Raw genomic sequence first — 89,657 nt, 5'->3', positions numbered from 1 at the left:
GGAGAAGATCCTGAGCGGCGAAGCCAACGGCCGGCAGGCGTACGAATCGTTCGTGAAGGACGCCACGGACCTGCTGGGGCCGAGTCTGGTGAAGCAGTGACGACGATCGTCGATCTGCCCGCCGCCGCGCAGGATGCCACTCGGCAGCCTGCGCGGCGGCGCCGCCGTGCCCGCAGCACCTGGCCGATCGTCGCCGTGCTGCTGGGACCTTCGGCCATCCTGATCTCCCTGTTCATCGTCCTGCCGGCGGTCTACGGTCTGTGGCTCAGCCTCACGAACACGCAGCTGACCGGGTTCGCGGCTCGCGATCCGAAGTTCGTCGGCCTGGACAACTACGCCTACCTCCTCACGAGCAGCGACTTCCTCGCCTCGCTCGGGCAGACGGGGACGTTCCTCCTCTTCTCGGCCATCATCGGGCAGACGGTCCTGGGCATGGTCGCCGCGATCCTGCTGAGCCGCCCCTGGGTCCGCGGGAAGGGTGTCTTCGGCGCGGCCATCCTCATGCCGATGGTGGTCCCCGAGGTGGTCGCCTCCCTGGCGTGGGCCAGCGTGCTGGCGACCAGCCCGGAGGGGACCCTCAACCGCCTGACCTCCCTCTTCGGTGCGGAGCCCACGAGCTGGCTCCAGACGGTCCCGATGGTGGCCATCATCCTCGTCAACGTCTGGCGCGGACTCGCGTTCGCGATGATCATGTTCCAGGCGGCGCTCGAGGATGTCCCGGTCGAGCTCATCGAGGCGGCGCGGGTCGACGGTGCCGGTGCGACCCAGGTGTTCCGCCATGTCACGCTCCCGCTGATCCGCGGGCCGGTGTTCCTCTATCTGCTCCTGACGACGATCAGCACGGTCGGCGTGTTCGGCCTGGTCTACTTCCTCACTCGAGGCGGCCCCGGTGGGCAGACCCGGATCGCCGCCATCTACATCTACGAGCGCGCGCTCCAGTTCTCCCAGATCGGCATCGGGAGTGCGGCCTCGATCATCCTCCTCGTCATCGTCCTCGTCCTCGGGGTCGTGTACGTCAGGCTCGCGAAAGTGAAGGTGTGACATGACCGCCGTCAGTGAGAACACCTCCGTGGTGCTGCAGCGCCGCAGGCCGCTGCAGCCGGTCGACGTCGTGCAACGGACCATCGGGTACGTCCTGCTCGTCCTGCTCGTGCTCTTCTGCCTCGTTCCCTTCGCCTGGGTGCTGCTGAGCGCGGTGGATCAGAACGCCGGTGCGACCGTGCAGTGGCCGACCTGGTCGTTCGACAACTTCACCCGCTTCTTCGCCGCCCCCGGCACGCCGATGCTCGTGATCAACAGCCTCGTCGTCGCGGTCGGCTCCACCGTGCTGAACCTCGCGCTCGGTGTGGCGGGCGGCTACGCCCTCTCGCGTTTCGAGTTCCGGGGCCGACGCTTCTTCATGTTCAGCATCCTGCTCATCCGCGTCGTGCCGGCGCCGGCCACGATCGTGGCGCTGTACCTGATCATGGTGAACCTGCACCTGACGAACACCCTGCACGGCCTCATCCTGGTGCAGGCGGTCGGCGGCCTGCCGGTGACGCTTTGGCTGATGAAGGGCACGGTCGACGCGATCCCGCTCGAGCTCGAGGAGGCGGCGTGGGTCGACGGGAGCACGCGCCTGCAGGCCATCCGGCGCGTCGTCCTTCCGCTCATCGGGCCGGGCCTGGGGGCTGCGGCGATGCTGCAGTTCATGGGGTCTTGGGGCGACTTCCTCACGCCGCTCGTGATGCTCCAGAGCCAGGAGCTGTACCCCCTCGCCATCGGCCTGTTCCGAGCGTTCAGCGAGCGTGATCACGTCGACTGGGGGCTGCTGGCAGCCAGCGCGATCGTGTACGTCCTCCCACCCGCGATCCTCTACATCTTCGTCCGCAAACACCTGTTGCGGTCCAGCCTCGGTGGAGCCCTGAAGGGATGATGGGCGACGTGGACGGACGACTGCGGGTCGCGCTCGTCGGGGCGGGCGCGATGGGAGGCGAGTGGCTTCGGATGCTGGCGGCATCCTCGGTCGCGATCCCTGTCGCCGTTGTGGACCTCGACATCGAGCTGGCGCGTCGCACCTGCGCCTCCACCGGCTTGGACATCACGACCGGGACGTCCTTGGCCGAGGTCGAGGGTGCAGGGATCGAAGCGGTCATCAACGTGACGGTGCCCCAGGCGCACCGTGTCGTCAACGAACAGGCGATGCGCGCAGGGCTGCCCGTGCTCTGCGAGAAGCCCCTCGCGCCGACCGTGTCGGAAGCCCTGCGGCAGGTGGCCCTCGCGAACGTGACCGGGCAGCTCCTGATGGTGAGTCAGTCGCGCCGGTACTTCGGACCGCTCGCGACGTTCGCCGAGGTCGCCCGGAAGGTCGGGCCCTTGAGCACGGTCCTCGCGGACTTCTTCCACGAGGACCACGAGCCGGGATTTCGCGAGCAGATGGAGCATCCGCTCCTCGTGGACATGTCGGTCCATCACTTCGACATGCTGCGATTCATCACCGACGACGTCCCGATCAGCGTCCGCTGCGATGCGTGGAACCCGCCGTGGAGTTGGTTCGCGGGAAAGGCTTCGGCGGTGGCCACCTTCGAACTGGCCTCCGGTGCTCGTTTCGTCTACTCCGGCAGTCGGGCCGCGCCGGGAGCCGAGACCTCGTGGAACGCGGAGTGGCGGATGTACGGTCTCGAAGGTGTGGCGACGTGGGACGGCGAGTCGGCGGTCTCGCTCCGCTCCGAGCGTGTCGTTCCCCAGCCGCCGGCAGCGGGCGAGAGCATCGAAGGGTCGCTGGCCGAGTTCGTCTCTTGTGTGAGGGACGGCCGGACGCCGCAGAACGAGGTCCGTGACAACGTGCTGACCCTCGCGATGATCGAGGGCGCCACCGAGAGCAGTTCGCGTCAGGGCGAGCGCGTCGTCATCCGTGAACTCCTCGATGAGGCGCTGGCCCGCGCGCGTCACGATGAGACGCGGGAGGATGTCGCAGCCGAGCTGTATTCCTGGCCCGACGCCGTGCACGGACTGTCCACGACCCCCTGGGGCTCTGCGCCCGCGATCGCGTCTGGAGGCGCCTTATGACCGACACCGTCCTCGTCGAAGCCCCCTCGGGGCGACCGATCCGCGTCGTCGTCTGGGGGGAGAACCGTCACGAACAGGTGAACCCTGTCGTGCAGGGGATCTACCCCGATGGCATGCACACGACGATCGCCCGAGGGATCACCGCTCATCTGGGCGACCGAGCCGTCGTCACCACCCGTGTGCTCGAGGACCCGGAACACGGCATGACCGACGAGCTGCTGTCCGAGACCGACGTCCTCGTGTGGTGGGGACACGCCGCCCACGACGAGATCGACGACCGTGTCGTCGATCGCATCCAGTCGCATGTGCTGGAGGGCATGGGCATCATCGTCCTGCACTCGGGGCATCACTCGAAGATCTTCCGCCGCCTGATGGGGACGACCTGCAGCCTCCGGTGGCGCAACGACCGCGACAGGGAACTCGTCTGGACCGTCTCGCCGACGCATCCGATCGCCGCGGGCATCCCGCAACCGCTGATCATTCCGACGCAGGAGATGTACGGGGAGTTCTTCGACGTCCCGGAGCCGGACGAACTGGTCTTCATCAGCAGTTTCAGCGGTGGCGAGGTCTTCCGCAGCGGGATCACCTACCGACGCGGGTACGGCAGGGTGTTCTACTTCAGCCCCGGCGATGAGATCTTCCCCGTTTACCACGATCCGAACATCCAGCGTGTCATCGCGAACGGGGTGGAGTGGGCGCGCACAGACCGGCCGAGAACGTCGTATCTCGTCACCCCGATGTATCTGACGGGCCGCTTCGACACCCCGGTTCTGGAGTCCGACGACGGCCTTGTCGACTATCACACGCGGGAGCCCGTCGACTTCGGGGGCGATCCGTCCTGACGTGGGAGGGGCGGCGTCCATCCGCCCCTCCCACCAGGATCACCGACGTCGGCTGCGCATCCTGTCCATCGTGGATTGGATGGCGACCGCTGCGGCGCCTCGCGCCCACGCGCGGAAACCCGACCCGTCGACGATCAGATCGATAGGGTTGGCATGCGGGTCGCGACCGGCGGCGGCCGCGGCGAGCACCCGGTCGTGGACGATCGTGAGCAGGCTGACGCCCTCACCCGAGAGCACCACCGTCGACTGCAGGCTGAGGTTTGTCGCCAGTGCGATGAGCCTGCCGAGCGCGTCGGCGGCGCTGCCGACGATCGCGCTGACGGCAGGATGGCCGTCCTCGGCGAGGTGGAGAATCTCGTCGTACCCGACAGGGCGACCGAGAGCAGCCGACGCCTGGGCGGTGATCGAACCCGACGTCAGCAACGCCTGGGCACAGCCGCGGTGGCCCTCGGAGCAGATCGGACCATAGGGGTCGAGGGGGATGTGGGCGCCCGTGCCGGCCGTCGCGTCCGGTGTCCGAATGACCTCGTTGTCCACGACGAGCCCGTAGCCGACGCCCGCGCCGATCGTGATGACCGCGAATCCGGAGAGTCCGCGCCCCGCGCCGAACCAGCGCTCGGCCTCGGCGAGGGCGACCACGTCGTTCTCGACGTTCACGGGGACCCCGAGCCGTCCGCTCAGGTCCGTCGCCACGTCGACGTCGTCCCACCCGAGGAAGGATGCCCGGACGGCGACACCGTCGTGGACGACTCCGCCGAGGCTCACACCCACGGCGACGAGGTTCGGGACGTCGAGTTCGGTGACGGCGCGGTGCACGAGCGCCAGGACCGCCTCGGGCGACGTGTCCTCGATGGGCCATTCTCCCGCCGCGATCTGCTCGGCTCGGATGTCGGTGCCGACGGCGATGACGAGGTCACCGGTGATCTTCACTCCGACGAAGGAGCCCAGGTTCGGTGCGATGTCCAAGGGTCGGCTGGGGCGCCCGACGGTGCCGTCGGCGACCTCCTCCAGCTCGACGAGCAGGCCGCGCTCGACGAGCGGTTTCGCGAGGCGGGTCAGACTCGCCGGCGACAGTCCCAGCTTCACGCCGAGGTCTCGCCGCGACAGCGGGCCGTAGATGAGCACGGTGCGTGCCAGGGCAGCTTCACTGTCGCTCATCCCCACCTCCTCGATGCAGTCACAGTGGCACAGCGGGGGCTCCGGAGGTTGCCGCCACGCTCGGTAACCCATTGTTCTTGACTCGATAATATTTTACGTCGAAACTAATCCTATGCCCACGCCCGACGTCGTCCATCTCCGTGCCGGCGGCACCAGCGTCTGCATCGATTCGTCCGCAGGGGTCCCGCGGATCGTGCACTGGGGTCCGGACCTCGGACGGGTGTCGCAAGAGACCCTCAACTCCCTCGCCCGCGCTGACCGTCTGCAGCGGGCCTCGGGCGGACTCGATGAGACGGTCGGGCTGAGCGTGGTCAGCACGGCGGCATCCGGCTGGGCGGGAATGCCCGCGCTGGAGGGGCACCGCGACGGCGACGCGGTCGGCGTGCGATTCGAACTGCACGCGAGTGAGGTGACGAGCACATCCGTCCGTTTCGATCTCACGGATGCCGAGATGCGGCTGTCGGCCCGGTACGAGCTGCGGGTGACGGCGTCGGGGTTGGTGCGGGCGCGGACGTCGGTGCGCAACGACGGGGTGGGTGTGTACACGGTGCAGGCGTTGCATGTGACGCTTCCTCTGCCGTGGGAGGCGACGGAGCTCCTCGATACGACGGGTCGTCACTTGCGGGAGCGGTCGGCGCAGCGTCACGTGCTGACGTTCGGGACGCATCTGCGGGAGTCGCGGCGCGGCCGCCCGGGTGCCGACGCCACCTTGCTGCTCGCGGCCGGGGTCCCGGGGTTCGGGTTCGAGCGGGGGCGGGTGCACGGGGTACACCTGGCGTGGAGTGGCAACTCGCGGATCTTCGCGGAGCGGGTCCCGACGGGCGAGTCGTTCCTCGGCGCGGGTGAGCTGTATCTGCCGGGGGAGATCCGTCTCGCGCCGGGTGAGGAGATCTCGTCTCCCGAACTGCTGGGGTCGTGGGGCGACGGGCTCGACGAGCTCGCGGCACGGTTCCATGATGAGTGGCGTTCGCGGCCGCAGCATCCGACTCGTCCGCGTCCGATCACGCTCAACACGTGGGAGGCGGTGTACTTCGACCATCGGCTGCCGAAGCTGATCGCCCTCGCCGACGCGGCGGCGGAGCTGGGGGTGGAGCGGTACGTGCTCGACGACGGCTGGTTCCGGCACCGCCGCGACGACACCGCGGGGCTCGGCGACTGGTACGTGGACGAGACGGTGTGGCCCGAGGGGCTGCACCCGATCGCCGATCACGTGGTCGCGAAGGGGATGGAGTTCGGCCTCTGGTTCGAACCCGAGATGGTCAACCCCGACAGCGACCTCGCCCGCTCCCACCCCGACTGGATCCTCCGCGGCCGCACCGACCTGCCGCCCTCCTCCCGGCAGCAGCAGGTGCTGAACCTCGCCAATCCTGACGCGTACGCGTACATGTTCCGCGTGATTAGCGACATCCTCACCGCGTACCCGATCGCGTACGTGAAGTGGGATCACAACCGGGACCTCGTCGACGCGGCCGCCGGTCCCGGCGGCGCGGCCCTCGTGCACGCGCAGACCCACGCCGTCTACCGCCTCATCGACGAACTCAAGGCCGCCCACCCGGGCCTGGAGATCGAGAGCTGCGCCTCCGGCGGCGCCCGCGTCGATCTCGGCATCCTCGACCGCACCGACCGGATCTGGACCAGCGACTGCCTCGACCCGATCGAACGCCTCGAGAACCAGCGGTACACGGCCCTGGTCGTCCCGCCCGAGATGATGGGCATGCACCTGACCACCCCGCACGTGCACTCCACCGGCCGCACCGTCTCCCTCACCCTCAGCGGAGCCGTGGCCCTGTTCGGTCACTTCGGCATCGAATGGGACGTCACGACCCTCACCGACACGGATGCCGCGGCCGTTGGCGCGTGGGTCGCCCTCGCCAAACGGGTTCGCCCCCTCGTCGCGACCGGCCGCGTCGTCAACACCGATGTCGCCGACCCCGGACTCGATGTCCGCGGCGTCGTCGCCGAAGACCAGGCATCCGCCTTCTTCACCATCACCCAGACCCAGACCCTCATCTCCTCGCCGGCGGGGCGCGTGCGCTTCCCGGGGCTCGACCCCGACCGCACCTACCGGATCGAGATCATCACCCCCGGCGGCATCGTGCAGACCCCCGCGCAGTCCCCCCTCGAGTGGGCGCACCACGACACAGTGCTGACCGGACGTCAACTCGCCATCGTCGGTCTGCGACCGCCGGTGCAGAACCCGCAGCAAGCCGTCGTCGTCGAGGTCACCGCTCGTTGACGGAACCACGGCGGACGCGGTAGGCATCTCCCATGGCGGTCATCAATCGCGGGTTCGGCGGTCGGCGAGGTACGAGCGATCCCCGGCTCCCCCCGGGTCAGACGCTCGTCGACGACTGGCCCGTCCTCACGGCCGGCCCCACCCCCGACATCCCTACCGACGAGTGGTCGTTCACGATCACGACCGAGACGGGTGCTCAGCATCGCTGGGACTGGGGCACCCTCCACGACCTGGGGGTGGAGGACGTGGTCACCGACATCCACTGCGTCACCCACTGGTCACGCCTCGGGATGCCGTGGCGCGGTGTCTCGGTGGATCGGCTCTTCGAGGAGGTCGAGACCTCCTACGACTTCGTGATGGTGCGCACCCACGACGGGTACACCACCAACGTGCCCCTCGACGATCTGCTCGAAGGACAGGCGTGGATCGCGACGGAGGCGGACGGCGAGCCCCTGACCGCCGAGCACGGCGGTCCGGCGCGACTGCTCGTCCCGCACCTCTACTTCTGGAAGAGCGCGAAGTGGGTCGCCGAGATGCGGATGATGCCCACCGACGAACCGGGGTTCTGGGAGCAGAACGGCTACCACCTGCGCGGCGATCCGTGGCGCGAGGAACGCTACTGGTGACGGAGCGGTTCCGCGCGGGATGGCACGTAGGTCGCGTGGTCTCCCGCCGCCGCGAGACCGCCTCCGCGGTCCGTCTCGAGATCGAGGTCCCCACCTGGCCGGGGAACCACGCGGGCTCCCATCTCGACATCCGCCTGACCGCACCCGACGGGTATCAGGCGTCGCGGTCCTACTCGATCGCGTCGTCGGGCCGGAGCACCCGGGTCGTCCTCGCAGTCGACGAGGTGCCCTCGGGCGAGGTCTCGCCCTACCTGGTCCACGACCTCGTCGAGGGCGACGAGCTGGAGGTGCACGGGCCGCTGGGGCGCTATTTCGTCTGGATCCCGGACGACCCGGACCCCGCGCCGGTGCAGCTCATCGCGGGCGGCTCCGGTGTGGTCCCCCTGTTCGCGATGGCCGCCGCACGGGAACTCGACCCGCAGGGACCGGACTTCCGACTGCTCTACTCGGTCCGGACTCCCGACGACGTCTTCTTCGCCGATGAGATCGCCGCACTGACCAGGACGGGCGTCGACATCGTGCACACGCGTCGAGCGCCCGCCGCAGCGGCGCATCCTCCCGGGCGGCTGACCGCGGAGGCCCTCTCCGCGTCGATCTTCTCCGCAGCGGCGACGCCGAGGATCTACGTCTGCGGACCGACCCCGTTCGTCGAGGCGGTCGCCGGCTGGCTCTCGCAGCTCGGCCACGACCCCGTCCGCATACGCACCGAACGCTTCGGAGGGAACGGATGACGCACCTCGACGGGAATGCTCTCGCCGGCACCTTCGCCGACGCCCTCGGTTCCGAGTTCATCGACGCACTCGGACAGTGCGCGGGATGCCGACATCGCGCCGTCCTCGCGAAGGCCCACGCCTACGTGACCGAAATGGGCGCCGTTGCCCGCTGCGAGGAGTGCAACGGGGTCCTCGCGGTCATCGTGCAGACGGAGACGGAGGTGCTCGTCAACCTGTCCGGGCTGGCGAACATGTCGATCGCCCGCGGTGAGTGAGCCCGGTCAGTCCGCGGCTTGGGTCGCCTTGCCGTGGAACCAGCCGCCGAGGGCGTCCGCCGACTCGCGGGTCGACGCGTCGCCGTCCGCAGCCTGGAGGGCGTCGACGGCGCCGTCTGATCCGTCGCCGGGCGCCGTCGGCTCATAGCCCATCGACCACGCCGCGTACTTGCGCTCGCTCGTCTGCTCGTCGAGCAGCACGCGCACGTCGGTGTGGCGCGGATCGCGGCCGATGCGCTCGAGGAGCGCGCGGACGGAGGCATCCGGTCCTTCGAGGATCTGGATGAAATCGAGGTCACGGTAGACCAGCATCCCCGTGATGCCGTCGCGCGCGTTGTTCGCGCGGCTCTCAGTGAGCAGCTCGACGAGGCGATCGTGGTCGAACGGCTCGACGGCACGGCTCGCGTAGACGATGAAGGTCAGCTGGTCGGTCATGCTCGAGCTCTCCGGGGCGGTGACGGGTAGGCGGATGCGGTGCCGCCGGGTCCGATGACAGTAACACCCGGTGAGGGCTGGATCCGCCTCTTGCGCAAGCCCTTGCTGATGCGCCAAGGGATGCGGAGACTCCCGCCATGAGCGATGACGAACAGCAGCAGATCCAGAAGGACTTCGACGATGCCGTGAACATGACCGCGGCGGAGATCGAGAAGTGGCTCGACACCGACGAGTCGAAGAGCGTGGGGCAGAAGTCGGGCGGTGGCGAGTCGACCGGTCACGCCTCGGGCCGGCGCATCGTGACGATCCTCCGGAAGAAGAAGGACGACCGCACAGACGCGGACTACGCGCACATGAAGAAGGTGCACGGATACGTCGCCCGCCACTCCAAGCAGCGTCCGAAGGGAGATGTCGAGGACACCGACTGGCGTTACTCGCTCATGAACTGGGGTCACGACCCGCTCAAGTGACGACGATTTGAGAACGATTATCAACACCGCGTAGACTGCGGGACATGACCTCTCGTGTGCCCGCACTGCTCGCCCTCTCCGCCGGATCGGTCCTCGTCCTCGCGGGGTGCGCGACGTCGACGGCACCGGCGGCGGGTGAGAGCGACCGCCTCACCGTCGTCGCATCCACCAACGTCTACGGCTCGCTCGCGGCGGCGGTCGGCGGCGACGACGTCGAGGTGACCTCGATCATCGACTCGCTGTCCCAGGACCCGCACTCCTACGAGGCCTCGGCCCGCGATCAGCTCACCGTGTCGCAGGCCGACCTCGTCATCGAGAACGGCGGCGGGTACGACGCGTTCCTGGACGGGTTGATCGAGGCGACCGGCACGAAGGCGCCCGTGATCACCGCCGTCGAGTACTCGCACGACTACCCCGGCAACGAGGGTCACTCCGACGAGGCGCACGCCGAGGACGACCATGCCGAGGGAGAGGAGCACGACCACGCCGAAGACGACGACCACGCGGGTCACGATCACATCGAGGGCTTCAACGAGCACGTCTGGTACGACCTGCACACGATGGAGCACGTCGTCGAGGACATCGCCCATGAACTGGGTGAACTGGATGCCGCGAAGGCCGACACCTTCGAGGCGAACGCGAAGACGCTCATCGACGGTATCGCCGGTCTCGAAGGCTCCCTCGAGGCGATCAAGACCGACCACGCGGGTGAGAAGGTGTTCGTGACAGAGCCCGTTCCGCTGTACCTCGCGGCAGCGGCCGGCCTCGAGAACGCCACTCCGGAGGCCTTCAGCGAGGCCGTCGAAGAGGGGCAGGATGTCCCGCCGGCGACCATGCTCGAGGCCACGGACATCCTCGACTCGGGCGAGGTGCGCACCGTCATCGTCAACGCGCAGACCGGCGGCGCCGAGACCACCGAGGTCGAGAACCTCGCGGCGAAGAACGACATCCCCGTGCTGCAGTTCACCGAGCTGCTGCCCGAGGGGCTGACCTACGTCGAGTGGATGCAGCAGAACATCGACGAGCTGGCCGGTAGCCTGACTCGGTGACCCGGCCCCATGACATCCCCCTCCGCATCCGGGGCGCCGCGCTCCGCCGCGGCGGGCGGGAGCTCTGGAGCGGCCTCGACCTCGACGTCCAACCCGGCGAGCTGATCGCCGTACTCGGACCGAGCGGCTCGGGCAAGACGACTCTGCTTCGCGCGATCCTTGGGCTCGAGGACCTCAGCGAGGGAACCGTCGAGGTGGACGGCACACGCGTCCACCGCGCCGGCAACCGGGGGATCGGCTACCTGCCGCAGACCCGTCCGCTTCCGCGCGACACGGCGCTGCGCGGTCGCGATCTCGTCGCCCTCGGCGTCAACGGCCATCGCTTCGGCCCGCCGATCCCGCGCCGCAGAGATCGGCAGCGGGTGGATCAGCTCCTCGCCGAGGTCGGGGCGACCGAGTTCGCCGACCGTCCCGTCGGCATCCTCTCCGGCGGGGAGCAGCAGCGACTGCGCGTGGGGCAGGCGCTCGCCGACGACCCGCGACTGCTGCTGTGCGACGAGCCCCTGACGAGTCTCGACCTCGCCAACCAGCAGGCCGTCGTCGGGCTCATCGATCGACACCGCCGCGGCGGCGCCGCCGTCCTGCTCGTCACCCACGACATCAACCCGCTGCTGGGCAAGGTCGACCGCATCCTCTACATCGCGAACGGTCGCTTCACGCTCGGGAAGCCGAAGGACGTCCTCACGTCGCCGGTGCTCACCGACCTCTACGGGGCGCCTGTCTTCGTGCTGCGGGCCGGCGACCGCCTGGTCGTCGTCGGCGCGCCCGACGCCGAGGCGTCCCACCACCATCACGAGGACCACGCATGAACTGGGACGACATCTCGGACGCCATGTTCGGCGGTCTGCCGGTGTACGGACAGATCCTCGCGCTCGTCCAGAACTCGGTGTGGGCGGGGGCGGTGCTCGGCCTCGTCGGCGGACTGATCGGCGTCTTCGTCCTGCAGCGCGACATGGCCTTCGCGGTGCACGGCATCAGCGAGCTCTCGTTCGCGGGGGCCGCCGCAGCCCTGCTGATCGGGGCCGACGTGGTCACCGGGTCGATCGTCGGCTCGATGATCGCCGCCGCCCTCATCGGGTGGCTCGGCGCGCGGGCGCGCGACCGCAACTCGATCATCGGGGTGCTCATGCCGTTCGGCCTGGGCCTCGGCATCCTCTTCCTCGCCCTCTACGACGGTCGCAGCGCGAACCGCTTCAGCCTGCTTACCGGCCAGATCGTCTCGGTGCAGTCCGATCAGCTGACCTGGCTGATCGTCATCTCGGCGGTCGTGCTCGTCGCGCTGCTGATGATCTGGCGGCCGCTGCGCTTCGATTCGCTCGACCCGCAGTCCGCGGCCGCGCGCGGCGTCCCGACCGGCCTCATCTCCCTCGCCTTCATGCTGCTGCTCGGCCTCGCCGTAGCGGTCGCGGTGCACATCATCGGTGCGCTCCTCGTCCTCGCGCTCCTCGTGACGCCGGCGGCGGCAGCCTCTCGCATCGCGCATGGGCCCGTCGCGGTGCCGCTGCTCGCCGCCCTCTTCGGTGTGGTCTCGGCTGTCGGCGGCATCCTGCTCGCCGTCGCGGGTACCCTTCCCGTGAGCCCGTACATCACGACGATCTCGTTCCTCATCTATCTCGTCTGCCGCGTCGTCGGCGATCGTCAGGGGCGAGTCCAACGGATCGATGCCGCCCGCGGCACCCAGGCCGCCGCCAGGACGCGGGCGTAGAATCCGGCCATGGCCCAGCGCAACACCTGGCAGCGCGAGCGCGTGCGCTCGGCGCTGTCCGACGCCCCGGGGTTCGTCAGCGCCCAGGACCTGCACGCCGCACTGCGCGACGAGAACACGGGCATCGGGCTGGCGACCGTCTACCGCGCGCTCGCCACACTCGCCGCCAGCGGCGAGGCCGACCAGCTGCAGTCGCCCGACGGCGAGGCGATCTATCGCGCCTGCGCCAGCACCGGGCACCACCACCACCTCATCTGCCGGGTCTGCGGCAAGGCGGTCGAGATCCAGGCGGACGAGGTCGAGACCTGGGCCAAGCGCATCGCCGCCGCGAACGGGTTCACCGACGCCGAGCACGTGGTCGACATCTTCGGCACCTGCGCGGACTGCGCGCGCCGGGCGGCATCCGAGGCCCGTGCGGACTGAGGCCCGCCCCGCGGCCCCGCGTGCGACGTCGACCTCCCGTGCAGGGTCGGCCGGTCGCGGCGCGCTGTGGCTGGGGCTCGGATTCCTCGCCGTCCTCGCACTGATCGGGGTCGCCCTCTGGAGCCCGTCACCCGAGCTTCCGACCCGGGCTCAGGACGGCCTCACCCTCGCGCTCAGCGTGCTCATCGAGTCGTTGCCGTTCGTCGTGCTCGGCGTCATCCTGTCGATCGTCGTGCAGGTGTGGGTCCCGCCGGGCGTGATCGAGCGGTGGATGCCGCGCAATCCCTGGGGCCGGCGGGCCGTGCTGTCGCTGCTGGGCATGCTGATCCCGGTCTGCGAGTGCGGCAACGTCCCCTTCGCCCGCGGTCTCATGATGCGGGGCTTCTCGGTGGCCGAGACGCTGACGTTCCTCGTCGCCGCCCCCATCGTCAACCCGATCGTCATCATCACGACGCACCAGGCCTTCGGGTTCGACGACGGCATCCTCGTCGCCCGGCTGCTCGGCGGCTACCTCATCGCGAACGTGATCGGATGGCTGTACAGTCGGCATCCCGATCAGGACGCCCTCGTCACCGATCGCTTCCGCGACGCGTGCCTCGCGGAGCAGGGCGCGTCGGGTGACAGGGGTCGACGCAGCCTCGCACAATTCGTCGTCGAGCTGCGCGCCGTCATGCCCGCGCTCGTCATCGGGTCGTCGGTCGCGGGGGCCGTGCAGGTCGTCGTTCCGCGCGACGTCCTGCTGTCGATCGGCTCGAACCCGGCACTGTCGATCGCCGCGATGATCCTGCTCGCGATGATCGTGTCGATCTGCTCGAACGTCGACTCGTTCTTCGCGCTGTCGTTCGCCTCGACCTTCACCCCGGGTGCCATCGTCGCGTTCCTGCTGGTGGGACCGCTCGTCGACGTGAAGATGCTGGCGCTCCTGCGTACGACCTTCCGCTCCCGCGTGCTCGGTGTGCTCGTGGCGGCCGTCGTCCTCGCGGCCGCCGCGATCGGAGGGGTGGTGAACCTCCTTGCGTGACACGATCTGGTTCCGGATGCTGGGCGTCGGCGCCGTGGCATCCATCTCCGCTGTGACCATCGCGCTCGCGGTCACCGGTCGACTCGCGCTCTACATCAACCCGGACTCGTCCTGGTTCGCCGTGTCGATGGCGGTGCTCGCCCTCGTCGGTGTCGTCCTGAGTTTCCTGCTGCCGCTCGGTGCGGCCGAGGATCACGGTCACGACCACGGCGACGAGTCGGCGCACGACCATGACCACGGGACGTCCTCCCCGCGGCGGATCGCAGGCACCGTCGCGACGACCGCGGGTGGCGTGCTCGCGCTCGGCGTCGCGGGCACCATGCTCGTCGTCCCGCCGGCGACCCTCTCCGCCGAGCTCGCCGCCTCGCGCGACACCGGCGCCGCGCCCCTGTTCCAGGGCGCCGACACCGTCGCGCTCGCGATCACGGGCGACACCGCGTCGTTCGGCATCGGGGACTGGGCGAGCGTGTTCGCCACGGCGACCGATCCGGAGGTGTTCGACGGCACGGAGATCTCGCTCACCGGCTTCGCCGCGCCCGGCGACGAGGGCTTCGACCTGACCCGCCTCATCATCACGCACTGCGTCATCGACGCTCAGCCGGCGAGCCTGCCGGTCGCGACGGGCGAGATCCCGAGCGACGGCCAGTGGGTCACCGTCACCGGCACCATCCGCGACGTGGACGGGCAGCTGCGGGTGGATGCGGCATCCGTCGAACCGATCGACGAGCCCGAGGACCCGTATGAGTTCTGACGGCCGCCGCGCCCAGCGCCGTCGACGCCTGGCCCGCGGGTTCTCGCTGCGCGTCCTGGCGGTCGTCGCGGTGCTCGGTGTCGTCGCGGTGGCTGCGGGCGTCGTGACCACGCTGCAGGGACCGCGGGTCACCTCGGTGCAGTCCGACGCCGCGGCCGCGGTCTCGTCGGCGGGTTCGCGCCTGATCTTCGAGACCACGCAGTCGCTGCAGCAGGTGGATGCCGCTCAGGTCACCGTGACCCCGGCCGCCGCGTTCACGGTCGACACCTCGGGCCGCAGCGTGGGTCTCCGCTTCACCGATCCGCTCTGGGACGAGACCACGTATTCGATCCGGATCGACGGGCTCGCAGGCGTGGGCGGCGGGCCCACCTCGACGATCGAGGAGTCGTTCACGACGCCGAAGCTGAACGCGTTCGTCCTGCAGCGGGGCGAGGCGGCCGACAAGATCTACCGCGTCGACCTCGCGGGCGACGCGACCGAGGTGTTCGCGTCCGACCACATCGAGGACTTCCGCGCGACGGCGGGTCACCTCGTCGTCTCGACGCTCGAGGACGGGGTCTCGCGCCTCATCGTCACCCGGGCAGACGGCTCGCACCCGCAGGAGCTCGCCCTGCCCGGCGCGGGGATCGTGACCAATCTGCAGAGTGCGGAGCGCGGCAACACGATCGGGTACACCTTCACGGATGCCGACATCTCGGCATCCGGCGGACGCGAGAGCCTCCTGTTCACCGGGTCCACGGCGGACCCGACCGCGAAGCCCGCCGAGATCGCGGTGACCGGCGCGGATCCCCGGGTCGAGGACTGGCGGTTCGTGCCCGGGACCGACAGCATCCTCATGCTCACCTTCGACGGTGCGCTGAGCCTCGTCTCACCGTCAGGCGGCGCTCCCGTCGAGCTCGGGAACGCGATCGGGATCGACGACATCGCCGGGACGACCGCGTACATCGAGCGGGTCGCCGGCCCTGCCGTGGTCGATCTGACCACGGCAGACGAGAAGGCGCTCCCCCCGACCTCCGCGAAGCTCGGGCAGACCGGATCGGTGACCGCGCTCGCCGACGGCTCCACGCTGCGCGCCCTGACCCCCTTCGACGGGATGACGCCGCTGGCGACGACGATCACGCGAGTGGATGCCGACGGTGCCGCCACCCCGGTGGCCGAGGTCGCCCCGACCGACGGCCTGCTGCAGACCTGCGTGGCGCCGAGCGGTCGGTACGCAGCCCTCGTCGTGGCGCCCGACGTCGTCGACAACACCTATGACGGGTACACGCTGCCGCTGCCCACGACGCTCGAGACCCGGATCTACACGCTCGACGGCGCGCAGGTCGTGGTGCTGCGCGGGTTCGACGTGTCGTGGTGTCGCAAGGCGCCGTCGCTGTGAGCGGCCTCGTCCCCGCGACGCGCGAGGCGTTGCAGGCCCTCCCGGCCGAGGTGGCCCCGACTCTGCTGGGCGGGGAGCTGCAGGTGACGACGGCGACCGGCGCCGTGACCGTCCGGATCACCGAGGTCGAGGCGTACCACGGCCGGGGGACCGGCGCGTTCGCCGACCCGGGCTCGCATGCCCGAATGGGGCCGACCGCCCGCAATGCGACGATGTGGGGCGAACCCGGTCACCTGTACGTGTACCTGAGCCACGGCATCCACTCGTGCGTCAACGTCGTCTGCGGACCCGAGGGTGTCGCCGGCGGAATCCTGCTGCGCGCGGGCGAGGTCGTCGAGGGTGCGGACGTCGCGCATGTCCGCCGGCCCGCCGCGCGCCTCGCGCGGGACCTCGCCCGCGGGCCCGGCCGGCTCGGCGATGCGGTGGGACTGCGGCATCCGGTGCACGACGGCATAGACGCCGTCACGGGGGCGGACCGGGCCGGTGCACGTGCGCGGCTCTTCCTGCGCGCCGAGCCGCTCGACCAGATCGCGACCGGACCGCGGGTCGGGGTCGCGGGTGTCGCGGGGACGGACGCCTTCCCCTGGCGCTTCTGGATCCCGGGCGACCCGACCGTGTCGGCGTTCCGCTGGGGACGCGGCGCGCGGGAGGCCGCCGGCGGCTGACGGGGCGACCTACGCCGACTGTTTCGCGACGATGGCGTCGAGCAGCGCGCGCACATGCGGGCGCCGCGCCGCGCTGCGCCCCGCGGTGAGCGAGACGGTCCACGGCGGCACGGGGTCCGACAGCGGCACCGTGACGCAGCCCGCGGTGTCGACGACGTCGGGGACGACGGCGACACCGAGGCCTGCCGCGACGTAGCGCGGCACATCGGGCAGTTCGCCGAGCTCGGCCGAGACGCGCCTACTGATGCCGCGGCGCGCGAGCTCGGTCTCGAGCTGCACGCGGTTGCCGTACCCGGGAAGCACATCGACCCAGTCGTCGCCCGCCAGATCGGCAAGGGCGATCGCGCGGTCTGCGGCGCGCTGGTGATCCGGCGGCAGCAGGGCGACGTACGGGTACGCGCCGAGCTCCCACGCGCTCATCCCGGGCGGGGGAGTGACGGCCGTCAGCGCGAGATCGAGCCGGTCGCGCTGCAGGTCGTCGAGCAGACCGACCGACCCTGTCGGCGATACGCTCAGCCGGATGTCGACGAGCGGATGCGACCGGCGGAAGTCGCCGAGCAGGCCCGGGAGGTCGATGATCCGCAGTCCCGCGAACGTCCCGATGCGGATGCGGCCGCGCAGCCCCGTTCCGGACTCGCCGGCCACGAGGCGCACGGCGGCGAGGTCGTCGAGCACCGTCCGTGCGAGGGGCAGCAGCGTCTCGCCGGCCGGCGTCAGCTGCACCGCCTTCGTCGTGCGGTCGAGCAGCCGCACGCCCAGGTCGCGCTCGAGGCTCTGCAGTCCCGCCGACACCGTGGATTGCGCCGCGAAGAGCCGAGCGGATGCCGCGGTCACACTCCGCTCGTCGGCGACGGTCACGAAGTACTCGAGCAGACGGGTCTCCATTCCGCGATCATAGAGCGCGTCGATGATCACCTTCGACAAGATTCGTTGGACTCGATGCAACGGTGCGGCGCATCATCGACGCATGACCAGCACGATCGACATCCGTTCCCTCGCGACCCCGCCCTTCACGGCGCAGCGACCCCGCCGGCTGTCGCACCGGACGGGCTTCTGGGTCACCGCCGCGACCTTCTTCTCACTGATGGCGTTCAACACCGTTCCGACCCCGCTGTACGCGGTGTATCAGGAGCGCGACGGGTTCCCGACGTTCCTCATCACCGTGATGTTCGCGGCGTACTCGGTCGGCGTGATGATCTCCCTTTACCTCGCCGGGCACCTCAGCGACCGCATCGGACGCCGCCCGCTGATCCTCGCGGCCACCGGGATCGAGATCGTCGCGGCCGTCATGTTCGTGCTGTGGCAGGACACCGCGGGGATCATCGCCGCTCGCCTGGTCGCCGGACTCGGCATCGGCATTCTCACGGCGTCGGCGACCGCCCACCTCGCCGACCTGCGCCGCGCGCACCGACCCGACAGCCCCGCGTTCGCGGCGACGGTGGCGGGCATCGCCAACATGGGCGGTCTCGCGGTCGGGCCGCTCGTCGGCGGCGCCTTCGCCGAGTTCGCGCCGGCACCGCTCGTCCTGCCGTACGTCGTCTTCCTCATCGCCTTCCTCGGTCTGGGGCTCGCCTACGTGCTCGTGCCCGAGACGGTCGAGCGGCCTGAAGAACGATTCCGCTACCGGCCCCAGCGTGTGCGCATCCCCGCCGATGGCCGCCGCGCGTACTGGGCCGCGGGCATCGCCGCGTTCGCCGCGTTCGCGGTGACAGGTCTGTTCGGCTCTGTCGCGCCGACATTCCTCGCCCGCATCCTGGGGCAGACCGATCGTCTCGTCGCCGGTGCGGTCACGTTCTCGGTCTTCGGAGCGGCGGCGCTCGCGCAGGTCGTGTTCGCACGCTTCGCGATGCGCGATCAGCTGCGCATCGGCGTCGGCGCCATGGTCGCGGGACTGATGCTGCTCGGCGCCGCCGACCTCATCGGGTCGGGTGTGCTCTTCGTCACCGGCGGTGTCGTCGCCGGGGCCGGCGTCGGCCTGCTCTTCCGCGGCGCACTGGCGATCGCCGGCTCCCTCGCCGATCCGCGCACGCGCAGCGAGATCACCTCGGGCATCTTCCTGCTCGCCTTCGCGGGCATGACCGTCCCTCCGCTCGCGGTGGGCGCGGCGCTGCTCGTCGTGCCGCTGGTCCCGGTGTTCCTCACGTTCGTCGTGCTCGTCCTGGCGCTGACCGCGTGGGCGGGGGCGGTCGTGCTGCGCGAGAGCGCCGCGCGCTGACCCGGTTGCCCGACCGGCGAGGGAACACGCGCAGGCGCCTCGCCGTTAGGGAGATGGTGGGATGCCGCATCCCGCCCGACCCCGTGAGGTGATCCCCCATGACCGACGCTCCGATCGACGCCGCCGCCCGGCTCGAGGCCGCCCTCGCGTCTCTCGATCCGTCGTCGCGCGTGCAGGCCGCGATGACGGCAGGGACTCACCCGCGGTCGGAGTACATCCCGGTCCTGGTGGCGCAGTGCCGCACCGAGCCGCAGTTCCTCGTGCGCGAAATGCTCACATGGGCCCTGACCCGGCACGACGCCGACGAGGTGCTCGACCGCCTGATCGGCGAGCTCGGCTCCCGCGGCGCGCAGGTGCGCGCGCAGGCGCTGCACACGATGTCGAAGATCGGCGGCCCGCGGGTGTGGCCCGCCGTCACGACCGAACTGCTGACGGATGCCGACGACACCGTCGCGCGCACCGCGTGGCGGACCGCGGCGCGGCACGTGCCGGCAGCCGAGGCATCCGCTCTGGCCGATGTGCTGGCGACGCAGTTCGCCCGCGGCGAGGACGACACCCGCCGGAGCCTCAGCGAGGCATTCGCGACGATCGGGGAGCCCGCGCGTCCGCAGGTGGACTGGGCGCTCGCGACCGGCGGTCCGTACACGCGGGCACACGCCGCGGTAACCGCCCGGCTCATGGACGACCCCGAGGTGACGTTCGCCGAGGCCGTCGTCGCGGTGGCCGAATCCGCCTGAGTCAAGGCGACACGCCCGGCCGTGCTAGACTGACTCTTCGTCTGCGCGCACTCCAGCACGCAGTTCGCATCCCACCTCCAGAAGACGGCTCTACAGCCGTGTCCGGGAGTGGGGTGCAGACAAGGGATCTTGGGTGAGGCCGTCCGGCCTCACGGTACTAAGGAGACATCACTATGGCAGCAGTGTGCCAGGTGACTGGAGCAGTTCCCGGCTTCGGTCACAACATCTCGCACTCGCACCGCCGGACGAAGCGCCGCTTCGACCCGAACGTGCAGAAGAAGACCTATTTCGTTCCTTCGCTTGGTCGCAAGATCACGCTGAACGTCTCGGCTAAGGGCATCAAGGTCATCGACGCCCGCGGCATCGAGTCGGTCGTGAAGGACCTCCTCGCGAAGGGTGTGAAGCTCTAATGGCGAAGAAGGCTCAGGACGTCCGTCCGATCATCAAGCTGCGTTCGACCGCCGGCACGGGGTACACCTACGTGACGCGCAAGAACCGCCGCAACAACCCCGACCGCATCGTGCTCAAGAAGTACGACCCGGTGATCCGCAAGCACGTCGAATTCCGAGAGGAGCGCTGATCTCATGGCCAAGAAGAGCAAGATCGCGCGCAACAAGCAGCGTGAGGTCGTCGTCGCTCGCTACGCCGAGAAGCGTGCCGAGCTGAAGAAGACCCTCGTCGACCCGAACGCGACCGACGAGGCCCGCGAGGCCGCCCGCGTCGGCCTGCAGAAGCTCCCCCGCAACGCGTCGCCCGTGCGCCTGCGCAACCGCGACGCCATCGACGGACGCCCCCGCGGCCACCTGTCGAAGTTCGGCATCTCGCGTGTCCGCTTCCGCGAGATGGCGCACCGTGGCGAGCTGCCCGGTGTCACCAAGTCGAGCTGGTAAGCGACAGCATCCGTATGAAGCCCCCGTCCTCGGACGGGGGCTTCGTCGTTCCCGGGGCTACGCTCGAACGGTCGAGGGGAGCACCATGCCGCTGGATCCGTTCTTCCGCGAGCGGCTGCGCACGCACCGCCGCTACCTCGCCAAGAAGGCGTGGACCGACCTGACCGCACGGTTCCGCGCCGAGCCCGCGGCATCGGCCGCATCCGGCGCGGCGAAGCCGGCGCAGAGGCCGCTCACTCCGCGCGAACGTCACCGGCATGCGGCGCTGAACTGGGACCGCATGGAACTGCGCACGGCCGGGATCGCCGGCCCCGACATGGAGACGACGGAGCACACCGTGCCGGTCGAGGGGTACCCGGACGTCCGCATCCGCGTCTACCGCCCGTCCGCCGCCGACCGGAACGCACCCGCGTGCCTCGTCATCGGCGGCGGCGCGTTCCGCATCGGCGGCATCGACTATCCGACGGCGGATGCCGCGTGTCGCCGTCGGGCAGATCGCTCCGGTGTCGTGCTCGTCGCCGTCGGGTACTCGCTCGCCCCCGAGCACCGCTACCCGACGCAGATCGAGCAGGTCCACGCGGCGTGGGCGTGGCTCCACACGCACGCGGAGGAGCTCGGCCTCGATCCGGACCGCATCGGCCTGAACGGTGCGTCGGCCGGGGGATGCCTCGCAGCATCCCTCACCCTCCTCAACCGCGACCGCGGAACGCGGCAGGCGACGCTGCAGATCCTCGAGGTGCCGGTCACCGACCTGACCGGCCGGTGGATCGACCTCCGCGCGACGTACGCCCTCGGCATCCCGGCGTTCATCGCGCTGCGCGAACTGCGCTCGGTCGCCCGCACCTACCTCGGCGACCGGTCGCGTGCGCACGAGCAGTACGCGTCGCCCATGCGAGCGGCCTCGCACGCGGGACTCCCGCCCGCCGTCATCCTCACCGCCGAGTACGACCCGCTGCGTCGAGACGGCGCGATGTACGCCGCGAAGCTCCGCGACGCCGGGGTCGACGCGAGCGCGACGCGCTACCTGGGCGTGACGCACGACACCCCTCTGTACGTCGGCGCCCTCCCCGCCGCCCGCCGCTGGGAGGACGACGTCGTTGCGGCTCTCCGCCGCATCTGACCCGCCTGGTAGCGTGCCCGACGTGCACCCGCCGATCGAGCCCCACACCTCCGCGATGCTCGAGCGACCCGATGGCGCTCGCCTCCACTACGAGATCTCCGGCTCCGACTCCGGACGCGCGGCTCTCTACCTGCACGGCGGTCCCGGGGGCAGCCTCGGCAAGGGCGGCTACCGTCGCGTGTTCGACCCCGAGCGGTACCGCATCGTCGGCCTCGATCAACGCGGATGCGGCGCCAGCACGCCCTGGGCCATCGACGACCTCGAGAACCTCGACACCAACACCACCCCCGCGCTGATCGCCGACATCGAGGCACTCCGCGAGCACCTCGGGATCGATCGCTGGCTGCTCTACGGCGTCTCATGGGGGTCGACCCTCGCCCTCGCCTACGCGCAGCACCATCCCGAGCGGGTCAGCGAGATCATCCTGCTCGCCGTCACCGCGGGTGCGCGCGACGAGATCGAATGGATCAGCGACGGCGTCGGACGCATCTTCCCCGAGGCCCGCGCCAGACTGGGTGAGCTCGTCCCGCCCGGGGAGCGGGTCGTCGACGCCTACGCACGGATGCTGCGCGACCCCGACCCGGCGGTCCGCACCCGCGCCGCCGACGCCTGGGACGACTGGGAGGCGGCGCACATCGGCCTCTCGCCCTGGGCCGGACCCGGCCCCCTGCACGACGACCCGCGCATGCGGGAGAACTTCGCCACCCTGGCGACTCATTACTGGTCCCAGGACTGCTTCCTCGACATCCCGATCCTCGAACGAATGGACCGGCTCGCCGGCATCCCGGGCGTCCTCATCCACGGTCGTCTCGACGTCAGCGGCCCCGCCATCACGCCGTGGCTGCTCCACCGCGCGTGGCCGGGCAGCAGGCTTCACGTCCTCGAGGACGAGGGACACGGCGGAACCGGGTCCGCGCAGGTCGCCTGCGATGCCGCGGATGAGTTCGCGCGCGGCTGACCTCGGGATGCGATGACGGATGCCGTCCGCACGACGGCGTCGAAATGCAACCCCCTCCGCGGAAATCCGCGGAATCACGCCGAATCGGCAACATCAGCCTCAAAAACCCCTCCTGACACGCGACACGCCGGTCGATTACGGCCGAGATGACCGAAGATCCGCGGAATTCCGGGGTTCGTGGGTATATTCGGGACCGGTCGCAACGACCAACCGGCGGAATCCCGTCGGTCCGAGTAACTGAAGACGGCGATCCGCCGTCTGGAGGAGCACCATGGCCATCACCAAGACCGAACTCGTCGCCAGCATCGCCAGCGCCACCGGCGAGAGCCAGGCCACCGTCTCGCGCGTCGTCGACGGCCTGTTCTCGTCCGTCTCCGAGGCTGTCGCCAAGGGCGAGAAGGTCTCGATCCCGGGCTGGATCGCGTTCGAGCAGGTCGAGACCTCGGCTCGCACCGGCCGCAACCCGCAGACGGGTGCCGAGATCAACATCCCCGCAGGCAAGCGCGTCAAGGTCAGCGCCGGCTCGAAGCTCAAGGCTGCCGTCAAGTAAGACGCTGCAGACGAACGAAGGGGGATGCCGCGAGGCATCCCCCTTCGGCGTTCCCCCACCCGCCCGCGCGTAGGCTTGACGGGTGAACCCCCGCGCTCTTCGCCTCGCCGGCCCGGCGATCCTTGCGGGCGCCGGTCTGGTGGCGCTCCTGCTGGGGCTCGCCTACGGAGGCGGGGCCGCTCCGCTCGTCATCGCCGACCCGGGACCCGTTGTGCGCTGGGGCCTTCCGGTTGCGGAACTGGTCGTCAACCTCTCGGCGGCCCTCCTCGTCGGCTCGCTGGTGCTCGCGGTGTTCGCGTTCGCAGCGGGCACGAGGGAGTTCGATCTGGCGCTGGATGCCGCCTCCGCAGGCGCCGCGATCCTCACCGTCTCGGCGGGCACGACCGCCTACCTCACCTTCCTCAAGGTGATCCCGGCGCGGCCGAGCGCGGACGCGGCCTTCGGCGAGCAGCTCGGCCGCTTCCTCGTCGACACCGACCCGGGCCGCGCGTGGCTCATGACCACGGTGGCGGCCGCGGCGCTGACCGTCCTCGCCTTCGCCGTGCGCGGATGGCTCGCGACGCTGCTCGTCACGATCCTGGCGATCGCGGCGATGGTGCCCATGGCGACCGCCGGTCACACCGGCAGCGAGGCCAACCACAACTCGGCTGTGACGTCGCTCTCACTCCACATCGTCGCGGCCGCCGCCTGGCTCGGCGGGCTGTTGCTGATCGTGCTGCTGCGCCCGATGCTGTCGCGCGAGAAGCTCGTCGTCGTGCTGCAGCGCTACTCGAGCATCGCGCTCGCCGCCTTCGTCGTCGTCACCCTCTCCGGCGTCGCTCGCGCCCTCATCGGCCTGGTCACCCCCGCCAACGTCTTCTCGCCCTACGGCGCGCTCGTCATGGTCAAGGTCGGTGCACTGCTCGCCCTCGGCGTGCTCGGTGCGATCTATCGACGCCGGCTCATCGCCGGCATCCGCGACACCGCCGTCGCCGCCCGGTTCTGGACCCTCGTCGCCCTCGAGGTCGCCTTCATGGGCATCGCCTCGGGCGCCGCGGTCGCGCTCTCGCTCACCCCGCCGCCGGTCGACACCACGATCCCGACCGACGCGACTCCTGCCGAGGTGCTCACCGGCTCGCCGCTGCCTCCCGAGCTCACCCCGCTCCGCTTCCTCACGACGTGGGACGTCGACCTCCTATGGGCCTTCGCCGTCGGCTTCGGCCTCTTCTTCTACCTGGCGGGTGTTCGCCGCCTCCGGGCCCGCGGCGACAAGTGGCCGATCGGTCGCACCGTCCTGTGGGTGACGGGCCTGCTGCTCCTGCTGTACGTGACCTGTGGCCCGGTGAACGCCTACCAGGACTACCTGTTCAGCATGCACATGGTGGGCCACATGCTGCTGTCGATGGCGATCCCGATGTGCCTCGTCTTCGGCGCCCCCGTGACGCTCGCCTCGCGCGCGATCCGCAGGCGTGACGACGGCACCCGCGGCGGTCGGGAGTGGATCCTCTGGGCCGTGCACAGCCCGTACGCGAAGATCATCACGCATCCGCTCGTGGCGGCGGCGCTGTTCATCGTGTCGCTGTGGGCGTTCTACTACACCGACATCTTCCGGTGGACGCTCTACGACCACCTCGGCCACGAATGGATGGTCCTCCACTTCCTCACGGTGGGGTACCTGTTCGTGCTCTCGCTCGTCGGCATCGACCCCGTGCCCTACCGGCTGCCCCACCCCGGCCGGCTGCTGACCCTCATCGGTGTCATGGCCATGCACGCGTTCTTCGGCATCTCGATCATGATGTCGTCGGGCCTGTTCGTCGCGGAATGGTTCGGCTCGATGGGACGCACGTGGGGTCTCGATCCGCTCGCCGATCAGTACACCGGCGGCGGCATCGCCTGGTCGATCGGCGAGATCCCGACCCTCATCCTCGCGATCGTCGTTGCCGTGCAGTGGAGTCGGTCCGATGAGCGGCGGCAGCGCAGCAGCGACCGCCACGCCGACCGCAGCGGGGACGCCGAGCTCGAGGCCTACAACGCCAAGCTCGCTGAGATCGCGGCGCGTGACGAGCGGAACGCCCGGCGCGAAGCGGCGCGCTGAGCCCGGTCAGTCCGCGGCCGACACCGCGATCGAGGCGGTGCCGTCGGGCAGGATCGTGATCTTGCCCGTCAGGAAGAACGGGACCAGTTCGGTGACGTCGTAGATCGAGCCGTCGAAGATCGACTGGATCTGCACGTCGATCTTCGCGACCGCCTGGGTGCGGGTGATCGCCCAGCCCGCACCGTCGGGTTCGAGGGTGACGACGGGATTCTCCTCCATCGACCAGGTGGGCGGTTCGACGATGCGGTTGCGCACGTAGTAGCCGAACGGACATCCCGTCGGCTGCAGCACCTTCTGCGTCGCGCACTCCGCGAGGAACGCGTCGACCTCGCGCTGCACGACACCGACGAACTCGTCGGTCGGTTCCGCCTGGAACGAGACCGGGATCTCGGCGAGCGGGGTGTCGGAGAGCACCGCGACTCCCGGGCTCGTTGTCGCCGCGGTGTCGACGGTGATCGAGTACAGGCCGGGTGAGAAGGCGAGCATCGGGATCGGCTCGAGCGGATCGGTGTCCTCTCCGCTCGGCGAGACCTGACGCTTGTCGATCTCGAAGCCGTTCACCTCGAACTGCATTGACCCGCGCACGCCGAGTTCGATGACGGCGAGAGGGCTCTGCGCGAACCGCCAGCGGGGGAGGATGCCGTCCTCGTCCTCATCGCGCTCGACCTCGAACGTCGTCTCGCCGGCGTGACCACCCGCTCGGTAGGTGACGGTGACGGCGACGGTGCCGTCGGCATCCGCCTCTTCCGAGACCGGCTCGACCTCGGACAGCGGCGTCAGCGTGCTGCCGCGCAGGAGTGCGGCGCTGGCGTCGGCCGGGAGTCCCGCGGCGGCGAGGTCCTTCGACGTCGCCGAGACGCCCGGCACGAGCAGGGCGTCGGTGGCGCGGCCGTCGGCGAGCAGGTGCAGGTAGTCGAGCACGAATGCGGTCGGACTGTAGAGCTGACGGTAGAGGACGGCGGATGTCGCGCCTACCGCGCCGAGGAACAGGACGCCGACCACGCCCAGCACGGTCAGATCGAACGCGAGCTTGCGGCGTCGACGGGCGCCGGCGACGGTGGCGGTGCGTGTCGTGGCTGCGGGGGCATCCGGTGCGGGGGCGGGCGCGGCGGCATCCGTCACCGCGTCACCCCCCGCCTGTTCCACAGGCTCAGTCTAGGAAAGCCCGGCTGGTAGCTAGCATTGTTCCGGTGAGCACGCCGCCCCTGTCTCCCGAACAGGACGCGCTCTTCCGCCTCATCGAGGACACCCGCGAGCACGTGTTCGTCACCGGTCGCGCCGGCACCGGCAAGTCGACCCTGCTGCAGCACCTCGCCTGGAACACGGACAAGCAGATCGCCGTCTGCGCGCCGACGGGCGTCGCGGCACTGAACGTCGAGGGTCAGACGATCCACTCGCTCTTCAAGCTCCCGATCGGCCTCATCGCCGACAGCGAGATCGAGCAGACCGACGCCACCCGCAAGATCCTCAACGCGATCGACACACTCATCATCGACGAGGTGTCGATGGTCAATGCCGACGTGATGGACGCGATCGACCGGTCGCTGCGCCAGGCCCGTCGCCGTCGCGCCGAGGCCTTCGGAGGCGTGCAGGTCGTCATGTTCGGCGACCCGTATCAGCTGTCGCCGGTGCCGCCCCGCGGCGACGAACTCCGCTACATCCAGGACCACTACCGCTCGTTCTGGTTCTTCGACGCCCAGGTGTGGGCAGGTCCCCGGGCGGATGCCGGGGCGATCCGCTCGGACGGGCTGCTCGACCTCGGCCGGGTCGGCGCTCCGCTGCACATCGCCGAATTGCGCGACATCCACCGTCAGTCCGACGACGCGTTCAAGACGATGCTCAACGCCGTGCGCCACGGGATCGTGACGGCCGACATCGCGGGTGCGCTCAATGCCGCCGGGGCCCGCAAGCCGCCGGAGCCTGCCGCCGGCGAGGTGCCGATCATCACCCTCGCGACCCGCAACGACATCGTCTCGCGCATCAATCAGCGGCACCTCGACGCGCTGCCGGGGCCCGCCCAGACCGCTCGCGCCGAGATCAGCGGCGACTTCGGACGCGGAGACGCGTACCCCGCCGACCAGGAGCTGCAGCTGAAGGTGGGCGCACAGGTGATGTTCCTGCGCAACGACATCGGCGGGTTCGGTGGCGATGGCCCCCGGTGGGTGAATGGATCGATCGGCACCGTGACGCGGATCGCCGGCGGCACGGTGCGCGTCGAACTCGACGGCGAGGAGCACGACGTCGAACCGACCGTGTGGGAGAAGTTCCGGTACGCCTACGACCCCGGCACCCGCAAGCTCACCCGCGAGATCGTCGCCGAGTACACGCAGTTCCCGCTGCGTCTGGCGTGGGCGGTCACCATCCACAAGTCGCAGGGCAAGACGTACGACCGGGCGATCGTCGACCTGGGCAACGGCGCCTTCGCGCCCGGACAGACGTATGTCGCGCTGTCGCGGCTGACCTCGCTCGAGGGGCTCTACCTGTCGCGACCGCTGCGCCCGGCCGACATCCTCGTCGACCGTGACGTCCGGCGGTTCATGGCCGGCGTCCGGGCGGCGCAGAACGCGGGGTGAGCGGCGGCATCCGTCCGTCGGATCAGGCGACCGACGCCTTCTTCGCGGCGGCGAGATCGACGAACAGCTCCGTGTTGAAGCGGTAGGCGAGCAGGACCTCGTCGATCACGCGCTCGCGCTCGGCGGCATCCCACGGCACCGCGTCGAGCTGCTCGCGGTAGACGTCCTTGAAGGCGGCGGGGTCGGCGATGTCGTCGAAGACGTAGAAGCCGATCCCGTTCGTCTCGAAGCCGAACCGGCGGGACATCACCCGCGCGATGAACTGACCCCCCGACAGGTCGCCGAGGTAGCGCGTGTAGTGGTGGGCCACGAAGCCGCCGGGCCAGGTCGCGCCGACCTCGGCGATGCGCGCGACGTAGCGCGCGGTGGTCGGCAGCGGGGCGATGCGATCGCGCCAGTCCTCGCCGATGAGGAACTTGAGATCCGCCTCGAGCGCGGGCAGGCGGGTCAGCTTGTCGCTGAGGAAGCGGGATGCCACGGGGTCGCCGCTCATGCGGGCGGCCGCCGACTCCAGCGCTTCGTAGATGAACCAGTGCTGCGCGACGAGGGCGACGTAGTCCTCGCGGGAACCCCCGCCTCGCATGAGGTCCGACATGAAGTCGGCCCCCTCGCTCGACGAGTGGGCGCCGGCGGAACGGGCGCGGACGGTGGCGGAGAAGGGAACGGGCTCGGACATGCGCCCGAGCGTACAGTAAGGCTCAGCTAACCTGAAGGTCGAATCATTCAGGAGTGTGGGCGTGGCTCGACGCCGAGCCGTGCGCAGGCCGCGTCGTAGAGCGCGACGATCTCGCGACGCACCTCGGCACGCTCGGTGATGGTGCCACCCGGCCACGGGATACGGATGACCTCCTCGCCCGCCTCCGCCGTGACGACGTGCCACTGGCCAGCTTCGCCGTCGAAGGTCGTCATCGTCGCGGCGATGACGTCGGGGATCGGCGAGAACGCCCGGGCGATGAGCACGTTGTCCCCGGTGTGGTCGGAGTTCATGTGCCGGAGGACGGCCTGCAGCACGGAGTCGTCGAAGACGGCGGTCATGCGCACAGCCTAGGAGGGGCGCCCGGGCGCGACGGCCGCGGTCGGCGGGTGTGCTGTAATCATGGGACGGGAAAAACGGGGGTGATCTGCGCGTGGCAGGACGAGTGTCGAGGCGAGTGGTCGCAGCGGTGACGGCGCTCGGTCTCGCGATCGGTCTCGGCGCGTGCGCACCGGAGCCGGAGCGCATCGACATCGGCGTGGACCAGGTCGACCGGGCGCTTCCGGCGGATCTGACCGATCAGATGCAGGCTCTCACCGAGACGGCGATGACCGCCGTCGGCGCGAGCGGGGCGATCGTCTCGGTCTCGGTGCCCTGGTCGGGTGAATGGGTGGCGGGCGTCGGCACATCGGGCGCGGGCGGACCCGCAGTGGACCCCGCCATGACCTTTAAGGCCGTCAACGTCACGCGCGCGATGACCTGCGACGTGCTCTACGCCCTCGTCGACAAGGGCACCGTCGCCCTCGACGACAGCATCACCGAGTACCTCGACTCGTACCCGGGCGAGAGCGACATCACGCTCGGCGAGCTGTGCGACAGCACGAGCGGTCTGCACGGCTACCTCGGTGCGATCTTCGACCGGGTCCTGGCCACGCCCGAGCGCACCTGGAACCCTCGCGAGCTCATCGCCTATGGTCTCGGTCAGCCGCGCGTGTTCGAGCCCGGTGCGCGTTTCGCGGAGTCGGACACGGGCTATGTGCTGCTCGGCGTCGTGCTCGAGCGCGCCGCGAACACTCCGCTGAACGAGCTCTTCGACGAGTACGTCTTCCAGCCTCTCGGGATGAGCTCGAGCGCCCTGCCGATCGGCGTCGGTGGCGGCGACCGCCTGAAGGGGTCGTACCTCGCGTCCGGCGAGGACGGCAAGGCCGACTGCAGCGCCCCGACCGACATGACCGACCTCACCTCGAGTGTCGGCGCGGCCGCGGCCGGTGCCGTGTCGACCGTCGCAGACCTCTCGACCTACGTCCGCGCACTGGCCGTCGGCGCCCGCCCCTACGACGTCGAGCAGCGCCTCGCGGACGCGCGCCCGGTCGCCGACTCGCAGCCGACCTGGTTCGCGGCGAAGGGCGGCACGTATCAGGGCGACAGCCTCGTCGGGCAGTACGGCTCCCTTCCGGGCTACATGGTCGCGGCCTTCGCCGATCGTGAGACGGGGATGTCGGTCGTCGTCGTGCTCAACGACTCCCGTGCCTCGTCCAACGTCGCCCGCCTGCTGGCGTGGCAGCTCGCGGCCCTGGCCTCGAAGGCGCCCGCCGCCGATGGCCGCACGGCTCCCGAGACGGGCCTGCCGTGGACGGTCGAGAGCCTGGGCGAGGAGCTCGCCGGCTACGCCATCTGCGGGGAGTGACCACTCGCAGCGCTCCCACGACCGCCGTCGTCCTGGTGGTCGTGGGCCTGTGCTGCCAGGAGATCGGAGCCTCTCTCGCGGTCCTCCTGTTCCCGCAGGTCGGTCCGCTCGGCATGGTGATGCTTCGTCTGGTGTTCTCGGCGCTGATCCTCTGCCTGATCGCGCGTCCGTCCCTCCGCGGACACTCCCGGAGCGCCTGGATCGCGGTCGTGCAGCTCGGTCTCGCGCTCGCCGTCATGAACGGGTTCTTCTACCTCGCGCTCGAACGGCTCGCGCTCGGGGTCACCGTGACGATCGAGATCCTGGGGCCCCTCGCCCTGTCGATCATCGCCAGTCGTCGCGCGTCCGCGTGGCTGTGGGCGGGTCTCGCGCTCGTCGGGGTCCTCGCGCTCGGCGGGGGCGGCTTCGACCGCCTCGATCCCCTGGGTGTCGTCTTCGCCCTCGGTGCGGCGGTCAGCTGGGCGTTCTACATCCTGGCCTCCGCCAAGGTGGGCGCCGCCATCCCGAAACTCGACGGTCTCGCGCTCGCGATGGCGGTCGGCGCCGTCCTCTCGCTGCCTTTCGGGATCGCGGACGCCGGAGGGTCCCTGCTGCGGCTGGATCTCGTCGCGCTCGGCGCCGCCGTCGCGGTCCTGTCGTCGACCATCCCGTACGCGCTGGAACTCATCGCGCTGCGGCGTCTGCCGGCTGCGGCGTTCTCGATCCTCATGGCGCTCGCCCCCGCGACCGCATCGCTTGCGGGTTTCCTGCTGCTCGGTCAGCACCTGTCCGTACTCGAGGCCGCGGGCATCGCGCTCGTCATCATCGCCTCGATCGGCGCCGTCCGTGCGGCGGGCCGCCGAGCGCGCGACGTCTCCGAGCCCGTCGGCTGAGCGCGGCGCCCCCGCGAGAGCGTGCGTTGCTGCCGAGCGCGCCAGTTCGCGACTGTGCCGTGGGCGCGCCCTCGGCACGGAGGGGCGCTTTCGCGAGAGGCGCGGACGCGCGGTCGGACCCGTCAGGCGGCGCGGCGGAGGGCTCCCGCGGCAGACAGGTAGCGCTCCACGACGACCTCCGCGACGAGGGCGTCGGGGGCGAGCGGGGCGGTGACCACGTCGGCGCCGGCACGCGCGATGACGTCGGCGAAGAAGCCGGGCGCGAGGACGTAGCTCGCGGCCACGACGCGGGTCGCACCGGCATCCCGCGCCGCGGCGACGGCGGCATCGATCCGGGTGCCGGCGCCCGCCGCGTAGCCCACCGACACAGGGTGCTCGACGCGCTCCCGCAGCAGGTCGGCGATGGCGGCGACGTCGACGGATGCCGCCGGGTCGGTCGATCCGGCCGCTGCGAGCACCACCGCGTCGCCTGCTGCCAGTCCCGCCTCGTGCAGTCGCGCGGCGAGGAGATCGGCGAGAAGCGGATGCGGGCCGAGCGGCGCCGTGGCGGCAGCACGGGCTCCGGCATCCGTCACCGCGCGCGCGATGTCGACCTTCGTGTGGAACCCGGTCGACAGCAGGAGCGGCACCACGACGGCGAGGCGCGGTGCGCTCGCACGGACGACGTCGTCGATCTCGGGCTGCTGCACGTCGACGAAGGCTTCCTCCACCGCCACGTGCGGCAGGAGCAGGCGCACCTTCTCGACGAGAGCGGAGATCGCGGCGCGGCCGGCGTGCGAGCTGGTCCCGTGCGAGCAGGCGATGAGGACGGGCGTCACGGTGTTCCTTCCGGGGCGAGGACGTCGAGACGGTAGCCGCGCTTGACGATGGTGCGGATGAGGGTCGGGATGCCGAGGGCTTCGCGTGTGCGTGCGATGGCCACGTCGACGGCATGGGCGTTGTCCGCGCCCGAGCGGGGCAGGGCGGCGGCGAGTTCGGCCCGGCTGACGACACCGCCACGCGCCGCGAACAGCATCGCCAGGATCGCGGCGGACGTGCGGGACAACGGGATGACGTCGCCGGAGAGGACGGCGGCGCCGCTACGCAGTTCGAGTCGTCCGGCGGGTGTCGCGACCGAGGGTGCGCCCCCGCCACCGAAGTGGGTGACGACGGCGCGGACCAGGGAGCCGAGGCGTCCGCGCTCGGCGACGAGGGGCGCGGCGCCGGCGGCGACGAGCGGGCCGGCCGTGATCGGACCGACCGCCGCGAGGAGGACGGTGCCGTCGCCGGTTCGCGCCACGATCGCGTCCAGCACCCCCTCGCGGCGCGCCGTCTCGATCCACTCGGCGGCACCGGGCGCGGAGGTGAACAGGACGGCATCGACCTCGCCCTGCGCCGTCTGGACGACCGACCGGGCCACCGCTGCGGCGTCGGGCGGCGGACCCCAGCGATAGACGGTGAGGCTGACGACATCGGCACCTGCCGCGGTGAAGAGCTCATCGAGACCGTCCGCGCCCGAGCCGTGGTGCTGCACGGCCACTCGGCGCCCCTCGACTCCTTCGGCGAGCAGGAAGGCGCCGAGCTCCTCCGAGGTCTCGGACTCGGCGACCCAGTCAGCGGTCAGCCCCGCCTGCTGGATCGCGCCGCGGGCCTTCGGGCCACGGGCGACGATCTGCGCATCGTCCAAAGCGGCATGGAGGTCACCCTGCAGGCCCGCCTCGTCGGCCGCCTCCATCCATCCCCGGAACCCGACTCCGGTCGTCGCGACGACGACGTCCGGCGGGCTGTCGATGAGCGCCTGCGTCGCCGCGATGAGAGCTTCGTCGTCGATGTGCGACACGATCGTCAGGGCCGGGGCGTGGCGGACGGTCGCTCCGTGCCGCTCCAGTGCCGACGCGAGCTCGGCCGACCGACGATCGACGGCGATGACGATCGTGCAGCCGCCGAGCGCGGCGGAGAGGGCGGGACGGGGCGCGGTCACCGGGCGGGGTCACCTCCGCCCGTCGAGACCGCGGCGGCGTCCGGAAGGAGCAGGCCCGCGGCGGCGACGTCGCCGATCACGATGACGGCCGGATTGCTCACGCCGGCAGCCGCGGCATCCGTCACCGCGGATGCCAGTGTCGTGCGGGTGGTCCGCTGGGTGGGGGTGTGACCCCGCTCGACGATCGCGACGGGTCGATGTGCGGGAGCGCCGGCGGCGATGGCTGCGGCGACCAGCTTCGGCAGCGCGGCGACCCCCATCAGCACGACGGTGGTGACGGTGTCGTCGGCGAGGGCGGCGCGGGTCGCGGCCGACACCGGACCCTGGCCCATCGTGACGTGCAGCCCCGCAGCGGTGCCGCGGTGGGTGACGGGGATGCCGGCCGCCTGCGGCACCGAGACGACGCTCGTCAGCCCGGGCACCACCTCGACGGGGACTCCCGCCGCGAGGCACGCGGCGACCTCCTCGCCGCCGCGACCGTAGACGAACGGGTCGCCGCCCTTGAGTCGGACGACCCGTCTGCCGGCCTTCGCCTGTGCGACGAGGATCGCGTTGATCTCCTCCTGCGGCACGGGGTGGTGGCCGGGAGCCTTGCCGACGTCGATGATCTCGACGTCGGGGTCGAGTTCCGCCAGCACGTCGGTCGGTCCGAGCCGATCGGCGACCACCACGTCGGCCTCGGCGAGCAGGCGGCGCCCACGCACCGTCATGAGGTCGGCCGGCCCGGGGCCTCCGCCCACCAGGTCGACCCGCCCCGCCGCCCTGCGGCGGCGGCGCAGCGGCAGCATCCCGTCGCGCAGCGCCGCCGCGATCGCGTCGCGCAGACGTGCGGAACGGCGCGGGTCGACCCCGGCATCGGAGGCGACTGCGACGAGCACATCGCCCGAGCGGGTCTCGGCGGTCAGGCGTGCCGATCCGTGCGCGCCGTCGGAGGCGTTCACGCAGAAGACGCGGACCGCCTCGCACCACGACGCGACCGCCGCGTCGACCGATGCGTCGCCCGTCGCCGCGTGGACGAGCCAGGCATCCGCCACATCGTCCGCGCGGACGGGACGGGCGACCCAGGTCACGCGTGCCGCGTCGACGAGGTCGCGCAGCCGGTCGCCGAGCGCCGGGGCGACGACCGTCACGAGCGCGCCCTCGTTCAGGAAGCGCTCGACGCGTCGTCCCGCGACCGCACCGCCGCCGACGAAGACGACACGGCGCCCGGTGAGGGAGAGCCCCAGCATCGTGGTCATCGCTGCTCCTCGCGGACGTAGACGACCCCGCCCTCGACGGCGGCGGGCCACACCCGCAGGGTCTTCGGGTCCTTGCCCTGCGTCTCGAGGCAGACGCCCGTGCGCAGGTCGAAGACCTGCTTGAACATCGGCGACGCGACGGTCGGAACCTCGCCTCGGGTGCCGACGATCCCTCGCGCGATCACGTTCGCCCCGCTGTACGGGTCGAGGTTCTGCACCGCGTGCACGCGTCCGGCGTGCGTCACGAACAGGGCGATCTGGTCGTCGCCGAGCAGCGCGGCACGTCCGCGTTCGACCTCGAGGTCGGCGACCGCGCAGATCGCCGTCCAGCCGATCGGCACCGCGGCATCCGTCTCGTGCGCGATCATCGTCATCGCCGCACCTCCAGGGTGGTCCCGGCGATGAGGACGCGCCCGTCGCCGCGCTCCTCGGCCGTCGCGGGACGTGCCTGGCCCCGTTCCACCGTGTAGGCGAGCGACGGGTCGGGAGTCGTGGGTGCGTTGACGAACGAGGCGAAGCGGCGGAGCTTCTCGGGGTCCTCGAGGGTCGCTTTCCACTCGTCTTCGTAGTTGTCGAGGTGGCGGGCCATCGCGGCATCGAGGTCGGCGCAGATCCCCAGCGAGTCGTCGAAGATCACGCGGCGCAGCTCGTCGATCCCGCCCTCGAGATCCTCGAACCAGGGCGCCGTGCGCTGCAGGCGGTCGGCGGTGAACACGTAGTACATGAGGAACCGGTCGATCGCCTGCAAGAGCCCTGCGTCGTCGAGTCCTTCCGCCAGGAGCACCGCGTGGCGCGGCGTGAAGCCGCCGTTGCCGCCGACGTACATGTTCCAGCCCGCCTCGGTCGCGATGACGCCGACGTCCTTGCCGCGCGCCTCGGCGCACTCGCGGGCGCAGCCCGAGACGCCGAGCTTGATCTTGTGCGGCGACCGCAGGCCGCGGTAGCGCAGCTCGAGCTGCACCGCCATGCCGACCGAATCCTGCACGCCGTAGCGGCACCAGGTCGAGCCGACGCAGGACTTCACGGTCCGCAGCGATTTGCCGTAGGCGTGGCCCGACTCGAATCCCGCGTCGACGAGGCGCTTCCAGATCTCCGGCAGCTGCTCGAGGCGTGCGCCGAACATGTCGATGCGCTGTCCGCCGGTGATCTTCGTGTAGAGCCCGAAGTCCTGGGCGACCTGACCGATCACGAGCAGTCCTTCGGGTGTGATTTCACCGCCCGGGATGCGGGGGACGACGGAGTAGCTGCCGTCCTTCTGCATGTTCGCCATGACGTGGTCGTTCGTGTCCTGCAGCGTCGCGTTCTCGCCGTCGAGCACGTGCCGGCCGGTGAGGGTGGACAGGATGCTGGCGAGAACGGGCTTGCAGATGTCACAGCCGCGGCCGGTGCCGAACCGCTCGATGACGGCGCTGAAGGTCGACAGCCCCGACACGCGCACCGCGTCGAAGAGCTGCCGCCGCGACATCGGGAAGTGCTCGCACAGCGCGGTGCTGAGCGCGGCGCCGGTCTTCGCGAGCTCGCTGCCGAGCAGCTTGGTGATCATGCCGACGCACGATCCGCAGGCCGCGCCCGCCTTCGTGCAGGCCTTGATGGCCTTCACGTCCGTGCAGCCCTCGTCGTGGACGGCCGAGCGGATGCCGCCGGCCGTGACGCTGTTGCAGGAGCACACGAGCGCCTCGTCCGGCAGGTCACCCGTCGGAGCGGCGACACCGTCCTGCGGCATCAGGTAGGCGACGGGGTCGCCGCCGAGGCCGCCGCCCACGAGGGGGCGGAGCGACCCGTAGGCCGAGGCATCGCCGACCAGGATGCCGCCGAGCAGGGTCTTCGCGTCGTCCGAGACGACGAGTTTCTTGTAGACGCCCGCGATCGGATCGGCGTAGACGACGTCCAGCGCCCCCGGAGTCTCGGCGAAGGCGTCTCCGAAGCTCGCGACGTCGACCCCCGAGAGCTTGAGCTTGGTCGAGACATCGAAGCCGCTGAAGGATGCCTCGAAGCCCAGCAGCCGCGCCGCGGCCACCTCGGCCATCGCGTACCCCGGCGCGACGAGGCCGACGCATTGACCATCGAAACTTGCGACCTCGCCGATCGCCATGACGGCCGGATCCGAGGTGACGCAGCCGGAGTCGATGACGACGCCGCCGCGCGGATCGACGACCAGTCCCGCGGCGCGGGCGAGCTCGTCGCGCGGTCGAACGCCGACGGTGAAGACGACGACGTCGGTCCGCTCCCACGATCCGTCACGGAACTCGAGGCCCATGACCTGCCCGCTTCGGTCGGCGTCGAGGCGCGTCGTGAGCGCCGACGTCTTCACGGCGATCCCGCGCGCCTCGATGAGCCGGCGGAGCGCGTCGCCCGCGGGGAGGTCGAGCTGCGCCGACATGAGGCGGTCCGAGGACTGCACGACCGTGCAGTCGACGTCGAGGCCCTGCAGGGCGCCCGCCGCCTCGAGGCCCAGCAGCCCGCCGCCGATGACGGTGCCGACCAGGCGCCGGCCGAGCTCGGCCGACCGTCGCTGCACGAAACGCTCGAGCGCCTCGACGTCGTCGAGTGTGCGGTAGACGAAGCAGCCGTCGTGGTCGTACCCGTCCACCGCGAGCCGGGCGGCATACGAGCCGGTCGCGAGGACGAGCCGGTCGTAGCCGATGCGCTCGCCGCGGTCGGTGACGACGTCGGACCGGCCGCGATCGATCCGGGTGACGCTGACACCGCGCACGAACCGCACGCGCTCGTCGCCGAGGGGCGCCGCGTCCAGTTCCAGGTCGTCGGCGGATGCGCCCGCGAAGAAGGACGTGAGGCCGACCCGGTCGTACGGATGCCGCGGCTCCTCGCCGATCACGGTGATCCGCCACGGTTCATCGGTGCGGCTGAGGAGGCTCTCGACGAAGCGATGGGCGACCATCCCGGCCCCGACCACGACGACGTGCGGCGAGGTGGGGCGGGTGGAGCTCATGTCGCGACCGTATGCGGGCGAGGTTGCCTGCGCGGTCTCGTCGTGTTGCGGTCTCTTTACGATGCGGGCCACGTCGATCACCGGGTGGGGACGGAGGCGTCCGCGGCGACGGCGCGGGCAGCGGCCGCCTCGCGGCGGGAGGCACGGACTCGACGGGGAGCGGCGGGGCGCCCGTAGGTGACGTACAGCGGGATGCCGACGAAGAGCAGGCCGCCGACGAGGTTGCCGATGACCGTCGGGATCTCGTTCCAGATCAGGTAGTCGCCGATCGTGAAGTCGCCGCCGAGGAGCAGGCCCGAGGGGAACAGGAACATGTTCACGATGGAGTGCTCGAAACCCATGAAGAAGAACAGCATGATCGGCATCCACATCGCGACGATCTTGCCGATGACGTCCTTCGACACCATCGCGAGGACGACACCGGTCGCGACCATCGCGTTGCAGAGGACCGCCCGGACGAAGAGAGTGAGCATGCCGTTCGCCCCGTGCTCGGCGTAGCCGACCGTGCGGCCCTCGCCGATGTGGCCGATCGCCTGGCCGACCTCGTTGGGCGGCGTCGAGAAGCCGTTCGTGAAGACGATCGCCATGAGGACGGCGATCGAGAAGGCGCCGATGAAGTTACCGAGGAAGACCAGACCCCAGTTGCGGAGGATGCCGCCGAGTGTGACCCCGGGTCGCTTGTCGAGCCAAGCGAGCGGTGCGAGGACGAAGACGCCGGTCAGCAGGTCGTAGCCGAGCAGGTAGAGCATGACGAAGCCGATCGGGAACAGCACGGCGCCGAGCAGCGGCATGCCGGTGGTGACGCTGACCGTCACGGCGAAGGCCGCCGCGAGGGTGAGCAGCGCGCCGCCCATGATCGACCGGACGAGGGTGTCGCGGGTGGAGAGCATGACCTTCGACGCACCGGCGTCGATCACGGTCTGGACGAGCTCGGTGGGCTTGACGTACGTCATCGCATATCCCTTTCAGTCGTGGAGCCGGGTGTGAGGCTCGACGCTAAAGGGCCGGTGTTTCCCCCGATCGCACCGGGATCGACCGCTTTGGTTACCTCTTCCTCTCTTCGGCGGAAGGGACGATGTGAGAACGGATGCCGCCGCTCAGTCGCCGGCGGACTCCTCGTGTCCCACGGAGCGGGCTTCGAGGTAGGCGAAGAGCTCCGCCGCGACGGAGAGTTCGACGGCCATGCCGTGCAGCTGGTGGCTGTTGAGGACCGTGGTGTCGGGCTGCGGCTCGAAGGTGACGCGCCAGGCAGCCGCACCGACCTCGACCGGCTCCATGGAGATCGTGACGGTGGCGTTCTCGAGCGGCACGATGACCAGTCCCGTGTCGGATCCGTCCGAACCGTCCTGCACGATGACCTTGATGAGCTCGCCCGCGCCGCGAGCCGCGTGGAACTCGTCGACCCAGCGCTCGAGGGTCTCTTTGCTTCGGAACGGCATGGGCTTCCCCTCTCGCGGTTGCGGGAGAGTAGCGGATCCGGGGACACGTGGCTACTGGCGGCTGTCCGCCCGCTCCCATCACCTATTCTCGATGACGTGGCCGTATTTCGGCGCGACCAGCGGGGAGTGAATGTGGCGGACGGCGAGGACAAGGCCGGCTACTGGTATGACGAGGCCCCCGGCGAGCGGGATCGTGCACGTCGTGTCCTGGAGGCCCTGCGCACCTATCGTGCCGCCGAGGCCGCCATGCGTCGCCGCACCCGCGACTCGATGGCGATGGGTGAGAACGAGCTTCTCGCGCTTCGCTACCTTCTGCGTCAGCCCGACCACTCCGCCCGTCCCGCCGAGCTCGTGAAGTACCTCGGGGTCACGTCGGCGTCGATCACGACGATGCTCGACCGGCTCGAGAAGACCGGACGCGTCCAGCGGATCGCGAACCCGACCGATCGGCGCAGCATCTTCGTGCGGGCGACGCCGCACGCGAACGAAGAGGTCCGCGAGACCCTCGGGCGCATGCACGGGCTCATGTACGACGTGGCCGTCAAGATGAGTCCCGAGGAGCAGGAGCACGTCGTCGCTTTCCTGCAGCAGATGACCGATGCCGTCGACGGTGTCGAGCCGGTCGCCGTGCAGGCCTGACCGCGGCATCCGCTGTACTCGTCGGGGAGCGGGAACGCAAGCATTCCCAGGATTCTGTTCCCGCGTCACATAGTTGAGGCATGAGATGCATCACGTACGCCGGCGAGACCGTGGTCACGACCGATGACGTCGCGGAGGCTCTCGTCACGTTGACGGCCGCCGTCGCCGAACTCGGCCGGGCCGATGCCGTCACGATCCCGATCGTGTTCGAGAAGAACGGGGAGATCGGCGAGGCATCCCTCGTCATCGGCGTCGGCAACGACGTGCTCTCGGTCGCAACGGACTGGGATCGTCCCGAGCCGGACTTCTCGTTCGCCGCCGCTCAACTGCGCCGGCACCCGCACTTCCCCCGCGAAGACGCCGGCTCGGGGGACAGCGTGTACGACGAGGGGCCGGAGGCCTACTGGGACCCCGATCTCGACGGATTCGGCCGCGCCTGACGCGAGCGTTCAGTCCTCGACGCCCGGCGGGGGTGTGCCGAGCGACTCGACCGCCTCGAAGAACGCGTCGGGGACGTCAGCGTCGATGAGGGGACCGAGGGCGTCGAGCCGCGCGGTCGAGGTGATGCCCACGACGGTCGCATCGACGAGCGGGCTGCGCAGCGAGAAGTGGAGCGCGGCAGCGGCGAGGTCGACACCGTGCAGGTCGGCGAGGTCGCGGACCCTCTCGACGTGGGCGGCGAAGTCGGCGGGCATCGGCCGATAGCCGAACGAGCCGTCGCCGTTGGCGAGCGTGCCGCCCCCGAACGGCGCCGCGTTGAGCACGGTCATGCCCAGCGCATGAGCGGCCTCGAAGAGGGGTTCGGCGGTGCGGGTCACGAGTGTGTAGCGGTTGTGGGACAGGACGACGTCGAAGGCGCCGGTGTCGACGTACTCGCGGACCTGCGAAAGGGTACCCGAGGCGATGCCGATCGCGCCGATGACACCCTGGTCGCGCAGGTCGATCAGGGCCGGAACGGCGCCGCCCGGACCCATGGCCTCGGCGACGGTCAGACCGTAAGGGTCGTGCAGTTGATAGAGCGGAAGGCTGTCGAGTCCGAGCCGACTCAGCGACTCGTCGAGCGAACGCTTCACCCGCTCGCCGTCGAACGCGCCGGTCTCCGGGTCGCTGTCGGCCTTCGAGTAGATCCGCGTGTGGCCGGGCAGCCCGCCGGCGCGGCGGACGGCGTCGCCGAGGGCCTGCTCGCTGCGCCCGCCGGCGTAGTTGTTGCTCGTGTCGACATAGCCGAGCCGAGAGCTGATCAGGGCATCCGCCAGGTCGTCGGCGCCGGGCCGCTCACCCAGGCGCGAGGCGCCGAGGATGACGGGTGTGGGGGACAGGGTCTTCATCGGGGCCTCCCGGCGTCGGTGCGCGGTCTCGTCTTCGACGATACCCATCGCCGGGGACGAGACCGCGTCGCGTCAGTGCGCGGAGTAGCCGCCGTCGACGAGGTGGTAGCTGCCGGAGATGAAGGATGCCGCGTCGCTCAGCAGGAAGAGCGTGAGCGCCGCCACCTCGGCATCCGTTCCCAGGCGACCCGCCGCGTGCTCCTTCTCCAGCGCCGCGAGGGCATCTCCGGAGAGGCTCGCGCGCACGAGGGGCGTGTCGATGAAGCCGGGACCGACCGCGTTCGTGCGGACGCCCTGCGCGGTGTACTCGAGCGCGGCGACCTTCGTCAGCCCGACGAGGGCGTGCTTGCTGGCCACGTAAGCCGCGTTCTGGGCGATGCCGACCGAGCCGAGGACCGACGCCATGTTGACGACGGCCCCGCCGCCGGCAGCGACGATGGCGGGCAGCTGGAACTTCAGCCCATAGAAGACGCCGTCGAGATCCACCGCGCGCACGCGATCCCAGGCTTCGACGTCGTAGTCGCCGATGCTCTGCGGCGGGGCGCCGATGCCGGCGTTGTTCACGGCGAGGTGGAGACCACCGTAGGTCTCCTGGGCGAAGTGCACGGCCGCCTCGGCGTCCTGCCACTTCGCGGTGTTCTGCACGAAGGCGGATGCCGCGCCCCCGGCATCCGTGATCTGCCGCACGACCGCCTCGGCGGCCTCCTGCTTGATGTCCGTCACGACCACCGACGCGCCTTCTGCGGCGAGCTCCCGGGCGATCGCCGCGCCGATGCCGCTGCCTGCTCCCGTGACGAGAGCGGTCTTCCCATCGAACCGAGCCATGGATTCCTCCTTCGCGCGCGTCACCGTGACCTTCGCGGCGAGAGGTGCGCCTCTTGATGCAACGACCTCCGCGTGGGGACATTCCGCATCGCGACGCGCGTAGCGTGTGAATGGACGGATGCCTCGACCCGCGGCATCCGTCTGTCGAGCAGCAAGGAGAATCCATGCCCACCGTCGCCGCGTACGCCGCCCCCTCTGCGACCGATCCGCTCGTCCGCACGACGATCGAGCGCCGCGAGACCGGGCCGCGTGACATCCTCATCGCGATCCGCTACGCCGGGATCTGCCATTCGGACATCCACACCGTCCGGGGCGACTGGGGTCCGATCACGTATCCGCAGGTCGTGGGTCACGAGATCGCGGGCGAGGTCGTCGAGGTCGGGAGCGAGGTGACCGATTTCGCGGTCGGTGACAGGGTCGGTGTCGGCTGCATGGTGAACTCGTGCCGCGAGTGCGAGAACTGCCGGGCCGGCATGGAGAACTACTGCCTGGAGGGCAACACGCAGACGTACGCCTCGGTCGACCGGGACGGCACGATCACGCAGGGCGGCTACTCGACGCACGTCGTCGTCGACCAGGACTTCGTGCTCCGCATCCCCGAGGGTCTCCCCTACGAGTCGGTCGCGCCGCTGCTGTGCGCCGGCATCACCACGTACTCGCCGCTCGCGCACTGGAAGGTCGGGCCCGGCTCGAAGGTCGCCGTCGTCGGCATGGGCGGGCTCGGGCACCTGGGTGTGAAGATCGCGGCCGCGATGGGCGCCGAGGTGACGGTCCTCTCGCAGACCCTGTCGAAGCAGGAGGATGGCCTCCGGTTCGGCGCCGCTCACTACTTCGCCACGAGCGACGACGCCACCTTCCGCACCCTGGCCAACACCTTCGACCTCATCCTCAACACGGTGAGTGCGCCGCTGAAGCTCGATTCCTACCTGCGGATGCTGCGCCTGGACGGCACCATGGTGAACGTCGGTGCTCCGCCCGAGCCGCTGCCGCTGCGCGTGTTCACCCTGTTCGGCAACCGTCGGTCGTTCGCCGGATCGAGCATCGGGTCGATCGCCGAGACGCAGGAGATGCTCGACTTCTGCGCCGAGCACGGCATCGTCCCCGAGACCGAGCTGATCGGCGCCCACGAGGTCAACGAAGCCTACGAGCGGGTGCTGAATTCGGACGTGCGGTACCGCTTCGTCATCGACATCGAGACGCTGAAGGACTGAGTCCGGAAACTCCCGGTATCAGGTCACCTGAGGGTGTTACGCTCGCGCTAGTGCGCGACCTCCCCCGCCGGGTCTACCGGTACCGTCGCCCACGGAGAGACGGAGACATGCCGTACCGCAGTCGCGCCACCCTGCAGCAGTGGCTCGAGGATTTCGTGTCCGGGCGCGAGGACGGCGACCTGATCAAGGTCGTCATCCAGGACGACTCGTGGGGGGACGACGGTGGGCTGGTCGTCGTGCCCTTGCGGAACGCGTCGACGACCGTCTACGTGCGTCCGCCGATGGGCGAGGATCCACGCTGGCGCGTGGTGTTCGAGCCGCAGCTCGACGAGGTCGCCCTCACCGCCGAGGAGACGGCCGCTCTCGTGGCGGAGCTCGGGACCGCCGCCGAGCTCTGCGGGTACCTCGAGGTCCGGTCGGTCGCGCACAACGAGGCGACCCCGACGGCCTGAGGGGACCATGCGTCCGACCCGGGTCAGATGGTGGATGTCGGCCAGCTGGCGGCGGCGATCGGGTCGACCTCCGCGGCAGGGTCCGGTTCGGGGACGATCCGCAACCCGGTGGGGGAGTTCGCCGACGACATCAGCGCCTCGACCCACGCCGGGTTGATCGTCGTCCGCGCACGGGTGTCGAACCGGAAGTCGATGTCGGCAGCCGAGTGCACCCACTTCGATTCGCGCCCGCCGCCGAGGCTCACGTCGTGACTCCACGTGAAGATGAACGGCTCACCCCGGCGCAGCTTCGTGACGATCACCAGTTCGAGGTGAGCGATCACCCGATCCTCGAGTTTCACTGATGCGTTGCCGATCGTTATGCGTCCCACCTCGGCAGGCTCGGCGACACGGTGCCCCGCGCAGCAGGGGGTTGACTTCGTCTCACATCAGCCGCGCTTCTACGCATCGTCGACGTGCATGCCGCTCATCCGATCCCATTCGAGCGACTTGAACTGCAGGAACAGGCAGAGGTCGCTGGCGACAGCCACCTCCGCCGCGATCGCCGCCAACTTCATCGGCGACAGGGTCAGATCGCCCGGGCGGGAGGTGAGCGTCGTCTCCCACCGCGTGTTGTCGAGGCTGGCGGGCTGCATGTAGACCTCTGCGCCGCCATTGCCGAGATCGACGACGACCAATCCTGTGTCACGACCCTCCGAGCCGTCCTGAACAGCGACCTTGATCGTCACCCCGTGCGCCGCGCTCTCTGCGAGGAACTCCCTCACCCATGCTTCCAGAAGGGCCTTCGACCGCGCGGGCACCGGTGCAGGACGTTCTTCCACGAGTGCATCATGCCATTCGGGGGAGCCGTTCGGTCATTCCCATTCCCACGGCGTGGCCGGCATCGGCTCCCAGCTCGCGGCCGTCTGCTGCGTGGCGATACTCACCGTGCTGATCGAGGTGATGAGCAGCCGCACGTCGACGGCTTCCGGTGTCTGAAAGGTGACGAACTCCGCTCCGGATCTGGCAGCCGCGGCGACACTCCTCGCCAATTCGTCCACATCGGTGTCGTCCGCGAGCCGGAAGACGGCGCCGTCGACGGCGATCGTCGTCTGGGGCTTCTCCGGCTCGGTCACCCCGGCGACGATACCCTCATTTCGCTAGACGCCCTAGCGAAACTATCGCTGAAGCATTCATCCTGCCGTCGGGAATCGCGGCGAGGGCGGCGGACCTTCAACTTCTGGCGTAAGACGCGGTAACGGCTCGTCACGGAACGTCCCGCACCGGACGGGCCGGTGCCCCGCGGGTTAGGAATGTGTCTCAGCCACACACCCACAGCTCGCACGAAGGAACGCCGCACCATGTCCGACCAGCCCCAGCACCCACAGAACGACCTCCGGACAGCGGTCGCCGGAGAGAAGAAGCGCACTCGCGTCGTGCTCTCCGTCGCCATCGGAGTGGTCGCCGTCGCCGCCATCGTGGGCGGCGTCGTGTTCGCCACCACCGCGTTCCGCGCTCCGGCTGCCGGCGCAGCCGGTGAGCCCGCAGCTGCGGCGGAGCCCATCAGCGTCAAGATCGCCGTGTCCGAGGACAGCCCGTTCCAGGACACGATCAAGGAGGTCGCGGCCGAGAAGGGCCTCGACATCGAATGGGTCAACGTGCAGGACTGGGTGCTTCCGAACACCGAGCTCGCGGCCGGTACGGTCGACGCCAACGCCTTCCAGCACATCCTCTACCTGAGCGCGTTCAACGCCGAGAACAACGAGGACCTGACTCCTGTCTTCTCCACCCTCATCACGCAGTGGGGCATCTTCTCGGCCTCCCTGGACGCGGTCGAGGACGTGCCCGACGGCGCGAAGATCGCCATTCCGGACGACCCGTCCAACGGCGGTCGCGCGCTGAACATCCTCGAAGCAGCGGGCCTGATCGAGCTCTCGGACGACAAGGGCGACTTCCCCTCGACCGACGACGTGACCGGGAACCCGAAGAACCTCCAGTTCGTGGAGATCGCCGCCACGTCGATCGCGCAGCAGTTCGACGACCCGAGCCTTGCGGCGGTGGTCGTGGGCACCTCGTACTTCGACCCCAGCCAGGGCATCACGACCGATGACGCACTGTTCCTCGACGACTCGCTCTCCGAGCAGAACCTCCCCTACGTGAACGTCATCGCCACCCGCGACGACAACAAGGACGACCCGGCGTGGGCGATCCTCAAGGAGGTCTACGCGGACGACCGCGTCGCCGAGGCGAATGTGGCGGAGAACGCCGATACGACTGTTCTGGTCGACGTGCCCATCGAGAAGCTCCGCGCGAAGCTGGCCGATCTCGAGGAGCAGGCAGGCTCCGTATAGGCCCGCCGCCCGCGACATCCCTCTCGGGGTCGTGGTGGACACTCGTCCGCCGCGACCCCCTTCGACCGGAGAAGAGCAGCCATGAGCACCGCCATATCGTTCGAGAACGTCTCCAAGTCCTTCACGGTGAAGGGGCGCACCTTCACCGCCCTGAATGACGTCAGCCTGACTGTGGAGAAGGGCGAGATCTTCGGCATCGTCGGATTCTCCGGCGCCGGCAAGTCCACCCTTCTGCGTACCGTCAATGCGCTCGAGCGACCCACCAGCGGCCGCGTCGTCGTCGACGGGCGGGAGATCTCCGCCCTGCAGGGCAAGGCGCTGTACGCCGCGCGCCAGAGCATCGGCATGGTGTTCCAGCAGTTCAACCTGCTGGAATCGCGGAACGTCTACAAGAACATCGCCTACCCCTTGCGGCTCGCGGGCCTCTCCGCGGACGAGACGCTGGACCGCGTCGAGGAGCTCCTGCGCTTCGTCGGGCTCACGGACAAAGCGCTGTCCTACCCGTCGCAGCTCTCCGGCGGACAGAAGCAGCGCGTCGGCATCGCCCGTGCTCTCGCCACCCGTCCCGACGTCCTCATCTCCGACGAGGCGACCAGTGCCCTGGACCCCCAGACCACCGGTGAGGTCCTCGACCTCCTCCGCAGAGTCAACGAGGAGTACGGCGTCACGATCCTGCTCGTGACCCACGAGATCGACGTGATCCGCGAGATCGCCGACAAGGTGGCCGTCATGGAGGACGGTGAGGTCGTGGAGCACGGCAGCGTCTACGACGTCTTCTCCGCGCCGCAGCATCCGACGACTCGACGATTCGTCTCATCCGTCCTGCACCACATCCCGTCGCCCGACGCGCTCGAGAAGATCCGCGCCGTCCACCACGGCCGACTCGTGCAGCTGCACGTCGAGGACCGGGACACCAATCATCCGTTCCTCTCCCAGGTGGCCCGCGACCACGGCGTCGACTTCAACGTCGTCTTCGGAGGCGTCGACGAGCTGCAAGGGCGCCTGTTCGGCAGTCTGACCGTCGAGCTGATCGGCGCCGATGAGGCGGTGGATGCCGCGATCGCCGGACTGCGGCGGACCACTTCCGTCACCGCGCTCGACGCACGCGTACCGGAGGTGTCTCATGCGTGACTTCGACCCCGATGCCTTCTTCCCGCGGCTGTGGCATGCCATCGGCGAGACCGGCCTCATGGTGACTGTCGCCTTCGCCGGCGCTGCCGTCATCGGAGTCCTGTTGGGACTCCTGCTCTATGCGAGCCGTCCGGGCAATCTGCTGCAGAACCGCTTCGTCTTCGGTGTGCTCAACTTCGTGATCAACGTCGTCCGTCCGATCCCGTTCCTCATCGTCGCCATCGCGGTCATCCCGCTCACGCGCGTCATCTTCGGAACGGGGCTGGGTCCGCTGCCGCAGACGATCCCGCTCATCATCGTGGCGTGCGTCGCCATCGCCCGCGTCTCGGAGTCGAACCTGGTCGCGGTCAGCCCCGGGTCGATCGAGGCCGGCGCGGCGATGGGGGCGAGCCCTGCGCGCGTGCTGTTCTCCATCGTGGTGCCGGAGGCGCTCGGCCCTCTGACGCTGGGACTGACCTACATCCTCGTCGCGCTCGTCGACGCGACGGCGGTGGCAGGCGTCCTCGGGGGAGGCGGGCTCGGGTCGCTCGCGATGAACTACGGGTACCAGCGCTTCGACTGGATCTCCGTGGCGATCGTCGTCCTCGTCCTCATCGCCCTCGTCCAGGCGGCGCAAATTCTCGGCAATGCGGTGGCTCGGAAGGTGATGCACCGATGACCCTGGACTTCGACGAGTTCGTGGCCCGCGTCGCCCCTGACGCCGCACGCCGGGAGCGCGAGCGCTGTCTGCTGACGGTAGAACTCGCCGAGCTGCGTGAGATCGGCTTCGGCGCGTGGAGGGTGCCGGAGGCCTTCGGCGGGTCGCCCCTGCGCCTCGAGGCGCTGTTCGCCCGCCTCATCCGTCTCGCCAGCGCCGACGCGAGTCTGGGCCATGTCTGGCGCGGTCACATCGCCTTCGTGGAGTCGCTTCGACAGCAGCCTGCGGCCGTCGCGGCACCGTGGTTCGCGCGTGTCCTCGCGGGCGACTTCGTCGGCAACGCCCAGTCGGAGCGTCACGACACCGCTCGGCTCGAAACCCGCATCGACCGGTCCGCTGGATCGCCCGTCCTGTCGGGCACGAAGTACTACACGACCGGCAGCATCTATGCCGACTGGATCCATCTGGCGGCGCTGGACGGCGACGAGCGGGTCGCCGTCACGGTGTCGGCGCACCACGACGGAGTGCGTTCGACCGATGATTGGGACGGTTTCGGTCAGGTGCTCACCGGCAGCGGCACCACCGTCTTCGACCGGGTACCGGTCGGCGAGGACGGCATCGTTCCGCCCTCCGGTGATCCCGCCGGTGCGCGGTGGCATCACCTCGGGTCGGTTCTCCAGCTGGCGCTCATCGCCGTCATCGCAGGAATCGCGCAGCGCGCTCTCGACGACACCGTCGCCTTCGTGACGCCGCGCCGTCGCACCTTCGGGTTCGCCGGCGAGACCCTGCCCCGGGAGGATCCGCTGGTCCAGCTCGTGGTGGGCGAACTCAGCGTCGCCGCAGCGACCGCGCGACGACTGGTGCTGTCGGTCGCCGCCGACCTCGAGGACGCCTCGGAGTCGCGCGCCAGCGTCGAGCGCATGCGCGACATCCAATTCGACGTGTTCCGACTGCAGGAGCTCGTCCCTCGGCTCGTGCTGGATGCGACGACCCGGCTGTTCGAGGTCGGCGGAGCCTCGGCGGTCGGCAACGCCTACGCCCTTGATCGGCACTGGCGCAACGTCCGCACGATCGCGTCCCACAACCCGGTCATCCAGCGGACCCGTGCGCTCGGGCAGTTCGCTCTGACCGGCGACCTCCCCGACTGGCGGGCGCCCGCCGCGGACCGCTCGGAGGCATCCCGATGACCCTTCCCTCGATCACGCTCGGCGATGGGCTCATCGTTCCTGCCCAGGGCTTCGGGACGATGTCGCTCACACACGCCTACGGGCCGGCGGATGAACAGGAGTCGATCGCCACCCTTCACGCCGCCATCGACGCAGGGGCATCCCTCATCGACACCGCCGACATCTACGGCAACGGCGCGAACGAAGAACTGGTCGGACGTGTGGTCCGTGCCCGGCGGGACGAAGTCGTCCTCGCGTCGAAGTTCGGGTTCCTTGCCGACCCGGATGCCGACGGTCTGCGGGTCCGCGGAGACAAGCCCTACGTCCGTGCGGCCGCGCGCCGGAGCCTCCGGAGGCTCGGTGTGGAACGCATCGACCTGTACTACTACCACCGGGTCGACCCCCGGGTGCCGATCGAGGACACCGTGGGCGCGATGGCAGAGCTCGTCGATGACGGACTGATCGGCCACATCGGCCTGAGTGAGGCGACGGCTGCGGAGCTCGCGCGTGCTCACACCGTGCACCCCATCGCGGCCGTGCAGAGTGAATGGTCGATCTGGAGCAGGGACGTCGAGGATCACGTCATCCCTGCGGCAGTGGACAGGGGAGTGGGCTTCGTCGCCTACTCGCCGCTCGGGCGAGGTTTCCTGACCGGTGCCGTCAGCACGGATTCGCCGCCCGATTCGTCCGACAGCCGTCGCAACTTCCCGAGGTTCGACGCGGAGCGCCTCCGCTCCAACGGGGTGATCGTCGATACGGTGCGGCGACTCGCAGATGCCGAGGGAGTGAGCCCGGCTCAGCTCGCATTGGCCTGGCTGTACGGCCGGGCGGATGCGCTCGGTGTGGCGCTCGCGGCGATTCCCGGCACGCGTCGCGCCGACCGGGTCCGGGAGAACATCTCCGCGCTCGGGTACCGCCCGTCCACCGACACGGTCGTAGAGCTCGATCGCCTCGCGGCGCTGGTGCAAGGGGATCGGGCGCGCGATCCGCTCACGATCTCGCAGGGGCGCGAGCGGACCGCTGGCGCATGAGTCGCACCAGCGATGCCGTCCGGAGGTTCAGCGCCGTCTTCGACGAGGTGGGCCGGGAGGCCGTCACCCGCGAACGCGACCGGCGGCTTCCGCACGCCGAGGTGTCAGCGCTGCGCGAGGCCGGCTTCACGAAAGTGACGCTTCCCGAGGAGTACGGCGGTGGAGGTGAGCCGCCGTCCGTTCTCTTCGAGCTCCTCGCCGAGCTCGCCCGTCGGGACCCGAACCTCGCGCAGCTGTTCCGTTCGCACTTCTCCTTCGTCGATCGCACCGTCCTCGCGGCGCCGTCACCGCAGCGCACCCGCCGCCTCGAACTGATCTCGTCGGGCGCGATCGTCGGCAACGCCAGTCATGAACGGTCGGCCGCGAAGGTGGGGACTCTGGCCACGACGCTCAGCGACTCGCCGGACGGACTCGTGCTGGACGGCACGAAGTACTACAGCACCGGCACCCTGTTCGCGGACCTCGTCTCCGTCGCCGCCCAAGATGACGACGGGGCTCTCGTGTCGGCTCTGGTCCCCACGAACGCCGCGGGCGTCGAGGTCATCGACGATTGGACAGGCTTCGGTCAGCGCATGACCGGCAGCGGTACGACGGTCTTCCGTGCTGTCACGGTGACGGAGGATGCCGTCTCGCGCCGACTCCCGGGCGGACCGTCACACGGCGGAGCCTTCGTGCAACTGGTCCTGCTCGCGACGGTCGCGGGCATCGGTCGGGCGATCGTCGACGACGCCGTCCAGTTCGTGCAGACCCGCACCCGGACCTTCAGCCACGGCTCGGCGGCCACGGCCCGCGAAGACCCGATCGTGCAGGAAACCGTCGGCAGACTGTCCGCTCTCGCATTCGCCGCCGACTCGGCGCTCGCCGCCGCCGCCGCGGGCCTGGACGAGTCGACGACGGCGCAGCGGAGCGGGGTCTCGGGGGAGCCGCTCCGTGCGATCATCGAGCCTGTGGAGGCATCCACCACTCGTGCACAGCTCGTCGTCCTTCCGTCGGTCCTCGAAGCCGCCACCCTCCTCTTCGAGGTGGGTGGCGCGAGCGCGGTCGACACGCGGCTCGCCCTCGACAGGCACTGGCGTAATGCCCGAACGATCGCGTCCCACAATCCCGCGCCCTTCAAAGCCCGAGCCCTCGGCGATCTGCTCCTCAACGACGTTCCCGTCCCGGGATGGTGGAGCACAGGTGAGGCGTGACGAAGACCCGGAAAGGCACAGAATGACCGAGCCCAAGAAGCTCATCCTGAATCTGTTCGAGATGAACACGGTGAGCCACATCACCCATGGACTGTGGACCTTGCCGGGCAACAACCGGCACCGTTTCAACGACATCTCCTACTGGCTCGAGCTGGCCCAGATCCTCGAGCACGGCGGGTTCGACGGCATCTTCCTGGCTGACGTCGTCGGTGCGTACGACGTCTTCCGCGGTGGCCCGGAGACGGCCATCCGCGAAGGGCTGCAGATCCCGTCGAACGACCCGCTCCTCGTCATCCCCGCCATGGCCGCGGTCACCGAGCGGCTCGGCTTCGGAGTCACGTTCTCGACGAGCTACGAGCCGCCGTTCGCCTTCGCGCGTCGCATGTCGACCCTCGATCACCTCACCCACGGGCGCGTCGGGTGGAACATCGTCACGTCCTACCTCCCGAACGCGGCGCGCAACTTCGGCCTCGCCGAGGAGATCCCGCACGACCGTCGCTACGCCATCGCCGACGAGTTCCTCGACGTCGTGTACAAGCTCTGGGAGGGCTCGTGGGATGACGGCGCGGTCATCGCCGACGCGGCGGGGAAGACATACACCGATCCCTCGAAGGTCCGCTACATCGACCATGTCGGCGAAAACTTCCGTGTCGCCGGTCCCCACCTCAGTCAGCCTTCCCCGCAGCGCACCCCCGTCCTCTACCAGGCCACGGGGTCACCGGCCGGGATCGCATTCGCCGGTCGTCACGCTGAGCTGGTCTTCACCGGGGGAAGGACGACCGCGGACTTCGTCCAGAACGCCGAGCGGATGACGGATGCCGCCGCGCGTCACGGGCGCACGGCGGACGACCTCAAGTTCATCGTTCAGGCGGGTGTCGTCGTGGGACGCACGGAGGAGGAGGCGTCGGACAAGTGGCGCACCTATCGCGAGCAGAGCAGCCTCGACGGCATCCTCGCCCACTCCGGATTCCCCTTCGATCCGACGGTGTTCCCCAGGGAGACCCTCGTTCGTGACGCCCTCGCGCAGGCCGGGATCCCCGAGAAGGCGGTACCGACCGCCGCCCCCGACACCACGATCGGTCAGCTCATCGACGGGATCGCCGGTGGACGGGAAGGCCGATTCTTCGTCGCCGGGACGCCGCGCGTGGTCGCCGACGAGATCGAACGGTGGCTGGACGAGGACGGCATCGACGGGATCAACCTGCGCCAGTACCACTCCTTCGACACGGCTCGCGACTTCGCCGAGCTCGTCGTCCCCGAGCTGCGCGCGCGGGGGCGGTTGCTCGAGGGCGGACCGACGCTGCGGGAGCGGCTGTTCGGTCGGGGACCACGGCTGCCCGAGAATCACATCGCCACGCGCTATCGCGGTGGGGCGAACTTGACCGTCCCGGTGCCGCCTCTCTTCGGCTGAGAAAGCGCGCGAAGACCTCGGTCGGCCGCGCGTGTGAATGAATGTGACGAACCTCTACCTCGTGTTTCACACGCCCGTTCCGGGTCAGCGCGACGCCTGGACGATGGGAGGATGTCTCACCTGGTCACTGCTGAGGAACTCGCCACCGAGCTGGCCTCCGGTGCGCCCCTGCGTCTGCTGGACGTGCGGTGGCGTCTGAACGAGCCCGAGGGTCGTCCGGCGTACTTGAGCAGCCACATCCCTGGCGCCGTGTACGTGGATCTCGAGCGCGAGCTCTCCCGACTCGGACACCCGGAGGAGGGCCGCTACCCGCTGCCGGACACCGCGCAGCTCGAGCAGACGGCACGTCGCTGGGGTCTCAACGACGGTGACCGCGTGGTCGTCTACGACGACAACGACGGAGTGGCAGCCGCGCGTGCGTGGTGGCTTCTCCGAGGTCACGGAGTGCTCGTCCGGCTCCTCGACGGCGGTTTTCCGGCATGGCTGTACTCGGGGAATCGCCTCGCACGCGGTGATCACAGCTCGGCTCCGGGGGGTGTGAGCCTGGGTGCGTCGCACCTCCACACCGTCTCGATCGACGAGGTCGCGAGCGCCGACCGGCCGGGATCGCTCGTCGACGTCCGCGCGCCGCAGCAGTATCGAGGTCAGGTCAGCGGCCTCGAGGCCGACGCCGGTCACATTCCGGGTGCCATCAACATCCCCACAGTGACCCACATCGACTCGCGCGGGCGCCTCCTGCCACCGGACCGCATCCGTGAGACCCTGAGGTCCCACGGTCTGGAGCCGGGTGTCCCCGTCACCGTCTACTGCAACAACGGGATCGCTTCTGCCCATTCGGCGCTCGCGTTCGAGTCGGCGGGCTATCGGCCGCAGCTCTATCCCGGCGGGTGGAGCCAGTGGAGCAGGTCACCGGGGCGTCCGATCGCCATCGGGCGAACCCCCGCCGACGTCATCGTGGCGGCGTGACCGCGGAAGCCGTGGTCTGACCGGGACGGAGACGCGAAACCTCTCGCCGTCAAGGGGCTCCGCACGCCTCTCACGCCGCTGTCAGGGTCCGAGCCTGTCGTGTTCGGAACTGCTGAGGAGCGCTCATGTCACACATCGCTGTCAAGGCCGCTGCGTCAGCTGGTGCGGGAGCGGCGATGTCCGTCATTCCCCTCGCCGCGGGAGCGCCTGAGCTCGCTCCGCTGATCGGATGGGCGGTGGCGGCCACCAGCTTCCTCGTCTGGTCGTGGACGGCCGCGTGGCCGGCCGAGCCCTGACCGCTCCGCGCACGGAACGGACCGCCCCTCGCGACGGTCCGTTCCGTGCGTCGGACCGACGGATAGCAGAGAGGAGCTCGGGGAGGTAGGGCACACGCAGGATCCCGGGCTCTGCGTACGGTCGATGTATGCACCGCGAACGGGAATGGGCTGACTCGGCGATGTGGTGGCACGTGTATCCGCTGGGGTTCACGGGCGCACCGATCCGCGAGCGCAGGGGCGGGCAGGCGACGACGCATCGCCTCACCCGCATCGAGGCATGGCTCGACCACGTCGTGGAGCTCGGGCTCAATGGAGTCGTCCTCGGGCCCATCTTCGCCAGCAGCACCCACGGATACGACACCATCGACTACTTCCGCATCGACCCGCGGCTGGGTGACGACGCCGACGTCGATCGGCTTCTCGCCGCGGCACACGAGCGCGGCATCCGCGTGGTGCTCGACGGTGTCTTCAACCACGTCGGCCGTGAGCACCCTGCGTTCCACGAAGCGCTCACGACCGGCTCGTCTGACCTGTTCCGTGTCGGCGCGAACGGTTCGGTGGAAGTCTTCGAGGGGCACGAGGCCCTCGTCACGCTGGACCACTCGTCCGACGCGGTCGTCGCCCTCGTCGTCGACGTGATGGATCACTGGCTCGAGCGCGGCATCGATGGCTGGCGCTTGGACGCCGCCTACAGCGTGCCGAGGGCGTTCTGGGCGCGGGTGCTTCCTGCCGTCCGTGAGCGGCATCCGCATGCCTGGTTCCTCGGCGAGGTCATCCACGGCGACTATGCGCACATCGTGACCGAGTCGACGATGGATACGGTGACGCAGTACGAGTTGTGGCAGGGCATCTGGCACGGCATCGCGGACGACAACCTCTTCGAACTGCAGCACGCGATAGGCCGGAACAACGACCTTCTCGCCGGTTTCGTGCCGTACACCTTCGTCGGTAACCACGACGTCACCCGCATCGCCTCAGCCGTGGGGCCCGATTTTGTGCCCCACGCTCTCGCGGTGCTCTTCACCGTCGCGGGCACGCCGGCTGTCTACGCAGGAGACGAGTACGGCGCGACGGGGATCAAGGAGGCGCGACTGGGCGGTGACGACGCCGTGCGACCCGAGATGCCCGAGGCGCCGACGCCACGCGAGCAGCTCGATCCGGCTGCGGAGCGGATGCTGTCTCTCACACAACGGCTCATCGCACTCCGGCGGCGCCATCCATGGCTCACCCGCGCGCACACCGATACCGTCCACATGGCGAACGGCACGATCGTGCTGAGAACCGCCACATCGGCGGAGGCGATCGTGACCGCGTTGAACATCACCGACGAGGACGTGATCCTCCCGGCGGCGGATGCGTCCGCGGTGCTCGCCGGGGAGGGCGCCGCACTGCATGGCGCGACTCTCTCGCTGTCTCCGCGCGGGTGGGCCGTCCTCGGCAGGTGAGCTTGACGCGGAGGACTTGTCCGGGATGGTGACGGCACGGTAGGTCTGCGCGACCGTGATCAATGCGGTCGGCAAGGGTCCCGCCGCCGGCACCACCCGAGTTCTGCAGTCACTGCGGGATGTGGAAAGCTGCGAAGCGCCTCGAGCATCGCGGCGGCGGGGGAGCGAGAGATCCGCTCTCGCGCGGATCAGCGATGCTGATGATCAGCGCCGCTGCTGGCTCGCACGCGAAGCCGTGGGGTGAAGACCTGCTTCAGGGCTACCTCTCGTCCGCGGATGCGCTCGATCAGCATCCGTGCTGCCGTCGCCCCCATCTCTTCGCCCGACTGATCAACGGTACTCAGGCTCAGAAGTGGGTGCTCGGCGAGCGGGATGTCGTCATAGCCCACGATCGCGAACTCAGCGTTCGTGAGGGCCCTCTCGGCGGCGGCGCGGAGGGCGGATAGCGCGAGCGCGTCGTGGCCCGCGAACAGTGCCGTGGGACGGACGTCCCGATCGAGGAGAGCATCCAGTGCGCGAGACGCGTCCGCATCGGGCGGCGCGACGCGGATCACATCGGGGACGAGCCCGCGCTCTCGCATCATCGACTCATACACCCGCAAGCGGCGCGGATGAGGATCGGTGGCGGCCTCGACGAGGATGCGTTCATCGTTCGTGACGTGGGCGATCCGCTCATGACCCAGTGAGAACAGATGCTCCATCACCAGTCGCGCCCCGAGGTCGTCGTCCCCGACCACGACGTCGTAGTGGTCGGGGTCGTCGTGTTGACCGATCTGCACGAGTGGCACGCGGCGTCCGACGCCCTCCAGCCACTCCTGCGGGACGGCCGGAGCAACCGCGATGATGCCGTCGACCTGGCGATCGTAGAGGCTCTCGATTGCAGCGACACCACCGACGGCATCCGTCATGGGGGCAATGATCAAGTGATAGTCCGAGTCGTGGAGCGCACCCATGACTCCGTTGAGGATCCGCGTGAAGAAGCCGTTGTCGAGCTGCGGTAGCTGCACGCCGATCGTCGAGGTGGACCCGCGCATGGCTCGGGCGGCGACGCGCGGTCGGTAGCCCAGCTCGTCGATCGCCGCAGTGACGCGTTCGCGCATCGCGTCACTGACGCCGTAGGCGTTCCGGATGACCTTCGAGACCGCTGCTCGCGAGACGCCGGCCAGGGCAGCGACGTCACCGATGGTCGACGGCCGAGGCCCGCGCGCGTCGGCGGGTGTTGCTTCCGTCACGGTGCTCCTTCGAGGTGGCGTGAACCAAATGTAGATCGGTTGACGACAGGGCGCCAATCCGCATATTCTGTCTCCGCGACCGTGTAGATCGTTATACACAACGTAGACCGATCTACAGTCGTCACCATCTGGGCGATCCCGAACCCAGCCCTTACAAGGAGGTAAGCAGTGTCCTCATCCATCACCCCCCGGCGGACCGCGATCGTCGTGTCCGGATTCGTCCTCGGCGCGATCGCCTTGGCGGGCTGCTCCGGTTCCGCCGGAGGTGCCGGCTCGGACGGCAAGGTCGAGATCTCGTATCTCACGACCAACGGCGAAGACTCGATCGCCGTCGGCAACGCGCTCATCGCAGCCTTCGAGAAGGCGAACCCTGATGTGACCGTCACCCTCAACACACGCCCCGGTGGCACCGAGGGAGACAACCTCGTGAAGACGCAGCTCTCCACCGGTGAGATGGATGATGTGTTCTTCTACAACACCGGCTCGCTCTTCCAGGCGCTGAATCCCGACCAGGCGCTCGCAGACCTCAGCGACCAGGCGTGGGTGTCGAATGTGACCGACAACTTCGCCACTGTCGTCTCGACGGACGGCGGTACGTACGGCGCACCCCTCGGCACCTCGATGGCGGGCGGCATCGCCTACAACAAGAAGGTCTTCGGCGACCTCGGCATCGATGTTCCGACCGACTGGTCCTCGCTCGTTGATGCGGCGAAGAAGATCAAGGCGGCAGGGATCACCCCGATCGAGCAGACCTACGGCGACAGCTGGACGTCCCAGCTGTTCCTGCTTGCCGACCTCGGGAACGTGTACGCCCAGGACCCGGACTGGGCCGAGGAGTTCACGGCCAACAAGGCGAAGTTCGCCGACGAGCCCGCGTTGGCGGGGTTCACCCACCTGCAGCAGGCGTTCGACGAGGGCCTGTTCAACGAGGACTTCGCCACTGCGACCGCCGCGGACGGGTCGGCAGCCCTCGCCACCGGCGCGGCCGCCATGTACCCCATGCTCTCCAGCGCCGTCCTGACGAACATCGCCCAGAGCAACCCCGACTCCGTCGCCGACATCGGCTTCTTCGCGATGCCCGCTGATGAGGCGGCCGACACGACCCTCACCGTGTGGGAGCCAAGTGCGGTGTACATCCCCAGGACCGTCGAAGGCGCGAAGCTCGAGGCGGCGAAGGAGTTCGTCGCGTTCATCAACTCCGACGAGGGGTGCGCGATCCAGAACGACAACTTCGTCGCCGGCGGACCCTTCTCCATCAGCTCCTGCTCCGTTCCGGATGACGCGGCACCGATGGTGGCCGAGATCCAGTCCTACGTGACCGACGGCAAGAGCGCTCCCGCTCTCGAGTTCCTTTCGCCGGTCAAGGGACCCAACCTCGAGAACATCGCGATCAGCGTCGGCTCCGGCATCTCCTCCGCGAAGGACGGCGCCGCCGCCTACGACGAGGACGTGAAGAAGCAGGCGCAGCAGCTCGGCTTGTCTGGCTGGTAAGGATCCGCCCTCCGCGGGCCTTCTTGCGGGGCTGAGATCGGTCTCCTCGACCCTCAGCCCCGCATCCCCCACTTACGAAGGAGTCATTCATGACCGCGACAGTGCCCGCCGTCGACAGGCGGATGCGGCGCACGCCGCCCGTGCGCTCACGCGATTCTCACCCGCGCGGCAGACGCAGCATGTACCCGTCCTGGTTCTACATCCCGGCGGCGGCCCTGTACGTGGTCCTGTTCGCTGTTCCCACATTCGCGTCGTTCTATTTCAGCCTCACGCGCTGGTCCCTGTTCGACGTCCAGTTCATCGGGCTCGGCAACTTCGTCCAGTTCTTCTCCGACCCCCAGCTGTCGCAGGCGTTCAGCAACACCCTCGTCTATGCGGTGATCACGAGCCTCGCCAAGGTGGTACTCGGACTCGGGCTCGCGGTGCTGTTGACGTCTGAGATCATCGGCCGCGGGTATCTGCGGGCTGTCACGTTCTTCCCCGTCCTGGTGTCCACCATCGGCGTCGGTCTGACCTTCAAGGTCCTCCTCGACCCCTTCGACGGCGTCGTCAACGGTGCGCTGTCGATACTCGGGATCGAAGGACCCGGGTGGCTCACGGACCCGAATCTCGCTTTGATCAGTGTTGCGCTCGTTGATGTGTGGAAGGGCCTCGGCATCGCGACCCTCATCTACATCGCCGGAATCGTGGCCATCCCCCAGGAGTATTTCGAGGCAGCGCGCATGGACGGCGCCAACGGCTGGAAAGTCTTCCGCAACGTCACCTTCCCCCTGTCGTGGCCGGCGACCGGGACCGTGGTCATCCTGTCGCTTATCGGGGGTCTGCGTTCCTTCGACCTCATCTGGGCGACCACGAAGGGCGGCCCCGGGTTCAGCTCTGATGTCATCGCCTCGGTCATCTACAAGCAGTACCAGGCCGGGTTCTACGGCCTGTCGACGGCTGGCAACGTCGTGCTCTTCCTCGTCGTGACTGCCGCCATGATCCCGATCTCGATCTTCATCAACAAGAGGGGCGTCGACGCATGACCCGCACGGCCGTACGGCGATGGACCGTCGGAACCACCGCGATTGCCGTCTCGATCGTGGTGTTCCTCGTCCCGTTCGCCTTCATCCTCATCACCGCCGCAAAGACCGCCCCCGAGGCATCCGCTCTTTCGTTCGCGTGGCCTTCGGAGTGGAAGCTGTGGGACAACATCGCGGCGGTGCTCGCCGATCGGGACGGCATCCTCGTCCGCGCGTTCGTCAACAGCATCGTGTTGACGGTCGCGAGTGTCGCGATCATGGTCGTCCTCGCCGCCATGGTGGGGTACGTCCTGCAGCGCAAGGCGTCGCGGTGGAATCCCCTCATCAACTTCTTCGTGCTCGCCGGACTCATCGTCCCGCCCGCCGTCGTCCCGACGATCTGGGTGCTGCAGGGACTGGGCTTGTTCAAGACCCTCGGCGGGCTGATCCTCATCGAGGCGACGTTCGGCCTCTCGTTCTGCATCCTGCTGTTCCGCGCATTCGTCGCGACAATCCCGCGGGAGCTCGACGAGGCAGCCGTCATCGACGGCGCCGGGCCCGTGCGGTTGTTCTTCCGGATCGTGCTACCCCTGCTCAAGCCGGTCGTCATCACCGTCATCGTGGTGCAGGCGGTCGCGGTGTTCAACGACTTCGCGAACCCGCTGTACTTCCTCCCGGGCGACGCCAATGCCACCGTTCAGCTCACCTTGTACGCGTATGCGTCGAGCTCGACAAGTGCCGGTCAGTTCAATCTGCTGTTCGCCGACATCCTGCTCATCACCATTCCCCCGCTCGTCATGTACGTCTTTTTCAACCGCCAGATCGTGGCGGGCATGACCAGTGGCGCAATCAAGGGCTGACCGTGTTCACCACCTCTCGTCTGATCGCCCCCTCGACCGCCCCCGACGGCGCACCCACCCTGGTCGGTGACTTCTCCCTCGAATCCGAGCGCGGCGCCGTCGTCCGCGCGGTGCTCCGCTATTCGGCGCTTGGCCTCGTCGACGCCGTCCTGAACGGCGCGCCCGTGTCCGAGGACGTTCTGACGCCCGGGTGGTCGAGCTATGAATGGCGGGTGCGCGTCGCCGAAGCCGACGTGACGCGCCTCCTCGCTCCCCGCTCGACCCTCGAACTGACCCTCGGCAACGGGTGGTACCGCGGCGGCTTGACGTGGACGGGGTCCACTGGTGTGTACGGTGACCGCCTCGCCGCGATCGCCGAACTGACCGTCGAGTATGCGGACGGCCATGTGCAGGTGTGGGGGACGGACGCGACGTGGTCGGCACGTGTAGGTGAGACTCTCTCTGACGATCTGTACAACGGTCAGACCATCGACGCCCGCCGTCGAGGTGTCGCGGCCGATTCTGGCCCCGTCGAGGAGATCGACGCCGGGGAGATCGGGTTCGAGTCGTACGTCGGTCCGCCCGTGGCTCGCGTGGGGATGCTTGAACCTGTGCGGGTGTTCGCGTCCCCGAGCGGCCGGGTCATCGTCGACTTCGGTGAGAACATCGTCGGCTGGGTCCGGGCGGAGCTCGCCGGTGCGCGCGGAGAGACCGTCACGATCCGGCACTCGGAGGTCCTCGAACACGGGGAGATCGCCGTTCGCCCGTTGCGCTCGGCGCAGGCGACGGATCGATTCATCCTGTCGGGCGGTCATGACGTGTTCGAGCCGACTTTCACCTTCCACGGCTTTCGCTACGCCGAGGTCGACGGCTGGCCCGGTGGGCTGGAGGCGATTCGCCGGGGCGGGATCCGCGCTGTCCGCATCAGTTCGCGGATGCGTCGGATCGGTCGGTTCTCGAGCTCGGAGCCGCTTCTGAACCGCCTGCATGAGAATGTCGTCTCCAGTACGCTCGGCAACTTCGTCGGTCTGCCGACCGATTGCCCGCAGCGGGATGAGCGTCTGGGCTGGACGGGCGACATCGCGGTGTTCGCAGCCACGAGTGCCCGATTGTTCGACGTCGAGGGTTTCCTGCGCGACTGGCTTCGCGACGTCCTCCTCGAGCAGGAGCACCATGGTGGCATCGTTCCCTACGTCGTGCCGGACGTGCTGAAGTACGTCGGGGTGCCAGAGGACATCACCCCTGTCGACTCGACAGCCATCTGGAGCGACGCGATCGTCTGGGTGCCGTGGGCGGTGTGGATGGCGACCGGCGACGATCGCGTGCTGCGCGAAACGTTCGACGGCATGCTCGCGCACCTGCGGCATGTCGCGGAGCTGGTGTCCGAGTCCGGTCTGTGGGACCGCGGGTTCCAGTTCGGCGACTGGCTCGACCCCGACGCGCCGCCGGAGGATCCGGCCGCCGCGAAGGCAGACCGGGCGCTCGTTGCGACGGCCTGCCTCTATCGATCTGCGAGCCTTGCGCGAGAAGCTGCCGATGTCATCGGCCGTTCGGACGTCGTCGGCGAGCTCGAATCGCTGCGCGATCGGACGCGTGCCGCGTTCGGAAGGTCCTATGTCGATGTGGGGAACCGCCGACTCCGAAACGATGTCGAGACCTCGTATGCCCTGGCGATCGTCTTCGGGCTCCTCGACGAGGAGGAGCGCACGTGGGCGGGTGCCCGCCTGGCCGAACTCGTCGAGTCGTCCGGGCACCGCATCTCGACGGGCTTCGCAGGGACGCCGTACATTCTGGATGCGCTCAGCAGCACCGGCCACATCGCGACCGCTGGCCGACTGCTCCTCCAGCGCGAATGCCCGTCCTGGCTGTACCCGGTGACGATGGGTGCCACGACCGTGTGGGAGCGGTGGGACTCGATGCTGCCCGACGGAAGCATCAACCCCGGCGAGATGACGTCCTTCAATCACTATGCGCTGGGGGCAGTCGCAGACTGGATGCATCGCGTACTCGGAGGTCTCGAGCCGACGCAGGCGGGGTATGCGCGGGTGCTCATCGCACCTCAGCCGATCGACGGCGTCGATCACGTGTCGACCTCGATCGACACGCCGCACGGTGAGATCGCCGTGTCTTGGCGCCGGATGGCAGACTCCGTCGAACTCGATGCGACTGTGCCCGAAGGCATCGTCGCAGACATCCGAATGGGTGAGATCGAGCTAGAAGTGCGCGGGGGGCGCCACAGCTTCACAGCGCAGGTGTCTCCGTCCGCCTTGAGCCGAGTCCGCCAGATCTAACACGGGGACGTCGTGCCATTCCGTAGCCGAGCCACCCTCGAGCGCTGGCTCGACGAGTTCCGGATGCTGCAAGAGGGCGCTACCGCGCGCGTCGTCGTGCAGGACAGCTCTTATGGTGACGACGGCGGCCTTGTGGTGGTTCCGCTGCGTAACGCCACGACCACCGTCTACCTGCGGCCGCCCACGGCCGGAGACCCGTGCTGGCGCGTCGTCTTCGAACCGCAGCACGACGAGACAGCCCTGACGGCCGCTGAGCTTCACGGTCTCGTGGCAGAACTCGCCGGAGCCGTCGACCTCTGCGTGTTCCTCACAGCCAAGTCGCCCTCGCCGTGATCACATACCGCGGACAGGTCACCGCCCCGTCCACGGAGCGTTTGGCGACTCGGTGACGCGGACGTGAATGACGCCGTCCGAAGGTGAGCCGTACCTCCCGCAGCTCGGACGGCGCACGGCCCACCGGATGTTCGAAGCGATCGACGGAGCCGGGATGGAGCAGGACGTGACGTCCTACGCGAGAGGCGCGAGTGGAGGGGCTGACGGGAATCGAACCCGCGCTGTCTGCTTGGGAAGCAGAAGTTCTGCCATTGAACTACAGCCCCGTGCGCCCGGAGGCACCCGGCAAGCCTAGCAAGACCGGGAGCCTTCCGTTCGACGGCGCGGGTGCTCAGTCCGTCGACGGAGGCGGGTTGCCCGGTCCCTGCGGGGGAGCGGGCGGCTGCCCGGGGTGCGGTGGCTGGCCGCCGGGGTACCCGCCGCCCGGGTAGGGCGGTCCGGGCCGCGGGGCGAAGGTCATGCCGCTCTCCTGCATCGCCCGCAGCATCCCGTTCTTCACCGCCGTCCGCTGGATGAGGTAACCCACCCAGATCAGGAGGGCCAAGAAGCCCACGTACAGCACGATCATGAGGATGACCAGGCCGACACCGAGTCCTGCGAATTCCCCGTATCTGTTCATGCCCCGCACCCTATCGGCGCCGTCCGCGTCAGTCACGCACGGCGAGCGATGAGATCGCCACGAGCACGCCCAGGACCGCGACGAGACCCGCCAGCGCGAGCCACCCGCCCGCCGTCCAGGCCACGGCCCCGACGGTGCCGAGCACGCTCGACCCCACGTAGTAGGCGACGCTGTAGAGCGCGACCGCGTGCTGCCGACCCGATCCGCCTGCCCGCGCCGTCGCCGCGTTGGCGGTCGCGTGAGCGAGGAACATCCCGGCCGTGATGAGCAGGATGCCGCCGACGATGACCGGCACAGGCGGCGCGATCGTGACCGCGGCGCCGACGGCCATCAGCACGCCCCCGGCGACGAGCGGCATCCGCGTGCCCCACCGGTGGACGAGGGCGCCCGACAGGCGCGAGGTCACCGTGCCCGACAGGTAGGTCAGGAACACGAGCGAGACCGCCGTCGCGCTGAGGAAGTACGGCGCCGCCTCGAGTCGGAAGCCGATCGCGTTGAATACGGCGACCATCGCCCCGACGACCATCGCCCCGATCCCGTAGAGCGGGAGCGCCCGCACATTGATCGCCTGACGCAGCAGCGTCCGCAGGCTCGTCCGCAGCGGTATGCCACGGTGGGGGGCGGTCGGGGGCAGCAGTATCGCGAAGAGGATCGTGAGCGCTGCAGCGAGCACGCCCAGCAGCTCGAGCGACAGACGCCAGCCGACGAGCTCACCGAAGGGAGCCGCCACGAGTCGTCCCGCGAGACCGCCGACGCTCGTCGCCGCCACGTACGCTCCCGCGGCGACCCCGGCGCGGTGCGGGCCGGCGGCTTCGTGCAGATACGCGATCGCGAGGGCGGGGATGCCGCCGAGCGCCGCCCCGAGCAGGAACCGGCCCGCGAGCAGCCCGGCGAACCCCGGCAGCAGCGGCGACGTCACCGCGATGGCGGCCGCGGCCACCGCCGCGACCTGCAGCATCCGTCGACGGCCGAAGCGGTCGGCGGCGAGCGCCCACGGCACGATCGCGAGCGCGAGCCCCAGCGTGGCGGAGGACACGACCCACGACGCGTCCGCGGCCGTCAGCCCGTAGGTCTCGGCGATTCCGGTCAGCAGGCCCTGCGGGGCGTAGAGAACGCCGAACGTCGCGATCCCCGTCGTCCACATCGCCGCGCCCAGCCTGCGGGGTGCGGCGGTCGCGGTCGGGATGTCGAGGGTCGTCACTCACTCAACGGTAGGCATCCTTCTCATTCACTTCCAATACCGATACCGGCGCAGCGATAACATCAGCGCATGAATCCGGACCGCGTCCTCGCGCTGCTCCCGCATCTACCTCTGCTCGACGCCCTCGGACGCGACGAGCACGTCACCCGCGCGGCGCAGGCCTTGGGCGTTGCGCAGCCGAGCGTGAGCCGCGCGCTCCGTCACCTCGAGGCTGAGCTCGGCGTCGCACTCGTCGCCCCTGAGGGCCGCGGCATCCGGCTCACTTCGGCAGCCCGGCGCATGCTGCCCGGCGTCCGGGTCGCGCTCCGCGCTGCGCAGGATGCGATCGACTCGCTCGACGAGGCGCGCGCCACCGTGTCGCTCGCCTTCCAGAACTCACTCGGCGAGAATCTGGTGCCCCGACTCGTGCGGCGCCTCCGCGAGGAACGGCCCGACATCCGCATCCGGCTCTGGCAGGGCGCGCGCGACGGGTGTCTCGCCGAGCTCGCCTCGGGGCGCACCGACCTCGCCATCGTCTCGGGGGCGGCCGCCGGTGGTAACGCATCCGTCCACCTCTACGACGAGCCGCTCGTCGCCGTCGTGCCGGCCGATCACCGCCTCGCGAACGCCCGGCGGGTCACGCTCGCCGACGTCGTCGCCGAGACCCACGTCACCCTCAAGCCGGGCTACGGACTGCGCCGCACGCTCGAGCAGCTCTTCGCGGCCGAGGACGCCGAGCTGCGGATCGCGTTCGAGGGCGACGACCTGCGCACCCTGCATGGCCTCGTCGCAGCGGGCCTCGGCATCGCGGTGGGACCGGAGGTGCCGCATCCGCTCGACGGCTGCGTCCAGCGTCCGATCGACGACCCGCGCGCCGTCCGCGACATGGGCGCCGTCTTCCATCCGGCGACCCGTCCGCCGGCCGTCGACGACGTGCTGCAGGTGCTCATCGATATCTCGCGCGCATGAGCGCACCGCCCGCGGCGGCAGAATCGAAGGAGCGGATGCGACGGAGGACAGAGTGCGCGCGATGATCATGGACCGGATCGCCGGCCCCCTCACCGTGACCGAGGTGCCCGACCCGGTTGCCCCCGTCGGCGGTGCGGTCATCGAGGTGCACGCCACGGGCCTGTGCCGCAGCGACTGGCACGCGTGGGTCGGCCACGACGACATCTCGCTGCCGCACGTGCCCGGCCACGAGTTCGCGGGCGTGGTCGCGTCCTTCGGGCCCGGCGTCGACCGGTGGAACGTCGGCGACCGCGTGACAGTCCCCTTCGTGTGCGGATGCGGCCGGTGCGAATGGTGCCTCGCCGGCGACGCCCAAGTGTGCCCGAATCAGCAGCAGCCGGGCTTCACCCACTGGGGGTCGTTCGCCGAGCGCGTCGCGATCCACGCCGCCGACCGGAACCTCGTCGCCGTGCCGGACCAGATCTCCCTCGAGTCCGCCGCGGCGCTCGGATGCCGCTTCGCCACCGCCTACCGTGCCCTCACCGCCCGGGCGCACCTGCGCGCGGAGCAGTGGGTCGTCATCGTCGGCGCCGGTGGTGTCGGCCTGAGTGCCGTCATGATCGCGACCGCCCTCGGCGCGCGCGTCATCGCCGTCGACCGGTCCGCCGGCGCGCTCGAGGTGGCCCGCACGCTCGGCGCCGAGCATGTCGTCCTCGCGGACGGGGCCGACGTCCCCGCCGCGGTCCACGGCCTCACCGGAGGCGGCGCGCACGTGTCGATCGACGCGGTCGGCAGCGAGCAGACCTGCGCGGACGCCGTCCTCAGCCTGCGGCGCCGGGGGCGGCACGTCCAGATCGGGCTGCTGCCCTCGGCATCCGGTCTCTCCGCAGTGCCCATGGCGCGCGCTATCGCGTGGGAGCTCGACCTGCTCGGCAGCCACGGGATGGCGGCCGAGGACTACGCCGGGATGCTGGAGCTCATCACGCGCGGTGCGCTGCGCCCCCAGGCGCTCATCGGACGGACGGTCTCGCTCGCGGAGGCGGCCGCGCTGCTGCCCGTCATGGACTCCGCATCGCCGGCCGGGATGACGATCATCGATCCGCGACGCTGACGGACGCCGGCAGGAGCAGCGCGTCGAGCGCGACGCGCATCGCTGCGACGGGGTCGGTGTCGTCGGCGAGCCAGCGCACCTGGATGCCCTCCCACACCCCGATGACGAGGTCGGCGAGCATCGTGGCATCCGTCGTCGTCGTCAGTCTGCCGAGGGACCGGTCGTGCTCGATCGCGGCAGCGTACTCGGGGATGACGTCGGCGTACCGCGCCCGCAGCCACACGTGCGCCTCGTGGTCGACGTGCGTGGCTTCGGCCTGCACCACCGTGAACATGCGCACCAGCTCGCGCCGGCGGAGGTTGCGCTCGACGATCGCGAGCACCGTCGGGATGAAGCCGTCACGTGCGGCGCGCTCGGAGAAGTCGGTGTCGGCGGCGTCCTCCTGCGACAGGACCGCCGCCAGCAGGGACACCTTCGTCGGGAAGTGGTGCATGACCGTGGTGAGGCTGAGATCGAGCTGCTTCGCGATCTGGCGGAGCGACCCGCCGCGGTAGCCGTGCGTGCCGAAGACGGCCGTCGCGCTCGCGATGATCTCGCTGCGCCGTGCGGCGGACTTCGCGTAGGGGCCCCGGGCGGGCGCTTCGGTCATGAGGGCAGTGTAGATCGATCGAAACCGTGCAGATGCACGTTTTTGGGACTAACGTGGTCGCGTGCAGAACTACCGCTGGGTGAAGGACGGCTCGCAGGAGCCCGGGACGATGCGCTACGGCGCCGATTACAACCCGGAGCAGTGGCCGCGCGAGGTGTGGGACGACGATGTGCGGCTGATGCGCGAGGCGGGGGTCAACATCGTCTCGCTCGGGATCTTCTCGTGGGGGCTGCTCGAACCGCGCCCCGGCGAGTACGACTTCTCCTGGCTCGACGAGATCATCGACCTGCTGCACGCGAACGGCATCGACGTGGACCTCGCCACCGCGACCGCGTCACCGCCGTCCTGGATGGCGCGGCGGCACCCCGAGATCCTGCCCCAGACCGTCGACGGCACGATCCTGTGGCCCGGCGCGCGACAGCACTGGCGGCCCACCTCGCCGATCTTCCGCGAGTACGCGCTGCGTCTCGTGCGCGCGCTCGCCGAGCGCTACGGCGACCACCCGGCCGTCGTCGCGTGGCACATCTCCAACGAGCTCGGCTGCCACAACCTCTACGACTACAGCGACGACGCGGCGCGCGCGTTCCGTGTCTGGCTCGAAGCGCGCTACGGCACGATCGAGGCGCTCAACGACGCGTGGGGGACCGCTTTCTGGTCGCAGCACTACGAGCAGTGGGACGAGATCCTGCCGCCACGGTCGGCGCCGACGATCCGCAACCCCGGGCAGCAGCTCGACTTCGAACGCTTCTCGTCGGATGCCGTCCGCGAGCACCTGCGAGCCGAGGCGGCCGTGCTCGCCGAGGTGACCCCCGGCATCCCGCGGACGACGAACTTCATGGTCGCGCAGAACGTGCGCGACATCGACTATCCGTCCTGGGTGGGGGACGTCGACTTCGTCTCGAACGACCACTACCTGCGTCCGGGCGAGCTCGGTCGCGACGACCTGTCCTTCTGGGCGAACCTCACCGGCACCATCGCGGGCGGTCTGCCCTGGTTCCTCATGGAGCATGCGACGAGCGCCGTGAACTGGCGAGAGGTCAACCCGCCCAAGCGCGAGGGTGAACTCGTGCGCGACGCCCTGACCCACGTCGGGCACGGCGCCGACGCGGTCTGCTACTTCCAGTGGCGTCAGTCGCGGGCGGGCGGCGAGCGGTACCACTCGGGCATGGTGCCGCACGCGGGTGAGAACAGCCGGGTGTTCCGCGAGGTGGTGGCGCTCGGCGGAGCGCTGCGGGATCTGTCGCCGGTGCACGGCTCACGGCGCGAGCGAGCGCGCGTCGCGATCGTCTTCGATTACGAGTCGTGGTGGGTCAGCGGTCGCGACGCCCACCCGACCGACGCGCTCGCCTACGACGCCGAGGCGCTCGCCTGGTACCGGGCGCTGCTCGACCTCGGCGTCCGCGCCGATGTGATCCCCGTCGGTTCGGCGTTCGACGGATACGAGGTGCTCATCGCGCCGATGCTGCACGTGATGCCGGACGACCTGCGTGCCCGCCTGACGTCCTACACGGATGCCGGTGGCCACCTCGTGACGACGTACTTCTCGGGCATCGTCGACGGCAACGACCGCGTCTGGCTCGGCGGATACCCCGGCGCCCTGCGCGACCTGCTCGGCGTCGTCGTCGAGGAGTTCGTGCCGCTGCTGCCGGGCGAGCGGGTCGTGTTCGCCTCGGGCGCCGCAGCGACGGCGTGGACCGAGCGGATCGTCCACGTCGCGGACGGCGTCGAGGTGCTCGACACCTACGCCGGCGGCGACCTCACGGGCGCTCCCGCGGTGACGCGTCGTCGCCTGGCCGGGGGCGGTTCGGCGACGTACGTCTCGGCCGACGTCGGTCGCGACGGCGTGCGCTCGGTGCTCGCGGGGCTCGGACTCGATGCGCTGGCCGGCGACCCGCGGTCCGCCGACGGTCGGCTCGACGTCATCGAGCGCGGCGACGCGGACGCGCGGTTCGTCTTCCTGTCGAACCGCACCGACGTGGCGGTGGAGTCGCCGACGGTCGGCGACGTGCTGGTCGGCGAGGCCGCGGCATCCGGTGTCGTCGTGCCGCCCCGGGGCGTGGTGGTGGTGCGCGTCGCGCGGTGACCCGCGGCGCGCCAGTAGGCTGGCCGCGTGCTGCTCAGCGACCGCGACATCCGACTCGAGATCGACGGAGGCCGCATCGGCCTCGACCCCTGGGATCCGGCGATGGTCCAGCCCTCGAGTGTCGACGTGCGGCTCGACCGCTACTTCCGGCTGTTCGACAACCACAAGTACCCGTTCATCGACCCGGCCGAGGATCAGCCTGAGCTGACGCGCCTGATCGAGGTCGCCCCCGACGAGCCGTTCATCCTGCACCCCGGCGAGTTCGCGCTCGGCGCGACGTTCGAGCAGATCACGCTGCCCGACGACGTCGCCGCACGGCTGGAGGGCAAGAGCTCGCTGGGTCGCCTCGGACTCATCACGCACTCCACGGCCGGGTTCATCGACCCCGGCTTCTCGGGGCACGTCACGCTCGAGCTGGCGAACGTCGCGACCCTGCCGATCAAGCTGTGGCCGGGGATGAAGATCGGGCAGTTCTGCTTCTTCCGCCTGAGCTCGCCGGCCGAGAACCCGTACGGCACCGGCCCCTACAAGAACCGGTACCAGGGGCAGCGGGGGCCGACGGCATCCCGCTCGTTCCAGAACTTCCACCGCACCGACGTCGGGACGACCGACGCCGGTGCGAAGGGGAACTGACCGGGCTCAGTCCTGCTGCGCCTGCGCGTAGCCGCGGCTGAAGCCGCGCTCGTACGCCTCGGCGACCGCCGGATGCGGGGCGAAGCCGGTGCGCTCGCCGCAGCCGTGGCCGTGGTGGCCGTGCCGCTCGTGGTGTCCGAAGCGGCCGGGCTCGCCGTGGGCGAATCCGGGGTGCGGCAACCGGCCGCCGAAGCCCGGACCGAAGCCGCGACCGAAACGGCGACCGAACGGGCCGCGCGGGCCGCGGTGCTCCCGACCGGGACGAGGCGGCATAGGCTGGGACTCGTCCCAGCCGAGTTCTCGGGCGATCGCGTCGAGCGAGCGGACCATCGCGTCGAGGTCGTCCTGCGGGACGGCGGCGGTGATCCGGTCCTGCACGCCGGCGACGATCTCGTCGCGACGAGCGGATGCCTCGGGCCCGGCCTCGTCCAGCTGTCGGCGCACCTCGCGGGCGAGCAGACGGTGGACGAGCTTGAGGCGGAAGCCGAGGGGCAGGGTGTGGTTGTCATGTGGGGTGTTCATGGGGTGTCCTTCCGGGACGTCGTGTCACCGGCGGGCTTTCCGCGATGACCATTGCATGTCAATGTGCAAGTACATGCAGTGTGACATGCATACGTGACGCATGTCAAGTGACATGTATGCCTCAGCGGGCGGTATCGTCAGATGGTGACGGATCCGACCGGCGACCTCGACGCGCTCCTCGCGGCGTTCGCGCAGATGCGCCCCCGCGGCGGTCCACACCGGGCGCACGGTCCGCACGGCCGAGGCCCGCACGAGGGGCCTCCGCCCTGGATGCGCGGCGGACCGGGCTTCGGTCCGGGCATGCGGATGGCGGGCGCGCCCGCCCGCATCCGCCTCCTCGACGCCCTCGTCCACGCGGAGCACCCGCTGTCGGTGAGCGAGATAGCCGACGCCATCGGCGTCGACCAGCCGCGCGCCTCGCGACTGGTCCAGCAGGCGGTCGAGATGGGGCTGGCCGCCCGCGAGGCGGATCCTGACGACGCCCGCCGCACCCGCATCGCACTGACATCCGAGGGCCGGCGCCGCGCGGGGGACTTCCGCGGTGAGCGGCGCGAGCGGCTGACCCGCGCGCTCGCCGACTTCACCGACGACGAGCGCGCAGAGCTCGTCCGCCTGCTCGGCAAGCTCGCGGCATCCTGGCCCCGCGACTGACCCGGTAACCCGGAGACCGGCGCCGGCGCAAGAAGGTGAGCGGATGCCGGGGCCTCAGTAACCTGGCGGGATGTCCGACAGCGCCCCTGTGTCAGAGACCGCCACGACCGCGACGGGAGTGCGGGCGAAGCCGAGCGTCTGGGTGATCGCCCCCGCGGCGATCGTCGCGGTCGTCTTCAGCGCCTTCGCCATCGCGTTCCCCGCGCAGGCGGAGGCGTTCTTCGGGACGATCCAGGGCGCCATCATCGACACCTTCAGCTGGTACTACGTCCTCATCACGGCGTTCTTCGTCGCCTTCTGCCTCTTCCTCGGATTCAGCCGCTTCGGCGACATCCGTCTGGGCAAGGACGACGACAAGCCCGAGTTCTCGACCGGGGCCTGGTTCTCCCTCCTGTTCGCCGCGGGGATGGGCATCGGACTCGTCTTCTACGGGGTGAGCGAGCCGCTCAGCCACTTCGTCGACCCGAAGCCGGGTGTCGAGGGCACCCCCGCGCAACTCGCGCAGTCGGCCCTGACCCAGACGTACCTCCACTGGGGTGTGCAGGCCTGGGCGGTCTACGTCGTGGTGGGCATCGCGCTCGCTTACGCCATCCACCGCCGCGGGCGCCCGCTGTCGATCCGCTGGGCGCTGGAGCCCATCCTCGGTCGTCGTGTGCGGGGCGGATGGGGCAACGCGATCGATGCGATCGCCCTCGTCGGCACGCTGTTCGGTGTCGCCACGAGCCTCGGCCTCGGGGTGCTCCAGATCAGTTCCGGTCTCGACAGCGCGGGCATCATCGCCAACCCCAGCCTGCTCGTGCAGGTCATCATCATCGCGGTCATCACGACCGCGGTGCTCTTCTCGGTGCTGTCGGGGGTGACCAAGGGCATGAAGTGGCTGTCGTCGCTCAACCTGATCCTCGCCGGATTGCTCCTGCTGTTCGTCCTGTTCACGAACGACACGTTCTACCTGCTCCGCGAATGGGTGCAGTCCATCGGCTCGTATCTGCAGGATTTCATCGGCCTGAGCTTCAGCGTCAGCGCGTTCCAGGGCGCCGAAGGGCAGGCCTGGCAGGCGACCTGGACCTCGTTCTACTGGGGCTGGTGGATCTCGTGGGCGCCGTTCGTGGGCATCTTCATCGCGCGGGTGAGCCGCGGTCGCACGGTCCGGGAGTTCGTGATGGGGGTGCTCATCGTGCCCACCCTCGTCGGCGTGCTCTGGTTCGCGGTGCTCGGCGGCTCGGCCATCAAGCTCGAACTCGATCAGCCGGGGACGATGACCCAGGGCGACGGCTCCGTCAACGTCGAGGGCGCCCTCTTCCAGCTGTTCGAGAGCCTCCCGGCGCCGCTCCTGCTGACCGTCGGAGCGCTCATCCTCATCGCTCTCTTCTTCGTCACCTCGGCGGACTCGGGCGCCCTCGTCATGGGCATGATCGCCACCGGCGGCGACCCCGAGCCCAGCAAGCCGGTGCGCACCCTGTTCACCCTCATCACCGCCCTGCTGGCCATCGCCCTCCTCATCGCGGGCGGTCTCACCGCCCTGCAGACGGCGGCGATCATCATCGCCTTGCCGTTCAGCGTCGTCATGCTGCTCATCTGCTGGGCGACGGTCGTCGCGTTCCAGCGCGAGAGGCGCATCTACGAGAAGGCCGAGCGCGCCCAGCTGCTGGAGCACGTCGGCGAGCACTACGGACTCGAGGTCGAGTCCGAGAACGAGCGCGGCATCCGCATCCCGTGGATCCGGAAGCGGGGCGACTGAGCCCCGCCCCCGGACTCAGACGGTCTCGAACAGCAGCGCGAACGACGCGTCGCGCGCGGGCAGTCGGTACCGCGGCAGGACGCCCGGACCGCAGGTCGCCGTCCCCACGCCGGACTGTGCGATGTCGATCGAGACGTGCGTCGCGGTCGGCTCGGGCAGCAGCGACGCGTGCGAGGTCGTGCTGAGCGTCGCGCGGTCCCACGGTGACACCGTGAGGGCGACGCCGGCGTCCAGCGCCTCGCCGCCGACAACGCTCACCCGCACGGCACCTTGCGTGGTGCGGATGACAGCCGTGCGCACACCGCGTCGCGATCCGCTCTCCTGCGGGCGGACGTGGGGTGTCACGAGATCGTCGGCGCCCGCTTCGAACCAGCCGAAGTGCACGCCGGAGTCGGTGTCGGGGTAGCTGGGTCCGGGACCGAGGCCCGCGAAGTCCATGCCGAGCGGCGCGCCGGCGAGGGCGACGTCGACGCCCAGGCGCGCCCAGTCGACGGTCCACGAGAACGGCGCCTTCTCGATCCACGAGTTGTCCCACGAGCCGATGCTGCGCAGGTCCAGATCGAGCAGCAGCCCTTCGGGCACGCGCGACCAGCGCCAGAGCGCATCGACGCCGCTGTCGAACGACGGCGCGCCGACGCGGGTGTCGACGGTCAGGGCCGCGGCATCCGCGTCGATGCCGCGCACCCGGGTCTGCATCCGGTCGATCCGCGCCAGCGCCCAGCGCTCCGCCATGGGCGGGAGAGTCGGCTCGTCCCAGCCGGGGAACAGGTCGTTGTCGGTCGGCGCGCGCCAGATCCCGATGCCGGGGCCCTCGACGACGTCGAGGGAGCCGAGGCGCAGCGGCCGGCCGCGCCGGTCGAACTCGTCGGCGCGCGGAGAGGTGCCGGGGCCGACCCGCGGGACACCGGCCGCGACGTGCTGACCGGTCGCGACGACGTGTCCGGCGGGGGCCCAGTCGGTCTCGTCGCGGAGGCCGGCGGCGACGGTCAGCACATCGGCGACGCGCGACCCGGACACCGACCGAGCCTCGACGGGCAGTGCGACCTCGCCGCGCTCTCGCGGTCCGACGGCCGGGACCGCCAGCTCGCCCCGGGCCACGACCTCTCCGTCGACCTCGCGCCGCCAGGTGAAGGCGAGGCGGTCGGTGTCGACGTGGTCGTAGCGGTTCTGCAGCCGGATGCGGCGACGGTCGGCATCCACCCCGATCACGACGGGCGCGATGATCGCGGCGTAGTCGACGAGCCCCGGACGGGGTTCGCGGTCGGCGCTGATGAGTCCGTCGATGACGAAGTTGTGGTCGTGCACCGACTCGCCGAAGTCCCCGCCGTAGCGGAACGCGCGTCGGCCGTGCTCGTCCTCGATCGCGATCGCGTGCTCCACCCACTCCCAGATGAAGCCGCCGGCCAGTCTCGGGAACCGTTCGTACAGGTCCCAGTACTCCTTCACCCCGCCGGGGCTGTTGCCCATCGCGTGCCCGAACTCGCAGTGCACGAACGGCAGCGAGCGGCGGCGGAGCTCGGCGGCGCTGATGTCGGCGGGCGGGATCGCCTCGGCCTCCTCGCCGATCTCGCGGACCTCGTCGTGCGACGCGTACATCCGCGAATACACGTCGGTGTCGCGGCTCGAGCGGTCGCCCTCGTAGTGGAGGAGGCGGGTCGTGTCGTTCTCGCGCACCCACCGCGCCATCGCCCGGATGTTGCAGCCGGCGCCGGACTCGTTGCCGAGCGACCACATGATGACACTGGGGTGGGTCCGGTCGCGCGTGACGGTGCGGCGGATGCGGTCGACGAAGGATGCCTCCCACGCCGGGTCTTCGCTCGGGTTGCCGCGCCACGAGACGTACTCGTACTCGTGTGTCTCGAGGTCGCACTCGTCGATGACGTAGAGGCCGAGCTCGTCGGTCAGGTCGAGGAACTCCGGGTGCGGCGGGTAGTGCGAGGTGCGCACGGCGTTGATGTTGTGCTGCTTCATCAGCACGAGGTCGCGCCGGGCGAGCTCGGTGGTGTGCACGCGGCCGCGTTCGGGGTCGTGCTCGTGGCGGTTCACCCCGCGCAGCATGATCGGTCGTCCGTTGAGCGTCAGCACGCCGCCCTCGGCGCGGACGCGGCGGAAGCCGACACGCACCGACACGGTCTCGGATGCCGTGCGGAGGGTCGCGTCGTAGAGGCGCGGCGTCTCGGCGGACCAGGGCTCGACGGCCCCCGCGTCGACGGTGCTGCGGCCCGCCGCGACATCCGTGCGGATCCCCAGCTCGGGAATCTCGAGCACAGCGTCGGCGGACGTCGTCACCTCGACCGTGCCGTGCCCGGTCTCGTGGTCGAAGTCGCCGGTCAGGACGGCGTCGTCGATGCCGCCGATCGGGCGGGCGAGCAGGGCGACGCTGCGGAAGACACCCGGCAGCCACCACATGTCCTGGTTCTCGAGGTACGTGCCGTCCGAGAACTGGGCCACGCGCACCGCGACGACGTCGCCCTCGCCGGTGAGCGCGTCGGTGACGTCGAACTCGTGCGTGAGCCGACTGCCGCGGGTCGAGCCCAGGCGCTTGCCGTTGACGAACACGTCGGCGGCGGACTCGATGCCGTCGAAGCGCAGGACGACGCGGCCCCCGGCATCCGTCACCCGTCGGATCGCGTCGTCGACGTCGATGCGGCGCACGTAGTCACCGACCGGGTTCTCATCGGGCGGGTAGGGCGGGTCGATGGGGAACGGGAACTGCACGTTCGAGTAGGCAGGGGTGCCGAACCCGCTCATGTTCCAGTGCGACGGGACGCTGATCTCGTCCCAGCCGTCGGTCGCGCCGGACGTCCAGTCGTCCTGCGGGGCCAGGGCGGGGGAGGGCGACAGGCGGAACCGCCAGGGTCCGTCGAGCGACTGCGTGGGCGCGTCGGAGCGCAGGCGCGTGCGCGGCGGGAGCGAGCCCTCGCCGGGGCCGATGCGGGCGACGTCGAACGTCGTCACGGGGCGACCTCGGCGGACAGCGATGCGGGGCTCAGCCGCGACGCGGCGGCCGCGTCGAGGACGAGGGTGACGCGGTCGTGCCGCTGGAGGAAGGATGCCGGCAGGTCGACCGTCTGCGGGCCCTCGACGGCGCGGGCGACGGCGTCGGCCTTCGACTCGCCCCACGCGATGAGGACGATCTCGCGGGCGTCGAGGATCGTTCCGATCCCCTGTGTGAGGGCGTGAGTGGGGACCTGGCCGGCGTCGCCGTCGAAGAAGCGGCTGTTGTCCGCGACCGTGCGCGGTGCCAGCTCGACGACACGTGTGCGCGAGTCAGGAGCGGAACCCGGCTCGTTGAAGCCGATGTGGCCGTTGGCCCCGATGCCGAGGATCTGCAGATCCACCCCGCCGGCTTCGGCGATCGCCGCCTCATAGCGCGCGGCGGCCTCGGCGGGGTCGGCGGCGGAGCCCTCGGGGACGTGCACGCGTGAGGGGTCGAGGCGCAGGGGCTCGGTGACCTCGCGCGCGATCACGGAGTGGTAGCTCTCGGGGTGGTCCACCGGCAGTCCGACGTACTCGTCGAGCGCGAATGCCGCGGCGCGCGACAGGTCGAGGCCGTTCTGCACACGCGCGGTGAGGGCGCGGTACAGCGGCTGCGGGCTCGACCCGGTCGCGACGCCGAGGACGGGAGCGGGCCGGTCGGCGATCGAGGTGGCGACGATCGCCGCAGCGATCTCGCCGGCGCCGGCGGCATCGGGGGAGAGCAGGATCCTCACGAGAGCACCTTTCGGGGGGAGAGCTGGTCGCGGCGGGCGGCCGCGAGGGCGAGGGCGCCGACGACGGGTGGTTCGTCGAGCACATGCAGGCGGAGCGCACCGTCTCGGGTCCTCAGCTCGGTGCGCAGGAGGTCGGCGAGCAGCGGTTGCGCCGTCATGACGCCGCCCGCCGCGATGACGTCTGAGCCACGCGCCCCGCGACGACGCACGGCGACGACCGCCTCGGCGAGGTGGACCGCCGAGGCGGCGATGACCTCGCGGGCGATCGTCGAGCCGTCCGCGACGGCCGCGAACACCTGCGGCGCGAATTTGCCCCAGGACGCCTCGCTCGCGCCGGCCTGGAAGCGCAGCGCGAGGTCGACGTGGTCGACCGCCTCGAACGCGGCGAGGAATCGAGCCCCGAGCGGGTCGGTCATCGCCGCCGCTCCGCGCTGGTCGACGGCGCGCAGCAGACCGACGGCCGCGCGCCGCGAGATGCCGGGTGCGCTCGCATCGTCGGCGATGAGCCAGCCGTAGCCGTCTGCGGTCACCGGCGCGCCGTCGGCGTCGAAGCCGACGATCACCGATCCGGTGCCGGCGATGACGCACACGGCGGACTCGAGTCCCATCGCCGGGGCGAGGAGGACGCCGTCGTTCAGCATCTCGACGTGCCCCGGCATCCGTTCCCCGAGCAGGGCCGTCGCCTGCAGGCTCTGCCGCGTGCTGTCGATGCCGTGTGCGCCGACGATCGTCACCTCGGGGACGGCGCCGACCGTGTCGAGGACGAGCCGCGCGAGCCGATCGAAGTTCGCGAGGTCGTCAAAGATCGCGCCGTCGCGCCAGAGCTCGCTCGGCACGATGCGATCGACGGTCTCGCCGGCGACGCGTGCGCGCAGGTGCGTCTTCGTCCCCCCGACGTCGACACCCACGAGCGTTCCGGTGGTCTCGGTGAGGTCAGGCAAGGTACACCGCCCCTTTCACGTGGTCGATGATGAGCTGCCCGATGCCGACGAGGGCGGCGTCCTCGCCGAGCGCCCCGACGACCAGGGCGGGCGGCCGGGGGATGCGTCCGTCGAGGCGCCGGGTGACACCGTCCACGAGCAGATCGGTGCGCCGCGGCAGACGGCCCGCGAGGATCACCACGCGGCAGTCGAGGATCACCGACAGGGCGGCGACGGACATCGCGATGTGATCGAGCAGCCGCTCGGCCCGCTCGCCGCCGGCGGCGCTCTCGTCGTCGAGGACGGCCATGGTGGATGCCTCGCCGCGAGCGGCCCCGAGGCTGAGGACACGCGTCTCGAGGTCGCCGCCGGCCGCCCGGGGTGCGGCGAAGGCCTGCGGATCGGTGATGAGGTAGCCGATCTCGCCGGCTGCGGCGCCCGCACCGCGGACGAGGCGATCGCCCGAGACGATCCCCGCACCGACGCCGATCCCGAAGACGAGGGCGGCGAGGTCGCCGGTGCCCTGCCCGGCGCCGCGGGTCCATTCGCCGATCGTCACGGCGTTCGCGTCGTTCTCGACCACGACCGGGAGTCCCGTGCGCGCCTGGAGCAGATCGCGGGCGGCGAGCCCGTTCCACTCGAGCTCGACCGAATCGCTCACGGAGCCGTCGGCCCCGACGACGCCGGGGACGGACAGGCCGACCCCCTGGGCGGGGCTGCCGAGGTCCGCGGCGGCGCCGACGAGGCGCTCGGCGAGCATGCCGACCCCCTCGAGGCGGGAGGAGGCCGTGAGATGCCCGTCGGCATCCTGCAGCGACCGGACATCGGTGTGCCGGATCTCACCGTTCAGGTCGATGAGCGCCCCGCGCGCCACGGCGGAGGTGACGTCGACCGCGACGACCGTGCGCGCCTCGCCGAGGTGCCGGTAGCGGTGGGTCGGGCGACCGATGCCGCCGTTGTCGCGCTCGACGCCGAGGAGGCCCTCGTCGACCATGCGGGCGCAGAGGCGGTGCACGGTCGCCGACGCGAGTCCGGTGGCCGCGACGAGCTCGGCGCGGCCCAGGGGGCCGGCCGCGAGGGCGTCGAGGATCGCGGTGCGGTTGATGCGGGTGACGTCGGCGTTGGTCGCCGTGCCCCTGCTCGCCGCTGCCCGATCGCCGCTCACGGATTCCCTTCCCCGCCTTTTCGTCTTACTCTGAGATAAAAGCAGACGGATGCCGGGGGCGCAAGGCCGGCCGCGGCACCGTCTATCGTCGGAACGGTGCCCTCGCCGGCGCGCATCCCGCGCGCGAGGGCTCATGCCCGTCGCGGCCCCGCATCCCCCCGCTGCGGCATCCGGCCGTCACCGGCCGAGAGGAAACCCCATGACCGAGCACGTGCTGTGGTACCGCCGTCCCGCCGAGACCTGGAACGAGGCGCTGCCGCTGGGCAACGGAGCGCTCGGCGCGATGTGCTTCGGCGGCGTCGCCGACGCCCTGCTGCGCCTGAACGATGAGACGGTGTGGTCGGGCAGTCCGGCCAGTGAGCTCGCGGCGCCGATCGTCACGGCGGAACAGGCCCGAGAGGCGCTCGCTGCCGCCCGCGAGGCCGTCGCGGACGGCAGGGAGGACGAGGCGGACGTGCTCGTGCGCCGCCTGCAGCACCGTCACGCCCAGTCGTTCCTGCCGTTCGCCGATCTGCGCCTGCGCATCGACGGGGCGGATGCCGCCGAGCTCACCGGGTACCGGCGAGAACTCGACCTGGCCACCGCGACGCACTCGGCCGACGGCCGCCTCGACGGCAACCGCGTGCATCACCGCACGTGGATCAGCGCGCCCCATCAGGTGCTCGTCCACGAGCTCGAGAGCGATGACCCGATCGACGTGCGCGTCGAGATCGAGACCCCCCTGCGCGAACTCGGACGCGTCGAGAACGACGCCGCCACGACGCTGCTCGTCCAGGTCCCGTCGGATGTGACGCCGCCGCACGACGAGGTCGACCAGCCGATCGTCTACGACGAGGACGCGCCCTCGGTCCGCGGAGCGCTGCACCTGCGGATCCTCACCGACGGCACCCTCGTTCGCGGCGGTCGGGTCCTGCGGGCTACGCGGGTGACCGTCGTCCTCGCGACCGCGACGACCTTCACCGGGATGGGACGAATGCCCGAGGGCACCGAGCGCGCCGCGGCGCGACGTGCGACCGAGCTCGTGAACGCGGCCGTCTCGGACGGTCTCGACGAGGTGCGCACCGCGCAGCTGCGCGACCACGCCCGCCTCTACGACCGTGCTGAGCTGACGCTCGCGCCCGCGCCCGAGGCGGATGACCTCGACACCGCCGAACGGCTCCGGGCGCTGGGCGAGGGCGGTGCCGTCGACGTGGCGCGCGACCCCGGCATGGCGGCGCTGCTGTTCCACTACGGCCGGTACCTGCTCGTCTGCTCCTCCAGGCCGGGTGGCCTGCCGGCGACGCTGCAGGGCATCTGGAACCAGAACGTCCGCCCCGAGTGGAGCTCGAACTACACGACGAACATCAACGTCGAGATGAACTACTGGGCGGCGCACACGACCAACCTCAGCGAGACGGAGGAGCCGCTCCTCGGGCTGCTCGACGCGCTGGCCGACAGCGGCGGGGAGACCGCGCGCCGGCTGTATGACGCCCCCGGCTGGGTCGCGCACCACAACACGGATGCCTGGGGTTACACCCAGCCCGTCGGCGACGGCCGGCACGACGCCGCGTGGGCCTTCTGGCCGATGGCGGGTCTCTGGCTCGGCCTGCATCTCGCCGAGCGCGAGGCGTTCGGTGTGACCGACCGCGCGGAGCGCCTGCGCGCGTTCCGGCTGCTGCGGGGAGCGACGGCCTTCGCCCTCGCCTGGACGACGGTGTCGGAGGAGGGCCTGCGCGGCACTGCGCTGTCGACCTCGCCCGAGAACGTCTTCCGCACCGCGAGCGGCGGCTCGGCGGCCGTCTCGGAGTCGGCGACTCTCGACGTCGTCCTGCTGCGCGCCCACCTCGACTCCTTCGTCCGTGCCGCGCATCTCGTGGGCCAGGAGGACGATCCGCTCGTCGCCCAGGCGATCGAGGCCCGCGCACAGCTCCCCGAGATCCCCGTCGTGGACGGGACGATCGCCGAATGGCCCGGCGGACGCGAGGCGGTCGATCCGCGCCACCGTCACCTCTCGCCCCTCGTGTTCGTCTACCCCGGGACCGAGCCGCTGACGGACGAGCTCGCGGCCGCGGCGTCCCGCTTCCTCGATCTGCGCGAGGACGAGTCCACCGGCTGGTCGCTCGCATGGAAGATCGCCCTCCGCGCCCGGCTCGGCCAGCCCGAACGCGTCGCCGCGCTGCTCGAGCTGGTCTTCCGCGACATGTCCGTCGATCGCGGGGACCAGTCCGGCGGTCTGTACGACAACATGCTCGCCGCGCACCCGCCCTTCCAGATCGACGGCAACCTCGGCTACACGGCCGGGCTCGCCGAGTGCCTGCTGCAGTCGCACGGCGACACGATCGACCTGCTCCCGGCGCTGCCCGCGGCTCTCGGCGCCGGCTCGGTGCGGGGCCTCGTCGCGCGCCCCGGCATCGAGATCGACCTCGCCTGGGACGCCGACGGCGTCGTCACCTCCGCGCGGGCGAGGGCCCGCTCGACGGATGCCGAGGGGGTCCGCACGTTCCGCAGCGGCGACCAGCGGATCGAGGCCCTGGTCGGCTCGACGTGGAGCGTGCTCATCACGGAGTGATCGGCATCCCCCAGTCCCCGTTCGGGAATGCCCACGGTGCCGTGGCGTTTCCTCGACACATGACACACGTAGGAATCATCGGCGCAGGAAACATCGGCTCGGCCATCGCACGGGTGCTGGTCGCGCAGGGCCATCAGGTCGCGATCGCCAACTCTCGCGGCCCCGAGACCCTCGCAGGACTCGTGGCCGAGCTCGGCGAGAACGCGCAGGCGATGACCGCCGCGGAGGCCGCCGCCTTCGGCGAGTGGGTCGTCGTGACGGTGCCGCTGAAGGCGATCGACGACCTGCCCGTGGCGGAGCTCGCCGGGAAGATCGTCGTCGACACGAACAACTACTACTGGGAGCGCGACGGGCACATCGCCGAGCTCGACGAGAAGAAGACCACGACCTCGCGCATGCTGCAGGAGCGTCTGCCGCAGTCGACCGTCGTCAAGGGCTTCAACCACATCCCGGCCGCCGACATCGCCACGACAGGCGCGCCGGCCGGCTCGCCGAACCGCCGCGCCCTCGCCACCGCGAGCGAATCGCAGGACGGCGTGACCTTCATCACCCGGCTCTACGACGACTTCGGCTTCGACACCGTCAACGTCGGCGGGCTGGACGAGAGTTGGCGCGTCGAGCGCGACCAGCCGGCCTACGTCGTGCGGCAGAACGCCGACGAGTTGCGCGAGAACCTCGCCCGCGCCGAGCGCTGACCCCCGGCATCCGCTCGCGAGCCGACGCGAACGGCGCTCATCCGCTGCGGATGGATGCCGAATGCGTCGGCTCGCGGTCGTTCAGCGCAGGTGAGCGGGGCGGGGCAGCTTGACGAAGAGCATGAGGACGAGTCCGAGCACCAGGACGATCGCGATGCCCAGGATGCCCCAGTAGGTCGCCCCGAAGGCGGCGATGAAGAGCGTCCACATCGCGGGGGCGAGGAAGCTCACGACGCGGCCCGTCGTCGCGTACAGCCCGAACACCTCGCCCTGCATGTGCTCGGGCGTGACCCGTGCGAGGAGCGACCGGGTCGATGCCTGGGCGGGGCCGACGAAGGCGCACAGGAGCAGCCCGAGGATCCAGAACGGCAGCTTGCCGGCGTCGTGCAGCAGGAACACGGCCAGGGCGGTGACGACGAGGCCGCTGAGCGAGACCAGGATGATCGCGCGGGCGCCGTACCGGTCATCGAGGCGTCCGGCGACGACGGTCGAGATCCCGGCGACCAGGTTGGCGGCGATGCCGAAGAGGATCACCTCGTTCGGCGAGAACCCGAAGGCGACGGCGGCGAGGACACCGCCGAAGGCGAAGACGCCGCCGAGGCCGTCGCGGTAGACGGCGCTCGCCAGAAGGAACCATGCCGTGGGACGGTGCGAGCGGAACAGGTCCCTGATGGAACGGAAGAACTCGCGGAACCACGCCGTGAACCCGAGCGGAGGCGTACCGGCGGGGGCAGGAGGTTCCGGAACGTTGCGGAACAGCGGGATCGCGAAGGCGACCGTCCACACGGCGCAGCCGACCGCGATGAGGCGGTAGGCGAGCCCGTTCGACGTGTCCAGCCCGAACCACTCGGCCGCGTTCAGCACGACGACCGCGACGAGGGCGAGGATGCCGCCGATGTAGCCGAGTCCCCAGCCGAGCCCCGACACCTTGCCGACCGTCCGCGGCGTCGAGACGCTCACCAGCAGAGCGTTGTAGTTCACGCCGGCGATCTCGGAGGCGACGGCTCCGAGGGAGACGAGGATCGCGCCGACCCAGAAGAACGACGGTTCGGCGAACACGAAGAAGAGGCCGAACTGCAGGAGCGCGAGGACGGCGGTCGCGATCAGCAACCAGCGCTTCTTGCGGCCCTTGCGGTCGGCGACCTGCCCGAGGATGGGCGCGAGCAGCAGGATCGCGAGCCCCGCGAGGGTCGAGACGAGGCCATATCCGCTCGAGAGCTCGGCGAGGGCGGACTCCTTGATCGGGTCGTCATCGGCGAGCCGGGCGACATCCTCGGGCAGGAACGTGTCGGACACGAGGTACAGCGACACGAAGACGAAGGTCAGGATGACCGAGTTGAAGGGCTGCGTCGCCCAGTCCCACATCGCCCACGACACGACGCTCTTCCGGGCGACGGGGCGCTCCTCGAGGTCCTGGAACATCACGGGCAGGGCGCCGCTGTCGGCGGTGGCGGGGATCTCGGGCGTCCCGCCGGTGGAACGCGTCATGAGGCGCACACTACCCCGCGCACCGGTCCTCCTGGTGACGCGGAGGTCACCCGGCGGTTCCCCACCACTCAGCCGGCCGCGGCCTGCACCAGGACCGTGCTCGCCACGCCGAGGGGCGCCAGCCGGTAGCCGAATCCGCGGACGGTCTCGATGCACTGCGGCGCGCGCGGGTCGTCGGCGAGCTTGCGGCGCAGGTTCATGATGTGGACCTCGACGGCGTGCCGATCATGAGCGGTGATGTGGTGACCGCTCTGGCCCTGGCTCTCACGCAGCATGAGCGCGAGCGACGACTTGCTGAACACCTGATCCTTGGCCCGCAGGAACGTGTGGAGCAGATCGAACTCGGAGCGCGTCAGCTCGCACTCGACACCGGCGATGTCCACTCGTCGTGACCCCGGGAACAGGCGCAGAGCACCGTGCTCGATGACCGCCGGGTCGGACAGCACCGCCGTCGTCGGAAGGAGGGAGCGGGAGCGCCGCATCAACGCGTCGATTCGCGCTCGGAGCGCGTAGGGCCCGTACGGCTTGACGACGTAGTCGTCCGCGCCGGAGCGGAAGGCTTCGACCGCCGCCGACTCGGAATCGTCGTCGGCGAGGACGATGACGAAGCCGTCGGAGAACTCGCGCAGCCGGCGCACGGTCTCGAAGCCGTCGATGCCGGGGAGGTCGGTGCATACGACGACCAGATCGGGTCGCTGACGCTGGGCGACGACGATCCCGCTGTAGCCGTCGCCCGACTCCTGCGTGACGAAACCCTGCTGACGCAGCGTGGTCACGAGAGCATTCCGGAGGGAGGCATCGGGATCGATCACGAGGGCGGTCCGTGCGTGGGGGTCCGACAACGGATGTGCGGCAATGGGTCGCATGCGGGAGTGTCTTTCGGCGCTGGGGGGCGAACGTCGATCGCCGGCTTCGCCGACGACGCACTCTATGAACATGAGTAGATTCTCATTTTTCTCAGACGACTCATAACTCCCACCAGCCCCGCCGGTAACGACTTCCTCAGCTTTTGCTCAAGTCGAGCAGTTCTTGCTCAGATTGGTGGGCCCGGAGGGCGGTGATCGCGGGGGCCGACCTAACGTTGAGGAGTCGTCCGGAGGTGGATCGTGAGGGGAATTGCGCAGACTCTGGTCCTGACCGGAGCCGTCCGGGCCTCGGAACTGGGTGATCTGCTCGCGACCCACGGCGAGACGGACGAGTTCATGCGCCAGCTGGTCGATCGCGGGCTGGTCACCTCCCGCCAGCTCGGGGAGGCGGTCGCGCGCCACACCGGTCATCGATTCCTGGACATCGGCGCAGCGCAGCTCGACCCGGCCGTGGTCGGGCTGCTCCCGGGAACCCTCAGTCGCAAGTATCGGGTCCTTCCGGTGGAACGGACCGGCGACCGCGTCGTCCTTGCGATGGTCAACCCGACGGACATCATCGCGCTCGACGACGTCGCGACGCTGACCGATCTCCGCGTCGAGCCCGTGGTCGTGGCCGAAGACGCCCTGCACTCCGCCTTCCAGCGGTACGTCCGCTCGGACGAGGAACTGTCCGACCTCTCGGCGACCCTCGAGGAGACCGCCGCGACGCACGCCGCCGCGACGGAGGACATCGAGGATCAGGACAGCGACGCGCCGATCGTCCGATTCGTCAACCTCCTGATCACGCAGGCCATCGACGACCGGGCGAGCGACATCCATGTCGAGCCCGGCGAAGCCCACCTCACCGTCCGCTACCGCATCGACGGCGTCCTGCACGAGATGCAGCGCGCGGACCGGAACATCCAGGACGGTGTGATCTCGCGACTGAAGATCATGGCGGCCATCGACATCGCCGAGCGTCGCCGCCCCCAGGACGGTCGGCTGTCGGTCACCCACAGCGGACGCAAGATCGATCTCCGGGTCGCCACCCTCCCGACCGTGTGGGGCGAGAAGATCGTCATGCGGATCCTCGACAACACCGGCGTCAGTCTGTCGCTCGCCGATCTGCGGATGGGCCGCGCGAACCTCCACAGGTTCCGCAGCGCGATCACCCGGCCCCACGGCATGGTGCTCGTGACCGGCCCGACCGGCTCCGGCAAGTCCACGACGCTGTACACGGCGCTGCGCGAGGTCTCGAACCCCGCTGTCAACGTGATCACCGTCGAGGACCCGGTCGAGTACCGCATCCCCGGCATCAACCAAGTGCAGGTCAATGCGAAAGCGGGCCTCACCTTCCAGGCGGCGCTGCGCAGCATCCTCAGGTCCGACCCCGACATCGTGCTGGTCGGCGAGATCCGCGACACCGAGACCGCGATCATCTCGATCGAGGCGGCGCTCACCGGCCACCTGGTGCTCTCGACGCTGCACACCAACGACGCGCCGGGAGCGGTCGCCCGCCTCACCGAGATCGGCGCGGAGCCCTACCTCGTCGCGACGGCGCTGTCGGCGGTCGTCGCGCAGCGGCTCGCGCGTCGCCTGTGCGCATCGTGCCGCCAGCCCTACCGCGAGGACTCGACCGTCCTCGCCCGTCTGGGCGTACCGCACGACCCCACCGACCCGCCCGTGCTCCACCGGGCCGCCGGGTGCCCGGCGTGTTCGGGCACGGGGTATCGGGGGCGCGTCGGCGTGCACGAGGTCATGGCGATGACGGACGAGATGGAGGCGCTCGTCGTCACGCAGGCCGCGGGGTCCGACATGCGCGAGCTCGCGCTGGCGCAGGGCATGACGACGCTGCGAGAGGACGGGTGGTCGAAGGTGCTCGAAGGATTGACGACGATCGAGGAGGTTCTGCGTGTCACAGTCTGAACTGAGGCTACGAGGCGGCGCGCCGTCGACCGGAGCGGATGCCGTGGCCGGCGGGAGCCTGCTCGACGGCATCCTCCGCGCGACCGCCGCGGCCGGGGCGTCCGACACGCACTTCTCGGCCGACGCTCCGGCGCTGCAACGCCTGGACGGGGACCTCACCTCCGTCCGCGGCTTCACCGACGCCATCCCGGCGGCTGTGCTCCTGGACGAGCTGCTCGCCACGATGGGTCCGTCGCACCGCGAGGACTACCGGGCCACCGGCGAGGTCGACCTGTCGTACACCGTCCCGGGCGTCGGGCGCTTCCGCGTGAACGTCTTCCGGCAGCTCGGACAGGTGGCGGCGGCCTTCCGCCTCATCGCTTCGCGGGCGTTCACCCTCGACGAGCTCGGCGCTCCCGCTGTGGCGCGCGACCTGGCACTCCGGCCACGGGGCCTGGTCCTCGTGACGGGTCCGACCGGGTCGGGAAAGTCCACGACGCTCACGGCCATGATCGACGTCATCAACTCGACGAAGCCCGATCACATCGTGACCGTCGAGGATCCGATCGAGTTCGTGCACACCAGTCGTCGTTCGCTGGTCCACCAGCGAGAGGTCGGCTCTGACACCCGGTCCTTCGCCGAGGCGCTGCGGCGCGTCCTGCGACAGGACCCCGATGTCATCCTCATCGGCGAGCTCCGGGACCCCGAATCGATCTCGACGGCGCTGACGGCCGCCGAGACGGGCCACCTCGTCCTGTCGACCCTTCACACGCAGGGTGCGGCGAAGAGCATCAACCGCATCGTCGATGCCTTCCCCGCCCATCAGCAGAATCAGGTGCGCAGCCAACTCGGGGACACGCTCCAGGGTGTCATCAGCCAGACCCTGCTTCCCAAGGCTCAGGGCGGAGGGCGGGTGATCGCGACCGAAGTGCTCGTGTCGACACCCGCCGTCGCCAACCTCATCCGGGAGAACCAGATCTCGCAGCTGTACAACGCCATGCAGGCCGGCGAGGGGCACGGGATGCACACGCTCGACCAGTCGCTGAAGCGACTCGTCGAAGAGGGAGAGGTCGCGGCATCCGTCGCACGCCACTACCTCACCGACGCGCATGTGCTCGACGACGTGCGCGTCCGACCCCGCGACTACGACGCCGAAGCGTGGCTCGCCGCCGCCTCCCCGAGCGCAGCGCGCCCGGCAGAGGACGACTGGGGGATGTGACGTGCCCCTCGAGGAGTATCAGTGGCGCGCGGTGAGCGCCGCCGGCGGCGAGGCCAAAGGCGCGCTCGAAGCGGCGAGCCAGAGTGCCGTCATCGCGAAGCTGAAGGCGCAGGGGCTGACGCCCCTCAGCGTCGTGCCGCTGTCGAAGACCGGGCTGAACCGCGAGATCTCGCTGCCCGGGTTCGAGCGTCGCGTCGCGACGAAGGACTTGGCCGTCTTCGCCAAGCAGTTCGCCGGCCTCATCCACGCCGGCCTGCCGCTCATGCGCGCCCTATCGATCATCGCCGACCAGACGGAGAACAAGCGGCTCGCCTCGGCTCTGGTCGCCGTGCAGAGCGACATCGAGTCCGGACGGTCGTTCTCGGCGGCGCTCGCCGCGCAGCCCGCGGTCTTCCCGCCCCTGCTGGTCAGCCTCGTCAGCCTCGGAGAGACCGGCGGATTCCTCGCGGAGTCGCTCGACGCGATCGCCCGCTCCTATCGCTCCGACGTCGATCTGCAGCAGAAGATCAAGTCCGCGATGACCTATCCGCTCATCGTCCTCGTCATCGCCGTTATCGGGGTCATCGCGATGATCACCTTCGTCGTGCCCATCTTCGAGGGCATGTTCGCCAGCATGGGCGGCGAGCTCCCGGTGCCGACGCAGATCCTCGTCGTGCTCTCTCGGAACATGGCCTGGATCCTCCCCGTGCTGATCGTCCTGTCCATCGCCGGTGCTGTCGGGTATCAGCGGGTCAAGAACACCGATCGGTTCCGCGGCATCGTCGACCCCTTCCTGCTGCGGATGCCGGTGTTCGGCTCCCTGGTGACGAAGATCGCCGTCGCCCGCTTCGCGCGGAACCTCTCGATGATGCTGAAGGCCGGCGTACCGCTCATGCAGGCGCTCGATCTCGTCGGGAGGGCGGCGAACAACAAAGCCGTCGAAGACGCGCTGCAGAGCGTGCGCGAGTCCATCCGACTCGGGCGGTCGTTCTCGGCGCCGCTCGCCAAGGCGGCGGTCTTCCCGCCTCTTGTCGCGCAGATGGTCTCGGTGGGCGAGGAGTCGGGATCGCTGCCCGACATGCTCGAGAGCATCGCGGACTTCTACGAGACCGAGGTCAACGCGGCCTCGGAACAGCTGACCAGCATGATCGAGCCGATCATGATGACGATCCTCGGCCTGCTGATCGGCGGCATGGTCGTCGCGCTCTACATGCCGATGTTCACCATGTACGACCAGCTGGGCGCCCAGTAGTCAGGGACTCGAGAACGCGAGCACCGTCGCCGTCAGCGTCACGCCGTCCTCCGTCGCCTGCGTCACGCTCGCCTGCGTGACGGCGACGGCGCGGGGCCCTGCCCGGAGGGCGTCGAGCACGCGGGTCGCGGCGTCGACGTCGGCCGCCTCGATCACGACGGTGACCGCGATCTGGATGGGAGCGGACGGGTCCGATGCGGCCCCGGCTGCCGTCGCCTCGGGCGTCTCTGCCTCCGTCTGCCCGCCCGGCTCGGCACCGCCCGCCTCCGCGGGGGCGTCAGCTGCGCTCGCCGCCCCGGCCGGATCCGTCGCCTCCTCGGACCGGACCGCGAAGGGCTCCGCCGTCGCCGGCGTGAGGGTGGTGACACGGCCCCCGTGCGCCTCCGCCGCGCTGAGGGCCAGGTAGAGGACGTCGTCGAGATGGGGCGCCGCGGGTATCGCCGCCCGCAGACCCTCGACATCCGCATCGAGCGCCGCCATGTCGGCCGACTGGGAGCGGAGCGTGTCGAGGAGGATCTCCTGCGTGCGGTTCTGCTGCGACACGTCGTCGGCGGCGGAGGCGGTTGTTCCCGCCGCCGACAGCAGGGGCAGTGCGCACACGACGATTCCCAGGACGAGCACGGCGACGGCCGCGGCGGCGCCGATCAGGTTCACGAGCTGCTTGGTCATCGCGCCGCCTCCTCGTCGTAGGCGCCCGAGTAGACCGTCTGATCGAGGTCCACGCGGATGGAGTAGGTGAAGAGGTCCTCCGCCGAGGTCAGCGCCTCCACGTCGGCGGCCCGCATCCCGGTCGACGACCGGACGTCACGGGTCACCTGCACGAAGTCGATGGGGGCAGGGCTCGTGAAGGTGATCGTGCCCGAGACGCCCGTCGCCGTCGCCGGGTCGCCGTCCGGGACGGGAGCGGGGCCGGCGTCGAGGCTGTAGCCGGTGATGCTGACGCCGGGGGGCAGCCGGTCGGCGACGAGCTCGACGACACGACGCCACTCGAGGTCGCCCGCCATGGCGTCCCGCCGCATCCCCTGCAGCGCGGTGCGGTCGGCGAGGGCCTCGCTGACGTCGGAGAGCTCCGCGATGCCGCTGAGCAGAGCGGCGGTACGGGACTGCTCGGTCGCCAGTCGGAGGTCCGCGGTCATCTTGTAGGCGAAGGCTCCGGCGATGGCCAGCACGGCGACGCCCGTGCATGCGAGGCCGACGAGCAGCCAGAGGCGTGCGCGGGCGAGGGTGTCGCGCCGTCGTATCTCGGAGGGGGGAAGGAGGTCGACGCGAGGCAGTGACCCGACCCGGAGGCTGGGGGTGCGCGAGGCGAAGAGGGTCACCGGATGCCTCCCAGGAGCAGCGACGCCGTGCCGGCCATCCGCGTGGCGAGCTCGGGTGCGAGGGCGAAGGTCCGCGAGGTCGCGATGAGGTCGGTCGCGACGACGGGTGCGACCGGCGTCTCGGTGACGCGGGCCACGGCATCGACCAGGCGCTCGTGGTCGGCGTGGAGTCCGGCGATCCAGGCACGGTCGATGGGCACGGCGTCGGGTCGGTCGCGGTAGAAGTTCACGGTCCCCCGAAGGCGGCCCACCAGCTCGATGAGCGCCGCCTGGACGTCCGGGTCGAGTGCTCGCGGTCCGACGGCAGCGGCCCGCCTCGTCCGGCGCAGCGCGGGTTCGGCGTCGGGAGTCGGGGGTCCGTGGGGGGTGTCCGCGTCGGGATCCCCGGCGGGCACGATGTCGAGGGGCACCACGCGGACGAACCTGGGCACCCCGTCCGTCGCCACCACGATGTGGGTCGTGTGCTCGCCGATCCCGAGGAACAGTCCGGTTTCGCCCGGCGCCCCGAGAGCCGCCAGGGCGCGGGCGTAGCCGAAGGCGAGGAGGTCGATCGACG

The 89,657-nt window shown here is 70.1% G+C and carries 91 protein-coding genes and 1 tRNA gene (1 of these 92 cut by a window edge); 59 read left to right on the top strand and 33 right to left on the bottom strand.

Going from position 1 to position 89,657, the window contains the following annotated elements; all coding sequences use genetic code 11:
* The first annotated feature begins 96 nt into the window (after nucleotides 1-96).
* Genes M3190_RS15570 through M3190_RS15155 form a run of 4 tightly spaced genes read left to right on the top strand, consistent with a single transcriptional unit; the run spans nucleotide 97 to nucleotide 3,890 of the window.
* A complete protein-coding gene (locus tag M3190_RS15570) occupies nucleotides 97-1,041 on the top strand; it encodes a carbohydrate ABC transporter permease (RefSeq protein ID WP_251583536.1) in 945 nt (314 codons plus the stop codon).
* A gap of 1 nt (nucleotide 1,042) precedes the next feature.
* On the top strand, nucleotides 1,043-1,915 hold the full coding sequence (locus M3190_RS15165) for a carbohydrate ABC transporter permease (protein ID WP_251583534.1): 873 nt from the start codon (nucleotides 1,043-1,045) through the stop codon (nucleotides 1,913-1,915).
* Between the two features lie 8 nt (nucleotides 1,916-1,923).
* Entirely contained in the window at nucleotides 1,924-3,048 is a 1,125-nt protein-coding gene (locus M3190_RS15160) for a Gfo/Idh/MocA family protein (protein ID WP_251583532.1), read from the top strand.
* Nucleotides 3,045-3,890, top strand: a complete 846-nt coding sequence (locus M3190_RS15155) for a ThuA domain-containing protein (protein WP_251583530.1) — start codon at nucleotides 3,045-3,047, stop codon at nucleotides 3,888-3,890. The genes M3190_RS15160 and M3190_RS15155 overlap by 4 nt, the downstream gene beginning before the upstream one ends.
* Nucleotides 3,891-3,929: 39 nt before the next feature.
* Here M3190_RS15155 and M3190_RS15150 read toward each other — a convergent pair whose 3' ends face one another.
* Nucleotides 3,930-5,048, bottom strand: a complete 1,119-nt coding sequence (locus M3190_RS15150; RefSeq protein ID WP_251583528.1) for an ROK family transcriptional regulator — start codon at nucleotides 5,046-5,048, stop codon at nucleotides 3,930-3,932.
* Nucleotides 5,049-5,160: 112 nt separating this feature from the next.
* Between M3190_RS15150 and M3190_RS15145 the strand changes: the two genes are divergently transcribed.
* Genes M3190_RS15145 through M3190_RS15130 form a run of 4 tightly spaced genes read left to right on the top strand, consistent with a single transcriptional unit; the run spans nucleotide 5,161 to nucleotide 8,898 of the window.
* Nucleotides 5,161-7,284, top strand: coding sequence for an alpha-galactosidase (locus M3190_RS15145; protein ID WP_251583527.1), 2,124 nt, complete (start codon nucleotides 5,161-5,163; stop codon nucleotides 7,282-7,284).
* 32 nt (nucleotides 7,285-7,316) lie between these two features.
* The gene (locus M3190_RS15140) at nucleotides 7,317-7,910 is read left to right on the top strand and encodes a molybdopterin-dependent oxidoreductase (protein ID WP_251583526.1); all 594 of its coding nucleotides are present in this window, start codon (nucleotides 7,317-7,319) and stop codon (nucleotides 7,908-7,910) included.
* Nucleotides 7,907-8,641, top strand: a complete 735-nt coding sequence (locus tag M3190_RS15135; protein ID WP_251583525.1) for an FAD-binding oxidoreductase — start codon at nucleotides 7,907-7,909, stop codon at nucleotides 8,639-8,641. Before M3190_RS15140 ends, M3190_RS15135 begins: the two co-directional genes overlap by 4 nt.
* Nucleotides 8,638-8,898, top strand: coding sequence for a DUF6510 family protein (locus M3190_RS15130; RefSeq protein ID WP_251583524.1), 261 nt, complete (start codon nucleotides 8,638-8,640; stop codon nucleotides 8,896-8,898). The genes M3190_RS15135 and M3190_RS15130 overlap by 4 nt, the downstream gene beginning before the upstream one ends.
* 6 nt (nucleotides 8,899-8,904) lie before the next feature.
* On the opposite strand, the gene M3190_RS15125 is transcribed toward M3190_RS15130, so the two are convergent.
* Nucleotides 8,905-9,333 (bottom strand): BLUF domain-containing protein, encoded by a 429-nt coding sequence (locus M3190_RS15125; protein WP_251583523.1) that lies wholly within the window; start codon nucleotides 9,331-9,333, stop codon nucleotides 8,905-8,907.
* Between the two features lie 137 nt (nucleotides 9,334-9,470).
* On the opposite strand from M3190_RS15125, the gene M3190_RS15120 reads away from it, so the two are divergent.
* From M3190_RS15120 to M3190_RS15080, 9 genes are read left to right on the top strand one after another with little or no spacing between them, the layout of a single operon-like run.
* Nucleotides 9,471-9,803: a DUF3140 domain-containing protein gene (locus tag M3190_RS15120; RefSeq protein ID WP_251583522.1), complete on the top strand. Its 333-nt coding sequence runs from the start codon at nucleotides 9,471-9,473 to the stop codon at nucleotides 9,801-9,803.
* 44 nt (nucleotides 9,804-9,847) lie between these two features.
* The gene (locus M3190_RS15115) at nucleotides 9,848-10,852 is read left to right on the top strand and encodes a metal ABC transporter solute-binding protein, Zn/Mn family (RefSeq protein WP_251583520.1); all 1,005 of its coding nucleotides are present in this window, start codon (nucleotides 9,848-9,850) and stop codon (nucleotides 10,850-10,852) included.
* Nucleotides 10,849-11,661: a metal ABC transporter ATP-binding protein gene (locus tag M3190_RS15110; protein ID WP_251583512.1), complete on the top strand. Its 813-nt coding sequence runs from the start codon at nucleotides 10,849-10,851 to the stop codon at nucleotides 11,659-11,661. The genes M3190_RS15115 and M3190_RS15110 overlap by 4 nt, the downstream gene beginning before the upstream one ends.
* Nucleotides 11,658-12,557 (top strand): metal ABC transporter permease, encoded by a 900-nt coding sequence (locus M3190_RS15105; RefSeq protein WP_251583511.1) that lies wholly within the window; start codon nucleotides 11,658-11,660, stop codon nucleotides 12,555-12,557. The genes M3190_RS15110 and M3190_RS15105 overlap by 4 nt, the downstream gene beginning before the upstream one ends.
* A 9-nt stretch (nucleotides 12,558-12,566) precedes the next feature.
* The gene (locus M3190_RS15100; protein ID WP_251583509.1) at nucleotides 12,567-12,980 is read left to right on the top strand and encodes a Fur family transcriptional regulator; all 414 of its coding nucleotides are present in this window, start codon (nucleotides 12,567-12,569) and stop codon (nucleotides 12,978-12,980) included.
* Nucleotides 12,970-14,001 (top strand): permease, encoded by a 1,032-nt coding sequence (locus M3190_RS15095; protein ID WP_251583507.1) that lies wholly within the window; start codon nucleotides 12,970-12,972, stop codon nucleotides 13,999-14,001. Before M3190_RS15100 ends, M3190_RS15095 begins: the two co-directional genes overlap by 11 nt.
* A gap of 4 nt (nucleotides 14,002-14,005) precedes the next feature.
* Complete coding sequence (locus M3190_RS15090) at nucleotides 14,006-14,752, top strand: TIGR03943 family putative permease subunit (RefSeq protein WP_251583548.1); 747 nt, start codon at nucleotides 14,006-14,008, stop codon at nucleotides 14,750-14,752.
* Nucleotides 14,742-16,130, top strand: a complete 1,389-nt coding sequence (locus M3190_RS15085) for a hypothetical protein (RefSeq protein ID WP_251583505.1) — start codon at nucleotides 14,742-14,744, stop codon at nucleotides 16,128-16,130. The genes M3190_RS15090 and M3190_RS15085 overlap by 11 nt, the downstream gene beginning before the upstream one ends.
* Nucleotides 16,127-16,795: a DNA-3-methyladenine glycosylase gene (locus tag M3190_RS15080; protein WP_251583503.1), complete on the top strand. Its 669-nt coding sequence runs from the start codon at nucleotides 16,127-16,129 to the stop codon at nucleotides 16,793-16,795. Before M3190_RS15085 ends, M3190_RS15080 begins: the two co-directional genes overlap by 4 nt.
* 9 nt (nucleotides 16,796-16,804) lie before the next feature.
* Here M3190_RS15080 and M3190_RS15075 read toward each other — a convergent pair whose 3' ends face one another.
* Nucleotides 16,805-17,680, bottom strand: coding sequence for a LysR family transcriptional regulator (locus tag M3190_RS15075; protein WP_251583502.1), 876 nt, complete (start codon nucleotides 17,678-17,680; stop codon nucleotides 16,805-16,807).
* Between the two features lie 82 nt (nucleotides 17,681-17,762).
* On the opposite strand from M3190_RS15075, the gene M3190_RS15070 reads away from it, so the two are divergent.
* From M3190_RS15070 to M3190_RS15030, 9 genes are all read left to right on the top strand, one after another.
* Nucleotides 17,763-19,010, top strand: a complete 1,248-nt coding sequence (locus tag M3190_RS15070) for an MFS transporter (RefSeq protein ID WP_251583500.1) — start codon at nucleotides 17,763-17,765, stop codon at nucleotides 19,008-19,010.
* A gap of 98 nt (nucleotides 19,011-19,108) precedes the next feature.
* Complete coding sequence (locus M3190_RS15065; protein ID WP_251583498.1) at nucleotides 19,109-19,747, top strand: HEAT repeat domain-containing protein; 639 nt, start codon at nucleotides 19,109-19,111, stop codon at nucleotides 19,745-19,747.
* A 173-nt stretch (nucleotides 19,748-19,920) separates the two neighbouring features.
* Complete coding sequence (gene rpmB / locus M3190_RS15060; RefSeq protein ID WP_018187658.1) at nucleotides 19,921-20,157, top strand: 50S ribosomal protein L28; 237 nt, start codon at nucleotides 19,921-19,923, stop codon at nucleotides 20,155-20,157.
* Nucleotides 20,157-20,327 (top strand): 50S ribosomal protein L33, encoded by a 171-nt coding sequence (gene rpmG / locus M3190_RS15055; protein ID WP_005051772.1) that lies wholly within the window; start codon nucleotides 20,157-20,159, stop codon nucleotides 20,325-20,327. Before rpmB ends, rpmG begins: the two co-directional genes overlap by 1 nt.
* A 4-nt stretch (nucleotides 20,328-20,331) precedes the next feature.
* A complete protein-coding gene (gene rpsN, locus M3190_RS15050) occupies nucleotides 20,332-20,637 on the top strand; it encodes a 30S ribosomal protein S14 (protein ID WP_064002676.1) in 306 nt (101 codons plus the stop codon).
* Nucleotides 20,638-20,722: 85 nt separating this feature from the next.
* Entirely contained in the window at nucleotides 20,723-21,757 is a 1,035-nt protein-coding gene (locus tag M3190_RS15045; protein WP_251583495.1) for an alpha/beta hydrolase, read from the top strand.
* A 22-nt stretch (nucleotides 21,758-21,779) separates the two neighbouring features.
* Nucleotides 21,780-22,715, top strand: a complete 936-nt coding sequence (locus M3190_RS15040) for an alpha/beta fold hydrolase (RefSeq protein WP_251583493.1) — start codon at nucleotides 21,780-21,782, stop codon at nucleotides 22,713-22,715.
* Between the two features lie 271 nt (nucleotides 22,716-22,986).
* Nucleotides 22,987-23,265 carry an HU family DNA-binding protein gene (locus M3190_RS15035; RefSeq protein WP_064002669.1) on the top strand — a complete coding sequence of 93 codons (279 nt, stop codon included), beginning with the start codon at nucleotides 22,987-22,989 and terminating at the stop codon, nucleotides 23,263-23,265.
* An 82-nt stretch (nucleotides 23,266-23,347) separates the two neighbouring features.
* A complete protein-coding gene (locus tag M3190_RS15030) occupies nucleotides 23,348-25,339 on the top strand; it encodes a cytochrome c oxidase assembly protein (RefSeq protein WP_251583491.1) in 1,992 nt (663 codons plus the stop codon).
* Nucleotides 25,340-25,345: 6 nt separating this feature from the next.
* On the opposite strand, the gene M3190_RS15025 is transcribed toward M3190_RS15030, so the two are convergent.
* A complete protein-coding gene (locus tag M3190_RS15025; RefSeq protein ID WP_251583490.1) occupies nucleotides 25,346-26,485 on the bottom strand; it encodes a hypothetical protein in 1,140 nt (379 codons plus the stop codon).
* 44 nt (nucleotides 26,486-26,529) lie between these two features.
* On the opposite strand from M3190_RS15025, the gene M3190_RS15020 reads away from it, so the two are divergent.
* Complete coding sequence (locus M3190_RS15020) at nucleotides 26,530-27,912, top strand: ATP-dependent DNA helicase (RefSeq protein ID WP_251583488.1); 1,383 nt, start codon at nucleotides 26,530-26,532, stop codon at nucleotides 27,910-27,912.
* Nucleotides 27,913-27,934: 22 nt separating this feature from the next.
* Here the strand turns inward: M3190_RS15020 and M3190_RS15015 are convergent, their stop codons facing one another.
* Both M3190_RS15015 and M3190_RS15010 read right to left on the bottom strand, forming a co-directional pair.
* Nucleotides 27,935-28,588 (bottom strand): heme oxygenase (biliverdin-producing), encoded by a 654-nt coding sequence (locus M3190_RS15015; protein ID WP_251583486.1) that lies wholly within the window; start codon nucleotides 28,586-28,588, stop codon nucleotides 27,935-27,937.
* Between the two features lie 47 nt (nucleotides 28,589-28,635).
* Nucleotides 28,636-28,947, bottom strand: coding sequence for a DUF2470 domain-containing protein (locus M3190_RS15010; RefSeq protein ID WP_251583484.1), 312 nt, complete (start codon nucleotides 28,945-28,947; stop codon nucleotides 28,636-28,638).
* 92 nt (nucleotides 28,948-29,039) lie between these two features.
* On the opposite strand from M3190_RS15010, the gene M3190_RS15005 reads away from it, so the two are divergent.
* A complete protein-coding gene (locus tag M3190_RS15005) occupies nucleotides 29,040-30,293 on the top strand; it encodes a serine hydrolase domain-containing protein (protein ID WP_251583482.1) in 1,254 nt (417 codons plus the stop codon).
* Nucleotides 30,290-31,165: an EamA family transporter gene (locus M3190_RS15000; RefSeq protein ID WP_251583480.1), complete on the top strand. Its 876-nt coding sequence runs from the start codon at nucleotides 30,290-30,292 to the stop codon at nucleotides 31,163-31,165. Before M3190_RS15005 ends, M3190_RS15000 begins: the two co-directional genes overlap by 4 nt.
* A 122-nt stretch (nucleotides 31,166-31,287) precedes the next feature.
* Here M3190_RS15000 and M3190_RS15565 read toward each other — a convergent pair whose 3' ends face one another.
* The 7 genes from M3190_RS15565 to M3190_RS14965 all read right to left on the bottom strand — a co-directional run bounded on the left by M3190_RS15565 (nucleotide 31,288) and on the right by M3190_RS14965 (nucleotide 38,752).
* Nucleotides 31,288-31,983 (bottom strand): sirohydrochlorin chelatase, encoded by a 696-nt coding sequence (locus M3190_RS15565; protein WP_251583478.1) that lies wholly within the window; start codon nucleotides 31,981-31,983, stop codon nucleotides 31,288-31,290.
* A complete protein-coding gene (locus M3190_RS14990; protein ID WP_251583473.1) occupies nucleotides 31,980-33,125 on the bottom strand; it encodes a uroporphyrinogen-III synthase in 1,146 nt (381 codons plus the stop codon). The genes M3190_RS15565 and M3190_RS14990 overlap by 4 nt, the downstream gene beginning before the upstream one ends.
* Nucleotides 33,122-34,363, bottom strand: a complete 1,242-nt coding sequence (cobA, locus tag M3190_RS14985) for a uroporphyrinogen-III C-methyltransferase (protein WP_251583472.1) — start codon at nucleotides 34,361-34,363, stop codon at nucleotides 33,122-33,124. The genes M3190_RS14990 and cobA overlap by 4 nt, the downstream gene beginning before the upstream one ends.
* On the bottom strand, nucleotides 34,360-34,737 hold the full coding sequence (gene nirD / locus M3190_RS14980) for a nitrite reductase small subunit NirD (RefSeq protein WP_251583471.1): 378 nt from the start codon (nucleotides 34,735-34,737) through the stop codon (nucleotides 34,360-34,362). Before nirD ends, cobA begins: the two co-directional genes overlap by 4 nt.
* The gene (gene nirB, locus M3190_RS14975) at nucleotides 34,734-37,313 is read right to left on the bottom strand and encodes a nitrite reductase large subunit NirB (RefSeq protein WP_251583470.1); all 2,580 of its coding nucleotides are present in this window, start codon (nucleotides 37,311-37,313) and stop codon (nucleotides 34,734-34,736) included. Before nirB ends, nirD begins: the two co-directional genes overlap by 4 nt.
* A gap of 77 nt (nucleotides 37,314-37,390) precedes the next feature.
* Nucleotides 37,391-38,266 carry a formate/nitrite transporter family protein gene (locus tag M3190_RS14970; protein ID WP_251583469.1) on the bottom strand — a complete coding sequence of 292 codons (876 nt, stop codon included), beginning with the start codon at nucleotides 38,264-38,266 and terminating at the stop codon, nucleotides 37,391-37,393.
* 144 nt (nucleotides 38,267-38,410) lie between these two features.
* A complete protein-coding gene (locus M3190_RS14965) occupies nucleotides 38,411-38,752 on the bottom strand; it encodes a hypothetical protein (protein ID WP_251583468.1) in 342 nt (113 codons plus the stop codon).
* A gap of 96 nt (nucleotides 38,753-38,848) precedes the next feature.
* On the opposite strand from M3190_RS14965, the gene M3190_RS14960 reads away from it, so the two are divergent.
* Together M3190_RS14960 and M3190_RS14955 are read left to right on the top strand one after the other, a co-directional pair.
* Nucleotides 38,849-39,391, top strand: a complete 543-nt coding sequence (locus tag M3190_RS14960; RefSeq protein ID WP_251583467.1) for a MarR family winged helix-turn-helix transcriptional regulator — start codon at nucleotides 38,849-38,851, stop codon at nucleotides 39,389-39,391.
* A gap of 80 nt (nucleotides 39,392-39,471) precedes the next feature.
* Nucleotides 39,472-39,831 (top strand): hypothetical protein, encoded by a 360-nt coding sequence (locus M3190_RS14955; protein ID WP_251583465.1) that lies wholly within the window; start codon nucleotides 39,472-39,474, stop codon nucleotides 39,829-39,831.
* Nucleotides 39,832-39,840: 9 nt separating this feature from the next.
* Here the strand turns inward: M3190_RS14955 and M3190_RS14950 are convergent, their stop codons facing one another.
* Together M3190_RS14950 and M3190_RS14945 are read right to left on the bottom strand one after the other, a co-directional pair.
* A complete protein-coding gene (locus M3190_RS14950) occupies nucleotides 39,841-40,719 on the bottom strand; it encodes an aldo/keto reductase (RefSeq protein ID WP_251583463.1) in 879 nt (292 codons plus the stop codon).
* Nucleotides 40,720-40,791: 72 nt separating this feature from the next.
* Nucleotides 40,792-41,544: an SDR family NAD(P)-dependent oxidoreductase gene (locus M3190_RS14945; protein WP_251583456.1), complete on the bottom strand. Its 753-nt coding sequence runs from the start codon at nucleotides 41,542-41,544 to the stop codon at nucleotides 40,792-40,794.
* Nucleotides 41,545-41,708: 164 nt separating this feature from the next.
* Between M3190_RS14945 and M3190_RS14940 the strand changes: the two genes are divergently transcribed.
* Both M3190_RS14940 and M3190_RS14935 read left to right on the top strand, forming a co-directional pair.
* The gene (locus M3190_RS14940) at nucleotides 41,709-42,755 is read left to right on the top strand and encodes an NAD(P)-dependent alcohol dehydrogenase (RefSeq protein ID WP_251583454.1); all 1,047 of its coding nucleotides are present in this window, start codon (nucleotides 41,709-41,711) and stop codon (nucleotides 42,753-42,755) included.
* A 107-nt stretch (nucleotides 42,756-42,862) separates the two neighbouring features.
* Entirely contained in the window at nucleotides 42,863-43,207 is a 345-nt protein-coding gene (locus tag M3190_RS14935; protein WP_251583452.1) for a hypothetical protein, read from the top strand.
* A gap of 23 nt (nucleotides 43,208-43,230) precedes the next feature.
* Here the strand turns inward: M3190_RS14935 and M3190_RS14930 are convergent, their stop codons facing one another.
* The 3 genes from M3190_RS14930 to M3190_RS14920 form a co-directional block, all read right to left on the bottom strand.
* Nucleotides 43,231-43,578 (bottom strand): DUF7882 family protein, encoded by a 348-nt coding sequence (locus tag M3190_RS14930; protein ID WP_251583450.1) that lies wholly within the window; start codon nucleotides 43,576-43,578, stop codon nucleotides 43,231-43,233.
* A 69-nt stretch (nucleotides 43,579-43,647) separates the two neighbouring features.
* Nucleotides 43,648-44,028 carry a hypothetical protein gene (locus M3190_RS14925; RefSeq protein ID WP_251583448.1) on the bottom strand — a complete coding sequence of 127 codons (381 nt, stop codon included), beginning with the start codon at nucleotides 44,026-44,028 and terminating at the stop codon, nucleotides 43,648-43,650.
* Between the two features lie 33 nt (nucleotides 44,029-44,061).
* A complete protein-coding gene (locus tag M3190_RS14920; protein WP_251583442.1) occupies nucleotides 44,062-44,322 on the bottom strand; it encodes a hypothetical protein in 261 nt (86 codons plus the stop codon).
* Nucleotides 44,323-44,547: 225 nt separating this feature from the next.
* On the opposite strand from M3190_RS14920, the gene M3190_RS14915 reads away from it, so the two are divergent.
* The 10 genes from M3190_RS14915 (at nucleotide 44,548) to M3190_RS14870 (ending at nucleotide 54,792) form a co-directional block, all read left to right on the top strand.
* Nucleotides 44,548-45,537, top strand: a complete 990-nt coding sequence (locus tag M3190_RS14915; protein ID WP_251583441.1) for a MetQ/NlpA family ABC transporter substrate-binding protein — start codon at nucleotides 44,548-44,550, stop codon at nucleotides 45,535-45,537.
* Nucleotides 45,538-45,618: 81 nt separating this feature from the next.
* Nucleotides 45,619-46,668, top strand: a complete 1,050-nt coding sequence (locus M3190_RS14910; RefSeq protein ID WP_251583437.1) for a methionine ABC transporter ATP-binding protein — start codon at nucleotides 45,619-45,621, stop codon at nucleotides 46,666-46,668.
* A complete protein-coding gene (locus tag M3190_RS14905) occupies nucleotides 46,661-47,326 on the top strand; it encodes a methionine ABC transporter permease (RefSeq protein ID WP_251583433.1) in 666 nt (221 codons plus the stop codon). The genes M3190_RS14910 and M3190_RS14905 overlap by 8 nt, the downstream gene beginning before the upstream one ends.
* On the top strand, nucleotides 47,323-48,492 hold the full coding sequence (locus M3190_RS14900) for an acyl-CoA dehydrogenase family protein (protein WP_251583431.1): 1,170 nt from the start codon (nucleotides 47,323-47,325) through the stop codon (nucleotides 48,490-48,492). The genes M3190_RS14905 and M3190_RS14900 overlap by 4 nt, the downstream gene beginning before the upstream one ends.
* The gene (locus M3190_RS14895; RefSeq protein WP_251583429.1) at nucleotides 48,489-49,502 is read left to right on the top strand and encodes an aldo/keto reductase; all 1,014 of its coding nucleotides are present in this window, start codon (nucleotides 48,489-48,491) and stop codon (nucleotides 49,500-49,502) included. The genes M3190_RS14900 and M3190_RS14895 overlap by 4 nt, the downstream gene beginning before the upstream one ends.
* Complete coding sequence (locus M3190_RS14890; protein ID WP_251583427.1) at nucleotides 49,499-50,692, top strand: acyl-CoA dehydrogenase family protein; 1,194 nt, start codon at nucleotides 49,499-49,501, stop codon at nucleotides 50,690-50,692. The genes M3190_RS14895 and M3190_RS14890 overlap by 4 nt, the downstream gene beginning before the upstream one ends.
* Nucleotides 50,693-50,714: 22 nt before the next feature.
* Nucleotides 50,715-52,103 carry an NtaA/DmoA family FMN-dependent monooxygenase gene (locus M3190_RS14885; RefSeq protein ID WP_251583421.1) on the top strand — a complete coding sequence of 463 codons (1,389 nt, stop codon included), beginning with the start codon at nucleotides 50,715-50,717 and terminating at the stop codon, nucleotides 52,101-52,103.
* A 111-nt stretch (nucleotides 52,104-52,214) separates the two neighbouring features.
* Nucleotides 52,215-53,069 (top strand): sulfurtransferase, encoded by an 855-nt coding sequence (locus tag M3190_RS14880; protein ID WP_251583416.1) that lies wholly within the window; start codon nucleotides 52,215-52,217, stop codon nucleotides 53,067-53,069.
* A 125-nt stretch (nucleotides 53,070-53,194) separates the two neighbouring features.
* Nucleotides 53,195-53,365 carry a DUF1345 domain-containing protein gene (locus M3190_RS14875; protein WP_251583414.1) on the top strand — a complete coding sequence of 57 codons (171 nt, stop codon included), beginning with the start codon at nucleotides 53,195-53,197 and terminating at the stop codon, nucleotides 53,363-53,365.
* Nucleotides 53,366-53,493: 128 nt separating this feature from the next.
* Nucleotides 53,494-54,792, top strand: a complete 1,299-nt coding sequence (locus tag M3190_RS14870; protein ID WP_251583412.1) for an alpha-amylase family protein — start codon at nucleotides 53,494-53,496, stop codon at nucleotides 54,790-54,792.
* A 188-nt stretch (nucleotides 54,793-54,980) separates the two neighbouring features.
* On the opposite strand, the gene M3190_RS14865 is transcribed toward M3190_RS14870, so the two are convergent.
* Entirely contained in the window at nucleotides 54,981-56,024 is a 1,044-nt protein-coding gene (locus tag M3190_RS14865; RefSeq protein WP_251583411.1) for a LacI family DNA-binding transcriptional regulator, read from the bottom strand.
* Between the two features lie 168 nt (nucleotides 56,025-56,192).
* On the opposite strand from M3190_RS14865, the gene M3190_RS14860 reads away from it, so the two are divergent.
* From M3190_RS14860 to M3190_RS14840, 5 genes are all read left to right on the top strand, one after another.
* Complete coding sequence (locus M3190_RS14860; RefSeq protein ID WP_251583410.1) at nucleotides 56,193-57,515, top strand: ABC transporter substrate-binding protein; 1,323 nt, start codon at nucleotides 56,193-56,195, stop codon at nucleotides 57,513-57,515.
* An 89-nt stretch (nucleotides 57,516-57,604) separates the two neighbouring features.
* A complete protein-coding gene (locus tag M3190_RS14855; protein ID WP_439958041.1) occupies nucleotides 57,605-58,540 on the top strand; it encodes a carbohydrate ABC transporter permease in 936 nt (311 codons plus the stop codon).
* Nucleotides 58,537-59,376, top strand: coding sequence for a carbohydrate ABC transporter permease (locus tag M3190_RS14850; RefSeq protein ID WP_251583409.1), 840 nt, complete (start codon nucleotides 58,537-58,539; stop codon nucleotides 59,374-59,376). Before M3190_RS14855 ends, M3190_RS14850 begins: the two co-directional genes overlap by 4 nt.
* Before the next feature lie 2 nt (nucleotides 59,377-59,378).
* Nucleotides 59,379-61,646 carry an alpha-L-rhamnosidase gene (locus M3190_RS14845; protein ID WP_251583408.1) on the top strand — a complete coding sequence of 756 codons (2,268 nt, stop codon included), beginning with the start codon at nucleotides 59,379-59,381 and terminating at the stop codon, nucleotides 61,644-61,646.
* A gap of 12 nt (nucleotides 61,647-61,658) precedes the next feature.
* On the top strand, nucleotides 61,659-61,979 hold the full coding sequence (locus tag M3190_RS14840) for a hypothetical protein (RefSeq protein ID WP_251583407.1): 321 nt from the start codon (nucleotides 61,659-61,661) through the stop codon (nucleotides 61,977-61,979).
* Nucleotides 61,980-62,171: 192 nt separating this feature from the next.
* Here the strand turns inward: M3190_RS14840 and M3190_RS14835 are convergent.
* The 3 genes from M3190_RS14835 to M3190_RS14825 all read right to left on the bottom strand — a co-directional run bounded on the left by M3190_RS14835 (nucleotide 62,172) and on the right by M3190_RS14825 (nucleotide 63,799).
* Nucleotides 62,172-62,245: transfer RNA gene (locus M3190_RS14835), tRNA-Gly, on the bottom strand.
* 65 nt (nucleotides 62,246-62,310) lie between these two features.
* A complete protein-coding gene (locus M3190_RS14830; protein ID WP_251583406.1) occupies nucleotides 62,311-62,598 on the bottom strand; it encodes a hypothetical protein in 288 nt (95 codons plus the stop codon).
* A 28-nt stretch (nucleotides 62,599-62,626) separates the two neighbouring features.
* Nucleotides 62,627-63,799: an MFS transporter gene (locus M3190_RS14825; RefSeq protein WP_251583405.1), complete on the bottom strand. Its 1,173-nt coding sequence runs from the start codon at nucleotides 63,797-63,799 to the stop codon at nucleotides 62,627-62,629.
* 69 nt (nucleotides 63,800-63,868) lie between these two features.
* Here M3190_RS14825 and M3190_RS14820 point away from each other — a divergent pair, with 69 nt between their 5' ends.
* Both M3190_RS14820 and M3190_RS14815 read left to right on the top strand, forming a co-directional pair.
* A complete protein-coding gene (locus tag M3190_RS14820; RefSeq protein WP_251583403.1) occupies nucleotides 63,869-64,747 on the top strand; it encodes a LysR family transcriptional regulator in 879 nt (292 codons plus the stop codon).
* Nucleotides 64,748-64,799: 52 nt separating this feature from the next.
* Nucleotides 64,800-65,837, top strand: coding sequence for a zinc-dependent alcohol dehydrogenase family protein (locus M3190_RS14815; RefSeq protein ID WP_251583401.1), 1,038 nt, complete (start codon nucleotides 64,800-64,802; stop codon nucleotides 65,835-65,837).
* On the opposite strand, the gene M3190_RS14810 is transcribed toward M3190_RS14815, so the two are convergent.
* Nucleotides 65,818-66,426, bottom strand: a complete 609-nt coding sequence (locus M3190_RS14810; RefSeq protein WP_251583399.1) for a TetR/AcrR family transcriptional regulator — start codon at nucleotides 66,424-66,426, stop codon at nucleotides 65,818-65,820. The genes M3190_RS14815 and M3190_RS14810 overlap by 20 nt on opposite strands.
* Nucleotides 66,427-66,487: 61 nt before the next feature.
* Here M3190_RS14810 and M3190_RS14805 point away from each other — a divergent pair, with 61 nt between their 5' ends.
* Nucleotides 66,488-68,509, top strand: coding sequence for a beta-galactosidase (locus M3190_RS14805; RefSeq protein WP_251583397.1), 2,022 nt, complete (start codon nucleotides 66,488-66,490; stop codon nucleotides 68,507-68,509).
* Nucleotides 68,510-68,536: 27 nt separating this feature from the next.
* Nucleotides 68,537-69,142: a dCTP deaminase gene (dcd, locus tag M3190_RS14800; RefSeq protein WP_217528540.1), complete on the top strand. Its 606-nt coding sequence runs from the start codon at nucleotides 68,537-68,539 to the stop codon at nucleotides 69,140-69,142.
* A gap of 6 nt (nucleotides 69,143-69,148) precedes the next feature.
* On the opposite strand, the gene M3190_RS14795 is transcribed toward dcd, so the two are convergent.
* Nucleotides 69,149-69,664, bottom strand: coding sequence for a hypothetical protein (locus tag M3190_RS14795; protein ID WP_251583396.1), 516 nt, complete (start codon nucleotides 69,662-69,664; stop codon nucleotides 69,149-69,151).
* Nucleotides 69,665-69,805: 141 nt separating this feature from the next.
* Between M3190_RS14795 and M3190_RS14790 the strand changes: the two genes are divergently transcribed.
* Together M3190_RS14790 and M3190_RS14785 are read left to right on the top strand one after the other, a co-directional pair.
* Complete coding sequence (locus M3190_RS14790) at nucleotides 69,806-70,315, top strand: MarR family winged helix-turn-helix transcriptional regulator (RefSeq protein ID WP_251583394.1); 510 nt, start codon at nucleotides 69,806-69,808, stop codon at nucleotides 70,313-70,315.
* 70 nt (nucleotides 70,316-70,385) lie between these two features.
* A complete protein-coding gene (locus tag M3190_RS14785) occupies nucleotides 70,386-72,053 on the top strand; it encodes a BCCT family transporter (RefSeq protein WP_251583392.1) in 1,668 nt (555 codons plus the stop codon).
* Between the two features lie 15 nt (nucleotides 72,054-72,068).
* Here M3190_RS14785 and M3190_RS14780 read toward each other — a convergent pair whose 3' ends face one another.
* Genes M3190_RS14780 through M3190_RS14765 form a run of 4 tightly spaced genes read right to left on the bottom strand, consistent with a single transcriptional unit; the run spans nucleotide 72,069 to nucleotide 77,851 of the window.
* Nucleotides 72,069-75,011 (bottom strand): glycoside hydrolase family 2 TIM barrel-domain containing protein, encoded by a 2,943-nt coding sequence (locus tag M3190_RS14780; protein WP_251583390.1) that lies wholly within the window; start codon nucleotides 75,009-75,011, stop codon nucleotides 72,069-72,071.
* Nucleotides 75,008-75,766: a glucosamine-6-phosphate deaminase gene (gene nagB, locus M3190_RS14775; protein ID WP_251583388.1), complete on the bottom strand. Its 759-nt coding sequence runs from the start codon at nucleotides 75,764-75,766 to the stop codon at nucleotides 75,008-75,010. Before nagB ends, M3190_RS14780 begins: the two co-directional genes overlap by 4 nt.
* Complete coding sequence (locus M3190_RS14770) at nucleotides 75,763-76,707, bottom strand: BadF/BadG/BcrA/BcrD ATPase family protein (RefSeq protein WP_251583386.1); 945 nt, start codon at nucleotides 76,705-76,707, stop codon at nucleotides 75,763-75,765. The genes nagB and M3190_RS14770 overlap by 4 nt, the downstream gene beginning before the upstream one ends.
* On the bottom strand, nucleotides 76,700-77,851 hold the full coding sequence (locus tag M3190_RS14765) for an ROK family transcriptional regulator (RefSeq protein WP_251583384.1): 1,152 nt from the start codon (nucleotides 77,849-77,851) through the stop codon (nucleotides 76,700-76,702). The genes M3190_RS14770 and M3190_RS14765 overlap by 8 nt, the downstream gene beginning before the upstream one ends.
* Before the next feature lie 199 nt (nucleotides 77,852-78,050).
* On the opposite strand from M3190_RS14765, the gene M3190_RS14760 reads away from it, so the two are divergent.
* Both M3190_RS14760 and M3190_RS14755 read left to right on the top strand, forming a co-directional pair.
* Nucleotides 78,051-80,399, top strand: a complete 2,349-nt coding sequence (locus M3190_RS14760; RefSeq protein WP_251583382.1) for a glycosyl hydrolase family 95 catalytic domain-containing protein — start codon at nucleotides 78,051-78,053, stop codon at nucleotides 80,397-80,399.
* 59 nt (nucleotides 80,400-80,458) lie between these two features.
* On the top strand, nucleotides 80,459-81,094 hold the full coding sequence (locus tag M3190_RS14755) for an NADPH-dependent F420 reductase (RefSeq protein ID WP_251583380.1): 636 nt from the start codon (nucleotides 80,459-80,461) through the stop codon (nucleotides 81,092-81,094).
* A gap of 81 nt (nucleotides 81,095-81,175) precedes the next feature.
* Here M3190_RS14755 and M3190_RS14750 read toward each other — a convergent pair whose 3' ends face one another.
* Both M3190_RS14750 and M3190_RS14745 read right to left on the bottom strand, forming a co-directional pair.
* On the bottom strand, nucleotides 81,176-82,582 hold the full coding sequence (locus M3190_RS14750) for an MFS transporter (RefSeq protein WP_251583379.1): 1,407 nt from the start codon (nucleotides 82,580-82,582) through the stop codon (nucleotides 81,176-81,178).
* Between the two features lie 68 nt (nucleotides 82,583-82,650).
* A complete protein-coding gene (locus M3190_RS14745; protein ID WP_285876476.1) occupies nucleotides 82,651-83,448 on the bottom strand; it encodes a response regulator transcription factor in 798 nt (265 codons plus the stop codon).
* 240 nt (nucleotides 83,449-83,688) lie between these two features.
* Between M3190_RS14745 and M3190_RS14740 the strand changes: the two genes are divergently transcribed.
* Genes M3190_RS14740 through M3190_RS14730 form a run of 3 tightly spaced genes read left to right on the top strand, consistent with a single transcriptional unit; the run spans nucleotide 83,689 to nucleotide 87,782 of the window.
* Nucleotides 83,689-85,353 (top strand): GspE/PulE family protein, encoded by a 1,665-nt coding sequence (locus M3190_RS14740; RefSeq protein WP_251583377.1) that lies wholly within the window; start codon nucleotides 83,689-83,691, stop codon nucleotides 85,351-85,353.
* Nucleotides 85,340-86,551, top strand: coding sequence for a type IV pilus twitching motility protein PilT (locus tag M3190_RS14735; RefSeq protein WP_308222260.1), 1,212 nt, complete (start codon nucleotides 85,340-85,342; stop codon nucleotides 86,549-86,551). Before M3190_RS14740 ends, M3190_RS14735 begins: the two co-directional genes overlap by 14 nt.
* A 1-nt stretch (nucleotide 86,552) precedes the next feature.
* Nucleotides 86,553-87,782: a type II secretion system F family protein gene (locus M3190_RS14730; RefSeq protein WP_251583374.1), complete on the top strand. Its 1,230-nt coding sequence runs from the start codon at nucleotides 86,553-86,555 to the stop codon at nucleotides 87,780-87,782.
* Here M3190_RS14730 and M3190_RS14725 read toward each other — a convergent pair whose 3' ends face one another.
* The 3 genes in view from M3190_RS14725 to pilM are tightly spaced (each overlapping or abutting the next) and all read right to left on the bottom strand, a layout consistent with a single transcriptional unit that may run on beyond the window.
* Nucleotides 87,783-88,451 carry a hypothetical protein gene (locus M3190_RS14725; protein WP_251583373.1) on the bottom strand — a complete coding sequence of 223 codons (669 nt, stop codon included), beginning with the start codon at nucleotides 88,449-88,451 and terminating at the stop codon, nucleotides 87,783-87,785.
* The gene (locus M3190_RS14720; protein ID WP_251583372.1) at nucleotides 88,448-89,101 is read right to left on the bottom strand and encodes a PilN domain-containing protein; all 654 of its coding nucleotides are present in this window, start codon (nucleotides 89,099-89,101) and stop codon (nucleotides 88,448-88,450) included. Before M3190_RS14720 ends, M3190_RS14725 begins: the two co-directional genes overlap by 4 nt.
* Nucleotides 89,098-89,657 carry the 3' portion of a type IV pilus biogenesis protein PilM gene (pilM, locus tag M3190_RS14715; protein ID WP_251583371.1) on the bottom strand. Its footprint extends 460 nt past the window's final position, so only the last 560 of its 1,020 coding nucleotides appear in the window; its start codon lies off the right edge, out of view — the gene reads right to left on this strand; its stop codon occupies nucleotides 89,098-89,100. Before pilM ends, M3190_RS14720 begins: the two co-directional genes overlap by 4 nt.

Origin of the sequence: Microbacterium oleivorans (genome assembly GCF_023715745.1) — a bacterium.
In the GTDB taxonomy this organism is placed as follows: domain Bacteria; phylum Actinomycetota; class Actinomycetes; order Actinomycetales; family Microbacteriaceae; genus Microbacterium; species Microbacterium oleivorans_D.
This window is presented reverse-complemented; position numbering and strand designations above follow the sequence as displayed.

Bases quoted from the DNA above. Each gene is read 5' to 3' on its own strand.
- M3190_RS14790 (WP_251583394.1), top strand. From the start codon at position 69,806: ATGGTGACGGATCCGACCGGCGACCTCGACGCGCTCCTCGCGGCGTTC.
- M3190_RS15100 (WP_251583509.1), top strand. From the start codon at position 12,567: ATGGCCCAGCGCAACACCTGGCAGCGCGAGCGCGTGCGCTCGGCGCTG.
- nirB (WP_251583470.1), bottom strand. From the start codon at position 37,313: ATGAGCTCCACCCGCCCCACCTCGCCGCACGTCGTCGTGGTCGGGGCC.
- M3190_RS14820 (WP_251583403.1), top strand. From the start codon at position 63,869: ATGAATCCGGACCGCGTCCTCGCGCTGCTCCCGCATCTACCTCTGCTC.
- M3190_RS15085 (WP_251583505.1), top strand. From the start codon at position 14,742: ATGAGTTCTGACGGCCGCCGCGCCCAGCGCCGTCGACGCCTGGCCCGC.
- M3190_RS15115 (WP_251583520.1), top strand. From the start codon at position 9,848: ATGACCTCTCGTGTGCCCGCACTGCTCGCCCTCTCCGCCGGATCGGTC.
- M3190_RS14760 (WP_251583382.1), top strand. From the start codon at position 78,051: ATGACCGAGCACGTGCTGTGGTACCGCCGTCCCGCCGAGACCTGGAAC.
- rpsN (WP_064002676.1), top strand. From the start codon at position 20,332: ATGGCCAAGAAGAGCAAGATCGCGCGCAACAAGCAGCGTGAGGTCGTC.
- M3190_RS14965 (WP_251583468.1), bottom strand. From the start codon at position 38,752: ATGCCGTTCCGAAGCAAAGAGACCCTCGAGCGCTGGGTCGACGAGTTC.
- M3190_RS15105 (WP_251583511.1), top strand. From the start codon at position 11,658: ATGAACTGGGACGACATCTCGGACGCCATGTTCGGCGGTCTGCCGGTG.
- M3190_RS15015 (WP_251583486.1), bottom strand. From the start codon at position 28,588: ATGTCCGAGCCCGTTCCCTTCTCCGCCACCGTCCGCGCCCGTTCCGCC.
- M3190_RS14900 (WP_251583431.1), top strand. From the start codon at position 47,323: ATGACCCTGGACTTCGACGAGTTCGTGGCCCGCGTCGCCCCTGACGCC.
- M3190_RS14750 (WP_251583379.1), bottom strand. From the start codon at position 82,582: ATGACGCGTTCCACCGGCGGGACGCCCGAGATCCCCGCCACCGCCGAC.
- M3190_RS14830 (WP_251583406.1), bottom strand. From the start codon at position 62,598: ATGAACAGATACGGGGAATTCGCAGGACTCGGTGTCGGCCTGGTCATC.
- M3190_RS15035 (WP_064002669.1), top strand. From the start codon at position 22,987: ATGGCCATCACCAAGACCGAACTCGTCGCCAGCATCGCCAGCGCCACC.
- M3190_RS14935 (WP_251583452.1), top strand. From the start codon at position 42,863: ATGCCGTACCGCAGTCGCGCCACCCTGCAGCAGTGGCTCGAGGATTTC.
- M3190_RS14970 (WP_251583469.1), bottom strand. From the start codon at position 38,266: ATGACGTACGTCAAGCCCACCGAGCTCGTCCAGACCGTGATCGACGCC.
- M3190_RS14955 (WP_251583465.1), top strand. From the start codon at position 39,472: ATGAGATGCATCACGTACGCCGGCGAGACCGTGGTCACGACCGATGAC.
- M3190_RS14785 (WP_251583392.1), top strand. From the start codon at position 70,386: ATGTCCGACAGCGCCCCTGTGTCAGAGACCGCCACGACCGCGACGGGA.
- cobA (WP_251583472.1), bottom strand. From the start codon at position 34,363: ATGACCACGATGCTGGGGCTCTCCCTCACCGGGCGCCGTGTCGTCTTC.
- M3190_RS14855 (WP_439958041.1), top strand. From the start codon at position 57,605: ATGACCGCGACAGTGCCCGCCGTCGACAGGCGGATGCGGCGCACGCCG.
- M3190_RS15070 (WP_251583500.1), top strand. From the start codon at position 17,763: ATGACCAGCACGATCGACATCCGTTCCCTCGCGACCCCGCCCTTCACG.
- M3190_RS15155 (WP_251583530.1), top strand. From the start codon at position 3,045: ATGACCGACACCGTCCTCGTCGAAGCCCCCTCGGGGCGACCGATCCGC.
- M3190_RS14890 (WP_251583427.1), top strand. From the start codon at position 49,499: ATGAGTCGCACCAGCGATGCCGTCCGGAGGTTCAGCGCCGTCTTCGAC.
- M3190_RS14755 (WP_251583380.1), top strand. From the start codon at position 80,459: ATGACACACGTAGGAATCATCGGCGCAGGAAACATCGGCTCGGCCATC.
- M3190_RS14895 (WP_251583429.1), top strand. From the start codon at position 48,489: ATGACCCTTCCCTCGATCACGCTCGGCGATGGGCTCATCGTTCCTGCC.
- M3190_RS15140 (WP_251583526.1), top strand. From the start codon at position 7,317: ATGGCGGTCATCAATCGCGGGTTCGGCGGTCGGCGAGGTACGAGCGAT.
- M3190_RS14745 (WP_285876476.1), bottom strand. From the start codon at position 83,448: ATGCGACCCATTGCCGCACATCCGTTGTCGGACCCCCACGCACGGACC.
- M3190_RS14795 (WP_251583396.1), bottom strand. From the start codon at position 69,664: ATGAACACCCCACATGACAACCACACCCTGCCCCTCGGCTTCCGCCTC.
- M3190_RS14940 (WP_251583454.1), top strand. From the start codon at position 41,709: ATGCCCACCGTCGCCGCGTACGCCGCCCCCTCTGCGACCGATCCGCTC.
- M3190_RS14945 (WP_251583456.1), bottom strand. From the start codon at position 41,544: ATGGCTCGGTTCGATGGGAAGACCGCTCTCGTCACGGGAGCAGGCAGC.
- M3190_RS14810 (WP_251583399.1), bottom strand. From the start codon at position 66,426: ATGACCGAAGCGCCCGCCCGGGGCCCCTACGCGAAGTCCGCCGCACGG.
- M3190_RS14910 (WP_251583437.1), top strand. From the start codon at position 45,619: ATGAGCACCGCCATATCGTTCGAGAACGTCTCCAAGTCCTTCACGGTG.
- M3190_RS14950 (WP_251583463.1), bottom strand. From the start codon at position 40,719: ATGAAGACCCTGTCCCCCACACCCGTCATCCTCGGCGCCTCGCGCCTG.
- M3190_RS15010 (WP_251583484.1), bottom strand. From the start codon at position 28,947: ATGACCGCCGTCTTCGACGACTCCGTGCTGCAGGCCGTCCTCCGGCAC.
- rpmG (WP_005051772.1), top strand. From the start codon at position 20,157: ATGGCGAAGAAGGCTCAGGACGTCCGTCCGATCATCAAGCTGCGTTCG.
- M3190_RS15130 (WP_251583524.1), top strand. From the start codon at position 8,638: ATGACGCACCTCGACGGGAATGCTCTCGCCGGCACCTTCGCCGACGCC.
- M3190_RS14725 (WP_251583373.1), bottom strand. From the start codon at position 88,451: ATGACCAAGCAGCTCGTGAACCTGATCGGCGCCGCCGCGGCCGTCGCC.
- M3190_RS14915 (WP_251583441.1), top strand. From the start codon at position 44,548: ATGTCCGACCAGCCCCAGCACCCACAGAACGACCTCCGGACAGCGGTC.
- M3190_RS15165 (WP_251583534.1), top strand. From the start codon at position 1,043: ATGACCGCCGTCAGTGAGAACACCTCCGTGGTGCTGCAGCGCCGCAGG.
- rpmB (WP_018187658.1), top strand. From the start codon at position 19,921: ATGGCAGCAGTGTGCCAGGTGACTGGAGCAGTTCCCGGCTTCGGTCAC.
- M3190_RS15120 (WP_251583522.1), top strand. From the start codon at position 9,471: ATGAGCGATGACGAACAGCAGCAGATCCAGAAGGACTTCGACGATGCC.
- M3190_RS14850 (WP_251583409.1), top strand. From the start codon at position 58,537: ATGACCCGCACGGCCGTACGGCGATGGACCGTCGGAACCACCGCGATT.
- M3190_RS15150 (WP_251583528.1), bottom strand. From the start codon at position 5,048: ATGAGCGACAGTGAAGCTGCCCTGGCACGCACCGTGCTCATCTACGGC.
- nirD (WP_251583471.1), bottom strand. From the start codon at position 34,737: ATGACGATGATCGCGCACGAGACGGATGCCGCGGTGCCGATCGGCTGG.
- M3190_RS15145 (WP_251583527.1), top strand. From the start codon at position 5,161: ATGCCCACGCCCGACGTCGTCCATCTCCGTGCCGGCGGCACCAGCGTC.
- M3190_RS14880 (WP_251583416.1), top strand. From the start codon at position 52,215: ATGTCTCACCTGGTCACTGCTGAGGAACTCGCCACCGAGCTGGCCTCC.
- M3190_RS15125 (WP_251583523.1), bottom strand. From the start codon at position 9,333: ATGACCGACCAGCTGACCTTCATCGTCTACGCGAGCCGTGCCGTCGAG.
- M3190_RS15065 (WP_251583498.1), top strand. From the start codon at position 19,109: ATGACCGACGCTCCGATCGACGCCGCCGCCCGGCTCGAGGCCGCCCTC.
- M3190_RS15075 (WP_251583502.1), bottom strand. From the start codon at position 17,680: ATGGAGACCCGTCTGCTCGAGTACTTCGTGACCGTCGCCGACGAGCGG.
- M3190_RS14885 (WP_251583421.1), top strand. From the start codon at position 50,715: ATGACCGAGCCCAAGAAGCTCATCCTGAATCTGTTCGAGATGAACACG.
- M3190_RS15045 (WP_251583495.1), top strand. From the start codon at position 20,723: ATGCCGCTGGATCCGTTCTTCCGCGAGCGGCTGCGCACGCACCGCCGC.
- M3190_RS14870 (WP_251583412.1), top strand. From the start codon at position 53,494: ATGCACCGCGAACGGGAATGGGCTGACTCGGCGATGTGGTGGCACGTG.
- M3190_RS14905 (WP_251583433.1), top strand. From the start codon at position 46,661: ATGCGTGACTTCGACCCCGATGCCTTCTTCCCGCGGCTGTGGCATGCC.
- M3190_RS14875 (WP_251583414.1), top strand. From the start codon at position 53,195: ATGTCACACATCGCTGTCAAGGCCGCTGCGTCAGCTGGTGCGGGAGCG.